107 protein-coding genes (2 of these 107 only partly in view) are annotated in these 113,318 nt (G+C 64.7%); 62 read left to right on the forward strand and 45 right to left on the reverse strand.

The window, feature by feature from the left end:
• Nucleotides 1-1,009, reverse strand: partial view of an EAL domain-containing protein gene (locus GGC65_RS22435; protein ID WP_192649182.1) — the start only. It extends 1,349 nt beyond the left edge of the window; 1,009 of the gene's 2,358 nt are visible here — the first part of the coding sequence; it begins with the start codon at nt 1,007-1,009; its stop codon lies off the left edge, out of view.
• Between the two features lie 272 nt (nt 1,010-1,281).
• Between GGC65_RS22435 and leuC the strand changes: the two genes are divergently transcribed.
• Nucleotides 1,282-2,694: a 3-isopropylmalate dehydratase large subunit gene (leuC, locus tag GGC65_RS22440; protein WP_192649688.1), complete on the forward strand. Its 1,413-nt coding sequence runs from the start codon at nt 1,282-1,284 to the stop codon at nt 2,692-2,694.
• Here leuC and leuD read toward each other — a convergent pair.
• Nucleotides 2,691-3,275 (reverse strand): 3-isopropylmalate dehydratase small subunit, encoded by a 585-nt coding sequence (gene leuD, locus GGC65_RS22445; protein ID WP_192649183.1) that lies wholly within the window; start codon nt 3,273-3,275, stop codon nt 2,691-2,693. The genes leuC and leuD overlap by 4 nt on opposite strands.
• A gap of 190 nt (nt 3,276-3,465) precedes the next feature.
• Here leuD and GGC65_RS22450 point away from each other — a divergent pair, with 190 nt between their 5' ends.
• The gene (locus GGC65_RS22450) at nt 3,466-3,972 is read left to right on the forward strand and encodes a MarR family winged helix-turn-helix transcriptional regulator (RefSeq protein ID WP_192649184.1); all 507 of its coding nucleotides are present in this window, start codon (nt 3,466-3,468) and stop codon (nt 3,970-3,972) included.
• A gap of 67 nt (nt 3,973-4,039) precedes the next feature.
• Nucleotides 4,040-4,615, forward strand: coding sequence for an NADPH-dependent FMN reductase (locus GGC65_RS22455; RefSeq protein WP_192649185.1), 576 nt, complete (start codon nt 4,040-4,042; stop codon nt 4,613-4,615).
• On the opposite strand, the gene GGC65_RS22460 is transcribed toward GGC65_RS22455, so the two are convergent.
• Complete coding sequence (locus GGC65_RS22460) at nt 4,612-5,070, reverse strand: MarR family winged helix-turn-helix transcriptional regulator (RefSeq protein WP_192649186.1); 459 nt, start codon at nt 5,068-5,070, stop codon at nt 4,612-4,614. The two genes, GGC65_RS22455 and GGC65_RS22460, sit on opposite strands and share 4 nt — an antisense overlap.
• Nucleotides 5,071-5,216: 146 nt before the next feature.
• Here GGC65_RS22460 and GGC65_RS22465 point away from each other — a divergent pair, with 146 nt between their 5' ends.
• The 6 genes from GGC65_RS22465 to GGC65_RS22490 are packed head-to-tail and all read left to right on the forward strand — an operon-like array spanning nt 5,217 to nt 11,894.
• The gene (locus GGC65_RS22465; RefSeq protein WP_192649187.1) at nt 5,217-6,851 is read left to right on the forward strand and encodes a long-chain-fatty-acid--CoA ligase; all 1,635 of its coding nucleotides are present in this window, start codon (nt 5,217-5,219) and stop codon (nt 6,849-6,851) included.
• A 26-nt stretch (nt 6,852-6,877) separates the two neighbouring features.
• Nucleotides 6,878-8,008, forward strand: coding sequence for an alpha/beta hydrolase family protein (locus GGC65_RS22470; RefSeq protein WP_225940964.1), 1,131 nt, complete (start codon nt 6,878-6,880; stop codon nt 8,006-8,008).
• A 1-nt stretch (nt 8,009) separates the two neighbouring features.
• Entirely contained in the window at nt 8,010-8,990 is a 981-nt protein-coding gene (locus GGC65_RS22475; protein WP_318780223.1) for an aminoglycoside phosphotransferase family protein, read from the forward strand.
• Nucleotides 8,987-10,285, forward strand: a complete 1,299-nt coding sequence (eno, locus tag GGC65_RS22480) for a phosphopyruvate hydratase (RefSeq protein ID WP_192649189.1) — start codon at nt 8,987-8,989, stop codon at nt 10,283-10,285. The genes GGC65_RS22475 and eno overlap by 4 nt, the downstream gene beginning before the upstream one ends.
• On the forward strand, nt 10,282-11,202 hold the full coding sequence (locus GGC65_RS22485; RefSeq protein ID WP_192649190.1) for an NAD(P)-dependent oxidoreductase: 921 nt from the start codon (nt 10,282-10,284) through the stop codon (nt 11,200-11,202). Before eno ends, GGC65_RS22485 begins: the two co-directional genes overlap by 4 nt.
• Nucleotides 11,202-11,894, forward strand: coding sequence for an alpha/beta fold hydrolase (locus GGC65_RS22490; protein ID WP_318780224.1), 693 nt, complete (start codon nt 11,202-11,204; stop codon nt 11,892-11,894). Before GGC65_RS22485 ends, GGC65_RS22490 begins: the two co-directional genes overlap by 1 nt.
• 2 nt (nt 11,895-11,896) lie before the next feature.
• Here GGC65_RS22490 and GGC65_RS22495 read toward each other — a convergent pair whose 3' ends face one another.
• Nucleotides 11,897-12,955, reverse strand: a complete 1,059-nt coding sequence (locus GGC65_RS22495) for a cobalamin-independent methionine synthase II family protein (RefSeq protein WP_192649192.1) — start codon at nt 12,953-12,955, stop codon at nt 11,897-11,899.
• Nucleotides 12,956-13,035: 80 nt separating this feature from the next.
• On the opposite strand from GGC65_RS22495, the gene GGC65_RS22500 reads away from it, so the two are divergent.
• Together GGC65_RS22500 and GGC65_RS22505 are read left to right on the forward strand one after the other, a co-directional pair.
• Nucleotides 13,036-14,601: a long-chain-fatty-acid--CoA ligase gene (locus tag GGC65_RS22500; protein ID WP_192649193.1), complete on the forward strand. Its 1,566-nt coding sequence runs from the start codon at nt 13,036-13,038 to the stop codon at nt 14,599-14,601.
• A 30-nt stretch (nt 14,602-14,631) separates the two neighbouring features.
• Entirely contained in the window at nt 14,632-14,835 is a 204-nt protein-coding gene (locus GGC65_RS22505; protein ID WP_192649194.1) for a hypothetical protein, read from the forward strand.
• 279 nt (nt 14,836-15,114) lie between these two features.
• On the opposite strand, the gene GGC65_RS22510 is transcribed toward GGC65_RS22505, so the two are convergent.
• The 7 genes from GGC65_RS22510 to GGC65_RS22540 form a co-directional block, all read right to left on the reverse strand.
• Complete coding sequence (locus GGC65_RS22510) at nt 15,115-15,708, reverse strand: VOC family protein (protein ID WP_192649195.1); 594 nt, start codon at nt 15,706-15,708, stop codon at nt 15,115-15,117.
• Between the two features lie 19 nt (nt 15,709-15,727).
• A complete protein-coding gene (locus GGC65_RS22515; protein ID WP_192649196.1) occupies nt 15,728-16,345 on the reverse strand; it encodes a glutathione S-transferase family protein in 618 nt (205 codons plus the stop codon).
• Nucleotides 16,346-16,408: 63 nt separating this feature from the next.
• Nucleotides 16,409-17,320, reverse strand: coding sequence for an SMP-30/gluconolactonase/LRE family protein (locus tag GGC65_RS22520; RefSeq protein WP_192649197.1), 912 nt, complete (start codon nt 17,318-17,320; stop codon nt 16,409-16,411).
• Nucleotides 17,317-17,964: a carboxymuconolactone decarboxylase family protein gene (locus GGC65_RS22525; protein ID WP_192649198.1), complete on the reverse strand. Its 648-nt coding sequence runs from the start codon at nt 17,962-17,964 to the stop codon at nt 17,317-17,319. The genes GGC65_RS22520 and GGC65_RS22525 overlap by 4 nt, the downstream gene beginning before the upstream one ends.
• Before the next feature lie 10 nt (nt 17,965-17,974).
• On the reverse strand, nt 17,975-18,370 hold the full coding sequence (locus tag GGC65_RS22530; protein ID WP_192649199.1) for a nuclear transport factor 2 family protein: 396 nt from the start codon (nt 18,368-18,370) through the stop codon (nt 17,975-17,977).
• Nucleotides 18,371-18,380: 10 nt separating this feature from the next.
• Entirely contained in the window at nt 18,381-19,268 is an 888-nt protein-coding gene (locus tag GGC65_RS22535) for an SDR family NAD(P)-dependent oxidoreductase (protein WP_192649200.1), read from the reverse strand.
• Complete coding sequence (locus GGC65_RS22540) at nt 19,265-20,560, reverse strand: spinster family MFS transporter (protein ID WP_192649201.1); 1,296 nt, start codon at nt 20,558-20,560, stop codon at nt 19,265-19,267. Before GGC65_RS22540 ends, GGC65_RS22535 begins: the two co-directional genes overlap by 4 nt.
• Before the next feature lie 107 nt (nt 20,561-20,667).
• On the opposite strand from GGC65_RS22540, the gene GGC65_RS22545 reads away from it, so the two are divergent.
• Nucleotides 20,668-21,435 carry an SDR family NAD(P)-dependent oxidoreductase gene (locus tag GGC65_RS22545; RefSeq protein ID WP_192649202.1) on the forward strand — a complete coding sequence of 256 codons (768 nt, stop codon included), beginning with the start codon at nt 20,668-20,670 and terminating at the stop codon, nt 21,433-21,435.
• A 127-nt stretch (nt 21,436-21,562) separates the two neighbouring features.
• On the opposite strand, the gene GGC65_RS22550 is transcribed toward GGC65_RS22545, so the two are convergent.
• Genes GGC65_RS22550 through GGC65_RS22560 form a run of 3 tightly spaced genes read right to left on the reverse strand, consistent with a single transcriptional unit; the run spans nt 21,563 to nt 25,049 of the window.
• Nucleotides 21,563-22,273: a glutathione binding-like protein gene (locus GGC65_RS22550; protein WP_192649203.1), complete on the reverse strand. Its 711-nt coding sequence runs from the start codon at nt 22,271-22,273 to the stop codon at nt 21,563-21,565.
• The gene (locus GGC65_RS22555; protein WP_192649204.1) at nt 22,270-22,767 is read right to left on the reverse strand and encodes a nuclear transport factor 2 family protein; all 498 of its coding nucleotides are present in this window, start codon (nt 22,765-22,767) and stop codon (nt 22,270-22,272) included. The genes GGC65_RS22550 and GGC65_RS22555 overlap by 4 nt, the downstream gene beginning before the upstream one ends.
• 11 nt (nt 22,768-22,778) lie before the next feature.
• Nucleotides 22,779-25,049, reverse strand: a complete 2,271-nt coding sequence (locus tag GGC65_RS22560) for a TonB-dependent receptor (RefSeq protein ID WP_192649205.1) — start codon at nt 25,047-25,049, stop codon at nt 22,779-22,781.
• Nucleotides 25,050-25,172: 123 nt separating this feature from the next.
• Here GGC65_RS22560 and GGC65_RS22565 point away from each other — a divergent pair, with 123 nt between their 5' ends.
• Complete coding sequence (locus tag GGC65_RS22565; protein ID WP_192649206.1) at nt 25,173-25,679, forward strand: DUF3237 domain-containing protein; 507 nt, start codon at nt 25,173-25,175, stop codon at nt 25,677-25,679.
• A 1-nt stretch (nt 25,680) separates the two neighbouring features.
• Entirely contained in the window at nt 25,681-26,406 is a 726-nt protein-coding gene (locus GGC65_RS22570) for a glutathione binding-like protein (RefSeq protein ID WP_192649207.1), read from the forward strand.
• A 3-nt stretch (nt 26,407-26,409) separates the two neighbouring features.
• Here GGC65_RS22570 and GGC65_RS22575 read toward each other — a convergent pair whose 3' ends face one another.
• Both GGC65_RS22575 and GGC65_RS22580 read right to left on the reverse strand, forming a co-directional pair.
• Nucleotides 26,410-27,114, reverse strand: a complete 705-nt coding sequence (locus GGC65_RS22575; RefSeq protein WP_192649208.1) for a glutathione S-transferase family protein — start codon at nt 27,112-27,114, stop codon at nt 26,410-26,412.
• A gap of 4 nt (nt 27,115-27,118) precedes the next feature.
• The gene (locus GGC65_RS22580) at nt 27,119-28,282 is read right to left on the reverse strand and encodes a CaiB/BaiF CoA transferase family protein (RefSeq protein ID WP_192649209.1); all 1,164 of its coding nucleotides are present in this window, start codon (nt 28,280-28,282) and stop codon (nt 27,119-27,121) included.
• A 118-nt stretch (nt 28,283-28,400) separates the two neighbouring features.
• Between GGC65_RS22580 and GGC65_RS22585 the strand changes: the two genes are divergently transcribed.
• Nucleotides 28,401-29,303, forward strand: a complete 903-nt coding sequence (locus GGC65_RS22585; RefSeq protein ID WP_192649210.1) for a hydroxymethylglutaryl-CoA lyase — start codon at nt 28,401-28,403, stop codon at nt 29,301-29,303.
• On the opposite strand, the gene GGC65_RS22590 is transcribed toward GGC65_RS22585, so the two are convergent.
• Nucleotides 29,300-30,211: a DMT family transporter gene (locus GGC65_RS22590; RefSeq protein WP_192649211.1), complete on the reverse strand. Its 912-nt coding sequence runs from the start codon at nt 30,209-30,211 to the stop codon at nt 29,300-29,302. The two genes, GGC65_RS22585 and GGC65_RS22590, sit on opposite strands and share 4 nt — an antisense overlap.
• A gap of 223 nt (nt 30,212-30,434) precedes the next feature.
• Here GGC65_RS22590 and GGC65_RS22595 point away from each other — a divergent pair, with 223 nt between their 5' ends.
• Entirely contained in the window at nt 30,435-31,457 is a 1,023-nt protein-coding gene (locus GGC65_RS22595) for an acyl-CoA dehydrogenase family protein (protein ID WP_192649212.1), read from the forward strand.
• On the opposite strand, the gene GGC65_RS22600 is transcribed toward GGC65_RS22595, so the two are convergent.
• A complete protein-coding gene (locus GGC65_RS22600) occupies nt 31,454-32,584 on the reverse strand; it encodes an acyl-CoA dehydrogenase family protein (protein ID WP_192649213.1) in 1,131 nt (376 codons plus the stop codon). The two genes, GGC65_RS22595 and GGC65_RS22600, sit on opposite strands and share 4 nt — an antisense overlap.
• Nucleotides 32,585-32,633: 49 nt before the next feature.
• Nucleotides 32,634-33,383, reverse strand: a complete 750-nt coding sequence (locus tag GGC65_RS22605) for a helix-turn-helix transcriptional regulator (RefSeq protein WP_192649214.1) — start codon at nt 33,381-33,383, stop codon at nt 32,634-32,636.
• A 148-nt stretch (nt 33,384-33,531) separates the two neighbouring features.
• Here GGC65_RS22605 and GGC65_RS22610 point away from each other — a divergent pair, with 148 nt between their 5' ends.
• A complete protein-coding gene (locus GGC65_RS22610; RefSeq protein WP_225940966.1) occupies nt 33,532-35,973 on the forward strand; it encodes a TonB-dependent receptor in 2,442 nt (813 codons plus the stop codon).
• 14 nt (nt 35,974-35,987) lie between these two features.
• A complete protein-coding gene (locus GGC65_RS22615; RefSeq protein WP_318780225.1) occupies nt 35,988-36,899 on the forward strand; it encodes an oxygenase MpaB family protein in 912 nt (303 codons plus the stop codon).
• Here GGC65_RS22615 and GGC65_RS22620 read toward each other — a convergent pair.
• The gene (locus tag GGC65_RS22620) at nt 36,896-38,593 is read right to left on the reverse strand and encodes an N-acyl-D-amino-acid deacylase family protein (protein WP_192649216.1); all 1,698 of its coding nucleotides are present in this window, start codon (nt 38,591-38,593) and stop codon (nt 36,896-36,898) included. The genes GGC65_RS22615 and GGC65_RS22620 overlap by 4 nt on opposite strands.
• Before the next feature lie 22 nt (nt 38,594-38,615).
• Entirely contained in the window at nt 38,616-39,239 is a 624-nt protein-coding gene (locus GGC65_RS22625; protein WP_192649217.1) for a helix-turn-helix domain-containing protein, read from the reverse strand.
• 142 nt (nt 39,240-39,381) lie between these two features.
• On the opposite strand from GGC65_RS22625, the gene GGC65_RS22630 reads away from it, so the two are divergent.
• From GGC65_RS22630 to GGC65_RS22665, 8 genes are all read left to right on the forward strand, one after another.
• Complete coding sequence (locus GGC65_RS22630) at nt 39,382-41,361, forward strand: serine hydrolase domain-containing protein (protein ID WP_192649218.1); 1,980 nt, start codon at nt 39,382-39,384, stop codon at nt 41,359-41,361.
• A gap of 14 nt (nt 41,362-41,375) precedes the next feature.
• Nucleotides 41,376-42,365, forward strand: coding sequence for a dipeptide epimerase (locus GGC65_RS22635; RefSeq protein WP_192649219.1), 990 nt, complete (start codon nt 41,376-41,378; stop codon nt 42,363-42,365).
• A gap of 82 nt (nt 42,366-42,447) precedes the next feature.
• Nucleotides 42,448-43,590, forward strand: a complete 1,143-nt coding sequence (locus GGC65_RS22640; protein ID WP_192649220.1) for a dipeptidase — start codon at nt 42,448-42,450, stop codon at nt 43,588-43,590.
• A 34-nt stretch (nt 43,591-43,624) separates the two neighbouring features.
• The gene (locus GGC65_RS22645) at nt 43,625-45,772 is read left to right on the forward strand and encodes a TonB-dependent receptor (RefSeq protein ID WP_192649221.1); all 2,148 of its coding nucleotides are present in this window, start codon (nt 43,625-43,627) and stop codon (nt 45,770-45,772) included.
• 20 nt (nt 45,773-45,792) lie between these two features.
• Nucleotides 45,793-46,833, forward strand: coding sequence for a DUF1611 domain-containing protein (locus GGC65_RS22650; protein ID WP_192649222.1), 1,041 nt, complete (start codon nt 45,793-45,795; stop codon nt 46,831-46,833).
• Nucleotides 46,830-47,969 carry a hypothetical protein gene (locus GGC65_RS22655; protein WP_192649223.1) on the forward strand — a complete coding sequence of 380 codons (1,140 nt, stop codon included), beginning with the start codon at nt 46,830-46,832 and terminating at the stop codon, nt 47,967-47,969. The genes GGC65_RS22650 and GGC65_RS22655 overlap by 4 nt, the downstream gene beginning before the upstream one ends.
• A complete protein-coding gene (locus GGC65_RS22660; RefSeq protein WP_192649224.1) occupies nt 47,966-49,537 on the forward strand; it encodes a serine hydrolase in 1,572 nt (523 codons plus the stop codon). Before GGC65_RS22655 ends, GGC65_RS22660 begins: the two co-directional genes overlap by 4 nt.
• Nucleotides 49,534-50,724, forward strand: coding sequence for a dipeptidase (locus GGC65_RS22665; RefSeq protein ID WP_192649225.1), 1,191 nt, complete (start codon nt 49,534-49,536; stop codon nt 50,722-50,724). Before GGC65_RS22660 ends, GGC65_RS22665 begins: the two co-directional genes overlap by 4 nt.
• Before the next feature lie 143 nt (nt 50,725-50,867).
• On the opposite strand, the gene GGC65_RS22670 is transcribed toward GGC65_RS22665, so the two are convergent.
• The gene (locus GGC65_RS22670; protein WP_192649226.1) at nt 50,868-52,205 is read right to left on the reverse strand and encodes a sigma-54-dependent transcriptional regulator; all 1,338 of its coding nucleotides are present in this window, start codon (nt 52,203-52,205) and stop codon (nt 50,868-50,870) included.
• Nucleotides 52,202-53,998: a sensor histidine kinase gene (locus tag GGC65_RS22675; RefSeq protein WP_192649227.1), complete on the reverse strand. Its 1,797-nt coding sequence runs from the start codon at nt 53,996-53,998 to the stop codon at nt 52,202-52,204. Before GGC65_RS22675 ends, GGC65_RS22670 begins: the two co-directional genes overlap by 4 nt.
• A 237-nt stretch (nt 53,999-54,235) precedes the next feature.
• Here GGC65_RS22675 and GGC65_RS22680 point away from each other — a divergent pair, with 237 nt between their 5' ends.
• The 9 genes from GGC65_RS22680 (at nt 54,236) to GGC65_RS22720 (ending at nt 64,567) form a co-directional block, all read left to right on the forward strand.
• Nucleotides 54,236-55,564, forward strand: a complete 1,329-nt coding sequence (locus GGC65_RS22680) for a dicarboxylate/amino acid:cation symporter (protein ID WP_192649691.1) — start codon at nt 54,236-54,238, stop codon at nt 55,562-55,564.
• Nucleotides 55,565-55,610: 46 nt separating this feature from the next.
• Nucleotides 55,611-58,703 carry a TonB-dependent receptor domain-containing protein gene (locus GGC65_RS22685; protein WP_225940967.1) on the forward strand — a complete coding sequence of 1,031 codons (3,093 nt, stop codon included), beginning with the start codon at nt 55,611-55,613 and terminating at the stop codon, nt 58,701-58,703.
• A 1-nt stretch (nt 58,704) separates the two neighbouring features.
• A complete protein-coding gene (locus tag GGC65_RS22690) occupies nt 58,705-59,634 on the forward strand; it encodes a DUF4886 domain-containing protein (protein WP_192649228.1) in 930 nt (309 codons plus the stop codon).
• A gap of 391 nt (nt 59,635-60,025) precedes the next feature.
• Nucleotides 60,026-60,784, forward strand: a complete 759-nt coding sequence (locus GGC65_RS22695) for an SDR family oxidoreductase (RefSeq protein ID WP_192649229.1) — start codon at nt 60,026-60,028, stop codon at nt 60,782-60,784.
• Nucleotides 60,785-60,814: 30 nt separating this feature from the next.
• Nucleotides 60,815-61,240 (forward strand): hypothetical protein, encoded by a 426-nt coding sequence (locus GGC65_RS22700; protein WP_192649230.1) that lies wholly within the window; start codon nt 60,815-60,817, stop codon nt 61,238-61,240.
• 28 nt (nt 61,241-61,268) lie between these two features.
• Nucleotides 61,269-61,727 carry a carboxymuconolactone decarboxylase family protein gene (locus GGC65_RS22705; RefSeq protein ID WP_192649231.1) on the forward strand — a complete coding sequence of 153 codons (459 nt, stop codon included), beginning with the start codon at nt 61,269-61,271 and terminating at the stop codon, nt 61,725-61,727.
• A gap of 106 nt (nt 61,728-61,833) precedes the next feature.
• A complete protein-coding gene (locus GGC65_RS22710) occupies nt 61,834-62,418 on the forward strand; it encodes a glutathione S-transferase N-terminal domain-containing protein (protein ID WP_192649232.1) in 585 nt (194 codons plus the stop codon).
• Nucleotides 62,419-62,502: 84 nt separating this feature from the next.
• Nucleotides 62,503-63,726, forward strand: coding sequence for a bifunctional alpha/beta hydrolase/OsmC family protein (locus GGC65_RS22715; RefSeq protein ID WP_192649233.1), 1,224 nt, complete (start codon nt 62,503-62,505; stop codon nt 63,724-63,726).
• A 91-nt stretch (nt 63,727-63,817) separates the two neighbouring features.
• Nucleotides 63,818-64,567 carry an SDR family oxidoreductase gene (locus tag GGC65_RS22720; RefSeq protein WP_192649234.1) on the forward strand — a complete coding sequence of 250 codons (750 nt, stop codon included), beginning with the start codon at nt 63,818-63,820 and terminating at the stop codon, nt 64,565-64,567.
• Nucleotides 64,568-64,570: 3 nt separating this feature from the next.
• Here the strand turns inward: GGC65_RS22720 and GGC65_RS22725 are convergent, their stop codons facing one another.
• The 4 genes from GGC65_RS22725 to GGC65_RS22740 form a co-directional block, all read right to left on the reverse strand.
• Nucleotides 64,571-64,993 (reverse strand): DUF1810 family protein, encoded by a 423-nt coding sequence (locus tag GGC65_RS22725; RefSeq protein WP_192649235.1) that lies wholly within the window; start codon nt 64,991-64,993, stop codon nt 64,571-64,573.
• A gap of 10 nt (nt 64,994-65,003) precedes the next feature.
• Nucleotides 65,004-65,288, reverse strand: a complete 285-nt coding sequence (locus GGC65_RS22730; protein ID WP_192649236.1) for a GNAT family N-acetyltransferase — start codon at nt 65,286-65,288, stop codon at nt 65,004-65,006.
• A gap of 97 nt (nt 65,289-65,385) precedes the next feature.
• Nucleotides 65,386-66,048 (reverse strand): FMN-dependent NADH-azoreductase, encoded by a 663-nt coding sequence (locus GGC65_RS22735; RefSeq protein WP_192649237.1) that lies wholly within the window; start codon nt 66,046-66,048, stop codon nt 65,386-65,388.
• A 13-nt stretch (nt 66,049-66,061) separates the two neighbouring features.
• Nucleotides 66,062-67,513, reverse strand: coding sequence for a PLP-dependent aminotransferase family protein (locus GGC65_RS22740; protein ID WP_192649238.1), 1,452 nt, complete (start codon nt 67,511-67,513; stop codon nt 66,062-66,064).
• Nucleotides 67,514-67,785: 272 nt separating this feature from the next.
• On the opposite strand from GGC65_RS22740, the gene GGC65_RS22745 reads away from it, so the two are divergent.
• The gene (locus GGC65_RS22745; RefSeq protein ID WP_192649239.1) at nt 67,786-69,729 is read left to right on the forward strand and encodes a ferritin-like domain-containing protein; all 1,944 of its coding nucleotides are present in this window, start codon (nt 67,786-67,788) and stop codon (nt 69,727-69,729) included.
• Between the two features lie 5 nt (nt 69,730-69,734).
• Here the strand turns inward: GGC65_RS22745 and GGC65_RS22750 are convergent, their stop codons facing one another.
• The gene (locus GGC65_RS22750) at nt 69,735-70,634 is read right to left on the reverse strand and encodes a LysR family transcriptional regulator (protein WP_192649240.1); all 900 of its coding nucleotides are present in this window, start codon (nt 70,632-70,634) and stop codon (nt 69,735-69,737) included.
• 98 nt (nt 70,635-70,732) lie between these two features.
• On the opposite strand from GGC65_RS22750, the gene GGC65_RS22755 reads away from it, so the two are divergent.
• The 8 genes from GGC65_RS22755 (at nt 70,733) to GGC65_RS22790 (ending at nt 77,442) form a co-directional block, all read left to right on the forward strand.
• A complete protein-coding gene (locus GGC65_RS22755) occupies nt 70,733-71,482 on the forward strand; it encodes a glucose 1-dehydrogenase (RefSeq protein ID WP_192649241.1) in 750 nt (249 codons plus the stop codon).
• Between the two features lie 32 nt (nt 71,483-71,514).
• On the forward strand, nt 71,515-71,940 hold the full coding sequence (locus GGC65_RS22760; RefSeq protein WP_192649242.1) for a hypothetical protein: 426 nt from the start codon (nt 71,515-71,517) through the stop codon (nt 71,938-71,940).
• Between the two features lie 271 nt (nt 71,941-72,211).
• Nucleotides 72,212-72,859, forward strand: coding sequence for a response regulator transcription factor (locus GGC65_RS22765; RefSeq protein WP_192649243.1), 648 nt, complete (start codon nt 72,212-72,214; stop codon nt 72,857-72,859).
• 112 nt (nt 72,860-72,971) lie between these two features.
• Entirely contained in the window at nt 72,972-73,340 is a 369-nt protein-coding gene (locus GGC65_RS22770; RefSeq protein WP_192649244.1) for a response regulator transcription factor, read from the forward strand.
• Entirely contained in the window at nt 73,337-75,421 is a 2,085-nt protein-coding gene (locus tag GGC65_RS22775; protein WP_318780226.1) for an ATP-binding protein, read from the forward strand. Before GGC65_RS22770 ends, GGC65_RS22775 begins: the two co-directional genes overlap by 4 nt.
• A gap of 156 nt (nt 75,422-75,577) precedes the next feature.
• Nucleotides 75,578-76,360: an alpha/beta fold hydrolase gene (locus tag GGC65_RS22780; protein ID WP_192649245.1), complete on the forward strand. Its 783-nt coding sequence runs from the start codon at nt 75,578-75,580 to the stop codon at nt 76,358-76,360.
• 84 nt (nt 76,361-76,444) lie between these two features.
• Nucleotides 76,445-76,960: a hypothetical protein gene (locus GGC65_RS22785; RefSeq protein ID WP_192649246.1), complete on the forward strand. Its 516-nt coding sequence runs from the start codon at nt 76,445-76,447 to the stop codon at nt 76,958-76,960.
• A complete protein-coding gene (locus GGC65_RS22790) occupies nt 76,960-77,442 on the forward strand; it encodes a DUF421 domain-containing protein (RefSeq protein WP_192649247.1) in 483 nt (160 codons plus the stop codon). The genes GGC65_RS22785 and GGC65_RS22790 overlap by 1 nt, the downstream gene beginning before the upstream one ends.
• Here the strand turns inward: GGC65_RS22790 and GGC65_RS22795 are convergent.
• Complete coding sequence (locus GGC65_RS22795; protein ID WP_192649248.1) at nt 77,439-79,367, reverse strand: patatin-like phospholipase family protein; 1,929 nt, start codon at nt 79,365-79,367, stop codon at nt 77,439-77,441. The genes GGC65_RS22790 and GGC65_RS22795 overlap by 4 nt on opposite strands.
• A 149-nt stretch (nt 79,368-79,516) precedes the next feature.
• Between GGC65_RS22795 and GGC65_RS22800 the strand changes: the two genes are divergently transcribed.
• Nucleotides 79,517-81,586, forward strand: coding sequence for a transglycosylase domain-containing protein (locus GGC65_RS22800; RefSeq protein ID WP_192649249.1), 2,070 nt, complete (start codon nt 79,517-79,519; stop codon nt 81,584-81,586).
• On the opposite strand, the gene GGC65_RS22805 is transcribed toward GGC65_RS22800, so the two are convergent.
• Genes GGC65_RS22805 through GGC65_RS22820 form a run of 4 tightly spaced genes read right to left on the reverse strand, consistent with a single transcriptional unit; the run spans nt 81,583 to nt 88,423 of the window.
• On the reverse strand, nt 81,583-82,695 hold the full coding sequence (locus GGC65_RS22805; RefSeq protein WP_192649250.1) for a DNA alkylation repair protein: 1,113 nt from the start codon (nt 82,693-82,695) through the stop codon (nt 81,583-81,585). The genes GGC65_RS22800 and GGC65_RS22805 overlap by 4 nt on opposite strands.
• A gap of 9 nt (nt 82,696-82,704) precedes the next feature.
• A complete protein-coding gene (locus GGC65_RS22810) occupies nt 82,705-84,105 on the reverse strand; it encodes an efflux transporter outer membrane subunit (protein WP_192649251.1) in 1,401 nt (466 codons plus the stop codon).
• The gene (locus tag GGC65_RS22815) at nt 84,098-87,262 is read right to left on the reverse strand and encodes a multidrug efflux RND transporter permease subunit (protein WP_192649252.1); all 3,165 of its coding nucleotides are present in this window, start codon (nt 87,260-87,262) and stop codon (nt 84,098-84,100) included. Before GGC65_RS22815 ends, GGC65_RS22810 begins: the two co-directional genes overlap by 8 nt.
• A gap of 6 nt (nt 87,263-87,268) precedes the next feature.
• Nucleotides 87,269-88,423, reverse strand: coding sequence for an efflux RND transporter periplasmic adaptor subunit (locus GGC65_RS22820; protein ID WP_192649253.1), 1,155 nt, complete (start codon nt 88,421-88,423; stop codon nt 87,269-87,271).
• Between the two features lie 113 nt (nt 88,424-88,536).
• On the opposite strand from GGC65_RS22820, the gene GGC65_RS22825 reads away from it, so the two are divergent.
• The 7 genes from GGC65_RS22825 to rplA all read left to right on the forward strand — a co-directional run bounded on the left by GGC65_RS22825 (nt 88,537) and on the right by rplA (nt 93,828).
• Complete coding sequence (locus GGC65_RS22825) at nt 88,537-89,172, forward strand: TetR/AcrR family transcriptional regulator (protein WP_192649254.1); 636 nt, start codon at nt 88,537-88,539, stop codon at nt 89,170-89,172.
• 88 nt (nt 89,173-89,260) lie between these two features.
• Nucleotides 89,261-90,601, forward strand: a complete 1,341-nt coding sequence (locus GGC65_RS22830; protein ID WP_192649255.1) for an MFS transporter — start codon at nt 89,261-89,263, stop codon at nt 90,599-90,601.
• A gap of 186 nt (nt 90,602-90,787) precedes the next feature.
• Nucleotides 90,788-90,985 carry a preprotein translocase subunit SecE gene (gene secE / locus GGC65_RS22835; protein ID WP_192649256.1) on the forward strand — a complete coding sequence of 66 codons (198 nt, stop codon included), beginning with the start codon at nt 90,788-90,790 and terminating at the stop codon, nt 90,983-90,985.
• Nucleotides 90,986-91,019: 34 nt separating this feature from the next.
• A complete protein-coding gene (gene nusG / locus GGC65_RS22840; protein ID WP_192649257.1) occupies nt 91,020-91,556 on the forward strand; it encodes a transcription termination/antitermination protein NusG in 537 nt (178 codons plus the stop codon).
• A gap of 48 nt (nt 91,557-91,604) precedes the next feature.
• Complete coding sequence (locus GGC65_RS22845) at nt 91,605-92,540, forward strand: acyl-CoA thioesterase (RefSeq protein ID WP_192649258.1); 936 nt, start codon at nt 91,605-91,607, stop codon at nt 92,538-92,540.
• A gap of 153 nt (nt 92,541-92,693) precedes the next feature.
• The gene (gene rplK, locus GGC65_RS22850; protein ID WP_058802936.1) at nt 92,694-93,125 is read left to right on the forward strand and encodes a 50S ribosomal protein L11; all 432 of its coding nucleotides are present in this window, start codon (nt 92,694-92,696) and stop codon (nt 93,123-93,125) included.
• Nucleotides 93,126-93,129: 4 nt separating this feature from the next.
• Nucleotides 93,130-93,828: a 50S ribosomal protein L1 gene (gene rplA / locus GGC65_RS22855; RefSeq protein WP_192649259.1), complete on the forward strand. Its 699-nt coding sequence runs from the start codon at nt 93,130-93,132 to the stop codon at nt 93,826-93,828.
• 51 nt (nt 93,829-93,879) lie between these two features.
• On the opposite strand, the gene GGC65_RS22860 is transcribed toward rplA, so the two are convergent.
• The 4 genes from GGC65_RS22860 to GGC65_RS22875 are packed head-to-tail and all read right to left on the reverse strand — an operon-like array spanning nt 93,880 to nt 95,946.
• Entirely contained in the window at nt 93,880-94,296 is a 417-nt protein-coding gene (locus GGC65_RS22860; RefSeq protein ID WP_192649260.1) for a VOC family protein, read from the reverse strand.
• Nucleotides 94,293-94,940, reverse strand: coding sequence for a heme exporter protein CcmB (locus tag GGC65_RS22865; protein WP_192649261.1), 648 nt, complete (start codon nt 94,938-94,940; stop codon nt 94,293-94,295). The genes GGC65_RS22860 and GGC65_RS22865 overlap by 4 nt, the downstream gene beginning before the upstream one ends.
• Nucleotides 94,937-95,521: a heme ABC exporter ATP-binding protein CcmA gene (ccmA, locus tag GGC65_RS22870; protein WP_192649262.1), complete on the reverse strand. Its 585-nt coding sequence runs from the start codon at nt 95,519-95,521 to the stop codon at nt 94,937-94,939. Before ccmA ends, GGC65_RS22865 begins: the two co-directional genes overlap by 4 nt.
• Nucleotides 95,518-95,946, reverse strand: a complete 429-nt coding sequence (locus GGC65_RS22875; RefSeq protein ID WP_192649263.1) for a metallopeptidase family protein — start codon at nt 95,944-95,946, stop codon at nt 95,518-95,520. Before GGC65_RS22875 ends, ccmA begins: the two co-directional genes overlap by 4 nt.
• Nucleotides 95,947-95,997: 51 nt before the next feature.
• Between GGC65_RS22875 and GGC65_RS22880 the strand changes: the two genes are divergently transcribed.
• The 3 genes from GGC65_RS22880 to GGC65_RS22890 all read left to right on the forward strand — a co-directional run bounded on the left by GGC65_RS22880 (nt 95,998) and on the right by GGC65_RS22890 (nt 100,659).
• Nucleotides 95,998-96,285, forward strand: a complete 288-nt coding sequence (locus GGC65_RS22880) for a 4a-hydroxytetrahydrobiopterin dehydratase (RefSeq protein ID WP_192649264.1) — start codon at nt 95,998-96,000, stop codon at nt 96,283-96,285.
• An 86-nt stretch (nt 96,286-96,371) separates the two neighbouring features.
• The gene (locus tag GGC65_RS22885; RefSeq protein WP_192649265.1) at nt 96,372-97,772 is read left to right on the forward strand and encodes an amino acid permease; all 1,401 of its coding nucleotides are present in this window, start codon (nt 96,372-96,374) and stop codon (nt 97,770-97,772) included.
• Between the two features lie 85 nt (nt 97,773-97,857).
• Nucleotides 97,858-100,659: a DUF3857 domain-containing protein gene (locus GGC65_RS22890; RefSeq protein ID WP_192649266.1), complete on the forward strand. Its 2,802-nt coding sequence runs from the start codon at nt 97,858-97,860 to the stop codon at nt 100,657-100,659.
• 109 nt (nt 100,660-100,768) lie between these two features.
• On the opposite strand, the gene GGC65_RS22895 is transcribed toward GGC65_RS22890, so the two are convergent.
• From GGC65_RS22895 to GGC65_RS22915, 5 genes are all read right to left on the reverse strand, one after another.
• Nucleotides 100,769-100,978: a helix-turn-helix domain-containing protein gene (locus GGC65_RS22895; RefSeq protein WP_058539484.1), complete on the reverse strand. Its 210-nt coding sequence runs from the start codon at nt 100,976-100,978 to the stop codon at nt 100,769-100,771.
• Entirely contained in the window at nt 100,978-101,502 is a 525-nt protein-coding gene (locus tag GGC65_RS22900) for a DUF2975 domain-containing protein (RefSeq protein ID WP_192649267.1), read from the reverse strand. Before GGC65_RS22900 ends, GGC65_RS22895 begins: the two co-directional genes overlap by 1 nt.
• A gap of 91 nt (nt 101,503-101,593) precedes the next feature.
• Nucleotides 101,594-101,911, reverse strand: coding sequence for a DUF2218 domain-containing protein (locus GGC65_RS22905; RefSeq protein ID WP_192649268.1), 318 nt, complete (start codon nt 101,909-101,911; stop codon nt 101,594-101,596).
• On the reverse strand, nt 101,911-102,516 hold the full coding sequence (locus GGC65_RS22910) for a PadR family transcriptional regulator (protein ID WP_413052747.1): 606 nt from the start codon (nt 102,514-102,516) through the stop codon (nt 101,911-101,913). The genes GGC65_RS22905 and GGC65_RS22910 overlap by 1 nt, the downstream gene beginning before the upstream one ends.
• Nucleotides 102,517-102,616: 100 nt before the next feature.
• Nucleotides 102,617-103,060 carry an acetyltransferase gene (locus GGC65_RS22915; RefSeq protein WP_192649269.1) on the reverse strand — a complete coding sequence of 148 codons (444 nt, stop codon included), beginning with the start codon at nt 103,058-103,060 and terminating at the stop codon, nt 102,617-102,619.
• 370 nt (nt 103,061-103,430) lie between these two features.
• Here GGC65_RS22915 and rplJ point away from each other — a divergent pair, with 370 nt between their 5' ends.
• Both rplJ and rplL read left to right on the forward strand, forming a co-directional pair.
• On the forward strand, nt 103,431-103,946 hold the full coding sequence (gene rplJ / locus GGC65_RS22920) for a 50S ribosomal protein L10 (RefSeq protein ID WP_166941561.1): 516 nt from the start codon (nt 103,431-103,433) through the stop codon (nt 103,944-103,946).
• A gap of 58 nt (nt 103,947-104,004) precedes the next feature.
• Entirely contained in the window at nt 104,005-104,379 is a 375-nt protein-coding gene (rplL, locus tag GGC65_RS22925) for a 50S ribosomal protein L7/L12 (RefSeq protein ID WP_192649270.1), read from the forward strand.
• Between the two features lie 120 nt (nt 104,380-104,499).
• Here the strand turns inward: rplL and GGC65_RS22930 are convergent, their stop codons facing one another.
• Nucleotides 104,500-105,561 (reverse strand): hypothetical protein, encoded by a 1,062-nt coding sequence (locus GGC65_RS22930; RefSeq protein ID WP_225940969.1) that lies wholly within the window; start codon nt 105,559-105,561, stop codon nt 104,500-104,502.
• A gap of 286 nt (nt 105,562-105,847) precedes the next feature.
• Between GGC65_RS22930 and GGC65_RS22935 the strand changes: the two genes are divergently transcribed.
• Both GGC65_RS22935 and GGC65_RS22940 read left to right on the forward strand, forming a co-directional pair.
• Entirely contained in the window at nt 105,848-106,873 is a 1,026-nt protein-coding gene (locus tag GGC65_RS22935; protein ID WP_192649272.1) for a phosphoribosylglycinamide synthetase, read from the forward strand.
• Nucleotides 106,870-107,730 carry an NTP transferase domain-containing protein gene (locus GGC65_RS22940; RefSeq protein WP_192649273.1) on the forward strand — a complete coding sequence of 287 codons (861 nt, stop codon included), beginning with the start codon at nt 106,870-106,872 and terminating at the stop codon, nt 107,728-107,730. Before GGC65_RS22935 ends, GGC65_RS22940 begins: the two co-directional genes overlap by 4 nt.
• Here the strand turns inward: GGC65_RS22940 and GGC65_RS22945 are convergent.
• The gene (locus GGC65_RS22945; protein WP_192649274.1) at nt 107,651-109,093 is read right to left on the reverse strand and encodes a carotenoid oxygenase family protein; all 1,443 of its coding nucleotides are present in this window, start codon (nt 109,091-109,093) and stop codon (nt 107,651-107,653) included. The genes GGC65_RS22940 and GGC65_RS22945 overlap by 80 nt on opposite strands.
• Nucleotides 109,094-109,176: 83 nt before the next feature.
• On the opposite strand from GGC65_RS22945, the gene GGC65_RS22950 reads away from it, so the two are divergent.
• Together GGC65_RS22950 and GGC65_RS22955 are read left to right on the forward strand one after the other, a co-directional pair.
• On the forward strand, nt 109,177-109,791 hold the full coding sequence (locus tag GGC65_RS22950; protein WP_192649275.1) for a TetR/AcrR family transcriptional regulator: 615 nt from the start codon (nt 109,177-109,179) through the stop codon (nt 109,789-109,791).
• A gap of 78 nt (nt 109,792-109,869) precedes the next feature.
• Entirely contained in the window at nt 109,870-111,654 is a 1,785-nt protein-coding gene (locus tag GGC65_RS22955; RefSeq protein WP_192649276.1) for a sensor domain-containing diguanylate cyclase, read from the forward strand.
• A 25-nt stretch (nt 111,655-111,679) separates the two neighbouring features.
• Here GGC65_RS22955 and GGC65_RS22960 read toward each other — a convergent pair whose 3' ends face one another.
• Nucleotides 111,680-112,582, reverse strand: a complete 903-nt coding sequence (locus GGC65_RS22960) for a hypothetical protein (RefSeq protein WP_192649277.1) — start codon at nt 112,580-112,582, stop codon at nt 111,680-111,682.
• A gap of 171 nt (nt 112,583-112,753) precedes the next feature.
• On the opposite strand from GGC65_RS22960, the gene GGC65_RS22965 reads away from it, so the two are divergent.
• Nucleotides 112,754-113,318 carry the 5' portion of a DUF4197 domain-containing protein gene (locus GGC65_RS22965; protein WP_225940970.1) on the forward strand. Its footprint extends 104 nt past the window's final position, so 565 of the gene's 669 nt are visible here — the first part of the coding sequence; the start codon lies at nt 112,754-112,756; the stop codon falls past the right edge of the window.

Below are 113,318 nucleotides of genomic sequence, written 5' to 3' on the forward strand. Positions count from 1 at the left end.
CCTGACAGCTGCGACCGCGATATTCGATCGTCTGGGTCGCGATTTCTAGAATATGATCGTCATCGGTGCTGCTGCGAATGCGCGCTTCGGCGGAATGGCCGTCGGGCGCCTCGAACGTGCCGCCGTCGCTGGCGACGAACCAGTCCGACGGGGTGCTGCCGACGATCGCGCCGCTACTGACGCCGAGCAGGATACAAAGCCGTGCGTTAACTTCGACGATGCGCCCGTCATAAGTGATCGCCAGCGCCTCGAGCGTCGCATCGGCGAGGCCGTGTGCGTCGGTGAGCCAGCGGTCGACGAGCGAGCCGGTGAGCGCCAGCGCGACCAGCGCGACATTGGCAATCACGATTGCCGGAACGAGCCAGTCGCCGCTGCTTCCCGTGCCTAGGGCGGTGCCGCGCGTCGGATCGGGGACGAGAGTCGTGGCCGACATCGCGGTGAAATGCATGACGACGATGGCCAGCACGGCGAACCCCGCGGGCAGTGCGATCTTCGTCCAACCCTTCGTTCTCGCAAATGTAAGGAAGGCGGCAAAAAAGCACAGCCCCGACAGCAGCAGCGAAACGAAGATCGGCACCCAGTCATAGGTTACGCGGGCCGGCGCGATGATCGATGCCATACCGGTGAAATGCATCGCCGCGACGCCGGTAGCTGCGCCAGCCGCTGCAATCGCACAGCGCTCCGCGCTTGGCGCCTTGCCGAGCAATCGAAAGCTGCCCCAGAAAAAGCCTATCGCGATCGCGACCGACAGGATGGTCAGCCCGACGTCGAAACGGATCGGCATCGCCCCACGATAGGCGAGCATCGCGACAAAATGCGTCGCCCACACCCCGACTCCCTCGGCAACCGCCGCGACGATAAGCCAGTGGCGTCGGCGCGCATCGACGCAGTGCGTCGAGCGGTTTAGCACGACAAAAAGGCTGATGTTCCCGAGGATACAGACCAGTGCGGCAATCAGGACAAATCGCAGATCGTGCTGATAAACGACGCACTCGAGGACGCTGAACATGCATGCTCTCCCTGGTCCCCGTCGCTCTTTTGCCTTTCAATTCTAAAGATTGCCTTATTGCGCGACCGCAGCTTGGTCGGGGTCGCGGGTGCCGGAGCCGCCGCGAACGCGGGACCGGATGCCGCAAAATCCCAAAAATCCTTGATGCGCCTATCTCTTCACGATAATAACTTAGCTATCTAAGTATAATTGACGTGCGTAGGGCGTTCGGGGTGAGCGTCGATCGAGTCCGGAGATTTGGCGTGGAGGACGGGATTTTGCGCGGGATGACCATGCGGCGCCCGCGCACGCTTTATGACAAAATCTGGGACGCGCATGCAGTCGCCGAAGATGATGGCGAGACTTTGCTCTATATCGATCTGCACTTACTCCACGAGGTGACCTCGCCGCAGGCCTTTGCGGGATTGGTCGCTGCGGGGCGGGGAGTGCGGCGCCCCGAGCGGGCGCTGGCGCTCTCCGATCATAATGTGCCGACCGTCGGACAGGCGGCCGGACCCGCCGGTGTCGCGGATCCCGAGGCGCGGGCGCAGCTCGAGGCGCTTGCCGGTAATACGCGTCGTTTCGGGATCGAGAATTTCGCGATGGGCGATCCGCGCGGCGGGATCGTCCATGTTGTCGGCCCCGAGCAAGGACGGTCGCAGCCCGGGATGACGATCGTCTGCGGCGACAGCCACACCTCCACACACGGCGCCTTTGGCGCGCTCGCGTTCGGGATCGGCACGTCGGAGGTCGAGCATGTGCTTGCGACACAGACGATCCGCCAGCGCCGGTCGCGGAATATGCGTGTGATGATCGATGGCGTGCTTTCGCCGCATGTTCATGCGAAGGATCTCGCGCTGCACCTGCTCAGCGTGATCGGCGTCGACGGGGCGGGCGGACACGTAATCGAATACGCCGGCGAAGCCGTCCGCGCGCTGTCGATGGAGGCGCGGATGACGCTGTGCAACCTCAGCATCGAAATGGGTGCGCGCGCGGGGCTGGTTGCGCCCGATGCGACGACGCTCGCCTATCTGGAGGGGCGGCCGGCGGTACCGACGGGGCCGGATTGGAATGCGGCCGGCATGCGCTGGCGGACGCTGGCGAGCGACGACGAAGCAGTATTCGACCGCGAGGTGCGGGTCGACGCGCGTGAAGTGCGGCCGATGGTGAGTTGGGGCACGAACCCGTCGCAAGTCGTCGCGGTCGACGGACTGGTTCCAGATCCGGTCGTGCTGAAAAGTGCCGAAGCACGTGGAACTGCTGAGCGCGCGCTTGCCTATATGGACCTGGCACCGGGTACGCCGATTGCCGGGCTGCGGCTCGACCGCGTGTTTATCGGGAGCTGCACGAACAGCCGGATCGAGGATTTGCGCGTTGTTGCGGGCGTCGTGCGTGGTCGCCGCGTCGCGCCGCATGTTCTTGCGATGGTCGTTCCGGGGTCGGGTCTCGTCAAAAGGCAGGCCGAGGAAGAGGGGATCGATCGCGTTCTGCGCGATGCCGGGTTCGACTGGCGCGAACCTGGCTGTTCGATGTGTGTGGGCATGAACGCCGATCGGTTGCAACCGGGCGAACGCTGCGCCGCGACGTCGAACCGCAATTTCGAGAACAGGCAGGGGCGCGGCGGCCGCACCCACCTGATGAGCCCTGCGCTGGCGGCGGCGAGCGCGATTGCAGGGCGCATCGAGTCGCCTGAAATGCTCGCCTAGAGCGCCGCCTCGAACCGGTCGATCGCGTCGGCATGGCGCAGTGTGCGGGCAATGTCGTCGAGTCCTTCCAGCAGGATACGGCGATCGCCACCATCGATGTCGAAATCGATCCTTTCGCCCGATGCAAGCCGGATCTGTTGTGCCTCCAGATCGACTTCGATCGGCGCATATTGTGCGAGCGCTATCTCATCGCGCAGTCGCGCGCATGTTTTGCCCGGCAAGCGGACCAGCAACAGGCCATTCTTGCGTGCATTGCCCGCGAAGATATCGCCGAAGCTCGGTGCGATGACGCAGCGGATACCGAAGTCGGCCAGCGCCCACACCGCATGCTCGCGCGACGAACCGCAACCGAAATTGCGGTCGGCGATCAGAATTTGGGCGCGGTGGCAGGACGGCTTGTTGAGGATGAATTCGCCGCGCTCGCTGCCGTCCTCGGCGAAGCGCAGCTCGCGGAACAGATGCTCGCCGAGGCCCGTCCGGGTAAGCGCCTTCATATATTGCGCCGGGATGATCATGTCGGTGTCGACATTGGCGAGCGGCAGGGGCGCCGCAACCGCATTCAACCGGATAAATTTCTGCACACCGCCTCCATTAACTTAGTATTCTAAGTAAATGGTCAGGGCGATGTTGTCCAACATTATCGCGGGGTTGGAACGGCGATGCGACGCAAGATGGCGATGAAGATAGTTGCCGCGCGAATCTTCGCGTCCTAAGGTTCGCAATCGCGCGGGTCGGCGCTGGGCGCCGGGGACCGCGACAGGGGAGCAGGATTTGGCAAAGAAACCACAGGATTATCGGCATCCGGCCGAATATTATACCGATCCTGAAAACAGCATCGGCTATCTGGCGCGCGTCGTCTTTCGTTCCTTTTCGCGGCTGCTCGAACGTCGCACGCTGACGCACGACGTCTCGGCGGGGCAGTGGCGGTTCCTCCGTCAGCTGTGGCGCGAGGATGGCATCACCCAGCGTGAACTCAGCGAACGCGTGGGCATGCGCGAGCCGACGACGGTCGTTGCGCTGAAGGGGTTGGAAAAGGCCGGGCTGATCACGCGCAAGAAGACGACCGACGATCGGCGCAAGACCTTCATCCATCTGACCCCGCATGCCAAGAAGCTCGAACTGATTCTCGCGCCGATGAACGCCGAGATTCACGAAATCGCGACCAAGGGTATGACCGACGAGGAGGTCGAGACGCTCCAGGGTTTGATGCGCCGCGTCATCGACAATCTCGGCGACGAAACGCGCAAGCTGGCGGTGCTTTCCGACATCAAGGCCTGACCGCTTGCAATTGATCCGGCATCCGGACAATAGGTTAGTATACTAACCATATTGTCTGGGAGGATGAATGACCCGCATCGCAATTATCGTCGGAAGCACCCGCGAGGGGTCTTTTAACCGCGCCTTGGGCGAACTCGCTGCGACCAGCCTGGAGGCCCAGGGCGCGAGCGTGACACGGATCGACCTCGCTGCCTTCGATCTGCCACTCTATTCGGCAGCGTTGGAGGCGGGTGCATTTCCGCCTGATGCGCTCAAGCTCAAGGCGCTGTTCGCGGCGCAGGACGGGCTGCTCTTCGTCTCGCCCGAATATAATGGCTCGCTCTCGCCGCTGCTCAAAAATGCGATCGACTGGGCGTCGCGGCCGACCGGGGACGAGAGCCTCGTCGCGCTCTCCGCCTATCGCGGCAAGGTGGCTGCGATCATGTCGGCATCGATCAGCCCGTTCGGCGGGCTCCGCGGGTTGATGCACCTTCGCCAGATATTGTCGACGATCCAGATGCTGGTGATTCCCGAGCAGGTCGTGGTGCCGAACGCGCATGCGGCGTTTGCCGAGGATGGCAGTTTGAAGGAGGCGTTACCGGCATCGCTCGTCGAGATGACGGCGGGACGGCTGATCGCCGTCGCGAAGGCGCTGGCGGTTTAGGCGCCGCGCCGCCGTGGGGCCGCGACGTCACGGGCGATATTGTCGCCCCAGTCGGCTTCCAGCGCCGCGAGCAGCGCGTCGAATTTGTCCTGGCCGAGCACCGCGGCGATTTGCGCGGTGAGTTCGTCCATCGAGCGCTGCGCATCCTTGCGCATCCGCGCGCCGAGATCGGTCAGCGAGACGATCATGTGGCGGCGGTCGGCGGGGTCGACCTCGAGTTGAACGATACCCAGCTTCACCATCTGGTTAATCGTGCTGTGGATCGCCTGCCGCGACACGCCGAGGTTGCGCGCGATGTCCGACGGGCGCACGACGCCGCTGACGATATTGGTCATCACCATCGATTGCGGGCGATTGACGTCGGGCCAGCCATGGTCGTGAAGCCGCGCCTGCAGCCCTTCGTCGAGCCAGCAGAAGCGCTGAAAAAGGGCGATGATAAGCTGGTTTGTGCGCATATGACGCCGTGATTAGCCCCTGTTGCCCGCGGAGTGCCGACGTCGCCACGCTAGAAGAGCAGGGCGAGCGAAGCAAGGCAGAGCGCCGTTGCAATCGCAAAATACTTAGCATACTATCTATATAACGATAAGGGAGAGAAGGTCGCATGGACGGGTTGATGCAGAATGTGCCGCTGACGGTCGACCGGATCATTGACCATGCAGCGCACTGGCACGGCGCGCGCGAGATCGTGTCGCGCGATGCCGAGGGGCGCGTTACCCGTTCTACCTATGCCGACGTTCACGCCGATGCAAAGCGCGTGTCGAACGCGCTCGCCGCCGAAGGGATCAAGCGCGGCGACCGCGTCGCAACGATGGCCTGGAACGGTACGCGCCACCTCGCCGCTTGGTATGGCGCGGCGGGGATGGGGGCGGTGCTGCACACGCTCAACCCGCGGCTCTTCCTCGAACAGATCGCCTATATCGCGAACCACGCGGGCGACCGGCTGCTGATCGCCGATCCGGCAACCGCCGACCTTGTCGAGGAACTGCTGCCGCAGGTGCCGTCGATCGAGAAGGTGATCTTCCTCTGCGACCGCGCCTCGCTGCCAAAGACCAGCTTTCCGGCGGTCGCTTTCGATGACTGGATCGCCGGCCACTCCGCCGAATATGATTGGGGTGACTTCGATGAGAACGCCGCGTGCGGTCTCTGCTATACCAGCGGCACGACAGGCAATCCCAAGGGCGTGCTATACTCGCACCGCTCCAATTACATCCACGCGCTGATGACGCTGCAGCGCGACGCGCTCGCGCTGTCGGCGCGCGACACCGTGTTGCTCGTCGTGCCGATGTATCACGCGAACGCGTGGGGCGTGGTCTATTCGGCGCCCGCGGTCGGCGCGAAACTCGTGCTGCCGGGGCAGCGGATGGACGGCGAGTCCATCTATAATCTGATCGAGGAGGAGGGCGTCACCTATTCGGCCGCCGTGCCAACAGTGTGGCAGATGTTATTGCAATATATGCAGGAAAACGGAAAGCGCTTCACGACGTTGCAGCGCGTCACGATCGGCGGTTCGGCGTGTCCGGCATCGATCATCCGCACCTTCCGCGACGATTATGGCGTCGATGTTATTCAGGGCTGGGGCATGACCGAAACCTCGCCTCTGGGAACTGTATCGGTTCCGAACGCGTCGGTCGCGGCGATGTCGGAGCCCGGGCAGATGGCGTACAAGCTGAAGCAAGGCCGCCTGCTCTGCGGGCTCGAAATGAAGCTCGTCGACGATGCGGGCAATCGTCTGCCGCATGACGGCAAGACGCCGGGGCGGCTGATGGTCAAGGGGCCGACGATTGCGGGCGCCTATTATGGCGGCGAGGGCGGCGATGTGCTCGACGACGAGGGCTTTTTCGACACCGGCGACGTCAGCACGATCGACGCCGAAGGCTATATGCAGATCACCGACCGCGCCAAGGATGTCGTGAAGTCGGGCGGCGAGTGGATCAGCTCGATCGAGATCGAGAATATCGCGATGGGGCATGATGCGGTCGCCAATGCTGCCGTCGTCGGCGTCGCGCATCCCAAGTGGGACGAGCGGCCGATCCTTTTGTGCCAGCTCAGGGACGGCGCCGATGCCTGCGCCGACGATCTCAAGGCGTATCTCGATGGCAAGATCGCGCGCTGGTGGATGCCCGATGATGTGCTGTTCGTCGAGGAGATCCCGCTGGGGCCGACAGGCAAGATCGACAAGAAGGCGATCCGCGCCGGGCTGGAGGGCTATAAATTGCCCTTCGAAGTTACCCGCTGAACAATAATCGATAATCAGGAGAGACGATGATGGACCCGAACGGGATCGAGGGACTGGACGCGCAATTTATCGGGCGTGTGTCGCCAACCGCGCCGCGCATTCAGGCGGGCGGGCATCCGTGTCAGGGGATTTACTGGACCGAAAGCGGCAAACGGCCGAAGGTGGCGATCATCGCGACCCATTATAATGTCGATTTCGCCGAACATTATATCGCCCCCTATTTCGCACGGCAGGGCTTCGGCTTCCTTGGTTGGAACACGCGCTATCGGGGGTTCGAGGACCAGTTCCTGCTTGAGCATGCCGTGCTCGATATCGGCGTCGGGATGAAATGGCTGAAGGAAGAAGCCGGGGTCGAGCAGATCGTCATCCTCGGCAATTCGGGCGGTGGCTCGTTGATGGGCGCCTATCAGGCCGAGGCGATCGCGCCGACGCTGACCGATCGGCTGCCGTCCGTAGGGCAGGATGCGCTGGCGCAGCTCATCAAGGGCGATCTCTACATCAGCTTCAACGCGCATCAGGGCCGGCCCGAGGTGCTCACCGACTGGATGGATGCATCGGTGATCGACGAGAATGATCCGACGCTGACCGACCCCGAACTCGACCCGTTCAACCCCGACAATGGCCCGCCCTATTCGGACGAATTCATCGCAAAATATCGCGCGGGCCAACGGGCGCGCAACCAGCGCATCACCGACTGGGCGAAGGCCGAACTGGCGCGGCTCAACGCGGCGGGTATCCCCGACCGTATCTTCCCGATGTTCCGCTGCTGGGGCGATATACGCTGCGTCGATCCGGCGATCGACCCGTCGGACCGCAAGCCCAACTGGTGCTATCGCGGCGACCCCGCGACCGCGAACCGCACGCCCAGCATCGGGCGCGCCAATACGCTGAAGACCTGGCTCAATATGTGGAGCCTCGAAACCTCGCCGTGCCAGGGGCAGCCGCACCTCGCCAAGCATGACACACCCGCGCTGGTCGTTCAGGGGCTCGCCGATACCGGCGTCTTTCCGAGCGATGCGCGCAAGATTTTCGACTTCCTCGGCTCGACCGACAAGAAACTCGAACTGATCCCCGGCGCGCATTATTTCGAGGATTCGATTGCCGAGCGGCAAAATGCGGCCGATCTTGTCGGCGCGTGGATCCGGGAGAAGCTGTGACGTGACGGCCGACGCCGACATCGTGGAAGAATTGCGTGCCGCCGGGCTGGTCGGCGAGGGCGATGTCGTCCTCGAGCCGCTAACCGGCGGCGTGTCGTGCGACGTGTGGAAGGTAGAGACAGCGTCAGGGCCGATCGTCGTCAAACGTCCGCTCGAACAGTTACGCGTCGCGGCCGAATGGCACGCGCCGGTCGAACGCGGGCAAAGCGAAGTGCGCTGGCTTCGCCGCGCGCGCAGGGTCGATCCGCGCATCGTTCCCGAGGTGCTAGCCGAATTGCCGACGGGTCACGCCTTTGCAATGCGCTTCCTGCCCGGATGTCCGGTTTGGAAGGACGAGCTGGTTGCAGGCCGCGTCGATATCAATTTCGCCGGTGCTGTGGGGCGGGGCATCGCCGCGGTCCATGCCGCGACCGCGAACAATGCGGCCGACCGCGACGCCTTTCCGAATGACGAGATGTTCCGGGCGCTGCGCGTCGACCCATTCCTGTTGCATGTCGCGCGGAAGGACACCGAGCTGGCGCCGGCGCTGAACGCGCTCGCTGCCGACCTGATGTCGCGCAAGATCGCGCTCGTCCACGGCGACGTCAGCCCCAAGAATATCCTCGTGAGCGCCAACGGACCGGTGTTCCTCGATGCCGAGTGTGCCGTATACGGCGATCCCGCGTTCGACCTCGCTTTCTGCACGACGCACTTGCTGCTCAAGGCCGTGTGGCTCGCCGATCATTGGCTGACGCACGCGGCCGATATGCTCGTCGATACCTATCGAGCGGGAATCAGCTGGGAAGACGCCGACGGACTGCTGCTCCGCGCGGGCGAACTCACCGCGGCGCTGCTGCTCGCCCGGGTCGAAGGCAAGTCGCCCGCACCTTATCTGACCAATCCCGAACATAAGCGCATCGTGCGCGATCAGGCGCGCGCGCTGGTCTTGGCGCCCCAGCCTCTCGACACGCTCGTGACCCACTGGAAAAGGACTTTTGCATGACTTCGCGTATCGCCTCCGTCACCGGCCGTCAGATCTGGGATTCGCGCGGCCGGCCCACCGTCGAGGCGGAGGTCGTGCTGGAATCGGGCGCCGTCGGACGTGCTATCGCTCCGGCTGGTGCGTCGCGTGGGGCGCATGAGGCGATCGATCTGCGCGACGGGGGGCGGGCGTTCGGTGGCTTTGGCGTCAATCGCGCGGTCGCCGGGATCGGATCGGAAATCGCCGGAGCGATTGGCGGCATGGATGCGCGCGAGCAGGTCGCGGTCGACGCCGCGCTCTGCGCGCTCGACGGTACGCTGAACAAGGCGCGGCTGGGTGCCAATGCCGTGGTCGCGGTGTCGATGGCGGTACTTCACGCCGCCGCGGCCGATGCGCGCGAGCCGTTGTGGCGCTATCTCGCTGAGGGAAGAAAGGTTCGTATCCCTTTACCGGAAATACAGATTTTCGGCGGCGGGGCGCATGCCGGGCGGCGCACTGACGTGCAGGATTTCATGGTGATGTGCCCGAACGCGGGCAGCTTTCGTCGCGCGCTCGAGATCACCGACGATGTCTATCGCGCGGCGGGGAAGCTTATGGAGGCGAAGGGGCCGATGTCGGGAGTCGCCGACGAAGGCGGCTGGTGGCCGAATTTCGCGTCGAACGAGGATGCGCTGGATATGCTGACCAAGGCGATCGAGGCGAGCGGACACCGTGCGGGCGAGGATGTCTTCATCTCGCTCGATATCGCGGCGAACGAGCTGGGCGATGCTGATGGTTATAATCTCTCGCTCGACGACGGGCGCCTGTCGGGCGAGGAAATGGCCGCGCGCATCGTCGAATGGGCAAGACGTTATCCGATCCTGTCGATCGAGGATCCCGCGGGGCAGGACGATTGGACGACGATGGCAGCGGTAACGGCGGCGATCGGTGAGCGCGTCCAGATCATCGGCGACGATGTGCTCGTCACCAACGCGGCGAGGGTCGAACGCGCGGGCGATGCCGCAGTGTGCAACGCCGCCCTGATCAAGGTCAATCAGGTGGGCACCGTGACCGAAGCCAAGGCCGCGCTCGATGCCGCGGTCGCGCGCGGTTGGGGCGCGATCGTCTCGGCGCGCTCGGGCGAGAGCGAGGATGTCACCATCGCGCATCTGGCGACGGGCTGGAACGCCGGGCAGTTGAAGGTCGGCAGCTTCACGCGGTCGGAACGTATGGCGAAGTGGAACGAGATGCTGCGGATCGAAGAAGCGATGGGCGCAGACGCGGTTTTTGCGGGCTTCTCGGCCTTTGCAGGATCGATCGGGGCCGTCCACGCATGATCGTGCTCCATGCCCGCCCAAGCCCCGGTTTCCGCGACGCAGTCGAGGCGATCTTTGGGGCGGGCGTCGTGACGCATGTCGATGAAGCCGCGCCGCTCGATGAGGTTGCGGGCGAGATCACCGCGCTGCTGCACGTCCTCACGCCGGTCACGCCCGAATTCATCGCCTCGGCGCCGAAATTGAAGCTGATCCAGAAACTCGGCGTCGGCGTGAATACCATCGCGCTGGATGCGGCGCGCGACCACGGCGTTGCTGTTTGCAACATGCCGGGCACGAACAGCCAAGCGGTCGCCGAAATGGCGCTGTCGTTGATGATGGCGGTGCTGCGCCGTACCTGCTTCTTCGACGCGCGGACGCGCGCCGGCGAGGGGTGGACCGCCGATCCGTCCGAACTCGACAGCGTCGGCGAAGTGTGCGAGCGCACGGTGGGCCTCGTCGGTTTCGGCAACTCGGCACAACTGCTCGCACCGGTGCTCGCGGCGCTCGGGGCGAAAGTGATCTATACGGCGCGAAATCGCCGCGACGGTCCTTATGAATATCGGTCATTCAACGACTTGATGGCCGAAGCCGATATTGTTTCACTGCATATGCCGCTCACCGACGAAACGCGCGCGAGCGTCGATCCGTTCGCGATGAAGAAGGGCGCTGTGCTGGTGAACACCGCGCGCGGCGAACTCGTCGATCAGGCGCGGCTGGTCGAGGCGCTGATCACGGGCCATTTGCGCGGCGCAGGGCTCGATGTGTTTGCGGAGGAGCCGCTGTCTCGTGGCAATCCGCTTCTTGGGCTTCCTAACGCAGTTCTCGCGCCGCATATCGCGTGGCTGACACCCGAAACGCTCGTGCGCAGCCTTACCGTTGCGCATGAAAATTGCCGCCGTCTGCTGGCGGGCGAAACCCTTCTTCATCAGGTGATCTAATGTCGCTCCCTATTGTTCTGATAACCGGTCAGCTTTTGACGAGCGCTGTGTGGCAACCGCTGATCGATGCATGGGGCGGCCGCGAGGTAATCGTCGCCGATAACCGCAGCGACGACACGATTGCGGATTTCGCACAGCGCCTGCTCGACAACGCCCCGCCGAAATTCGCCCTTATCGCCCACGCCATGGGCGGCTTCATCGCCTTTGAGGTCATGCGCCGTGCCCCCGAGCGCGTCGCGAAGCTGGCTTTGATCTCGACGCTCGCCTCGGCCGACGGTCCGGCGCAGACCGCGCGGCGGCAGGGCTATATCGACCTTGTCGAGAGCGGCAATTTCGATCAGGTCGTCGAAGAACGCATCCCGATCCTCTTCCCCGAAGAAAAACGCAGCGATGAGCGGCTGCTCGGCATCGCCCGCCAGATGGCGGCGGATACCGGCGCAGAGACCTTCCTCGCGCAACAACGTGCGATCATGGCGCGGATCGACAGTCGTCCGCGGCTCGGCGAGATCGCGGTGCCGACGCTGCTCGTGTGGGGCGAAAAGGACGGCATCACCAGCCGTGCGCACCATGAGGAGATACTGGAAGCGATCCCGGGCGCACGGCTCGAGGTAATCGCCGGGGCAGGGCATCTGCCGACCGTCGAGGCGCCCGAAGCGGTTGTGCCGCTGCTGGACGCCTTCATCGACGAATAGGCTTACTTCAACTCCGCCCGCACCAGCGCTGTCCCATCGACCATGGCTTTCAGCTTCGCCTGGCTATGTTCGCGACTGTGGTATTTCATCCCGCAGTCGGGCGCGATCCACAGCCGTTCGGCATCGACATAGCGCAAGGCCTCGCGAATGCGTCCGGCGACGACTTCGGGCGTCTCCACCTCGGGGATCGACAGGTCTAGCACGCCGTACATGATCGTCTTGGTCGGAAGCTCGGCGAGGATCGCGGGATCGAGCCCCGGCTGCGCCGCCTCGATCGAGATGACGTCGATCGCTGACGCCTCGAGTTCGGCAAGGAAGTCATAGGCCTTGGGCTTCGGCCCCGTCGCGCCCGCGCCATGATGCACCATCGCATAGCCGAAGCAGATGTGCAGCGCCGTGGTGCCATCGACGCCGTCGAGCGCGCGGTTGATCGCCTCGATCGCATAGCTGTTCGCTTCGGCGGCCCGCGCCTGCAGATAGGGTTCGTCGAGCTGGACGACGTCGACGCCCGCTGCGAACAGATCCTTGACCTCGGCATTGACCGCATCGGCATAATCCATCGCGAGCGCGCGCAGGTCAGGATAATAACCATTCTCGGCCTGCTGCGTCATCGTGAACGGGCCGGGCAGGGTGAGCTTCACCGGCTTCGTCGAGTGGCGGCGGAGGAAGGCAGCGTCCTGTGCCTCGATCGGCGCGACGCGGCGGATCGGCCCCGAGACGAGCGGTACCGGGTTCGCGTTTCCGGTGCGGTCGATCGCGGTGCCATGCTTTTCGCGGTCGATGCCCGACAGTGCGGTCGCGAGCCGGTTCGAATAGCTTTCACGGCGCATCTCGCCGTCGCCGACGATGTCGATGCCCAGTTCCTCCTGATCGCGGATCGCCATCAAGGTGGCCGCTTCCTGCGCCTCGGCGAGCCAGGGTTCGGGGATGCGCCACAGCGTCTCGGCGCGCACGCGCGGGGGCAGGCTGGCCTTCAGCCGTTCGCGGTCGATCAGCCAGTCAGGCTGGGGGTAGCTTCCGACGATGGTTGTCGGCAGGATGGGGTGGTCGAACAAGGCCATTCCTCTCGATTTTTAGGCTGGCCAAACATTTGCTTAGTATTCTATCTAATTCAAGTCGAAACGACGGTTGGGAGAGCAAAATGATCGATCTGGAGGCCATCCGGACGCTGGCGGATATTCCGGCGGCGCAGGCACGGGTACGGGGGCAGGCGACCGCGGTGAAGTTCGGGGTGCGCGAGACCAGTTTCGCGGAGCTCGATGCGCGTTCGAACCGCGTCGCGCATGCGCTGATCGCATCGGGCGTTGCGCCCGGCGACCGCGTCTCAGCGCTGACCAAGAACCACGACAGCTGGTATCCGCTTTTCTTCGGCACGGCACGCGCGCGCGCCTGTTTCGCGCCGATCAACTGCCGCCTCGCGCCCGCCGAAATCGGCTTCATCTTGGGTGATGCCGGGCCGAAGCTGTTGTTCGTCGGCGAAGACTTCTTCGACTGCGCGCTCGCCGCGGTGGCCGATCTGGCCGCGCCGCCGCGCCTGATCGCGCTCTATGGCGAACATCCTTCGTTCGAGCCTTTCGAGGCGTGGCTCGGCGCGGCGTCCGACGCCCCGCTCACCGATCCGCCGCAACTCACCGACGATGTGCTCCAGCTCTATACCAGCGGGACGACCGGGCTGCCCAAGGGCGTCGTGCTCACCAACGCCAATTACCGCACCTTCCTCGAGGCGGCGACCGAGGTCGACGGCTTTGCCTATGGCGCGGACGAGACGGTGATGATCGTCATGCCGTTATTCCACGTCGCGGGCACGAACGTCAGCTTCTCGGGCCTCGCGCAGGGCGGACGCCTCGTGCTCGTCAAGGATTTCACCGCGGCCGACGCGGTGCGCATGATGCGCGAGGAGGATGTCGCGCATGCGTTCCTTGCGCCTGCAATGATCCAGATGATGCTGCTTCAGCCCGATGCGAACAGCGGCACCTATCCGGCGCTCAAGTCGATCGCTTATGGCGCGTCGCCGATCGCCGAGGATGTGCTGCGCCGCGCGCGCAGGGCCTTCGGCTGCGATTTCGTGCAATTTTACGGCATGACCGAGTCCGCCGGCGGCGGTTCGTACCTGTCGCCGAGCGCGCATGATCTGCCGGGCAAGCTGACCTCGTGCGGCAAGCCCTGGCCGGGCGCCGCGATGGCAATCCTCGACGGCGAAGGCCGCGAGCTTCGCGAGGGCGAGATCGGCGAGATCGCAATCCGCGGCGGTATCGTGATGAAGGGTTATTGGAACCGCGAAAAAGCGACCGAAGAGACGCTTGCGGGAGGCTGGCTGCACACCGGCGACGTCGGATACCGCGATGCCGACGGCTTTTATTATGTCCACGACCGCATCAAGGACATGATCGTGTCGGGCGGCGAAAATGTCTATCCGGCCGAGGTCGAGAGCGCGATCATGGGCTGTCCCGGCGTCGCCGACGTCGCGGTGATCGGGGTGCCTGACGAGAAATGGGGCGAGGGGGTGAAGGCGCTGATCGTGCCCGCCGCGGGCGCGACGCTGGACCCCGCCGATATCATCGGCTGGGCGCGCGCACGGATTGCGGCGTACAAGGTCCCGAAGAGCATTGAGTTTATCGAGGCGCTGCCGCGCAATCCCTCGGGCAAGGTGCTGCGCCGCGAACTCCGCGCGCCCTATTGGGAGGGGCGCGACCGAGCAGTGGGGTAGGAGGCAAGGCCGCTCGCCGGGATAGCGGGGTTGAGTGAGGCCAAACGCCTCGATCGCGTTAAGGCCATAAAAGCCCCGCAGGGCGGGCGCATCGAACTGTGTCCTTTGAGGCCCCTTCGACAAGCTCAGGACAGGCTTAAGGCGAAAAAAGATACGGATGCGCGCGTCGCAAATGTCTCCTTTGTCGCTTTAGGCGAGGTTGCTGAAGCCGACTATTTCAAAGAGCGGGCTTGAGGCTGGCATAGCGCGACAATGTAGGACAGCGGTATTTTGGTGATGTCGATTTTGGGGTGGTGAGCAGCCACCCCTAAGTCCGTTCGTGTCGAGCGAAGTCGAGACACCCATCGGTGCAAAGTCCGGCCCGAGGGGCATCTCGACTTCGCTCGATGCGAACGGGTTAGGTAGCGGAGCGGCCGCAATCGGTCGTGAGAAGACATCTGGGTAGCCCAAAAAAGAACCCGGCCGAAGCCGGGTCCAGGAGGAGTTCCCAATGGGTAATATGATTGGGAATTTCTATTCGGCGGGCACCGGCGTCCGGCCAGTGATGAAGCCCTCGCGCTTGGTGCCGTCGGCCTGCACGGGATCGTGCGCGACGTCGCTTTCGTCGAAGGTCTTGGTCCACGCCGCAAATTCGAGGCAAACGCCGTCGGGGTCGAAGAAATAGACCGAGCGGACGAAGACGCCGGGGTGGAGCTCGTCGGTCGACTGCATCGGGCTGTCGTCGTGGTTCAGTATCTTGCTGACGTTGATGCCCTTCTCCACGAGGCGATTGTAATATTCGTCGAACTTGTCGGCGCGGACGTTGATCGCGATATGGTTCATCGACCCGTGTGCCGAGACGAAGCTGCCCTGCGTTGGCAGCGCGGCGGGGGCCGAGATGCCTGGAACCGCTTCGGGCGCCTCGGGGAACCAGAAGAAGGCGAGGCTGTCGCCATTGCCGATGTCGAAGAAGAAATGCTGGCCGCGTCCGCCGGGCAGGTCGATCGTCTTGGTGAGGGGCATGCCGAGAATGTCGCGGTAGAATTCGACCGTTTTCGCCATATCCTTGCACACGAGTGCGAGGTGATTGACGCCGAGAAACTCGAATTCGCTATTTGCTGCAGCCATGATCCATCTCCTTATGTCTTCAGTTCGAAAGCGCGCTGCGGCGGCTTTTCATCCGCTCGTACCAGCGCCCGACATGGGTGAAGGCGGGATCGATCGGCTGACCGACCGACACGCCGAAATCGAGGAAAGCGAAGAGCAGCAGGTCGGCGAGCGACAATGTGTCGCCGGCGATGAACTCGCGGTCCGCGATCAGCGGATCGAGCCACTTCACCCCGTCCTGTGCGACGGCCTTCAACCCCGCCGCAGCTTCGGGCAGGCAGCGCATGCGCGGCTCGAACAGCGGCAGACCTTCGGCATAACGGAAGCCATTGGTCAGCGGCTCGCAGATCTTGATGTCGACGCGGCGCGTCCACATGCGCGTCTTCGCGCGTTCTTCGGCAGTCGTGCCGATCAGCGACGGTTCGGGGAAGCGTTCCTCGAGATATTCGCAGATCGCGGTGATTTCGCAAAGGAAGCTGCCGTCGTCGAGTTCGAGCGCCGGGGTCTGGCCCGCCTGATTGACGTTGGTGCAATAGGGCGCGCGCCGATTTTCGCCACCGCGCAGGTCGATGCTGACCTCGGGAATTTCGATACCCTTTTCGGTCATGAACATCTTCACGACACGCGGGTTGGGGCCGATGGAGTTATAGAATTTCATGCCCATCCTCTTCCTTGAGTCTCTTCTAGCATCAAAAGCTCTAATCGTCAATTAAGTTGACGGTTAATGTGGCTTCATTCCGGGGCGCGGCCAGCGCACGCGGTACAGCGTGCCGGTGGTCGATGCTGTGATATAGGCGTCGCGCCGGTCGGGACCGCCGAAGGCGATGTTGGTGATCCCGACGTCGGGCAGCGACACGAACTCCGAACCGCCGGCTGGGTCGAAAATCGTGATGCCGCCCTTGACCATCGTACCGACGCAGATACGTCCGCTTTCCTCGATCGCCATGCTGTCGAGCAGGCGAAAGGCGGGCGGCGTTCCGACGAAGCGGCCGGGCGCCCAGGGTGGCGGCGGCGCGAGCTCGCCGGGCGCGACGATGTCCATCGCCCACACGCGCGCGGTCATCGTCTCGCTGACGTAGAGTGTCTCGCCGTCGGGCGAGAGGCCGATGCCGTTCGGTCCCATCATATCGGCGCGCTGGCGGCTGATCGTCGACCCGTCGGCGGCGGCATAATAAACTGCGCCATGGTCGCGGCCGGTGTCGCGCACCTGACCATGATCGGTGAACCAGAAGCCGCCCGCAGCGTCGAACACGATATCGTTCGGTCCCTTGAGCCGCTCGCCTTCGAAACTGTCGTATAGCGTCGTCACCGCCCCGCTGGTTAGGTCGACTCGCTGGATCGAGCCGCAGGCGTCCGCGTTTGCCGCGTGGCCGGGAAACAGCAGGCTGCCTGCCTCGATCCACTCGAACCCGCCGTTGTTGCAGATATAGGCGGCGCCATCGGGCCCGATTGCAAGGCCGTTCGGACCGCCGCCAAGCTCGGCGACCACCGATAGACTGCCGTCGGGCGCGACGCGCGTCAGCGTCCCGCGCGCGATCTCCACGAGCAGCACCGACCCGTCCGCCATCGGAACCGGGCCTTCGGGGAAACGAAGGCCCGTCGCGACGACTTCTGGCGGGCCGTAGCCGTTCATCCGTTCGCAGGTCTCGGCGCGCTGAGGAAGTCGGCGGCGCTGAAGCCTTCGGGCGCGGCGATCTCGACGATCGGATCTTCGCGCGCATCATATTCCATGCGTAGCGCGCGGGTGATCACGGCATGCATGTCATAGAGGCAGGTGATGTAGGTGAATTCGAAAATCTGCTCGTCGTTCCAGAAGGTCTTGAGCTTGTCGAACACCTCGAGCGGCACGCGACCGCTCGCCTGCGCGAGGCAGTCGGCATAGGCGAGCACGGTGCGCTCCTGCTCGTCATAGCAATCGGCGACCTGCCAGTGCGCAATCGCCGCGATCTTCTCCTCGCTGACGCCAAGGCCGCGGAGCGACTTGCAATGCTGCGAAAAGACGAACTGGCTGCCCTTGACCCAGCCCGCGCGCGTTTGGCCGAGTTCGCGCAGCACCGGATCGATCGTGCGCGCGGGGTTGCGGTACACGGCGAAACCCTTGACCGCATGCTCGAAGATGTCGGGCGACAGCGCGAACACCGTCCACCAGTCGCCCGGCGTGCCCGTCGCGGTGCCGGGTTCGGCGACGGGATCGCGGTCGCCGAACAGGCGGTTGTAATAGGCGAGGACGGTTTCGTCGGTGACTTCCGAGCGGGGAACCTGGCGCAGGACGGGCATGGGATACTCCTCAGGCGTTCGCAAATTTGCGGAATTCGGCGACATGCGCGCTGTCGAAATATTCGTCGAGGCGCGTGATCTTGCCATTCTCGACCTTGCACACGATCGCGCAGGGCAGGCGGACCGCGCCGTCATCGTGGACGCGAACGCCCTTCAAAACATGCTGCTGGACGAAGCCGCCGGGGAAGGTGGTGAGCCGGCGGTCGGCATATTCGCGGTCCTTGATCCGCGCGACCATGCCGGTGAGCGTCTGCGCAGTCTGCGCGGGGGTGACGATCAACTCGTCGGTGTTATGCCAGATTTCGGCGTCGGGGGTGAAGCTGCCCTGCATCGTCTCGATGTCGCCCGCCTCGATCGCGTCGAAAAAGCGCTGCGCCATTACGCGGATGTCGTCCTGCTCTGCCATGATGCTCTCCTTAAGCTTTCGCGCCGAACATGCGGCCGCCATTGGCGGCGATCAGCCCGTCGATATCGTCGCCCCTGTAAGCGGGATCGGCCGAGGGACCGAAGGACGACAGCATGTCCTGCGTCACCAGTTCGGCCATGGCCTTCCATTCGGGGTGGGTGAAAATCCAATATTCGCCGGCCTCGATCGCCTCCACGACGCGCGCGCCGATCTTGTCGGGCGACATGCCGCCGGCGAGTACGCCCTGCATCGCCTGACTGGTCGCGGCGGCCTTGCCGGCCTCGACTTCGACCGGGCGCAGCTCGCGCGTCGTCTCGACGATCCGCGTCGCCGACATGCCGGGTATGAGCACCGAAATATCGACGCAGCTTTCGGCGAGTTCGTTGCGCAGCGCCATCGCGATGCCGAGCGTCGCATATTTGGAACTGATATAGGCGACCGAAATCGGCGGCGGCACGATCGCGACCATCGAGCTGGTGATGACCAGATGCGATGGCTCGCCGCTCGCCTTCATCTCGGCGAGGAAGGTCCGGCAGGCGTAAAGATGCGCGTGCGCGTTGACCGCATAGTTCCAGCGCCACACGTCGGTGTCATATTGTTCGAACGGCCCCGATCCGCCGCCGACCCCGGCGTTGCTGAACAGGATACGCACCGGGCCGAAGTCGCGCGCCTTTGCGCCCGCCTCGGCCCAGCTCTCCTCGCTGGTGACGTCGAGCTGCAGGCCGAGCGCGCTCGCGCCTTCGTCGCGCAGCGAAGCCGCCGCATTTTCGGCACCCGCCGCGTCGATATCGGCGAGGATCACCGATGCCCCCCTTGCGGCGAGTGCCCGGGCGGTCGCCAGCCCGAGCCCGCTCGCTCCGCCGGTGATGAAGGCCGTCTTGCCCGCGACGTCGGTCATTCGGCGAAATCCTGCTCGAGATAGCGCGTCATGCGATACTGGGCGATGCCGGCCGCGGCGGCGAAGGGCATCAGCGCCATCAGCGCCCACCGGAGGCTGCCATCGCCATATTCGGGCTTCAGGCTGTCGCTGACGATCCCGGCGAACAGCGGGCCGAGACCGAGGCCGATGATGTTGAACATCAGCATCAGCACCGCGGCGGCGGTCGCGCGGCTGCGCGGCGGGGTCAGGTTTTGGACGAGCGCGAGGGCAGGGGCGACATAGGCGGTACAAGCCGCCATCGGGATCAGCATCAGCGCGAGCGAGAGCTGCCAGCTGTCGACGAGCAATGCGGCGATAAAGGTCGGGATCAGCACAGCGGTGGCGAGCGCGGGGATCGAACCATAGGCGCGCGCCGACACCTTCGCGCGGTGGCTGACCAGCCAGCCGCCGCCGAGGATCCCGATGCCGAAGGTGATCCCCGCCGCCGGGCCGAAATAGGTTGCCATCGCTTCGAGCGGCATCTTTTGCGTCCGCATCAGGAAGGCCGGGATCCAGTTGAGCATGCCATAGCTGGTGAAAGCGGCAAGTCCGCTGCCGATCATCACCATGCGCAGCGACGGGCGGCGCCAGAACATCGCGAGGCTCTGGCTGAAGGGCAGCGCCTCGTCGGCCGTTTTTTGCGTGTCCATCTGGCCGCGCGCGGGCTCGCGGACCAGCCAGATCAGGATCGGCGCGACGATGACCCCGACGATGCCGATCAGGATGAAGGCGTTGCGCCAGCCGATATTGGCGGCCGCCCAAGCGCCGAAGGTCGCGCCCACAAACACACCGAACGGGCCGTTGAGCGTGAACAGCCCGATCGCCAACGGGCGCTGCGCGGGCGGATAATAATCGGCGATGACCGAGAGCGAGGGCGCGGTGCCGCCCGCTTCGCCCGCGCCGACGCCGAAGCGCATCAGCGCGAGCTGCCAGAAATTCGACGCCATGCCGCAGGCGGCGGTGAAGCCGCTCCACACGACGCAGGCGATGCCGATCAGCTTCACGCGGTTCCAGCGGTCGGCGATCATCGCGACGGGAACGCCCATCGCGGCATAGAAAAGCGCGAAGGCGAGGCCGGTGAGCAGCCCGAATTGCGTGTCGCTGAAATCCATATCGGCGCGGATCGGTTCGACGAGCACCGACAGAAGCTGTCGGTCGACGAAGTTGATCGTGCCGACGATGAACAGCATCACGAGCGCGACGTTGCGACGCAGCGCGAGGCCGCTGTCCGACGCTGCGGCGCCTGCGTTAACGGCGGTGGCCTCGGTCATAACTCTCCCCAAAACGCGCGATTCTTCTCGGTCGAAAAATACTTAGGTATTTAAGTTTATCTGTCAATGTGCTTTACGGTAGCGACAAGATAAGCGGGAGAGAAGAGATGGATATCAAGGGCAAAAGCGCGATCGTTACGGGTTCGGCGGGCGGCATCGGCCGTGCGACCGCGGTGATGCTGGCGGAGCGCGGCGCGGCAGAGATCCGGCTCGTTGACGTCAAGGCAGATGCGCTCGCCGAAACCGCGCGGTTGGTCGCGGCGAAGGGTGCGCAGGTGTCGACGCATGTTCTCGACCTCTCCGATGTGCCCGCGGTCGAAGCCTGGTTCCGGACCCACGGCGACGTCGACATCCTGCACAATAATGCCGGCGTCGTGTCGGGCCTGCCGCAATTTCCTGACGTCGATGCGGCGCGCCTCCGCTGGATCATCGACGTCAACATCACCTCGCTCGTCGCGGCAACGCAGGTCGCGGTGCAGGCGATGAAGAAGCGCGGCGGCGGGGTGATTATCAACACCGTCTCGACCGTCGCCCTCGGTACCGGTTTCTATGACGCCATGTATGCGACGACGAAGGCGGCGGTGATGATGTTCACCCGCTGCTGCGCGCCCTTGAAAGAGGAATGCAATGTCCGCGTCGCGGGCATGTTGCCCGGGCTGGTCGACACGCCGATCCTCGACACGACGGGCGCGGGCGGCAAGTCCGAGTGGATGGAGGCCGTGCTGGCGAACAATGAGGCGTGCCGGCCCGAGGATATCGCCGGCAGCGTCATGGCGCTGATCGAGGACGACAGCTTGGCAGGCGGCGACTGGGTTGCGGTGCGTCGGCTGAATGGCGAGGTCGAATATCAATGGGGCCACGCCGACACGGTTTAATCCCCACCCGCTTGCGGGAGGGGCAGCGAGACTTGCGAGCTTGCTCGCTAGTCGCAGCGGGGCGGGCAGTTGCACCGTCGCTGGCCCACCCCCAACCCCTCCCGCAAGCGGGAGGGGAGCAAAGGGGCTAGCGCGTCGGCGCTTCCAGCATATTTTTGCCGAACAGGTTCGACCATTGCTCCTCGGTCAGCACCGGGCGCGCGCTCGACAGGTTGGCGGCGTTCTTGACGTCGGTCCCTGCGATCACTGCGGGCCGCTCGCCGATCCGCGCGAACCAGTCGGCGACCGCGGGATAATCGTCGAGCGTCAGCCCGATCGCGCGGATCGCCCGTGTCCACGGCCACGCCGCGATGTCGGCAATCGAATATTCCTCGGCGAGATAGTCGGCCTCGCTGAGGCGCCCGTTGAGCACATGGAGCAGGCGCAGCGTCTCGTTGCGATAACGCTCGACCGGATAGGTCTGTCCCTCGGGCGCATAGCGGATGAAATGATGCGCCTGACCCTGCATCGGCCCGAAGCTTGCCATCTGCCACATCAGCCATTGCTGCGCCTGGCTGCGGCGACGCGGGCTTTCGGGAATAAGCTGTCCGCTCTTCTCCGCCAGATAGAGCAGGATCGCACCGGACTCGAAAACGGGCAGCGGCGCGCCGCCGCCTAAGGGGTCATGGTCGACGATCGCGGGCAGGCGGCCGTTCGGGTTGATCCGCCGATACTCGGGCGTGAGATGGTCGCCCTCGAGCATGTTCATCGCGAGCAATTGGTGCTCTAGCCCGACCTCTTCGAGCATGATCGACACCTTGTGGCCGTTCGGCGTCGGGGTGAAATAGACGTCGATCATGCAGTATTTCCTTCGGCGAAAATGGTACGCGCCGCAGCGAAAGCGGCTTCGAAAGCCTCTTTCCCCGCGGGGTAGGCGACAACGGACAGCGTCACGCCCGCAATCTTCCACCCATCCTGCCGCACCAAGCGGTGGGTGTAGCGGCCGATCAGGTCGCCGAGCAGCGCGCGGTCCTCGACGCCGACGACGTGGACCGCATCGACGATACTCGTCACCGTCGCGCGGTCGCCATCGATCGTTGCGACGACATTGTGCAATTGGTGCGCCGTCGCGTCGAACCCTTCGAGCGCGCGGCAACGGTTCGTCCACTCGTCGGCGGGAATGGTGGCGACGAGCGAGCCGATCGAACCATAGTCGATCGCGATCTCGTCGGTGAAGAGCGCACGGTAGGCGCTCCAGTCGCGCGCATCGAGTGCGCTCGCGTAACAGGTCACGACCGCAGCCGCCGCTTCCCGGTCGAGGAAAGCTTGGGCTGCAGCCGATCCCTGGGACATCGGATTCGAACCTAGAACTTGATCCCGGCCTCGACCGAAATATTGCGCGTGGGTTCGAGGTACAGGATCGCGCGCGGAACCGGCGTGATCGGCGCGGGCAGGTTGAACGCGCTGCCGATCGTCTTCTCGTTCGTCAGATTCTTGCCGACGAGTGCGACGTGCCAGCGGTCGTCGCGGTCGGCAAGCTGGACGCGCAGGTCGAGCTTTACATAGCCGCCCTGCACGCCGAAGATCGGGCTCTGGTTGTCCGAGTTGAAATATTTCGAGCGGCCCGCGGCGACGCCGGTGATGTCGAACTTCAGGTCGTCGGACATGTCGAAGCGTGCGTGCGCGGTGACGCTGCCGGTCCATTTCGATGCATAAGCAACGGGATAGCCGGCGAGGTTGTTCGTTGCCGGCGTACAGCCGACCTGCGATGCCAGGCAGGCCGCGCCCGGATAGTCGTCATATTTGATATCCGAATAAGCTGCCGACGCGCTGATGTCGAAATTCTCGATCGGATAGATGCTGAGCGATCCTTCGACACCCTTGGATGTTGCAGCCGCGGCGTTGCCGGTCAGATAGCTCGACGTCGCGGGCTGGTAGACCGAAACCTGCAAATCCTTGAACTTGGTGTGATAGAGCGAGACGTTCGCGACGATTTTGCCGTCGGCTAACGTCGATTTGATGCCCGCCTCGAAATTCTCCGACCGTTCGGGTTCGAAGGTGAAGGTCGCATTGGTCGTGCCGAGCGTGTTCGACACGAAACCGCCGGATTTCGAACCGCGGCCCCACGTCCCATAGATCATGATGCGCGGCGCGATATCATATTGCAGCGTTACCGACGGATCGACATTGCCTTCGCTGATTTTGCCTACCGCGCTCGAAATCGGGCGCAGGGCAAAGGGCTGGCCGTTGACACCGTTCGAACCGTAGACAAGGCGTGCGGCGAAATCGCCGTCCTTTTTGGTGTGCGAATAACGAATGCTGCCGATCGCGCGGAAGGCATCCGTGATGTTGAACGTGCCCTGTCCGAACACCGACCAGCTTTCGGCTTCCTGGTTGAAGACGCTGTCGATGCGGCCGAAATAGGGGCCGACGATCACACCGGGGATATTGAGGCTCGGGATATTGAAGCCCTGATATTGCTCCAGCGTGTAGTTCGACTTGTCATAATAGGCGCCGACAATGAATTCGAAGGTCTTGCCCGTCGGCGACAGGATCCGGATTTCCTGCGAAACCTGGTCGAAGCGTTCGGGGAAGGCGTTGTAGACCGAATTGGCCGTGAACGCGCCGCCGCTATTCGGGATCGTCTGGTCGAAGCCGTTGACGATCTTCGATTTGAACCAGCTGTAGCCCGTGACCGAGGTCAGCGTGAAATCGCCGAGCGCGAGGTTGCCGACGCCCGAGATCATCACCGACTTGTTGTCATTGCCCTCGTCGCCGAGCGCCGAGCGTTCGAGATAGCGCGTGGTCTGCGGATCCTGTCCGCTGGTCAGCGGGCTCGACACGGTGATGCCGCCGATGACTTCGCGGTTTCCGTACTCGACCTTCGCCGTGTAGTCGAAATTGGCCGACGGCTCCCATTTCAGCGTCAGGCGCAGGAGCTGAGACTTGATTTCGGGATCGTCGTGATCGGTCGCGCGGTTATAGATATAGCCGTCCTGGTTGACGATCTTGTACGCAAAGCGCGCGCCCAATGTGTCGGTGATTGGCCCAGACAAATAGCCCGAGAAATCAGTGCCCTTGTGGTCGAAGTTGTAAAGACCGGTGATCGCGCCTTCAAAGTCCTTCGTCGGACCCGCCGACACGACGCTGACGGCACCTGCGGCAGTGTTCTTGCCGAAGAGCGCGCCCTGCGGCCCGCGCAACACCTCGACTCGCGCGAGGTCGAAGAAGGGCGCCTGCGCCTGACGGTTGCGGCCGGCGTAGATGCCGTCGACATAGAGCGAGACCGACTGGTCGAAGGCGAAGTTTGCCGGCGGCGAACCGAAGCCGCGGATATAGATGACGTCGTTGCCGGCGGTCGACTGGACGAAGACGTTCGGCGTGTAGTTCATCACCGCCTTGATGTCGCTCGTGTTGAACTCGGCAAGCTTGGCGCCGCTGACGACCTCCATCGAGATCGGCACGTCTTGAAGGCTCTGCTCACGCTTCTGCGCGGTCACGATGATTTCGTTGGTGTTGCTGTCGTCGATATCCGCCGTGTCGGCGGGCGCCGCCTGCGCCATCGCCGGTGCGGCATTGGCGAGCATCGCGATCGCCGCGACGCCGGACAGCAGAAACTGGTTGCGAGCCTTCATTGTCACCCTCCCATAGAGCCTATCGCTGCCGGTCCCGGAAAGCCTTCCGATCCGTCAATCTGATTGACCCTTAGTATACTAATGGTTTTATGCTTGTCCATAGGCAGGAAGAGGATTCGCATCATGAACGAAGAAAATTCGCGAGGCGGGGCATCGGCGCTGGCGACACGCCATCTGTGTACCGTCGAGTTCGAAGTGGGCGGCGGGATCATTGGAATCGGCGCATCGCCCTTTGGCGACCAGCGGCTCGGCTATATCAGTGGCGGCCGGTTTTTCGGGTCGCGTATCAATGGTATAGTTCTACCCGGTGGCGGGAACTGGTCGCGCAGCGGGCGGCTGGGCGACGATGCGTCGGTCGGCACCTTCGACGCCCGCGCGGTTTGGCAGACCGACGACGGCGAGCTCATCTATCTGAGCTACACCGGGCGCAACATCATCCCCGACGATGTGCGTGCGAGCTTTGCCGATCCGGATGTGCCCGATGCTGATCCGTCGCGCTACTATCTGCGAATCGCGCCGGTGTTCGAAACGGCGAGCGCGAAATATGGCTGGCTCAACGGCGTACTCGCGGTTGGCGTCGGCGAGCGCACCGATTTCGGCGTCCGCCATGTCATCCACGAGGTGCTGTAAGATGATCGATCTCCATTATTCGGCGACCCCGAACGGGCAGAAGATCGCGATCATGCTGGAGGAAATCGGCGAGCCCTATCGCGTCATCCCCTATGACATCTTCGAGGGCGACCAGCTGACCGCCGAATTCGGGCGCATCAATCCGAACCACAAGCTGCCCGCGATCGTCGATCAGGATCCGTCGGAAGGAGGCGCGCCGGTCGCTGTTTTCGAGTCGGGTGCAATCCTCCAATATCTGGCCGAAAAGAGCGGGCGTTTCCTGCCCGCATCGGGCGCCGCGCGCGCGGCGACCTTGTCATGGCTGACCTGGCAGGTCGCGGGTCTCGGGCCGATGGGCGGGCAGGCGAGCCATTTCCTGCGCTATGCCCCGGCGGGGCAGGATTATGCGATCGAACGCTACACGAAGGAACTTACACGCCTGCTCACCGTGCTTGAGAAGCGGCTGGAGAAGAGCGCCTATGTTGCAGGCGATGATTATACGATCGCCGATATGGCGATCTGGCCGGGCCGCGCGTCGGCGTTCGTGATGGGTATGGGACTCGACGAATGGCCCGCGATGCATGGGTGGTTCGAGCGCATCCGCAAACGCCCGGCGGTCGCCCGCGCGATGGCGCGCGAGGATCTGAAAGCCCCGGCGAAATATGTAGGGCGCCACCAAAAGCTGGACGACAAGGGATGGTCTAACATGTTCGGCGCCGCGAACCACGCGGCGGTCGCCAATGACTGACGGCTAGCGTTTCGCGTGTTGGCGGTCGCCCCACAGGATCGCGCGATGTTCGTCGGTGAAGCCTGTGAGGCCGCCCTCGATCGTCTCAGCACGCGCGACGCCGACCTTCATGCCCTCGGCGACTGCGGAGCGTTCGAGCATTGCGGCGCCCCAGCGGTCAACGTTCGGAAACTGCCCCGCCTTTTCGATCAATTGGCGGCGCAGATAGGGCAGGGTCGCCATGTCGGCGATTGTATATTCCTCGCCGGCGAGCCACTCGGATTCGCCCAAACGCTTGTCGATCACCATCATCAGCCGGTCGACCTCGCGGCTGTAGCGCGCGATGGCGTATTCGTGCCGGTCCTTGGCATAATGGGTGAAATGCGCCTCCTGTCCGAACATCGGGCCGACGCCCGACACCTGGAACATCAGCCACTGCCAGCAGATTGCGCGCCCGACCGGATCTGCCGGCACGAAGCGCCCGGTCTTTTCAGCGAGATAAAGCAGGATCGCGCCGGTTTCCCACAGCGCGAACCGCTCGCCGTCAGGCCCTTCGTCGTCGACGATCACCGGGGTCTTGTTGTTCGGGTTGAGCGCGAGGAATTCAGGCGTCAGCTGATCGCCCGCGAGGATGTCGATATATTCGAGCTGCCATTCGAGCCCCATTTCGAGCAGCGCGATCGCGATCTTGCGCGCATTGGGGGTCGGGCCGCCGTAGAGCGTGATCATCGCGTCAAACCTCCCGTCCGAGCCAACGCTTCAGCACGTCGGCGCTATCCTGCCCGACGGTGAGCGGGGCAGGGCGGCGTACGCTGCCCGGTGTCGCCGACAGTTTCGGGAAGACGCCCTGCATCGTAACCTCGCCGAACTCCTCGTCGGGAACGCTCACCAGCGCCTCTCGGGCCGCGAAATGCGGGTCAGCCAGCATGTCCTCGGCATCGAAAACGCGGCCCGCGGGAACGCCCGCCTCGACCATCCTTGTTTCGAGCTCGGCGATCGTTAGCGTTGCGGTCCATTCGCCGATCAGCGCGTCCAGTTCCTCCTGCCGCACCCCGCGCGCGCGGTGGGTGGCATAGCGGTCGTCGCTGGCGAGTTCGGGCTGCCCCATCGCCGCCGCCAGCCGCGCGAAGACGCCATCCTGATTGGCGCCGATCAGATATTCGCCGTCGCGGCATGGATAGACGTTCGACGGTGCGATCGCGGGCAGCGTCGATCCCGTGCGTCGGCGCTTGGTGCCACTCGCTGAATAGTCCGACACGGTCGATTCCATCACTTGCAGCACCGCCTCGTACAGCGCTGAATCGACGATCTGGCCTTCGCCGGTATTGCTGCGGTGATGGAGCGCGGCGAGTGCGCCCATGCAGCCATAGGTAGCGGCGAGCGTATCGCCGATCGACACGCCCATGCGCGCGGGCGGCAGGTCGGGATAGCCAACGATGCCGCGCCATCCGCCCATCGCCTCGCCGATGCCGCCGAAGCCGGCGCGTGCCGAATAGGGGCCCGTCTGTCCATAACCCGACACGCGCACGACGATCAGCCCGGGATTGGTCTTGCGGAGTTCGGCAGGGTCGAGGTTCCATTTTTCGAGCGTTCCGGGACGGAAATTCTCGATCAATATGTCGGCCTTGGCGATCAGCTCGCGCGCAAGCGCCTGACCGTCTTCGCTGCGCAGGTCGACCGCGACCGAATATTTGTTGCGCGCGATCACGCGCCACCAGCTCGGTTTGTCGCCCTGGCCCCAGTTGCGCATCTGGTCGCCGGTCACCGGAGGTTCGAGCTTGACGATCTCGGCGCCCATGTCGCCAAGGAGCTGTCCGCAGAACGGGCCGGCGATGAGCTGCCCCATCTCGACCACCCGGATGCCTTCCAGCGCGCCCCCGCTGCTCGTCTCGCTCATATCATTCCTTTCGCGGCCGACTCTGGTAAGACGACCTGCCTCGCCCATGGCCTTTGTATACTTAGAATGCTATGTAATTTTCAACCTGCTAAATGACTCAGGATAATCAGGACGCAAGATGTTGAAAAATCATGCCGTGGAACTGGTCGAGGTCGGCCCGCGCGACGGGTTGCAGAATGAGGCGGCGATCGTGTCGACCGCCGACAAACTCGCGCTGATCCGCCGCGCGATCGATTATGGTGTCCGCCGGATCGAGGTGACGAGCTTCGTCAACCCGAAGAAGGTGCCTCAGCTCGCCGATGCCGAGGAATTGGTAGCGATACTGCCCGATCGCGACGATGTTACGTATATCGGTCTCGTGCTCAACCGCCGCGGTGCGGAGCGCGCTCTCGCGACAGGACGGATCGATGAACTCGGTGCGGTGTGCGTGACGAGCGATACGTTCGGTGTCCGCAATCAGGGGCAAAGCTCGGATGAATCGCTTGCCGCAGCGATGGAGATCGTCGCGCTGGCGAAGGCGGAGGGGCGGGGCGGTCAGATCACCATCGCAACGGCGTTCGGTTGCCCGTTCGAGGGCGAGGTTGCGATCGACCGCGTCGTCGAAATGGCGAAGCGCGCCGCCGATTCAGCCCCGCGCGAGATCGCACTTGCCGACACAATCGGCGTCGGCGTGCCCGCGCAGGTGTCGGAGATGGTCGGCCGTGTGCGCGAGGCGGTCGGCGACCTTCCGGTGCGCGTTCATTTCCACAACACGCGCGGTACCGGGATCGCCAATGTCTGGGCGGCGGTGCGGGAAGGCGCGGCGATAGTCGACGCGTCGCTCGGCGGGCTCGGTGGCTGTCCCTTCGCGCCCGGTGCGGCGGGCAATGTTGCGACCGAGGATGTGATCTACATGCTCGAAAACAGCGGCATCCAGACCGGTATAAGGCTTCCGCAGGTCGTCGAGGCGGCCGGCTGGCTCGCCGGCGTGATGGATCGCCCGCTGCCCGCGATGGTCAGCAAGGCGCCCGCCTTTCCCTAAAAGGTTGCGAGCAGCGCCATTACGACGCCGCCGACGACGAGCAGCAGGCCGAGGATCTCGTGCCAGCGCACCGGCTCGCGCAGATAGAAATGCGCAAAGCCGATCGTGAAGATCACCTCGACCTGCCCGACGATGCGCACCAGCGCGGCGGGCGCAGCGGCAAAGCCGATATACCAGCAGGCCGAACCCAGCGCCGACAGCAATCCGACCTGGCTCGAATTGCGCCAGGTCCGGAAGACCGCGCGCAGCGTATCGCGGTCGCGGAGCGCAACCCAGAGCATGTGCAGCCCGGTCTGGATTCCCATCACGACGACGAGCGTGACGAGCGCCGATCCGATCAGGTCGACGCCTTCGAGTTCGGCGGTCGCGAGCTTCACCGCGATGGCGGCCAGTGCAAACATCGATCCGGCGCCGAGCCCGCAGAGCGCCGCGGGCTGGCCAAGCGCGCGCCATATCTCGCGCGCCGACACCCCACGCCCGGCGAGCGCGAGCACCAGCACGCCCGCGACCCCGGCAACGATCCCGATCCACGCAAGAAGCGGCAATCTTTCGCCGAGGAAGATCGCGGTGACGAGCGCCGCCTGCACTGCCTCGGTCTTGGAAAAAGCGGTGCCGACGACGAAACCGCGATGGCCGAACGCCATGATCAGCAGGATCGTGCCCGCCATCTGGGTGATTGCGCCGGCGATCGCGAAGCCCACGAAGGCCGTTCCGAACGCGGGGACCGCTTCATGCCGCAGCGTCAGCCAGACCGCGGCAAAGGCGAGGGCGAAGGGAAGCCCGTAAAGATAGCGGACCAGCCCCGCGCCGCTGACGCTGAGTTCGGCGCGGAGGCGCTGTTGCAGGGCGGTACGCCACGCCTGGAACAGGCCGCCGAACAGCGATGCGGGGAGCCAGATCGGGTTCATCCCTTCCTCGCGTCCTGTCCCGCCGTATCGACTCGTCCCGAGCTTCGCATGCGGCCCCCATGCTATAGTTTTAATACTAAGTATATGGCCTCCGCCAATCGCCGCGTCAGACCTGCCACGCCAATCAGCTAGACCCGCGGTGCGGCAGGTTGCAGGAAGGGCGAGGGAGAGCAAATGACGCAACTATACGCAACGACACGGCCTGCCGGGTGGGGGATCTGACGTGGCCGAACTCGACCTGCCGCTTGGCGAAGCCCAACAGATGCTGCGCGATAGCGTCCAGCGCTTCCTCGCCGACAATGAGCGCCCCGGCTGGCGCGAGCTGAGCGAAACGCTCGGACTGGCCGGTATTGCGTTGCCCGAAAATGTCGGCGGTTTCGGCGGCGGCATGATCGACATCGCGGTCGTGATGGCCGAACTGGGGCCGGCGCTTGCTGGCGCCGACTGGCTTTCGCACGTCGCGGCGACCTCGGTCCTCGCGCGCGTTGCGCCCGAGTATCCGGCGCTTTCCGACCTCGCAACGGGGAGCCGGCGCATCGCGATCATCTGTGCGGCGTCGACCGCGGCCATGCCGGCAGTCGAAGATGGGCTGGTTCGCGGCAGTGCGGCGCTGGTCGCGGGTGCGGCGGAGGCCGACCTGCTCCTCGTCGCGAGCGACGAAGCGCTGCTGCTTGTCGGCGCCGACGGCGACAAGGTCGAGCAGCGCCACCGCATCATGCACGACGGCAGCGTTTCGGCGGACCTTGCCTTCACGCTCAAACCCGGCGACGCCGCGCTGCTTGCGAGCGGCGAGGCGGCGCGCGCATGGGGTGACCATGCGAACGACCTGATCCTTGCGGGACGCTGCGCCGAAGCCGTCGGCCTGATGCAACGGATGATCGCGGACTGCATCGACTATCTCGGCCAACGCACGCAGTTCGGATCGCCGATCGGGCGCTTCCAGTCGCTCCGCCACCGCGCGGCCGACATGCAACTCGCTGCAATGAAGGCAGCTGCGCTCACCGAAACAGCAATTCTCGCGGTCGACCAGGATCGCGCCGACCGCGCGCAGACGGTGAGCGCGGCGTGTGTCGAGGTCGGCGATGCCGTGCGGATCGTCGGCGAAAGCGCGGTGCAGATTCATGGCGCCATGGGGCTCACCGAGGAACTGAGCCTTGGTGGCCATTTCAAGCGTGCGCTGGCGATCACCGCGGCGTTCGGGCCTTGCGTCGATCACCTTGCCCGTTTTTCGGGCAGGGCGTCCTAGCCGAGCATCGTCCGCGCGATCAGGTCGCGCTGGATCTCGTTCGACCCGGCATAGATGGTCGCGGCGCGGTCGTTGAGGTAGCGCGGCACAGCGACCGCGAGGTCGGCGGGTGTCTGTCCGTCGGCGTCGGCCCACGCGGCATAGCCTGCGGCTTCGCACGCGAGCGTGTCGATACGCTGCGCCGTCTCCGTCCCCAGCACCTTCAACGCCGACGCATAGAGTGCGGCATTGCCGCCGACGCCGCGCATCGCTTTCATCTCGAGCGCCTGCAACGCCTTCAGCGTCACCGCTTCGCGGTCGAGCTGCGCGCGCAACACCGGTTCGATGTCATCGCGGGCGCGTAGCCGTTCGAGCCGGCCGATCAGACCCGGCGCATATTTACCCCCGCGCTCGAAGGTCAGCAGATGCTTTGCGACCGACCAGCCCTCATTCTCGCCGCCGAGCCGGTTCGCCTGCGGGACGCGGACATCGTCGAAGAAGACCTGATTGAACTCATGATCGCCCGCGAGCGTGCGGATCGGCTCCACCATGATCCCCGGCAAGCCCATGTCGAGGAGCAGGAAGCTGATTCCCGCCTGCGGTTTACCCTCGCTCGACGTCCGCACGAGCGCAAACATGCGGTTCGCAAAATGGGCGTGCGTCGTCCATATCTTCGATCCGTTCAGGATATAGTCGTCGCCATTGGGCGTCGCGCGCAGTTGCAACGCGGCTAGGTCCGATCCCGCGCCGGGCTCCGAAAAGCCCTGACACCAATAATCTTCACCCGACAGGATGCGCGGCAGGTAGTGGGCGCGCTGTTCGGGGCTGCCATAATGCATGATGACCGGTGCGACCATCTTCAGCCCCATCGGTGCAAGATTGGGAGCTCCGGCCTCGGCACATTCGGCGGCGAAAATATAGCGCTCGACCTCGCTCCAGCCCGGGCCCCCGAACTCGGCCGGCCAGTCGGGAGCCGCCCAGCCTTTGGTGTGAAGGATGCGCTGCCACGGCAGCGAAATGGCGGGGTCGACGAAGACGCTTGTCGCGCGCGCCGCGCCATGGCGGATATCGTCGGGCAGATGCGCGGCAAGGAAGGCGCGAACGTCTTCGCGAAAGGCTGTAAGGGCCGGGTCGTTCAGCATGTCCATGCCCCGGACTTGTAGGTCGCCGCGCGGCAGGGCCAAGCTGGCACCTGCATCAGGCGGCGCGCGCACCGACAAAACCGAGCCCGGCGGCGATCTGGATCGATTGCGCGCGTCCCGTCGCGCCAAGCTTGGCGGCCGCGTTGCGCAGGTGGAAACGCACAGTCGACACCGACAGCGACAAGATGATCCCGATCTCGCCGTCGGTCTTGCCGGCCGCCGCCCAGCGCAGGCACTGCACCTCGCGGCGCGTCAGCGTTTGCGGCACCGTCGCGTTGCGCGGGCGCCCGCGGGCCTCGTTGTGCGTCGCGATCAGTTTGACCGCGAGGTTGTGCAGATGGCCGGCCTGTGCGGCAAAGATCGTCTCGACCCCGACGGGTTCGCGCGAACACCAGAAGACCGCGCCGACGAGCCCGCGCGGCAGGTGCACCGGCGCAATGATCGCGTCGCCGAAATTGGGTGTGTTGCGCGCCTGTGAGCAGTCGACCTCATCGAGCAGGTGCGTCGGCCGCCAGGTGCCAAGCCGGCCGTCGCTGTAATAGAAGGGTTCGGCGACGAGCCGCGCTGCTGTCAGGAAGGCGAGTTGCAGCGCCAGCTTGCGGTCGCGCCAATAGGCGTAACTCGGATCGACCCAGTTGAAGCTGGTTTCGGCATAGGGGCGACCTTCCTCGTCGCTCATCGGCTCGGGGTCACCCAGATCGGCCTGCGCGGCGACATAGGGCAGGCCGATTGCGTCGCCAGCGGTTTGTACCGCCGCGATCAGCGCGGGCATCTCTGCCCAGCATTCGGCCCTTTGATCGGTCACGCGCTCGTCCCTCCGCTATCCTGACACAGGTGTCAGCTTGTTCGCTCGGCCGCAATCCTTTGTTCTGTCACGGTCCGGTTTCGCGCGACGCTCGCACAACGACGAGCCCCGCGACAAGGTGTTTGAGGGAGGATGAGTGATGAAGGCAATGCGTATTTTCCTGGGCGCGGGCACGGCGATGAGCCTTGTTGTCGCGGCACCGGCCTTTGCTGCCGAGGAAACCGCACCCGACAGCGTGGCGGCCGAAGGCCACATCATCGTCACCGCGCAGCGCCGCGCTGAATCGATGAACGACGTTGGCATGGCGATCCAGGCGGTCGACGCCGCAACGCTCGAAAGCCTGCGCGTCACCGACATGCGCGACCTGACCACGGTGGCGCCGAGCTTCACCGTCTCGCAAAGCTATCAGGGCGTGCCGACCTATACGCTCCGCGGAATCGGGTTCAACACGATCAACCTCTCGTCGACCTCGACCGTGGGCACTTATGTCGATGAAGTCGCCTATGCCTATCCGATCATGAACACTGGGCCGGTGATGGATTTGGAGCGCGTCGAGGTGCTCAAGGGGCCACAGGGCACGCTCTATGGCCGTAACACGACGGCGGGGCTGATCAACTTCATCACCGCGAAGCCGACCGACAGTTTCGAGGGCAGCATCAAGGCCGATCTGGGCAATTATCAGACGTATAATATCGGCGGCCATATCTCGGGCCCGCTCGGCGAGGGGATCGCGGCGCGCATCGCCTTCCGCAGCGAGAATAGCGACAAGGGCTGGCAGGTCAGCAACACGCGGGGCGAACGGCTCGGCGAGGTCGACAAGCTCGGCTTACGCGGCTCGCTCGCGATCGATCCGGCGCCGGGTACGCATTTCGACCTGTCGGTCACATGGTGGCGAAACAAGTCTGACACGGTGGCCGGGCAGGGGATCGGCTTCACGCCCGCGACCAATCCGACGACGGGTACGAGCAACTCGCGTTTCTTTAACGCGCCGGGGCTTGCCACCTATCTGGCGAACAATTTCCCGACGAAGGCAAGCCAGGCCGACTGGGCGCCCGAAGCATCGCGCTCGGCCGATATCGGCACCGGACTCGGGCTCGACGGCCCGCTCGCTGAGGACAACCGCTTCTGGGGATTGAAGCTGCGCTGGGATCAGGATCTGGGCGAGACGATGAAGCTCGTCTCGCTCACGAGCTACAACGACTTCAAGCGCAACGCGCTCTCCGACTGGAGCGGTGCGCCGTTCGAAATCCTGCTCCAGAATACCGTCGGGCGGATCAAGAGCTTTGCGCAGGAGCTGCATGTCGAGGGTGAAGCGGGCGCGGTGAACTGGCTCGTCGGCGCCTATTACGCCAACGACCGCATCATCGATTCGAACCGCACGCTGCTCGGGCAGAATGCCAATGTCGGGTTGATCCGTGCGGCGGGTGCGCCGCTGCTCGCGAGCCCGATCTTCAATTCGGGGGGCTATACGCCGCTCCAGCTCAGCCAGGCTTTTCGTACCTATGAGGATTTCGGACGCATCCGCACCAAGACGTGGAGCGTTTTCGGTAACGCCGATGCCGAACTGACCGACCAGCTCAAGCTGACCGTCGGGCTGCGCTACACCGAGGACAAGCAGCGCTACAATGGCTGCTCGCGCGACTTCAACGGCAATATGCTGCCCAACGTCAATGTCGTGAACCGCGCGCTCTACCTGCAAACCTATGGCGTGCTTGCGGCGCAGATTTCGCAGGGTCAGTGCAACACCTTCGATCCCGTGACGGGGACGTTCGGCGAGGTCCAGTCGCTGCTCAAGGAAGACAATCTCGCCTGGCGCGTCGCGCTCGACTGGTCGCCGAACGATGACACCTTGCTCTATGCGTCGGTTTCGCGCGGCTATAAGTCGGGGACGACGCCGATCAATGCCGCCAACCTTGCGCGGCAGAATGCGCCGGTGAAGCAGGAGAAGCTGACGGCCTATGAAATCGGCGTGAAGGCGACGCTCGCCGACCGGCTGGTGCAGGCCAATCTCTCGGCGTTCTATTATGATTATGCCGACAAGCAGATCAGCACCTATTTCGCCGATCCGATCTACACGGCGCTCTCGCGCCTCGACAATGTCCCCGACAGCGAAGCTTACGGCGTCGAGGGTGAGCTGACGATCCGGCCGGCGACGGGGCTGACGATCGCTGCCAACGCGCTGTATCTGAAGACGCGGATCAATGATTACAACGGCACCAATGCCGCGGGGCAGCCCGAGAATTTCGACGGCGCCGAGTTCATCTACAGCCCGAAATTCCAGGGCAGCGTGACCATCGCCTATGACACGCCGGTCACGGACACCGTCAACCTGACGGGCGCCGTTAGCGCGCGCTACCAGAGCAAGTCGAACACGATCTTCGAGGATCTCGATCTCTACAAGGTCGATGCCTATGGCACGGTCAACGCCAGCCTGGGCCTCAAGGACGAAAGCGGCTGGTCGGTGTCGCTGTGGGCAAAGAATCTGTTCGACAAATATTATTGGTCGGCGGTCGCCAGCAACGCCAACGTCGTCGTGCGTTTCGCCAACCAGCCGCGAACCTGGGGGCTTACGCTGGGTTATGACTTCTAAAGGAGGAAGGCCGCGTGGCGCGATTGCCGATGCAGGATGAGTATCTGGGGACCGCGATCGACTTCGCGGCCCCCGTCGGCGAACCCGCGTTGCTCGCGCCCGACAGCGTCCAGTGGCGCATCTACAAGAATCCGATCGCGCTCGGTATCGGCGGTATCGCGGCGGTGCTGCTCGAATTCGCCGAGCCGCGCATCCGGTCGGGGGTGTGGGATCATTCGACCTATAAGGCCGACCCGATCGGCCGTTCGCGCCGCACCGGGCTGGTCGCAATGCTAGCCTGCTATGGGCCGGAGAGCAGCGCGAAAGCGGTCATTGGGCAGGTTAACAGGATGCACGGCAAGGTGAAGGGAGAGACGCCCGGCGGCACCCGATATCGCGCGCTCGATCCCGTGCTGCTCGACTGGGTTGCGGCAACCGCCTCCTACGGCTTCCTGATGGCTTACGACCGCTTCGTCCATCCGCTGAGCGACGCCGACAAGGACCGCTTCATGGCCGACGGCGACGCGATCGGTCGCGAGTTCGGGGCGCGGCACACGCCGCCTACGGTTGCCGCCTTCATGGCGATGATGGACGCGCTCGAACCCGGCTTCGAGCCGCACCCGATCATCTTCGAATTCCTCGATATTATCCAGTCCGGCCGCGCCGCGCCGGGCGTGCCGCGCTTCCTCCATCGCGCGATCGCGCGCGCCTCGGTGTCGCTGCTTCCGGCGCATATCCGGCAGCGGCTCGATCTTGGTTCGCGTTTCGACCTGACGCGCTTCGATCGCACGGCGCTCCGGTTCGCCGGCCGTCTCGCCGATCGCCATGTCGATCGTGCGGCGCCGCACTGCAAGGCAAGCGTTCGGCTTGGACTGCCCTATGACTTCCTGTTCAAATCGCGCGCCGAACAGCTGCGCCTACTGGCGGGCCTTTCAATCGCGGCCTAGCTGCAACGGTTCCAGCCCGCGCCGCGTACTGCACGCCCCGGCGTCGCGCCGCTATGCTCGCCGTTCCGCAGTACCCCGACGCCATTGACGAAGACGTCGCGCATCCCGACCGAATATTGGTGCGGTTTCTCAAAGGTCGAGCGGTCGCCGATCGTTGCCGGATCGAACACCACGACATCGGCATAATAGCCGGGCTTCAGCGCGCCGCGATCCTTGATGCCCAAATTGGTCGCGGGCAGGGTGGTGAGCCGGTACACCGCCTGTTCGAGCGGAATCAGCTTCTCGTCACGAACATAGCGGCCGAGCAGCCGCGAGAAATTGCCATAGGTGCGGGGATGCGCGCCCGATTTCAGGAAGACGCCCTCGGTCGCCTGCGACGCAGCATCCGACCCGAAGCTCATCCACGGCAGCTGGATCTGCCTGCGCACATTATCTTCGGACATGAGGAAATAGACGGTGCCGACGCGCGAGCCATCCTCGACGACAAGGTCCATCGCGACTTCCTCGGCCGGTTTGCCGCGCATCGCCGCAACCTCGGCGAGCGTCTTGCCGGTCAGCGGCTTGAGTGCGTCATTCTTGAACCCCGACAGGATCATCTTGTCGGCGCCCGCGCCGAAATAGAGATTTTCCCAGTCGCTGCCCGGCTGTTTCATTTCGGCGGCAACCCGCGCACGGATCGCGGGGTCTTTCAGCCGCTTGATCCATTCCTCGAGCCCGCCCGCCTGCACCCAGGTCGGCATCGCCGCGTCGAGCCCCGTCGCGCCCGCGGTATAGGTGTACATGTCGGTCGTGATCTTCAGCCCCGCGGCGCGCGCGTCCTCGATCTTTTTCACGATCGTGTCGAGCTTGCCCCAGTTGCTGCGACCCGCCATTTTGAGGTGATAGATTTCGGCCGGCGCCCCCGAGCGGCGCGAAATGTCGATCAGCTCGTCGACGGCTTCCTCGATCCGGTCGCCTTCGGAGCGCATGTGACTGATATACATGCCGCCGCATTTGGCGGCCTCGCTGGTCAGCGCGACGAGCTCGTCGGTTTCGGCATAGGAGCCGGGAGCATAGATGATCGAGCTGCCGACCCCCATCGCCCCATCGTTCATCGCCTGTCGCACCAGCGCACGCATGCGTGCGAGCTGCTCGGGGTTCGGATCGACATCGCCTTCGCCCAGTTCGTGGACGCGCACGGTCGCGGCGCCGACGAAGCTCGCGACATTGGTTGAAACGCCGCGTTTTTCCAGCCAGCCCAGATAGTCGCCCAGGCTGGTCCACTCGATCGGATATTTGATGTCGCCCTGTCGCTTAGTCTCCAGCGCCTTCATCGTGGCGTTCATCGGTCCCATCGACCAGCCTTCGCCCATCACTTCCAGCGTGACGCCCTGACGGATGTCGCTCTGGCTTTTGGGATCGGCGATCAGCGACTCGGTCGCCCAGCTCAGCATGTTGATGAACCCCGGCGCGACCGCCATGCCCTTCGCTGCGACTTCGGTCTTGGCGCTGCCATCGACCTTGCCGACCGCAACGATCCGGTCGTCCTTGATCGCGACATCGCCGACGACCGGCGCCTTGCCCGATCCGTCGTAGATCGTCCCGCCGCGGATGATCAGGTCATAGGTGGGCGCCTCAGCGGCCGCCGATGCGGACAGGAGCATCGAACTGCACAGCAGCACGAAGGAAGGTGCGAAGCGCCGCTGCGATGCCATATGTCTCTCCGAAAGCTGGGGTTTAGCCGTGCAGGCTCATCAAGCTGTCCATCAACCCGTCGTCGGCGCTCGAACAGACGCCGAGCACCAACGCCTCCTCAAATCCCTCGGCGACGACATAGGCGTGGCCCATCGACGAATCGATATAGATGCCTTGGCCGACCTCGAGTGTGACGGGGTCATAGAATTCGCTGTGCACCTCGATCCGGCCTTCGAGGACATAGATGAACTCTTCGCCCTGATGGTGGACGAGTTCGCCGAACTCGCGCGCGCTATGGGCGCGGATGCGCGTGATGATCGGGATCATCCGCTTCTGGCGCAAATCGGTGCAGAGATAATGATAGTCGTAATTATCGGTCGTCACGCGCGCCGCGCGCTCGATCGTCCCGATGCTCCGGCGTCCCGTCACCCGCGGCGTCGTATCCTCCTCGTCCTCCGCGAACAGGTCGGACATGCGGATGTTGAGTCGCTGGCTGAGCTGCTGCAACTTGTCATAGCTCAGCGTCAGCCGGTCATGTTCGACCTTCGACAGCGTCGATACCGGGATGCCCGATTTCGCGCTCATTTCCTTGAGTGTCCAGCCGTTGCGGGCGCGTATGCCCTTCATCACCGCGCCCAGCGTCGGCGGTGTCGCCCCATCCGCCATCAGTTTTTCCATTCCATATTTGACAATTTTCTAATCAGGATCATTATGTCCCCATCGGGCCAATAGATGTTGGTCCCTTGGTAAGGGGTCGCGCGGCTTGCTGCAAGATGTGACAGGCCGCGAAAACGAAAAGGGGAAAGCGATGCGTTTCATCCGAAAGGCGATGATCGGGCTGGCGGCTTTTGCCGCGCTGCCGCTGGCGGCGCAGGGGCCAGTGCCTGCACCCGCCGTAAAGAAAGTCGAAGCCGCTGCCGTTCCGGTCGCGAAAACTGCCGCGGCGCCCGTCGCGCTCGACGCCAAGGACCTTGAGGCCTGGCTCGATGGCTATCTGCCCTACGCGCTCGAACGCGCGCGCATCCCGGGCGCGGTCGTCGTCGTCGTGCGCGGCAATCAGGTCGTGCTCGAAAAGGGCTATGGCTTCTCCGACGTCGCCAAGCGAGCGCCGGTCCTGCCCGAGAGCACGTTGTTCCGTCCCGGTTCAGTGTCGAAGCTGTTTACCTGGACTGCGGTGATGCAGCAGGTCGAGGCGGGCAAGATCGACCTCGACAAGGACGTGAACACCTATCTCGATTTCAAGATTCCGCCCTATCAGGGCAAGCCGGTCACGATGCGCAACATCATGACGCACACCGCAGGTTTCCAGGAATCGGTGCGCTACCTGATCAGCAGCGACCCCAAGGCGGTGATGACGCTGAAAAAGCAGATGCCGCTTGCGCTGCCCGACCGCGTCTTCGCGCCGGGCACGACGCCCGCTTACTCGAACTATGCTACCGCGCTCGCCGGCTATATCGTCGAGCGTGTCAGCGGCGAGCCGTTCGACGACTATATCGAAAACCACATCTTCAAGCCGCTGAACATGACGCATTCGTCGTTCCGCCAGCCGCTTCCCGCCAGTCTCGCGCCGCATATGTCGAAGGGTTATCCCGACATCACGCAAAAGGCGAAGCCGTTCGAGATGGTGATCCCGGCGCCCGCCGGCAGCCTGTCGGCGAGCGGGGCCGATATGGGCAAGTTCATGATCGCGCACCTCAATAACGGTGCCGGGCTGCTGAAGCCCGAAACCGCGAAGCAGATGCACGACTTCAAGGCGCCCGGCGTCGGTCCGCTCAACAGCATGGCGCTCGGTTTCTACGAACAATGGGTCAACGGCCACCGCGCGATCGCGCATGGCGGCGACACCGTCTGGTTCCACTCCTATCTATGGCTGTTCCCCGACGCCGACATCGGCGTCTACATCTCGATGAACAGCGCAGGGAAAGCGGGCGACGCGGGTGCGATCCGCAGCGCATTGTTCCACAAATTCGCCGACCGCTATCTGCCGGGCACCGAAAAGCCGGGTCAGGTCGATGCAAAGACCGCGGCGCAGCACGCGCAGATGATGGTCGGCAATTACATCAGCAGCCGCGGATCGTTCACCAACTTCATGAGCCTGTTCGGCCTGCTCGGGCAGACGACGATCTCGCTGACCGATGATGGCAAGATCACGCTCCCGGCGCTCGACGGCCTTGGTGCCGGCGCGCGCGACTGGGTCGAGGTCGAGCCCTTCGTGTGGCGCGACACCGGCACCGGCGAACGCGTCGCGGCCGAGGTCAAGGACGGCCGCGTCGTGCGCTGGAGCGTCGATGGCGGCTCGCCCTTCATGGTGTTCGAACCGGCGCCGTTCGCCGTGAACGCTGCCTGGCTCAACCCGGCGCTGATCTTCGCTTTCGGCATCATCCTGCTCGCGGCGCTGGCCTGGCCGGTGCGCGCGCTCGTGCGCCGCAGCTTCAAGGCCGATTTCGCGCTCGAAGGCAAGGCGCGGCGCGCTTACCGCCTGTCGCGTGTGTTTGCGTGGCTCGCGATCGGCGCGCTCGCGGGCTGGTTCGGCCTGATCGCGGCCTTCTCGGCCGATATCGGCAGCATCGGCGGTCCGCTCGACTGGCTGATCAACCTGCTGCGCATCGTAACGCCGCTTGCCGCCTTCGGGCTGCTGATCACCGCGGGCTGGCACCTGTGGCTCAGCATCAAGGACAAGCGCCGCTGGACGATGAAGCTCGGCGCGGTGCTCCTGATCCTCGCCGCTCTGGTCCTCGTGTGGGTGACGCTCGCCTTCCATCTCTACGGCTTCGGGATGGTCTATTGATGGCGACGCAGGCCATGCGGGAACTGACGCTCGACCTTCGGGTCGAGCGTTTTCCCTATCACCAGCCGTTCCGCATTTCGGGGCATGTCTTCACCGAAACCGCCTTGCTCGTTGCAGAGCTTTCGGACGGCACGCATGTCGGGCGCGGCGAGGGGGCGGGGGTCTATTATCTCGGCGACGATATCGAGCATATGCTGGCCGAGGCGACCCGCGTCCGCGGCGCGATCGAGGACGGTGCGACGCGTGGCGACCTGCAACAGCTTCTTCCGCCGGGCGGCGCGCGCAATGCGCTCGACTGCGCCTTCTGGGATCTGAAGGCGAAGCAGACGGGGCGGCCCGTTTGGGAGCTTGCCGGGCTGAACCCGCCAAGGGCGCTGCGCTCGACGTTGACGCTCGGTGCCGATCGCGCGGAGACGATGGCAAAAGCCGCGCTCGCGATCGATCCGGATGCTCCGATCAAGGTCAAGCTGACCGGCGATCTCTCCGACGACATCGCGCGCGTCGTCGCGATCCGCACCGCGCGGCCGCACGCGTGGATCGGTGTCGATGCCAACCAGGGCTATGATGTCGAAACGCTCGGCGAACTGCTCCCCGTGCTCGTTTCAACGCGCGTCGCGCAGCTCGAGCAGCCATTGCGACGCGGTCGCGAGGCGGACCTCGATGGGCTGAAGCGCCCGTTGCCCTTCGTCGCCGACGAAAGCGCTTTGTCGCTCGCGGACACCGCCTCGCTTGTCGGCCGCTTCGACGTCGTAAACATCAAACTCGATAAATGCGGCGGTCTGACCGAGGGTCTCGCGATCGCACGGCAGGCGAAGAAGCTCGGCCTCGACGTCATGGTCGGCAATATGATGGGGTCCAGCCTGTCGATGGCGCCGTCCTACCTCGTGGGCCAGCTTTGCGACATCGTCGACCTCGACGGTCCGACATTCCTCGCGCGCGATCGCGTGCCCGGCGTGGAATATCGCGATGGCATGATTCATTGCCCCGCCGAAATTTGGGGATGATGACAATTTTGTGTCCTAAGCCGGTTGACAATTTTCTGATTAGGACAATAGTCGAGACTGAAACGAAATAAGGGAGGATGGGATGACGGCGTCATTCCCGATCACGCGCCGCGCGGCACTCGCGGGCGCGATCGGTACCGCATTGTCCGCACCGATGATCGCGCGGGGCAGCTATGCCTTTGCTGCGGCGCCGGGAAAAAACTACTCGCGCCGCGCGGTCGATCTGGTCGCCTCATCGCTCGTCATCGACATGCTCGCGCCGCTCAAGATCACGCTCGACGACAATTATGTCGCGCACCGGCTGACCGACGCCGAAGCGGCCGAGTTCCGGGCATCGGGCATCACCGGATTTCACAACGCTTATGGCCTGGGCGGTCCCGACGCAAAGGCACAAGCGATGGAATTCCTCGCCGGCTGGCAGGGCTTTGCCGGGCGTAACAGCCATGTCTTCACTCTTGTCGATACCGTGGCCGACCTCGATCGGGCGAAAGCCGACAAGAAATGCGCCGTCATCATGGGCATCCAGAATGCCGAGCATTTCGAGAAGGTCGCGGATGTCGCGCTGTTCCGCCGCCTCGGCCTCCGCTGCGCGCAGCTCACCTATAACAGCCAGAATCGCATCGGATCGGGCAGCACCGAACGCGTCGACGGCGGCGTCAGCGACTATGGCGCCGCGATCATCGCAGAGATGGAAAAGCAGAAGATGCTCGTCGACGTCTCGCATTGCGGCGACAAGACAACATTGGATGCTATCGAGATCGCCAAGGGACCGATCGCGATCACTCACAGCAACGCGCGTGCGCTGGTCGATCATCCGCGGGTCAAGACCGATGCGGCGATCAAGGCGCTCGCCGCAAAGGGCGGGGTGATGGGGATCACGGGGGTGCGCATGTTCGTGCGCACCACCGACCCGACCAATGTCGGGCATATGGCCGACCATATCGACCATGTCGCCAAGCTGGTCGGGGTCGATCATGTCGGCATCGGGTCGGACGCCGATCTGCATGGCTATGACGATATGAAGCCCGACGAATATGCGGCGCTGAAGAACAGCTACAAGGGCAGCTACGCCTTCCGCGACAAGATCGACATCGACGGCTTCGACCATCCGCTCAAAACTTTCGACCTGACCGAAGAGCTAATCCGCCGCGGTTATTCCAACGAAAACATCCGGGCCGTGCTCGGTGGCAATTTCCGCCGCCTGCTCGCCCAAGTCTGGGGATAAGACGATGAAACAGGGACTTTTTTTCGCAGCAAGCATGACCGCACTGATGGTCGCGATGCCGGTACAGGCGCAGGAAGCCGCTGCGGTGGAAACGGCGGGCGAGATTGTCGTGACCGCGCAAAAGCGCGTCGAGGCGCTGCAGGATGTTCCGATTTCGATCACCGTCGTCAATGGCGACGCCCTGCGCGAACAGGGGGCGGGGTCGCTGGTCGATTACGCCGGTTATGTCCCGGGCATGACGGTGCTCAGCTCGCAACCGGGCACCTCGATCATCTCGCTCCGCGGTATTGCACCGGTCGGATCGGCGCAGGCGGTCGGCATCTATCTGGACGACGCGCCGGTGGGGTCGAGCAGCCTCTACGCGCGCAGCGCGACCTACTCGCTCGACCTGATGCCCTATGACATCGCCGGGCTGGAAATCCTCCGCGGACCGCAGGGGACGCTTTATGGCGCAAGCTCGATCGGGGGCTTGCTGAAATACCGCACCGTCGCGCCCAGCACGACCGATTTCAGCGTCAAGGCCGGCGGCGAGCTGTTCACCATCGACGAAGCCGGCAATCCGGGCTGGGCCGCGCAGGTCATGGTCAATGCGCCGATTGTCCAGGACAAGCTTGGCATGACGGCCAGCTTCTCTTGGCGCAAGACGCCCGGCTATGTCAGTTCGGTCAACAATCCTGCGCTCAACGATGCGAACGATGTCGAACAGCGCGGCGGCCGGGTGAGCCTGCTGTGGAATGCGACAGAGGATTTCACCGTCCGCCTCGGCGGCATCTGGCAGACGATCGACGCGAACGCGACCAACAATGTCGTCGCTACTGCGGCAGGCGTCCCGATCGGCGATGGCTGGTCGTATAACTCCTTCCTGCCCGAGCCCTTCCGCAAGAGCATCGACTATTATTCGGCCGTTCTCGACTATGATCTCGGCTTTGCGACGCTGACCTCGGTCTCGACATACAGCGAGACGAGCACGACCAGCGTGCAGGATGCCTCGCTGGTTTTCGGGATCGCTTTCCCTGCGCTGACCGGTGGGGCGGTGCCCGCAGGCCTCGCGCCGTTCAGCATCGCGCTCGATCTGGAAAAGTTCACGCAGGAAATCCGGCTGGCGTCGCCCAGCAACGATCGCTTCGAATGGATGGTCGGCGCTTTCTATACAAAGGAGGACAGCGAGAACCATCAGCTCGTGCGGACGTTCGACTTCTCGGGCGCACCCAACGCGCTTGATCCGGGCGCCGTCGTCTCGCTGCCCTCGACGTTCAAGGAAATGGCGGTATTCGCCAATGCGACGGCTTATTTCGGTGACATGTTCGCACTGTCCGGCGGCCTCCGCTACGCGAAGAACAAGCAGAACTTCCAGCAGATCAGCAGCGGCCCGTTCATCGGCGTCGCCAACTTCACGGGCTCCTCGGAAGAAGATGTCTTCATCTACAGCGTCAGTCCGCAGCTCCACATCAACGACGACGCGATGATCTATGCGCGCGTCGCGAACGGCTATCGCCCGGGCGGTCCGAACGTGGTGTTCCCCGGCGTTCCGCCGCAGGTCAAGGCCGACACGCTGGTCAACTATGAAGTCGGCTTCAAGGGCAATCTGGGCAGCACGCTGACCGTCGATGTGGCCGGCTTCTATATGGACTGGACCGACATTCAGGTCGTCCAGCCGTTCGGCGGCGTGACGGGACAGGCCAACGGGCCTTCCGCGGTCAGCAAGGGCGTCGAAGGCACGCTGACGTGGCGTCCGGCGCCGGGGCTGTCGCTGGTTGCGAGCGCGGCCTACGCCGATGCGAAGTTGACGGCGGACGCACCGGAAATCTCGGGCGTCGATGGCGCCCGCCTGCCGAGCGTGCCGAAATTCACCGGATCGGTGCAGGCGGACTATAATTTTGCCATCGGCAGCAACGCGACGGCGAAGGTCGGCGTCGGCGTGCGGCATTCGTCGAAGCTCGCGTCGCTGCCTTCCAGCAGCCCGGACAATCTGTGGTCGGATGCCTATACCGCGCTTGACGCAAACGCTGCCGTGACCTTCGACGATCATTGGACGATCCGCGTTTATGCTCGCAACCTTGCGAACGAGCGGGCGGCGACGCAGCGGTCCTATACGCTCGACGCCTTTGGTACGCAGGCGTATCAAACGAGCATTCCGCTGCAGCCGCGGACGATCGGCGTCGCGCTCGATATGGCCTTTTGAGCGAATTGGAGTTGGGCAAGATGAACGCGCCTATCGGCAGGCTGGAGGACAGCCTGACCCTGCCGCAACCCTATCTGCTGTTCCTCGGCGACACGACCAATGCGGCCTATGCCAAGACCGCCTTCGGTCTCGCCGATTGGGCGGGTGATCGCTGTACGGGCGAATGGGCGATCGGCGGTTGCACCGTTTCGACCGGCCTGCCGCGCCTCTCGCCCGCCGAGGCGCGGGCGGCGGGGGCGCGCTCGCTGGTGATCGGCGTCGCCAATCAGGGCGGCATCATCGGCGCAGCGTGGGTCGCGGTGCTCGTCGAGGCGATGGAGGCGGGGCTCGACATCGTGAGCGGGCTCCACACCAAGCTGACGAGCGTTCCTGCGCTCGTCGAGGCGGCGGCGCGGACGGGACAGCGGCTTATCGACATCCGCACCCCGCCGCCCGCGATCCCCGTGGGAACGGGGCGCAAGCGGGCGGGCAAGCGGCTGCTCACCGTCGGCACCGACTGTGCGCTCGGCAAGAAATATACTGCGCTAGCCTTGCACCGCGCCCTCATCGCGCGCGGCCTCGACGCCGATTTTCGCGCGACCGGCCAGACCGGCATCATGATCGCGGGCGGCGGCATGCCGATGGACGCGGTCGTGTCGGATTTCGAGGCAGGGGCGGCCGAAATGCTGAGCCCCGATGCGCCCGATAGTCATTGGGACGTGATCGAAGGGCAGGGGTCGATCTTCAACCCCGCTTACGCCCCGGTGTCGCTCGGCCTGCTCCACGGCAGCCAGCCCGACGTCTTCGTCGTCTGTCACGATCCCACGCGCAGCGTCATCCTCGGCATGGAAAGCTTTGCCTTGCCTTCGGTCGAGGAGGTTATCGATATGACGATCCGCCTCGGAAGCCGTACCAATCCCGCGATCCGCTGCGGCGGCGTCAGCTTCAACACATCGAGTTTTGACGCCAACGCGGCCGAGGCGCTGATGGCGGCCGAACGCGAACGGCTCGGGCTTCCCGTGGCCGATCCGATCCGCGGCGGAGCAGGGTTCGACGCGCTCGTCGAAAAGTGTCTCGCGTGAGTGTGGGCGAGACGGGCAGCGGGTCGAGCTGGTTCCAGCGCTACCTGCTGCCCGGTTTTGCGCTGAAGGCTGTGATTATCGGCGGCGGCTATGCCACGGGGCGCGAGCTGGCCGAATATTTCGTGCCGTCAGGGCCGTGGGGCGGGCTGTCCGCGATGCTGCTCGCGACCTTGATCTGGAGCGTCGTCGCCGCGCTGACCTTCGCGCTCGCGATCAAGCTCGGCGCCTATGATTATCGCAGCTTTTTCAAGGGACTTCTGGGGCCCGCCTGGATCGCGTTCGAAATTGCCTACATCATCTTCGTCGTCCTGATCCTCGCGGTGTTCGGCGCCGCGGCGGGTGCGATCGGTGCGGCAACCTTTGGCTGGCCTGAACTTGCGGGCGTGCTGCTGCTCGCCGTGTCGATCGTCGCGGTCACCGCGTGGGGCACCGGCGTGGTCGAGCAGATGTTCAAATATGTCTCGATCCTGCTTTATGCCGTCTATGGCCTGTTCCTTGTCCTCGCGCTCGCCAGTTTCGGCGGACTGATCGGGCAGGGCTTCGCGAACGCGCCGCCGCCGTCGGGCAACTGGATGGCGGGCGGGCTCACTTACGCGAGCTATAATATCGTCGGCGCCGTGGTGATCCTGCCCGTGCTGCGCCACCTGAGGCACCAGCGCGACGCTGTCGTCGCCGGGCTGATCGCGGGGCCGCTGTCGATGCTGCCCGCGATCCTCTTCTTCGTCGCGATGATGGCCTTCTATCCCGCGATCGGCGACGAGACCCTGCCGTCGGATTTCCTGCTCCGCCAGATGACGGTGCCGGGTTTCCATATCCTGTTTCAGGTGATGATCTTTGCCGCGCTGCTCGAAAGCGGGGCGGGTTCGGTGCATGCGATCAACGAACGGATTTCGGGCGCGATCGAGAGCCACGGGCGGCCGCCGCTCTCGACCGGTGCGCGCGCGATCATCGGCGCGGTCATCCTCACCGGCTGCATGTTCGTCGCGGGCGAGATCGGCCTCGTCGACCTGATCGCGAGCGGATACCGCTTCCTCGCCTGGCTGTTCCTCGCAGTGTTCGTCCTGCCGCTCATCACCATCGGAACCTGGCGCCTGCTGCGCCCGTCCACCGCTCCCCATATGGAGGCCTTGCCATGAAACGCCTGCTTGCCCTGTCGCTGATGCTGTCGGCCGCCGTGCCTGCGTGGGCCGAACCGCCCGCCGATATCGGAGAAAGCGTCGAGGCGCTGCGCAAGAAAGTCGGCGCCGCAGGTGTCTCCATCGCGATCGTTGAGGATGGCAAGACGACGCTGTCGCGCGGCTGGGGGGTGCGCAAGATCGGCGAACGCGCGCCGGTCGATGAACAGACGATCTTCCAGACCGGATCGACCGGCAAGGCGATGACCGCCGCGGCGCTCGCGATCCTCGTTGACGAGGGCAAGATCGCGTGGGACGATCCCGTCATCAAGCATATGCCCTGGTTCCGCATGTATGACGCATGGGTCACGCGCGAAATCACGATCCGCGACCTGCTCGTCCACGGGAGCGGGCTCGGGCTGGGGCAGGGCGACCTGATGTTCGTGCCGCGCACGCATCTGACGCGCAAGCAGACGGTGGAACGCGTCGCCTACCTCAAGCCCAAGACGAGTTTCCGCTCGGCCTATGCCTATGACAATATCCTCTACGCGGTCGCGGGCCAGTTGATCGAGGAAGTCACCGGACAGACGTGGGAGGATTTCATCCGCGCCCGCGTGCTGCGCGCCGGCGGGATGAAGAATGCGACGAGCGACAGCGAAGACCGCTTCCGCATTCCCAACCGGTCGTGGCCGCATGCGCGGCTGTCGGGCGCGCTGCGCGGTCTCGGCCCGCAGGCGGCGCTCAACGAGCGCGACGAATTGGGGCGCAATGGCGCGCCCGCGGGCGGCCTCGCGCTCAGCGCCGACGACATGGCGGCGTGGCTCAAGATCCAGCTCGCGCATGGCGCGCTGCCGGGCGGAAAACGCCTATTCAGCGAGAAACAGGCGGCCGAAATGTGGGCGCCCGTGACGCCGATGCCGATCTCGCCGCTTCCCGACCAGCTCAAGCCCGCGCAGCCGACGCAGCAGGCCTATGCGCTCGGATGGCAGGTGCAGGATTATCGCGGCCACCGCATCATCCAGCATGGCGGCGGGGTCTTCGGTTCGATCACGCGCGTCGTAATGATCCCCGACAAAAATGTCGGCTTCGCGATCATGATGAACAGCGAGGACAGCGGCATGCTGCTCGGCCTCACCTACGATCTGCTCGATCATTATCTGGACCAGCCCGACTATGGTTGGATCCAGAAGTGGGAGGATTGGTATCAGTCGCGGCTCGCAGGGGGAGTCGAGTTTCTGAAACAGGCAAAGGCGTCGCCGGCTGAGAGCGGTCCCTCGCTCGAACTGGCGCGCTATGCGGGCCGCTACCGCGATCCCTGGTATGGCGACATCGTGATCGGGCAGGCATCGACCGGCCTGACGATCGATTTCACCTCGACGCCGCGGATGGCGGGGCGGCTCAAACATTGGCAGTATGACAGCTTCGTCACCGATTTCGACGATCCGGCGATCGAGCCCGCCTATGTGACCTTCGCGCTCGATGCCGAGGGCAAAATCACCGGCGTGACGTTGAAGGCGGTGAGCAAGATCGCCGACTTCAGCTGGGACTATCACGATCTCGACCTGAAGCCTGTGGAGGACAAGAAGTGAAGCGTTTCGCCATATTGTTGACGGCCACCGCGCTCACGGCCTGTTCGACCGGAGGCGACAAGCCGAAAGAAGCGCAGGCGCCGCTGCACAGCCGGATGCTCGTGCTCGACACCCACCTCGACACGCCGCTCCATTTCGAGCGCGCGGGCTGGAGCTTCGCCGACCGTCATGCGCTCGCCGACGACATGGCGCAACTCGATATCCCGCGGATGAAGGACGGCAATCTCGATGGCGGCTTTTTCGCCATCTACACCGATCAGGGGCCGTTGACGCCGAAGGGCTATGCCGATGCGCTCGCCTTTGCGCGAGGGCGGTCGGACCTGATCGACAAGACCATTGCCGCGAACTCGGCCGCGATCGCACCGGCGCTGACTGCGGCCGACGCGGTGCGGCTGAACAGGGAAGGCAAGCTCATCGCCTTCAAATCGATGGAGAACAGCTATCCGCTCGGCGAGGACCTTTCGCTGCTGAAGGAATTTTACGACAAGGGGCTGCGCCTCGCGGGGCCGGTACATTCGAAGGACAATCAGTTTGCCGACAGCGCGACGGGCGAGGGGCGCTGGAAGGGGCTGAGCCCGCTCGGCAAGCAGTGGGTCGCGGAGATGAACCGCCTTGGCATTGTCATCGACGCGAGCCATTCGTCCGATGCGGCATTCGACCAGATCCTGGCATTGTCCAAATATCCGATCCTGCTCTCGCATTCGAGCCTGCGTTCGGCTTTCGACCACCCGCGCAACCTCGACGAGGGACGGTTGAAGGCGCTCGCGGCGAAGGGCGGCGCGATGTGCATCTCGACGATCTTCATGTCGCCGATGAACATGTCGCCGGCGCGCGCCGATCTGTTCGGCAAATATGAGCGCATCGGCCAGATCACGCCCGCCGAGCAGGCCGATCTCAATCGCCAGTGGCGCGAACTCGACAAGACCGAGAAGCTCTGGGCGGCCGATTTCGACGGCTATATGAAGATGGTGCTGCGCGCGATCGAGGTCGGCGGCGTCGACCATATCTGCTTCGGCGCCGACTGGGATGGCGGCGGCGGCCTGCCGGGCATCGAGGATATTTCGGCGCTGCCGAAGGTCACCGAACGGCTGAAGGCCGCGGGCTATTCGGATGCCGATATCGAAAAGATGTGGAGCGGGAATATCCTGCGCGTCTTGGCAGCACAGGGGAAACCGGTGACGGGTTAGGGCATGATCACCCTCCCTTGAACCGTCATCCCGGCGAAGGCCGGGATCTCGCCGGTCCGTCAGAAGGCGAGGTAGGGATCCCGGCCTTCGCCGGGATGACAAGCAGAAGAGAGAGAAGCCTCCCTTTCGAAAATGGCTGCAAGCTAAGCGCGGAAGCTCTTGGGGTCGATCCCGAGCTTCGCCATCTTGTCGTAGAGCGTCTTTCGCGGCAGCCCCAGCCGCGCCATCGTTTCGGCGATATTGCCGCGCGTCTGCGCCATCGTGTCGTGGATGATCGTCGCCTCGAACCGGCGCACCCGCTCGGCGAGCGGTGCGTCGGCGGGCATCGCCGACAGACCGGGGTCGGAGGGCAAGTCGAGCACGACGCTATAGGCGAAATTCTTGAGCTCGCGGACATTGCCCGGCCAGTCATGCTCGACGAGGTGGCGGCGGATGCCGTCGTCGATTTGGAACCCCGTCATGCCCATCTTCGCCGCGGCTTCGTCCAGGAAGAAGGCGAAAGTCTGCGGAATGTCCGAGCGGCGCTCGCGCAGCGGCGGGATGCGCAGCTTCACGACGTGCAGGCGATAATAGAGATCCTCGCGGAAATCGCCGCCGCGCACCGCGTCCATCAGGTCGGTCTTGGTCGCCGCGACGACGCGCAGATCGACGGGCTCGGGCGCGCTGGCGCCGATCGGCTGGACCTCGCGCTCCTCGATCACGCGCAGCAATTTGGCCTGCACCGACGGGTGCATCGTGTCGATCTCGTCGAGGAACAAGGTGCCGCGATGCGCGCTGCGGATGCGGCCGGCTTGACCGAGCTTGCCCGTCGCGCGGTCGATAAGGTCGCTGCCGAACAATTCGGCTTCCGCCAGTTCCTGCGGTAGCGCGGCGCAGTTCACCGCGACCAGCGATGCCGCGCTCCGCCGGCTCTGGCGGTGGAGCATATGCGCGACGAGTTCCTTGCCCGTCCCCGTTTCGCCTTCGATCAGCACATCGATATCGGCCTGCGCCAGCTGCGCGATCGTCTCGCGCAGCCGCATCATCGCCGAGCTCTCGCCGATCAGCGGGCTGTCGATCGCCGCCGCCGCCGTGGTCAGCCGCCGATTGTCGAGAATGAGCGCGCGGTGTGCGAGCGCTCGCCGCGCGATGCCGACGAGATGATCGGCGGCGAAGGGCTTGGCGAGGAAGTCGAACGCGCCGTCGTGGAGCGCGCGCACCGCCATGGCGACATCGGCGTGACCGGTGATCAGGATGACGGGAATGTCGGGATCGATCGCGTGGATCGCCGCGCGGAGTTCGAGCCCGTCCATTCCCGGCATGCGGATGTCGGTGACGACGATGCCGGAGAAGCCCGCCTCGATGCGCGGCAGCACGCTTTGCGCATCGGGAAAGGCTTCGACCGCCAGCCCCGCGAGGTCGAGCGTCTGGACATTCGCTTCGCGCAGCGCCGCGTCGTCGTCGACGAAAAAGATCGTCTGCTCGACGGTGAAAAAGCTCATGCGGGCCTCAACGTCAGGCGGAACCCCGCGCCGCCGAGCGGCGAGGGGTTCAGCGTCAGCGTACCGCCGAATTCGGCCATGATATCGCTGGCAATCGCAAGCCCGAGACCTAGTCCGTCGGGGCGGCCGGTGACGAAGGGCGTGAAGAGCTGCGGCAAGAGGTCGGCGGGAACGCCGGGGCCATTGTCGCACACGTCGATATGGACCGGGTCGGCGCCGTGCGTATGGAGCGCGATGCGCGGATCTTTTGCGCCATGCACAGCCTCGGCGGCGTTTTGCAGAAGGTTGACGAGCACCTGCTCGAGCCGGACGGGGTCTGCGTGCACTGACGCCGCAGGATTTTCGATTTCGACGTCGAGCGCGATGCCCTGCGCGCGTAGCCGGTCGCCGATCAGGAGCAATGTCCCGTCGACCGCCGACTGTACCGCCACCGGCCCCAGCGGCGTCGGCTTGCGGCGCGCAAAATTGCGCAGTTCGTTGGTGATCGCCCCGACCCGCGCAGTCAGTTCCACGATCGTATCGAGATTGCCCCGCGCCTTGTCGGGCTGTTCGCGCTCCAGATAGCGCAGGCTGTTCTCGGCAAAGGTCCGGATCGCGGCGATCGGCTGGTTGATCTCGTGCGCGACGCCCGCGGTGATCTGGCCGATCGATCCCAGGCGGCTTGCCTGAGCGAGTTCTTCGCGCGCGGCACGATAGCGACGGTCGGTTTCGCGCTGCCGTTCGGATGCGAGGCGCAGTTCGTCATTGGCGTTCCGCAAGTCGCGCGTGCGGGCCGCGACCTCGCGTTCGAGCGCTTCATGCGCGGCCTGCCGCAGCGTCTGCCGCTCGACGACGCGGAGCAATGTGACGATCGCCGCGCCGACGAGGATCAGCAAGACGAGGAAGGCGACGCGCGCGGTCGCATTGGCGCTGGCGCGCGCGGGTTCGGCAGGCTGGAGCAGACGGAGCGTGCCGCCGGGGAAGGAGACGCGCTCGTCGGCCTCGCGGAACAGGTCCGCGCCGACACGGATGCCGTCCCCGGCGCGGCCGACCGGCAAGGGATCGAGCCGGGCCTCGCCATAGCTGCGCGTCGCGCGAAGCCGCTGCTGTGTTTCGGCCGAAATGGGCGCAAAGGAGCGGAAGCGCCAGCGTGGCTCGCTGCTCATCACGACGATCCCCGCCGCATCGGTGACGAGCGTCGCCGCAGCGGAATCGGCCCAGCGCGATTCCAGCTTGTCGAACTCGACCTTGAGCACGATCACGCCGAGCTGGCGGCCGCCGACATCGACGCGGCGCGCGAGGTAGAGGCCGGGGCGTCCGCTGACCGTGCCGAGCGCGAACAGCTCGGCCTCGCCGCTTTTCATTGCGCCCTGGAAATAGGGGCGGAAACGGTAATTCTCGCCGACAAAGCTCGTCGGCGCGCGCCAGTTGCTCGCCGCGATCGTCGTGCCGTCGGCGCCGATGACATAGATCACCGTCGCGTCGGTGCGTACCGCAAGCTGTTCGAGTTCGCGGTCGAGCCGGCGCGACGCCGCGTCGCTCTTGTCGGCCAGCGCGGCGCGGACGTCGGGAAATTCGGTGAGCACGCGCGGGAGCAAGCGGAATTTCTGCAATTCGCTTTCGAGCAGGCTCGCGTGCGCGCGGGCATTTTGCCGCGCCTCGATGTCGGCCTGCGCGCTCGCGCGTCCCGCCGCCCATTGCGTCAGCCCCAATCCCGCGGCGAGCAGGGCAACTAGCCCGATCGCGACGGCGACAAACAGCCGTCGGCGGTTGGGGTGTGCGCCCGCTGCGGTCGAATCACTCTGCAACGTCATGTGCGAATTATTGCACAAATCCCTGGCTACGTATGCGGTATTTTGCACAAATTGGCTTTTCTCGTCAGCTCAGTTCCAGTGATATATCAATAATAACAATATCTTGAATATGAATTTCTCGGCGTTTGACCGCGATTCTATCCTGCCCCTATTTTCAGCCAAAGGCCGGGAAACACCCCGGTCCGCGTCGAGCCGGACGCACTATATGGGGAGAGGCTGGTGGCAGCCACGATCGACATGAATGCGGCGCACGTGCCGGCGAAGACCGGGCCGTGGTGGTCGCATCTTTATGTGCAGGTGCTCGCGGCGATCGCGGGCGGCATCCTGCTCGGCCATTTCTGGCCCGACATCGGCGTCCAGCTCCAGCCGCTCGGCAAGGGCTTCATCGACCTCGTCAAGATGATCATCGCGCCGGTGATCTTCCTCACCGTGTCGACCGGCATCGCATCGGTCGGCAGCGGCAAGACGCTCGGCCGCCTGACGGCCAAGACCTTCGCCTATTTCCTCTTCTTCTCGACCCTCGCTTTGATCATCGGGCTGATCGTCGCCAATGTGGTGCAACCGGGCGCGGGGATGAACATCGACCCGGCGACGCTCGATCCCAACGCGGTTGCCAAGATCGCCGAATATGATGCGAAGGCGCACGACACCTCGCTCGTCGGTTTCCTGCTGGCAATCATCCCAACGACCTTCGTCTCGGCATTGACCTCGGGGTCGATCCTGCAGGCGCTGTTTGCGGCGATCCTGTTCGGCATCGCGCTGTCGCACACCGGCGCCGCGGGCGCGCAGGTGCTCGGCATGCTCGAAAAGCTGTCGAGCGTCTTCTTCTATCTCGTAGGCATGTTGATGCGCTTCGCGCCGATCGGCGCATTCGGCGCGATGGCGTTCACCATCGGCGAATATGGCGTGGAGTCGCTCGTCAATCTCGGCGCGCTGATCGCGACCTTCTATCTGACCTCGATCCTGTTCGTCGTCATCGTCCTTGGCGGCATGGCGCGGCTCTGCGGTTTTTCGATCTTCCGGCTGATCGCCTATCTCAAGGCCGAACTGCTGCTCGTGCTTGGAACCTCGTCGTCCGAGGCAGCGCTGCCGAGCCTGATGGACAAGCTGGAGAAAGCGGGCTGCGCCAAATCGGTCGTCGGCATGGTCGTGCCGACGGGCTACAGCTTCAACCTCGACGGCACCAACATCTACATGACGCTCGCGGCGCTGTTCGTCGCGCAGGCAACGGGTATCGACCTCAGCCTCGGCGACCAGATCGCGCTGCTGCTCGTCGCGATGGTGAGTTCGAAGGGCGCGGCCGGCGTCACCGGCGCAGGCTTCATCACACTCGCCGCGACGCTCACCGCGGTGCCGACGGTGCCTGTCGCCGGGCTCGCGCTGATCCTCGGCATCGACCGCTTCATGAGCGAGTGCCGCGCGCTCACCAACTTCATCGGCAACGCGCTCGCCGCAATCGTCGTCGCGATCTGGGAAAAGGCACTCGATCGCGACGCGCTCAATCGCGCGCTCAGCGGCGAGCCCGCACCGCTTGCGGCAGCACCCGTCGAAACGGACAGCGACTGACACCGGCAAAATACGAAATTCAGAGAAAAAATTGGGGAGAGTGACAATGAAACGGACAATGGGAACGATGCTTCTGGCCAGCACGGCGATCTGCCTTCTCGCGAGTGCTCCCGCGCTGGCGCAGACGGCCGAAGCAGACCCCGCCGCCGAAGCCGCTGACGCTATTGGGCCGCAGCCCGATGGCGAAGCCGCAGGCGATATCGTCGTCGTCGGCACCCGCATCGAGGGCGCGCGCGTCACCGAGGCTCTGCCCGTTGTCGTGGTCAATCAGGACAAGCTCGACGCGATCGGCGCGGTCAGCGGCGACGAACTGATCCGCAACATCCCGCAGATGGGCGACGTCAGCTTCAACCCCGGCAACAATGCGCAGACCAGCAATGCGGCGCGCGGCGACGTTGGTTCGGTCAACCTGCGTTCGCTCGGCGTCGGCAACACGCTCGTGCTGCTCAACGGCCGCCGCATCGTCACTCACCCCGCCAGCCAGGGCCTGTCGGACACCGGCACGGTCCCGGTACTCAGCTACAACTCGAACGCGATCCCGACGACGGGGCTCGACCGCCTCGAAGTTCTGCTCGACGGCGCCGCCGCGCTCTACGGTTCGGATGCCGTCGCGGGCGTCGTCAACACGGTGCTCAAGGACAATTACGACGGCCTGAGGATGCAGGCGCAATATGGCGGCGCCGAGGGCACGCACCTGCGCGAATTCCAGGGCAATATTCTTGCGGGCAAGAGCTTCGCGCGCGGCAATATCACGGCCTCGTTCGAATATACCGACCGCTCGGCATTGCGCGCTGAGGATCAGCATTTCACCGCTTCGGCGAACCTGCGTCCGCTCTTCGCCGATTATCCCGACTTCGCCGACTCGCTGACCCCCGATGCACGCGCGACGCGCGGTGCCTGGCCGGCGCTGCAGGTCCCCGTCACCGGCGGCCGGCCGCGCCGCGGCGCAACGAACCTGACGACTGCGGCGGGCGCCTTCACCGTCCGCCCGACGCGGCTTGGCGGATGCACGCAGGCGCTCACCGCCGACCTCTGCCTCGTGAACACCGCGCTCGCGACGAACAATGCGTTCCGCGACCTGCGCTATGATACCGCCGTCGGCACCACCGTGATGCCCAGCGTCAAACGCTATAATGCCTTCGTGAACGGCCATTATGACGTGACCGACGACCTGACTCTGTTCGGCGAGTTCGGCTATTACCGTTCGAACACGACGCGCATCCAGCCGCCGGTGATCAACCTCAATCAGATCTGGATCCCGGCGTCGAACTATTACAACCCGTTCGGCGCGACGACGATCAATGGCCAACCGAACCCCAACCGCATCCCGGGGCTCGTGAACGTACCCGCGGCGGGGCTGCCGGTGCTGCTGACCACCTATCGCTTCGTCGACACCGGGCCGCAGGCGGTGAAGGTCAGCGGCGAGCAGCTACGCGGGCTGATCGGTGTTCGCGGCGAGGTCGCGGGCTTCAAATGGGACAGCGCCTTCGTCTATTCCGAAGCCTCGGCGGTCGACAGCAGCCTCGCGGTGCGCAGCTCGGCGCTCCAGCAGAGCCTCGCGCTCGCTACCCCCGACGCCTATAACCCCTTCAACGGCGGCTGCATCGACAGCCTGAGCTCGGGCGATTGCACCCCCAGCTCGCAGGCGGCGATCGACGCGATCACCTTCCAGCTCCAGCGACGGTCGAAAACGACGCTGACGATGGGCGATTTCCGCGCCTCGCGTGCCGATCTGCTCACGCTGCCCGGCGGCGATGTCGGCGTCGCCTTCGGTCTCGAAGTGCGGCGCGAAACCCAGCGCGATGATCGCGATTCCGCCGTCGACGGGTCGAGCCCCTTCATCGATGCGGTGTCGGGCGCGGTGACGATCAGCGATGCCGCGGCGGTCAGCGACAATCCCGACACCTATGGCAAGCGCACCGTCGCCGCCGGCTATGCCGAACTCGCGGTCCCGCTGGTTTCGGAGGAGATGAACATCCCGCTCGTCCGCCGCTTCGACGTCCAGCTTGCCGGGCGCTTCGAGCATTACAGCGATTTCGGCAGTGTCGCGCGGCCGAAAATCGCGGCGGCATGGGACGTCGTCGACGGCGTTCGTTTCCGCGGCTCCTTCTCGCAGGGGTTCCGCGCGCCGAACCTCGAACAGGTCAACGCGGTCGAATATGCACGCCTCGCGACCAGCCAGGATTTCCTGCGCTGCGAGGTCGATCTCCGCGCCGGCCGGATCCCCAATTTCACCGCGTGCGGCAACAATGTCGGCTATTCGCGCCGCGTCTCGGGCAACCCCGACCTGAAGCCCGAGAAGAGCACCAACTATAACCTCGGCGCGGTGTTCGAGCCGACCTTCCTGCCGTCGGATCTCGGCCGCATGACCTTCACCGTCGACTATTGGTCGATCAAGCAGAAGGGCATCGTCGGCATCCTCGGCAACGACACCGCAGTCGCGCTCGATTATCTGCTCCGCCTTCAGGGATCGTCCAATCCCAATGTCATCCGCGCCGCGCCGGACGCCGACGATATCGCCGAGTTCGCAGGGACCGGGATCGCCCCGGTGGGCGCGATCACCACGGTGCGCGACCAGTTCATCAACCTGCAGCCGCAAACCGTCCGCGGGCTCGACTTCGCTTTCTATTGGCAGTCGCCTAAGACCGATGTCGGCAAGTTCGATTTCTCGGTCAACGCGACGCGGCTGCTCAAATTCTCGCGCGCGCCGGGCGATGCGGTCGACATGCTCGTCGCAGCGCGCGAAGCCGGCGACATCAACGCCGGGACGCCGCTGCCCGAGACGCAGAATCTGATCGAGGCCAACGGTCGCCCGAAATGGCGCGGCACCGCCTCGCTCACCTGGTCGCTGGGCCAGTTCCAGATCGGCGCCTTCGCGCGCTATACCGGCGCGGTCGACGAAACCGCCTTCGTCGATGCCGACGGCAACCCGTGGCGCGTCAAGTCGCAGCTCACCGGCAACCTCTACGCGCAGGTGCGTATCAAGGATGCCGGCGGCCTCGGCGGCGACATGCGGTGGCGCGTCGGGGTGCGCAACATCACCAATGAAAAGCCGCCGCTGTCGTCCGAAGGCTATCTGGGGTCGCTCTACAACCCCTATGGCCGCTACTGGTACAGCTCGGTCACCACGGAGTTTTGATATGAAATACGGGCACGGCATCTGGTTCCTGATCGGCGCTGCCGCGCTCGCCGTCGCGCCGGCGGCAACGGCAAAGGAGAGCGCGCCCGCGCCGACCGCCGCCGGCGCGACCCCCTCCGCCCCAACGAAGGCGGCGCCGAAGACGATCCTGTTCATCGGCAACAGCTTCACGCAGGGTGCCCATTCGGCCGCCCGCAACTGGCGCGCGGGGTCGGTCACCGACCTCAACAATGCCGGCTACGGCGGCGTGCCCGCACTGTTCAAACTCTTCGCTGAGCAGGCGGGTCTCGATTATCGGGTGAGCCTCGAAACGCAGGGCGGCAAGTCATTGGGCTTCCATTACGACGAGCGGCGCCAGCTGTTCGACAGGGCGTGGGACATCGTCGTGCTGCAGGAATTCAGCACGCTCGACCGCGCGAAGCCCGGCGATCCGACGGACTATATGCGCAATGTCGGCCGGCTGGCGTCGCTGTTCAAGGCGCGCAATCCAGCGGTCGACATCCGCCTCGCCGCGACTTGGTCGCGCGCCGATCAAATCTACAAATCCGAGGGTCCTTGGTACGGAAAGCCGGTGACGTCGATGGCCGATGACCTTCGCGCCGCGGCCGACCGCGCACGATCCGCCACTCCGTCCGTGGCGGGTATCGTGCCGGTCGGCCAGGCCTGGAACCGCGCGATGACGACGGGCGTCGCGGACCCCAATCCCTATGACGGGATCGGCTATGGCCAGCTCGATCTGTGGGCGTACGACCATTATCACGCGAGCGTCGCGGGCTACTATCTCTCGGCGCTCGTGACCTTCGGCGCGATTACCGGCATCGATCCGACGACGCTCGGCGCGAAGGAGAAGGGCGCCGATGAGTTGGGGCTTTCGGATGCGCAGGCCGCAGCGCTGCAACGCGTCGCGCGCGACACGCTCGCAAACGGATAATCGGGCTTCGGGAAAAAGGGAGCCGGACAGGTAGGATGCTCGCCTGCCAATTCGTTGGCCGCAGGAAGAAACCGGAAAAACTCCTGCGTTCATCATCTCTGTCGCGTCCGATTAACACGGCTCCACGAAGTTCGCAGCATCAGCCGATGCGGTCGAGACGAACCGCGCAGGGAGGGGGAGGGAGCACGATCCGTCTCGATGAGGCCTTGTACGTCCGGGGCTTGTGCGTTGGTAAGGTTCGAGATTTGACCGCCTGATTGTACCAACGGTACCAAAAAACCGGATGGTACAGTGGCTTTCGCACCTCTCAGGTCTGCAGCTCGCGGGGCCAACTGGCTAAGCCCAACGCAACGGACGCAACCCGCGTCGTCGCAGGGAAAGGGCAAGTGCCATGAAAATCGTCGTGATCGGCGGAACCGGGCTTATCGGTTCGAAAGTCGTCAGCAAACTCAATGCGCAGGGACATCAGGCGGTCGCCGCCGCGCCGAACACCGGCGTGAATACGCTGACCGGCGAGGGATTGGCCGAAGTCCTGACGGGCGCCGAGGTCGTCGTCGATCTCGCGAACTCGCCGACCTTTGACGAGGCGGCCATCGATTTCTTCAAGACGGCGGGCCAGAATGTCGCCGCGGCCGAAAAGGCTGCGGGCGTCGGCCATCATATCGCGCTGTCGGTCGTCGGGACCGAAAAAATGGCGGTCAGCCCCTATTTCCTTGCCAAGCAGGCACAGGAAAAGCTGATCCGCGAAAGCGGCATTCCCTACACGATCATTCATGCGACGCAGTTCATGGAATTCCTCCGCGGCATCGGCCAGTCGGCGGTCGTCGGCGATGAGGTTCACCTGTCGCACGCCTATATCCAGCCGATGGCGGCGGAGGATGTCGCCGATGCGGTGACCGCGGTCGCGCTCGCCGCGCCCGCGAACGGCATGGTCGAGATCGGCGGCCCCGAAAAATTCCATCTCGACGAGATCATCGGAAAGGTGATGGCCTTCGACGGCGACACCCGCCCGATCGTGATCGATCCCGAGGCGCGCTATTTCGGGCTGCGCCTCGAGGATGACTCGCTGATCCCGGGGCCTGGCGCCAAGCTCGGCTCGACGCGCTTCGACTGGTGGCTCGAAAACGTCCCGCCGCCGCCGAAGAAATAATCACGACCGCGATTTCCAGGGGAGAATATCATGCTCAAGACGATCTGCATCTGGACCGCCATCATCCTCGGCATCGGGGCCGAGGCGAACGGGCTTTTCATGCTCTGGTCGCCCGGCGACTGGTATCTCGCGGTGCCGGGCGTCACGACGACCGGCCCGTTCAACCAGCACTTCATTCGCGACATCGGACTGATCTTCCTGTTCGTGGGGACGTCGCTTCTCGTCGGCGCCTTCCGTCCGCAGTATCGCGTGCTGCTGTGGACGACCGCGACGCTGTGGCTCTGGGGCCACGCGTTCTTCCACTTCTGGGAAGTCGCGGTCGGCATTTGCGGTCCGGACGCCATCGCTCGCGATTTCCCGGCGGTCACCTTGCCCGCGATCCTGACGGCACTGCTCAGCCTTTGGGCCGTTGCTGACGCGCGGCAGGAGCGCTCGCGCACCGCTGCCATTCTGTAGTCCGCCGAGAATACCAAGGAGAAAAATTATGACCCCCCGTATGAATATCTTCCAGGCCGCCCCCGACGCGATGAAGGCGATGCTCGCCCTCGAAGCGACCTTCGAAAATTCGGGCCTCGAACACAGCCTGATCGAACTGGTGAAGCTCCGCGCCTCGCAGATCAACGGCTGCGCCTTTTGCATCCACATGCACGTCACCGATGCGGTGAAGCATGGCGAAACCCACATGCGCATTCACCTGCTCGACGCATGGCGTGAATCGCCGCTCTACACCGACCGCGAGCGCGCTGCGCTGAACTGGACGGAATCGCTGACCGGCATCGCCGAAACCGGTGCGCCCGACGAGGATTACGAACTGCTGAAGGCGCATTTCGACGACAAGCAGATCGCGTATCTGACGGTCGCGGTTGCCGCGATCAACTTCTGGAACACAGTCCAGATCAGCCTTCGCGCCGTTCATCCGGTCGAACAGGCGGCCGCGGCCTAATCAGCCCCCGGGTGCTGGACCCGCTGACCCTGCTGTCCAGCACCGACCCCGGCCGCTGGGGCACCGCCCTCCGGTGTCCCAGCGGCTCCCCGTCAGGAGATGATCGATGAAGCTCTATTATTGCCCTTGGGCCTGCAGCCTGGCCGCCCATATCGCGCTCTACGAAGCGAGCGTCCCGTTCGAGAATGAGAGCGTCGACATCCGGACGAAAATCACCGCGAGCGGCGGGGATTTCAACAAGGTCACGCCCAAGGGCTATGTACCGGCGCTCGAGCTCGACAATGGCGAAATCCTGACCGAAAATATCGCGGTTCTCGATTATCTCGCGGGCATCTACCCGCAGTTCGGCGTCGAAGGCCCGCTCGGCCGCACGCGGCTGGTCGAGGCGCTGGCTTATATCTCGACCGAGTTCCACAAGAGCTACAAGCCCTATTGGCACAACGGCACCGACGAGCAGAAAGCGGTCGCGAGCGCCTATATTACCGGCCGGATGCGCTTGTTCGGCGGCACGATCAAGGGCGACTATCTGTTTGGCGACCATCCGACCGTTGCCGATTTCTATTTGTTCGTGAACACGCGCTGGGCCGAACGCTTCGGCGTCGAGATTCCGCCCGCGATCGCGGCGATCCACGAACGGCTGAACGCGCGGCCCGCAGTGCAGGCGACGCTCAAGGCCGAAGGGCTCGCTTAACCGCGGGGCGTCTTCGCCGCTCCTGCATCCGCGCGCTTTCTGTTATGCGGGGGTTGATCAGCCGCTGCGATACCGGAGAATCTCATGCCGACGCGCCCCTTCGACTTTCATAACGCCGCCGGTCACCGCCTGTCGGGCCGTCTCGAGCTGCCGGTCGGTTCGACCAAGGCGTGGGCGCTGTTCGCGCACTGCTTCACGTGCGGGAAGGATAACAAGGCTGCGGTGCGGATATCGCGCCGGCTCGCGGGTGCCGGCATCGGCGTCTTGCGCTTCGACTTCACCGGGCTGGGCGCCAGCGAAGGCGAGTTTGGCGCGTCGGGATTCAGCCATAATGTGAAGGATCTGGTCGACGCGGCGGGCGCGATGGCCGACGCCGGGATGCCGCCGATGCTGCTCGTCGGGCACAGCCTGGGCGGAGCAGCGGTCATCGCGGCCATGGAATCGCTGCCCGGCATTCACGCCGTCGCAACGATCGCGGCGCCCTTCGATGTCGAGCATGCGCTTCACCAGTTCGATCCCGAAGGGTTGAAGACGATCGAGCGCGAGGGAAGCGGGGTCGTGGCGATCGGCAGTCGGCCGTTCACCGTCCACAAGGAATTCGTCGCCAGCCTGCGCGAACAGGATCAGGGCGCGCGCCTCGCAAAGCTGAAGCGGCCGCTGCTGCTGCTCCATTCGCCGATCGACCAGGTGGTCGGGATCGAAAATGTCACCAGCATGTATCTCGCGGCAAAGCACCCCAAGAGCTTCGTCTCGCTCGACGGCGCAGACCATCTCCTGACCGATGCGCGCGATGCCGATTTCGCCGCCGACATGATATCGGCCTGGGCCAGCCGCTACCTGCCGGCGACCCCGCCGACTGCGGCCAGCCAGTTCGATGCCGAGGCCGAGGAGACGCGGCTCGGCAAGTTCCAGCTCGCAATGCGCGCGGGCAAGGCCGCTTTCATCGCCGACGAGCCCGAAAGCGCCGGCGGGCTCGGTTCGGGGCCGACGCCGTTCAATCTCCTGTCCGCAGCGCTCGCCGCCTGCACGACGATGACCTTGCGCCTCTATGCCGACCGCAAGGGCTGGCCGGTCGACCGGATCCGCACCGGCGTGACGCACCGCAAGGAAAAGGGCGAAGAAAAGCCCGACATCTTCAGCCGCCGCGTCGAGATCGAAGGCACGCTCGACGATGCGCAGCATGCGGAGCTGATCAGCGTCGCCGATCGCTGCCCGGTGCATCGCACGCTCGAGACGGGATCGCGCTTCGAGGCGACCGAGGCGGGATGGGAGGATCCTTTGGTGCCGGAGGATGAAACGCCCGCTTAGTGCAGGGCGATTGTCCGCTCTCGGTTCTGCCATGACCGCTCCCGCCGGGATAAATTGCTGACACGGCAATTGCATCGCGGAGTGAAATGTCATGAAAATCACCATCATCGGAGGAACCGGCCTGATCGGCCGCCGGCTCGCTGCACGTCTGCGCGATGCGGGCCACGATGTCGTCGCCGCGGCACGGTCGACCGGCGTCAACACGATCAGCGGAGAAGGGCTGGCCGAAGCGCTCGAAGGCGCGGACGTCGTCGTCGATGCGTCGAATTCGGGCTATGGTGACGCCGCCGACATGCGGCGCTTCTTCGCAGCTTCGAGCGACAATGTCCTCGCTGCCGCCCGCGCGGCGTCGGTCGGGCATTTCATCGCGCTGTCGGCGGTCGGTGCGGAAACGCTGAACGGCGGCTATTTCCAGGCCAAGCGCGGGCAGGAGGAACGGATATTGGATGCCGGCGTCCCCTTTACGATAGTCCGCTCGACGCCCTTTTTCGAGTTCGTCTACAAGATCGTCGACGCGAGCGGCGAGGGCGACCGGATGCGGCTCGCGCCAGTGACCATGCAGCCGATCGCCGCCGACGACGTGGTCGAAGCGTTGGCCGGCTTCGTGACCGAAGCGCCGGCGAACGATGTCGTCGAGATTGCCGGGCCCGACACCTTCGGTCTTTCCGACCTCGCGCTCGAAATCCTGACCGCCAATGAGGATCCGCGCTGGATCTCGGTCGACCCCGACGCGCTATACTTCGGTGCGCATTTCGATGGCGAACCGCTTACTTGCGACCGCCCGCGCGTTGCACCGAAGCGGTTCGACGACTGGCTGCGCGATTGGATCGCCGTCGTCTGAGGGTCAGGCGTCGCGGTTGATCCGGACGATCGTATCCTCGTCGACCATATTGTCGAACCAGGTGATGAGCACAGAGCGCAAGAGCACCTCGTTAGATGCCTCGGCAAACAGGGTGAGCGAGGCGTGGAGCTTTGCCGCATCGACATCGCCGAACACCTCGCGCGCGCTCGTCTGCACGAGGCGGAAGAGCGTCTCGACGGATTCGCGATACCGGCCCCCGAGCGGCGCGAATTCCAGATAGGCGCGCGCTTCGTCTAGCGATGACAGCGCGTAGGCGCCGTCCTCGCCGTCCTCGCGGCCCAGCCGCGGGAAGATGAAGTCCATATAGGGCGTGCACATCGCGCCGCGGCGCAGGATGTCTATCGCATCGTCATAGGCTTCGGCCTGCGCGTTCACGAAGCGTTCGAGATGATATTCGTCGATCATGATGGCCTCGCTAGCCGGCAACGACGTCGGCGAATTCGGGATGGCGGCCAAAGAAATTGACCATGAACTGACAACGCAGGATCGCCTTGCGCCCAGTCTGCCGCATCAGATGAAACGCCCCTTCGGCGAGCTGCGACGCGATGCCCATGCCCCAGAATTCGGACGGCACTTCGGTGTGAATCAGGACCAGCCGGCCCTCCTCGTCGACGCGGTAAAAGGCAGAGGCCGTCGAACCGTCTGGCAAATCGAGTTCGAAACAGCGCTTTTCGGCATTGTCGATGACTTCGGCGTCCATGGCAGCTCACCCTTGTTTGAGAAACATGCGGGTAAACTAAGCCTCCCGCCGCGCGGCGACAGACCCAAGCTCTGCGGATATGATTGTACTATGTGGTTCAGCTCGCCTGCGACAGCATTACCCGCGGTTCGATATTCCCCCAATATTCGGCGAGCGCTGCGAGTTCTTCCTTCGCGCGGGTCAGTGCGTCGGCGCGCTCGGTTTCGCGCGCGAACTGCAGGGGTTGGGCATCGACGAACGCGGGGTTTGCGACGCCGATGAAGCCGAAGGCGGCGCGCAGCGCGGGTGTCAGCGCGTCCATCGCGGCAAAAGGTGTTCCGGGACGCAGATCAACGCCGCGGGTGGTCACGAACAGGGTCTTCCTGCCGCCAAGCATGCCGACAAAGCGGCCATCTTCGGTCGGGACATAGGTCAAGCCGCCGCGAACGATCGCATCGACGAAGCCTTTGAATGCTGCGGGCATCGTCCAGTTGTGCATCGGCATCGCAAAGAGCAGCGCCTCGGCGTCCAGCAGGCGCCGGCATAACGCATCGGACGCGGTCAGCGCGTCGCGCATCTCGGGCGTCCGTTCGGCCTCCGGCGTATAGGTCGCGCCGGTGAACAATTCGGTGATCGGCGGCAAAACCTCCGATGCGAGGTCGAGATAATCGATCGACAACGACGGGATATGCGCGCGAAGCTGGTCGACGAAGAAGCGTGACAGCGCCCGCGAGTTCGAGTTCGCGCCCTTGGGGCTGGCGTCAACGTGCAGCAGTCTCATGGCATCTCTCCGTTCAAGCTGCTTGCGCCGCAATTGGCCCCGCCGCGCCCTCGTCGATCAGCGTCGCGAGCATGTCGCATGCCTTGTCGAGTATTTGCGGACGCAGGTTGGTGACGCAGAGCACCATTCCGGGCTGCGCCTCGGCGGGATTGGCGTACCAGACCGACAGCGGGCAGGGCGCGATACCGAATTCGGGTGCGCGTTTGGCCAATGCAACATCGTCATAGCCGCGCGGCAGATGCACGACGAGGGCAAGGCCGGCAAAGGCGTCGACGACGATATTCGGATCGAGCCGGGCATGGAGCGCGTCGCGGCGTTCGCGGTACAGGCATTTCATATGCCGCAGATGGCGCAGGAAATGGCCGTCGGCGAGGAAATCGGTGAGCGCGAGCTGCGTCGTCACATTGGGCGCGGGGTTCAGGTAGCCCGCGACCTCGCCGAAGCGACCGGCGAGCGCGAGCGGCGCGACGACGAAGCCGAGCCCCAGCGAGGGGCTGATCGTCTTGCCGAAGGTGCCGATATGGATCAAGCGGCCCGCCGGATCGTTTGCTGCCATCGCCGGCGCCGCGCGGCCGCCGAGCTGCAGCTCGCTCAGATAATCATCCTCGATGATCCACGCGCCTTCGCGCTCCGCCCAGGCGAGCAGCGCGGTGCGGCGTTCGGGCGACAGCGTGACGCCGGTCGGCGCCTGCTGGCCCGGTGTCACGATGGCCAGCGCGGCGTCGGGCGCGGCGCGGACGCCCATGTCGACGCGTATGCCCTTGGCATCGACCGGGATCGGCACCGGTTTCAGGCCTGCGATTTCCAGCCCCGTGCGCGCCACAGGATAACAGGGGTCCTCGACCCATGCGGTGCGGCCTTGCACCCCGAGCGCCATCAAGGTCAGGCAAAGTCCGTTCTTGTAGCCCGAAGTGAGGATGATCTGGTCGGGATGGCAGCAGATGCCACGCGTGATCGCAAGCTGCGCCGCGATCTGCGCGCGCAATTCGGGCTCGCCGCGCGGATCGGGCGGGCCGACTGGTGCCATGGCATTGGCGCGGACCGCGCGGGTGCGAAGCCGCGCCCATAATTTTGCCGGAAAGGCATCCTGCGCCGGCACGCCCATCTGAAATGGCAGCGGACGAAGCGAAAAGCCGCGCTCAAGATCCTGCAAGGGGCGCGGAATGTCGACCTGTTTCGTCTCGACCGGCTTGGGCGCGGCGCGCTCGGCGACGCGGGTGCCGGCGGCGCCCGCTGAAAAGACGAGCAATTCGTCGGCCAGTGCTTCATAGGCGGCCTTCACCGTCCCGCGCGCCACGCCGAGCTGCGAGGCCATGTCGAGCCATGACGGAAGCCGCGTTCCGGGCCGGAGCCGCCCTTCGATAATCGCTGCGCGCAGCGTCGCGGTAATCTGGGCGGTAATCGGTGTCGAATGCGAGCGGTCGATCTGGAAGGAGACCAGCTCCGGGTTCCATGGTGCAGTCATCTCGTCACCTCATGGTACTGTCAAAACGCTCTCGATGGGCCAGAGGCTATGCCCCGCACGCCGGGTCTGTCGAGACGGGGGCGACCTATACGAAAGGTCAGGGTGCGTTGCCTCGCCGGTTAGGCCGGACGAAGTTTCGTCCGCATTTTGGCGGGTGGACGAGCGCTTTGGTACAAGCGGCTTGTCAGCTCTCGCGCCTAACCTTCGCCGGATGGCTGTCTATCCTGCTCCCTTGTCCGGCCACCACGCGATCGTGTCAGGAGGGTAAGAAAATGGACGGCAAAACGGCGATAAGCCGCGAGAAGATCCTGCACGCGCTCTACGAAGCCGCCGAACTCGAACAGAATTTGATGTGCACCTATCTCTACGCCGCCTTCAGTTTGAAGGATGGCGAGGGCGAGGGGCTTGCTGAAGCGGAGGCCGAAGCAGTCGCACGCTGGCGCCGAGCGATCCTCGACGTCGCGATAGACGAGATGAGCCATCTGGTCGCGGTGTGGAATATCACGGCAGCATTGGGCGGCTCGCCGCGCTTCGGCCGGACCAACTTCCCGCTCGACCCGGGCTATCTGCCCGCAAGCATCAATGTGAAACTCGCACCCTTCGGCGCCGACGTGATCCAGCATTTCATCTTTCTCGAACGCCCCGAAGGTTCGAGCGAGCCCGATGGCGCGACCTTTGCGGTCACAAATGGTTCGACCCGCGCAATCGTCGCGCCGCACCTCACGCCGGCAAGCTATGATTATGCGACGATCGGTGCCTTCTACCAACGGATCGAGGCCGACCTGCGTGCGCTTGTCGATGCGCACGGCGAGGCGGTGGTGTTCTGCGGCGATCCGGCTCTCCAGCTGTCGACGGCGGAGGTCGATTTCGGAGGCGCCAGGCTCGTTACCGACCTCGCCAGCGCCCTCGCCGCGCTGAACGAAATCATCGAAGAAGGCGAGGGGGCACCGTCGCATCGCGATGGTTCGCATTTTCAGCGTTTCGTCGCGGTGCAATCCGAGATGCGGCAGCTGGCGGGAACAAATCCGGCTTTCGCGCCCGCGTATCCTGCGGCGGTCAACCCCGTGCTGCGCAAGCCGCCGCGGCCCGAAGGGCGGGTTTGGCTGGAAGATGCAGACGCCGTTGCGGCCGTCGACCTCGCGAACTCCATCTATGCGCTCTCGCTTCGCCTGCTTGCGGGCGCCTATGCGCTCCCGCGGCCGAACACCGACAAGGCGCTCTATATCGGCTGCGCGATCGGGCTGATGCACGCGCTTACCGCTGTTGCCGAACGCGCTGCGCGCCTCCCGGCAGGCCCTTCGAACCCCGATTGCAACGCGGGTGTTTCCTTTACCGCCCTCCGCGATGCGGCATCATTCCCCCCCGGAGAAAGCGCGCGGCACGTCTATCTTGAACGCGCCGAGGAACTGGCGGCGGCGGCGGAAGCAATGGACCCCGCCGATCCTCGTTGCGCGCGCGCCGCGCAAATATTGGCGAAGCAGGCGGCGCGCCTGCGCAATGCCCCTGCCGGTGTGACCGCGCCAGCGGCGCAGCAGGCGCCGCCCGTCCAACCGACTCTCGTCGCTCCGCCCACCACATCGGTCGACGGGGTCGATCGCGCCGAAGGCAGGGATATCGCGGTGATATTCAACGGAAAGCGGTGCATCCACGCCCGCTTTTGCGTGACTCAGGGGCCCGCGACCTTCCTTGCCAATGTCGAGGGCCCGTGGATCATCCCCGACGCGACCGAGATCGAATATCTGTGCGGTACGATCCGCCAATGCCCTTCGGGTGCGTTGACCTACGAACGCCGCGACGGCCATGCCGAGCCGGTTCCGCCGGTCAATCTGATCACGCTGCGCGAAAACGGTCCCTATGCGGTGCGCGCCGATCTCGCGATCGATGGCGAGAAGGCGGGCTTTCGCGCGACGCTCTGCCGCTGCGGTGCGTCGAAGAACAAACCCTTTTGCGACAAGTCGCACAAATATATCGGCTTCGAGGCGACCGGCGAGCCACCGACGAAAAAGGGCCCGCAGCTCGCGGTGCGCGACGGTCCGCTGGCCATCGAACCCGAGCTCGACGGGCCGCTGCAGGTGCGCGGCAATCTCGAAATCCTCAGCGGGACGGGACGCACCGTAGCCACCGTCGAGACCGCGCGCCTGTGCCGTTGCGGCGCGTCGAAAAACAAACCCTTCTGCGACGAGAGCCATCGCAGGATCGGCTTTCGCAGCACATGAGCGCATCAGCGCTTCACGATATGCGCGGCCAGCGTTTCGGCGACAAAGTCGGTGAAGAGGCGGATGCGGAGCGGCGGAAAGCGTCCGAACGCGTGCAGGGCCTGGGCGGGGACGAGTGCCAGCGGATAGTCGAGCATTACCTGTATCAAGCGGCCGGCTTTCATGTCGTCCTCGACCGCAAAGCGCAGCAGTTGCGCAATGCCGAGGCCGTTCAGCGCCGCGGTCCGCATCGCCTGCCCGGAATCGCTGTCGAACACGCCTGCGGGGTTCAGGATTTCGCCATTGGCAAAGGCGATGGGGTAGGCCCGCGCACCGAGCATATAACGGATATGCGCCGCCCGCCCGAGTTCTTCGATCGATTGCGGGTAGCCCGCGCGGTCGAGATAGGCGGGCGACGCCACCAGCGCGAGCGGCAGATTTCCCAACGGACGCACGATCCAGTCGCTGTCGGCGACCTGCCCCGTGCGCAGCGCCACGTCGAACCCCTCGCGGACCAGATCGACATGGCGGTCGGAAATGCTGATCTCCAGCTTGATCTCGGGGTAGCGGGTGACGAAATCGCGCGTCAGCGCATCGACGAGCGCCACGCCCAAAATAGCCGGAATACTGACGCGCAGCAGCCCGCTCGCGCGCCCGGCACCTTCGAGCGCCTCGTCGGCGTCGTCGAGCGCGCGGAGCAAGGGCGCGACGCGTTCATAATAGGCCGTGCCGTCGACGGTCAGCGACAGCGACCGCGTCGAGCGCAGGAACAATTTCACACCAAGTCGCTTTTCGAGCCGCTCGACATTCTTCGACACCGCCGAGGGCGTCGTGCCGGCGAGCCGCGCCGCGGCGCTGAACGACCCGGCCTCGACGGTGCGGACAAAGGCGAGCAGCCCGGTGGTTCGTTCCTGTCGCGTTTTCATTCGATAGTTTTTGGCAAAGATGATGTGCCAAAGTCCAGTCTTATTAGAGATACTGGAACGGCCATATCGCGCTTTCCCCTCAACAAGGAAGGTGAGTTATGACAAGTTTGAACGGAAAGGTCGCGGTGATCACCGGCGGCAACAGCGGCATCGGGCTTGCCGCGGCAAAGCTTTTCGCCGCCGAAGGCGCGCAGGTGGTCATCACCGGCCGTCGCCAGCAGGTCGTCGACGATGCGGTGCGCGAAATCGGTTCGGCCGCGCTCGGCATCCAGGGCGATGTCGCCGATCCCGATCACCATCGGCAGGTCGCCGATATCGTCCGCGAGCGGTTCGGCCATGCCGACATCTATATGGCGAACGCCGGCGTGAACACGATCAGCCCCTCGCACGACGTGACCGAGGCCGAATATGACGCGCAGTTCGCGATCAACGCCCGCGGTACATTTTTCGGGGTGCAGAAGATCGCGCCTGTCCTGCGCGACGGCAGCTCGATCATCCTCGTCGGCTCGCTCGCCAGCGACAAGGTGCTCGACGGCCATGCGGTCTATGCCGGGACGAAGGCCGCGATCAACGCCTTCGCGCGCGCCTGGGCGCTCGAATTCAAGGCGCGCGGCATCCGCGTGAATATGCTGAGCCCCGGACCGACCGAGACGGCGATCCTCGAAAAGCTGGGCGTGGCCCCCGAAGATCATGATGCGTTCGTCAACATGATGGCGGGCGCGATCCCGCTCGGCCGACTTGGCCAGCCAAGCGAACTGGCAAGTGCGGCGCTGTTCCTGGCCTCCGACGCCAGCAGCTTCGTCACCGGCATCAACCTGCGCGTCGACGGCGGCATGGCGCTGCTTTGAAACCCTTTTCGTTCAATGAAAGGACCGATTGAATGGCCCAAATATCCGTTGATCCGGCAATCCACCGGCTGATCTCGGACGTCGTGACCAAGGGTAGCGCCTATGATCTCGACGCCATGGACAAGCTCTACACCGCCGACGAATCCTATTTGATCCTTGGTGGTGATGGCCATGTCACGCGCGTGGCGCGTGCAGAGATGATGGCCGAATTCAAGGCGCGGCGGGATGAGGGCGACGCGCCGCTCTCGACCGAACATCGCATCCTCCATGTCGAGCAGCAGGACGATCATGCAACGGCGATTCTTTACCGCCGTATGAGTCCCGATCATCCTGCCGCGATGTACGAGCTGCGGCTGCGAAAGCAGCGCGATCGCTGGCAAGTTGCGGGCGAAACGGTGACGCCTTGGCCGGGTGGCATCGATGGTTCGGTATTGCCACCGAGGCAGCGGGCGGCCTGACGGCCAGCCTGCTGTGTCTCGACGAGGGAGCGGGAAAGAAAATCTCGCTCCCTCGAATGGGGGTGGCGGACCACCCGCGGGCTTCCTTATTGGCGAAGGCGATGACCCATGAATCTTTGCAGGATCGGCGCTCATATGGCGCTCAGGCCATGGATACGATAATGTCGGGCAACGCGAAGTCGGCGGATGCTATGTCCGCCGTGCGGGTGTTGGCCGAGTGTGCCTGGACCCTTGTACCTGAATTGTCAGTGCCGCGACCCTGGAGGGGGCAATGATTTCGACCGAAAGCTATGAATCGCCGCTTGTTCTCATCGTCGACGATGATGAAGAGGTGCGCACCGCGATCAGCGAACTGATGCTGTCAGTGGGGATCGAGGCAAGTTGTTATGGATCGACGCGCGAGCTGCTCGAATCGCCATTGCTCGAACGCGCCGGCTGCCTCGTCCTCGACGTCCGTATGCCGGGATCGAGCGGGCTCGACCTCCAGCAACATCTGACGACGGCGGGCGTCACCAAGCCGATCGTGTTCCTTACCGGGCACGGCGATATCCCGATGTCGGTGCAGGCGATGAAGGCGGGAGCGGTCGATTTCCTGACCAAGCCGGTCCGCGACCAGACATTGCTCGACGCGGTCGTCGCCGGGGTCGAGCGGGACGTCGCCGAACGTGCGAATGCGAAAATCATCCAGCAACATGTCGAGCGCTTTGCGACCCTGACCCCGCGCGAAAGCCAAGTAATGCGCGAAGTAGCGCGCGGACGGCTCAACAAACAAATCGCCTATGACCTTGGTATTTCGGAAATTACGGTCAAGTTGCACCGCAGCAATGTCATGAAGAAAATGCAGGCCGCGACAGTCGGTGAACTGATCCGCGCGTGGGAGAAATTGCCTTTGCAATTGCGCGAAACGGGAGAAGCCTAGACTTTGGTATGGTTACAAAGCTTTATAAGCCGCGTAACATTGGCGTCGTTGGCCACCTTGGTCGTGATAAAAAGGGCTGAATCGCTTGCCCAAGACGCCTCTTGTCGCAGTTGTGGATGATGACGAAGCCATCCGCGAGGCCCTGTGTGATCTGATGATGGTCACCGGGCTCGCGTGTAGCACTTTTGACAGCGCCCCGGCGTTCCTGAACGATAATTCGCCCATCGAGGTCGATTGCCTGATTACCGATGTCCGCATGCCGGGCATGAGCGGGATCGACCTGCTCGAACGTATGCGGGCTGGCGGGTCGAAATTGCCTGTTATCGTTCTGACTTCGGTTCTCGATGCAGGGGCCCGGGCGAAAGCACTCGAACTCGGCGCGCAGGCCTGGCTGACCAAGCCGGTCGCCGACGAGACGCTTCTCGACCAAATCAAATCGGCGATCGGCGAAGAGGATTGGCCGGACGAGCTTCGGCGGTGAATACGAAATTGCCCGACGCTCCGCTGCCTTCGGTGCCGCCAAAGGATAAGCTGTACGTCGCGGCGAAATCGTCCGAGCCCGACATCGCGGAATTCGCTTCCGAAAGCGTGATCATCTTCGATGTCGAGGGCGCAGTTCACTACTGGAACCCCGCGTCGGAAGCCTTGTACGGCTGGCCCGCGCTCACCATGATCGGCCGCGGGATCGGCCATCTTTCGACGCGCAGCGAAAATGAGCGCGAGCACTGGCGCATGCTGCTTCAGGAGGGCGGATGGCAGGGCGTGGTCAGTCGCCGCACCCCTTCGGGCATCCATATCGCGGTCGATATCCGCCAATATGTCCGCTACGCGCAGGACGGGACGCCGCGCGATGTCATCGAATATGGGCGGCAGTCGCTGAATGAGGGAGCGGTCGCGGGAGCCGATTGGCATATCCCCGACCGGCTGATGGCGGCGAGCTGGGAGATCGACGTCTCCGATGCCGCGGCGCTGATCGCCGAGATCGCACGGCTGCGCGAGGCGGGCGGGATCGACGAACGGGATATGAACGCTCTCCATCACAAATTGGTCAAGGCGGCGCGGATCGTCAATGTGAACGAGCGGACAATGCGTCTGGTCGGCGGTAATCGCGGTCGTGACCTGATGATCGGCCAGCCGGTCGCGGGTTTCTGGCCGCTGGAGAGCCGCGTTGCCGTCGCGGGCCTGATCGTCGATGCGATGACCGGGCAGACCGAGGGGGCAACCTATCGCCGGCAAATGCCGTCGGACGGCATATTGCGCGACCCGCTGGTGACGGTGTGGCGCGCCGAGGAGCCGGGGCGGATCTATGTCGCGGTCAACGGCGCGGTCGATGACGACCGCTCCTATGTCTATCTTCGCGCGAGCGAGGCGCGATACCGCAAGCTCGTCCATCACATGCCGGTTGCGCTGTGGCAGGTCGATGCCAGCCACATGGGCCGCATCTACAACGATATCCGCGAAACCGGCGTCACCGATTTCGGCGCCTACCTCGATGAACATCCCGAACTTATCGAGCTCGCCGCAACCACGGTGCAGATTACCGATGTCAATCGCGCGGCGGTACAGTTGCTCGGCGGCACCAGCGCGCTCGACCTGATGCGCCCCGTCGGATATTTGTTCACGATCAGCCGCCACTCGCTGCGCAATGTCATGATCGGCCGCTTCAACGGGCAGGCGGATCATAGCGAAGTGACCAAGGTCCAGACCTTCGACGGCCGGGTGCTCGACGTGCGTATGTCGGTGACCTATCCAAAGGTGCTCGCCGAACTGGACGTCACCATCTTCAGTTTCGAGGATGTGACCGAACGGCTGAGCATGGAGGCCGAGATCCGGCAGCTCCAGGCCGATTTTACCCACGCCGCGCGCATTTCGACGCTGGGGGAACTCACGACATCGATCGCGCACGAGATCAATCAGCCGCTCGCGGCGATCGTCACCAATGCCGAGACCAGCCTGCGCTGGCTCTCGCGCGACGACCCCAATGTCGAAAAGGTCAAGGCGCTGACCACGCGTATCGCGGCAAGTGGACGCCGCGCCAGCGACATCGTCCAGCATATCCGCGGCATGGCATCGAAACGGCAGCCCGAGCGCTCGGCGATCGATCTGAACGAGATCGTGCAGGAATCGCTGATTTTCATCCGTCACGAGATTGAGTCGCAATCGATCGCGATCACCACGAATCTCGCCCGGTCACTCCCGGAAACGATGGGCGACCGGATCCAGTTGCAGCAGGTCGTCGTGAACCTGCTCATCAACAGCGTCCAGGCGGTCGAAGCGCAGGCCAAGGGCAAGCGCGAGATCTGCATCGGGACGCAATTGACCGAGGACGGCGCGCTCGCCTTCACCCTTCGCGACACCGGGCCGGGCATTCGGCCGGACGATCTCGACCGCATTTTCGAAGGCTTCTTCACGACGAAGGAGGCGGGCATGGGGATCGGCCTCGCGATCTGCCAATCGATCATCGCGGAACATGGCGGATCGATCACCGCATCCAACCATGCGGGTGGCGGCGCCGAGTTCCGGTTCGTCATTCCTGTCGAAGCCCCTGACGGATCGGCATAGCTATCCGGCACGAATAGCTGATGGTTGTCGTTCCGCCCTATGCTTTGGTCTGGGGGCAGGGGCATGCGACTGGAAAATGATCATACTTTCATCTGATAGGCGCCGATCCAACGTCCGGGCATGGCTGATACAGCCAACTGTAAAAAGGATGATGACATGTATCGCTCCATTCGTTCGGCGGCGCTTGCCGCACTCCTCTTCTCGGGTACCGTCAGCGCGCATGCCGAGGATGTGACGGCTAAGCCGACGGTCGTTCTCGTTCATGGTGCCTTCGCCGATTCCTCGGGCTGGAACGACGTGATCACGCGCCTCGAAAAGGATGGCTATCCGGTGATCGCCGCCGCCAATCCGCTGCGCAGCGTCGCGGGCGACGCCGAAAGCGTCGCGTCGGTCGTCCGCTCGATACCGGGCCGCGTGGTCCTCGTCGGCCACAGCTATGGCGGCGTCGTCATCACCGAAGCCGCGAAGGGCAACGCCAATGTGAAGGCGCTGGTCTATGTCGCCGGTTTCCTGCCCGACACGGGGGAGTCGGCGCTGGCGCTATCGGCGAAATTCCCCGGCAGCACGCTCGGCGACGCGCTCGCGCCGGTCAGCCTGCCGGGCGGCGGGACCGATCTCTATATCCAGCCGGCGAAATTCCATGCGCAATTCGCAGCCGACGTCCCCGCGGCAAAAGCGACGCTGATGGCCGCGACGCAGCGCCCGGTGACGCAGGGCGCGCTGACCGACGCGTCGCAAGCGGCGACGTGGAAGAGTTTGCCGAGCTATGTCATCTATGGCGGTCAGGATCGCAACATCCCCGCCGCGACGATGAAATTCATGGCCGAGCGCGCGCACGCCCGCAAAACCGTTGCGGTCGCGAGCGGTTCGCACGCGCTGATGGTTTCGCATCCGGTCGAGGTTGCCGAACTGATCGAGAGCGCCGCGTCGGACCGCTAAGCCGCGGAACGAACCGCCGCGCCGCGCGTCGATGAAAAGCCGCCCATCGTTAGAATGACGATGGGCGGCCGATCGGAGAACGGCATGCAGGCGCTCGAAGGGCTCGAACCCAAGTCATCGCATCAACGCCTGTGGGACCGGCACGCCAGCCCGATCTCGATCCTTCTCCTCGGCGGATTGTTGTTCGCGGCAGGCTTGGGTCTGACGGGCGGACAGCCCAGCCCGCCGATTATGGCCGATTTTGGCGATGCCCGCCTTGTCGTGAAAACGCCGACGACGATCCGCAATGGCGAGTTTTTCGAAACCGACCTGACCCTCATCGCAGAGGCGCGGATGGCCGACGCGGTGATCGCGGTGAGCCCCGCACTCTGGCACGACATGACCGTCAACACGATGATCCCGGCGCCTGCCGAGGAAAGCTTCGAAGACGGCTATTTCCATTTCTCCTACGGCCGGCTGGACGTTGGCGAGAGCGTCCACGTCAAGATCGACGGCCAGATCAATCCGCCGCTGTTTGCAGGCACCAAGGGCGACATCGCGGTCTTTGACGGCGGTCGGCGCATCGGCGCGATGCCGCTGCGCATCAAGGTGCTCCCCTGATGGATATCGTCCTGCGCGCCACGGTGATGTTCTTCATCCTGTTCCTGCTCATCCGGCTGCTCGGCAAGCGCGAACTCGGCCAGATGACGCCGTTCGAATTCGTCGTGCTCGTCGTGCTCGGCGACCTGATCCAGCAGGGGGTGACGCATAACGACTTCAGCCTGACCGGCGCGACGCTTGCGATCTGCACCTTTGCCTTCTGGGCGCTGGTGCTGAGCTGGACGGCCTACCTATTCCCGCGCGCCAAGGATTTGCTCGAAGGGGCGCCGCGCGTGATCGTGCGCGACGGCGAGGTCGTGACCGAAAATCTCCGCCGCGACCGGCTGACGCGCGACGAAATTCTCTCCGAAATGCGCCTTGCCGGGATCGGGCGGATGTCCGAGGTCGCGTGGGCGATCCTCGAGCCACAAGGCAAGATGAGCTTCATCAGGAAGGATGATGGGGCTTCGCCGCAGCAGGACCGCGATGGTCCCGCGAGCTAATAGATCGGCGTGATCTGCATCTGCGGCAGCGGCCGCGGCGTCCCGTCGCTGAGGTCGGGGCCGAGGTCGGCCCATTCCTTGCCGCGCGTCACCATGTCGGCGTATAATGCCTGCGCGGCGCTTTCGGCCTCGGTCGACCGGAATTTGTACGAAACCGCCGGCGGCGCTCCCGTCCGGACCGTCGCAAGCGCATTCTCATAGGCGGGGATCGGTGGTACGACCTTTGCGCTGGCGGCGATCCGGACCGTATAACGCTGAAGCCCCGAGGCGACGTTCCGCCACCGCACCCAGACATGATTGTCGAACGAGAATTGGTACAAGCGTTCGCCGGCGACCGTCCCTTTCAGCGAAATGCTGTCCAATATCTCCTGCGACATATCGAGGTTCATGCCCCCCTCGACCTTGTCGAGCGCGACATGGACGATCCGGTCGCGCTGCCCCGGTGCGCGCGACTGCAACAGGTCGCGCCAATTCTGCATCGTGCTGAGGATGCCGAAGACAAAGCCCGACACCTCGGCGAGCGCGAGGGGGCGGGCGATCGAGCTATAGCTGCGTTGCCAGCCGCGATTATTGTGGAGCGGGAGCCACACGGCGGCCTCGGCCTTGTCCCGTGCACCTTGGGGTTCGGGATTGTCCACCACCGGGCTGTCCTCGCTTTGCGGATAGACGAGGTTGATCGCAAAGGTCGGCCAGCGCGGCAGCGGTGCGTCGAAGAGGTGGAGCGGGAAATTGCTCGAAACACCGCCGTCCGAGAACCAGCAGACGCGGAAACCCTCGATCAGCGAAAGCGGCGCCTCGCCGCCGGTCGCCAGGCTGTCGGTGCTCTGGCTGAGCGTGGTTTCCTTGGGGTCCTCGCCGTCATCGAACGTCTCGCCTTCGGTCTCGCCGCGGCGCGTTCGCCTCCCGACGGGCTCGTGCAGCGGCACCGCGCTGATCAGCAATGGAAAGCTGAGGCTCATCCGCATCGCGACCAGCACGGGCATGCGGCCTCTGCTGGGTAGCCTGTAATAATCCTTGTCGTCGACGCGGTCGGGCGAGCCCGCCATCGCGACCATCGCGTCGACCACCTCCTTGGGAAACAACAGGTCGAATTCTTCGCGCAGGAACCAGAAGGTTGCGTCGGTGAAGGGCAGCGTCCTCGGCTCATGATGCGATACGCCCGTCGTGATCATCTGGAGCGAGATTGCCGTTTCTGTCTTCGGTTCGCCGGGATAGCGGGGCGCGGCCCAGAGATCGTCGAACAGCAGCGGCTCCGACGGCGCCTTTCCCGACAGCGATTGCAGGACCTCGTGCAGCCATTCGGTCAGCGCGGGCTTGGCCCCATCCTTTCCGGTACTCAGCCCCGAACAAAGCCCCAGCAGGTTGCGCCGGGTGACGCGCGCAACGCGCAGCAGCGCGGCGATCGCGGCGCCGAGATAGGCGCAGATCAGCGATGGCAACAGCGCAGCCACGGCTCCGGCTGACCCCGCAAGCCAATGACCGAACGCCAGGAACAGGCCGAGCAGGAGCAGTGTTTCGAGCGGCGCGATCGCCACCACCGCGACCGCCGCTGCGATGGCTTTGCGGAATACCCCCGCGTTCCCGGCGAGCGTCACGATCAATCGATAGGCACTGCGACCGCCGCGCGCGGGCTGGAACAGGCCGAATATGAAGCCCTGCGACGACAGCTGCGCGGCGACGCGCTCAAGTCCGGTAAAGCCAAGCGTCGGCGGGCAGGGCGCGGTCGATCCCGATGCGACATGCTTGCGGTCGCCCAACGCCGCTGCCGCGGTAGCCGCTGCGGCAATCGCGCCCGCCGAGGTTCCGCCGATATTCTTGAAGCGAAAGTCGCGCGCGAGGGCGAGGACCGCGTTCGGATAGACGATGCCGCTCGTGATGCCGCCCTTCATCACGAGATCGCAATAGCGGGACGCTGTGTGGCTCATGTCATCGCTCTCCGGTGCGCGGGGCTTTTCCTATTCTTATCCGGACGCGGCGATCAAGTCGCTGTCCTTCTTGCGAAATGGGCCCCATCCCACGCACCGCACAACGCATTTGCTTATGCTGTGTTGGGGCTGTAATACGGGCGCTGCGCATGAAATGGTTCCGTAAATCCGCAGGCCCCGATCCCACGCTCGCCGCGACGCCGGGTGGCCCGTTCGCCGACATTGCACAGGCTCCGCCGCCGCTGCCGGTTCCCGAAACACGGCGGCGCAAATGGACGCGCCGCATTTCGCGCGGTTTCGCGATTTTCAGCGTCATCTTCATCCTGCTCGTCGGCTGGCTCGCGCTGACCGCGCCGCTGTCCAAATCGCTCGAACCGATCGCGCCGCCGCAGATCACCTTGCTCGCGTCCGACGGCACCCCGATCGCGCGCATCGGGGCGATCGTCGATACGCCCGTAAAGGCAGCGGACCTGCCGAAGCATGTCACCGGCGCTTTCCTCGCGATCGAGGACCGGCGCTTCTACAATCATTGGGGCGTCGATCCGCGCAGCATCGCGCGGGCGGTGTGGAGCAATGTCACCGGCGGACGCACGCAGGGCGGCAGCACGATCACCCAGCAGCTTGCGAAATTCACTTTCCTGACGCCCAAACGGACGCTCGGCCGCAAGGCGCGCGAGGCGCTGATCGCCTTCTGGCTCGAAGCCTGGCTGACCAAGGACGAGATACTCGAACGCTATCTCTCCAACGCCTATTTTGGCGACAACACTTATGGTCTCCGCGCGGCGTCGCTCCATTATTTCTATCGCCAGCCCGAGAAGCTGACCCCCGCGCAGGCCGCGATGCTCGCGGGACTGGTGCAGGCGCCGTCACGCCTCGCGCCGACCAAAAATCCCGACCTCGCCGAAAAGCGCATGAAGCTGGTGCTCGATGCGATGGTCGCGACCGGCTATCTGACCGAACAGGAGCGCAAGGCGCTCCGCACCCCGCGCATCGACGTGCGCACGCGCAACACGCTCCCGACCGGGACCTATTTTGCCGACTGGGCGCTGCCCGAGGCGCGCAAATTGAGCGACGTCGGCTATTCGCGGCAGACGATCGCGACAACGCTCGACGCGCGGTTGCAGGGGATCGCGCGCCGCGTGACCGGACGCGCGGGGCTGGGCAAGGCGCAGGTCGCGCTCGTCGCGATGCGCCCGAATGGCGAGGTCGTCGCGATGATCGGCGGCAAGGATTATGCCGCATCGCCCTTCAATCGCGCGACGCAGGCGCGGCGCCAGCCGGGATCGACGTTCAAGCTGTTCGTCTATCTCGCCGCGCTGCGCGACGGCTGGGATACCGACGATGTCATCGACAACAGCGCGATCGAGACCGGGGCCTACCGGCCCAAGAATTCGGGTGGCGCCTACTCCAAATCGATCACGCTCGAGGATGCCTTTGCCTCGTCGAGCAATGTCGCCGCGGTGCGGCTGCTGCGTCAAGTGGGCGACGACAAGGTCATCGACATGGCGCGCGACCTTGGCGTCACCGCGCCGATGGCCAAGGGCGACCCCAGCCTCGCGCTCGGCACGTCGAGCATGACCTTGCTCGAACTCACCGCGGCCTATGCCGCGGTTGCGGCCAACAGCTACCCGGTCGAGCCGCATGCATTCGAGACGGAGGAAAAGGGCTGGTTCGAAAACCTGATCTCGGGGCCGAGCAGCTTTGGATCCGAAGAGCATGAAGAGATCGAACAGATGCTCCGCGCCGCGGTCAATCGCGGCACCGGCCGCGCCGCGCGGCTGCCGCAGGCCAATTTCGGCAAGACGGGCACCAGTCAGGACAATCGCGACGCGCTGTTCGTGGGCTATGCCAACGATCTCGTCGTCGGCGTGTGGATCGGCAATGACGACAATAGCCCGCTGCAGGGCATTTCGGGCGGCGGACTGCCCGCGCGCATCTGGCGTGATTTCATGACCGAGGCATCGGGCCGGAAGGCGACGCCGCAGCGCAAGAAGGTGGTCGATCCGACGGGCCCCGTCGAGCCGCTCGACATTCCCGACATCGGCGACATCCCGATCGGCGACCGTACGCGCGTCGGGATCGAGGGCGGCGATGCGGTGATCACGACCGAAATCAACGGCAGCCGGATCGATTTGCGCCTGCCGATCCAGGAGGGGCGTCCGACAGTTCAGGAGGGACGCCCGCCGCCCGATCCCGCAACGGCGCCGCCACCGGGTTAAAGGGCTTCGTCTGCCGCCAATATCTCGAAAGCGGCGCTTGCCATCGTCTGGCCATTGACGATCAACTCAACCTCGTGCCGCCCGGGATGATGGCGCCGCGTGGTGAAATCGCGGATCGTCTGCGATATCCCGAGCGTGATGGCGTCGCCTGCAGCAAGCTCGAAGGTCTTGAGTTTGAACACCTTCGGCGCGGTCTTGCCTCCGGCGCGTGCGTAATGGATGCGATAATCCACGACCAGTCGCTGCGCATCGGGCGAGTCCGATGCAAGGTCGGCCGTAATTGCAATCCGGTCGCCAAGGCGCACGACGTCAGGCTCTACCGCGAACCGGCGCACACTCACCGCCGCGCCATGGCCGACGCCGATCAGCGCCAGCGCGCGAGGTTCGCCCTTCTTGATCAGCGTGCGCAGCGCATGGCGGATGATCCAGACCGTGTGCGGATCATCCTGAGGCCACGCCTGAAGGCGATCGAGTAGCCAGTCGGGGCGATCCTTGGCAATGTCGTTCAAATGGTTCGCGACCGATTTTCGGACATAGAGGCTGGGATCGGCCTTCAATAACTCGAGGATCGGCGCCGCCAAGGTCGGATCGGCTTTCAGCGCCGGAACGCGCGCGGCCCATGGCAAGCGCGGGCGGCCCCCTTCGCTCGCGAGCCGGCGGACATGCTCGTCGTCGCTGCCGGCCCACCGCGCCATGATCGCCAGCGCGCGCGGGGTATCGGCCGCGAGGAACGGCCGGATTGCAAATTCGGCCGAGCCGAAGCGCGTCAGGTCGGCAAGCGCCTCCATCGACCGGTCGAAATCGTCGAGCCCGTACCGCGCGACATATTCGGTCACCGCCATCGCCTGAAACCCGTGCGTCAGACGCGGCGCCATCGCACGGATGATCGTCAGCGCCTCGGGATAGCTGTCGGGCAACGCACCATGAAGCGCATCGGCGATATGGCGCACGCGCTCCATGATCGACAGCGCCTCGAGGCCTGCCGATGCCGCAGACAGAAACGCGGAGCGATCGAACCGCGGTGACGCCGCGACCCCGGCATCGCCGATCGTCTCCAGCGCTTGACGGCCCAATATATCCTTCAGCAGCGGCGAAGCTTCGTCGGTCATCGCGGCACCTTATTGCCGCTCGACCAGCCCGCCGCCGAGCGCGACATAGAGCGTCACGAGATTGTCGACCTGCGCGCGGCGTGTCTCAATGAGCGTCTGTTCGGCCGCGAACAGGTTGCGTTCGGCGTCGAGCACTTCGAGATAGGTCGACACGCCCTCGCGATACCGCTTGCGCGCGAGGTCGGCGATCCGCCGCGTCGCCAGCGTGCCGCGCTCCTGCGCTTCGACCTGATCGGCGAGATAGCGGCGCCCGGCGAGCGCGTCGGCGACTTCGCGAAACGCCCCCTGGACGGTGCGCTCATAGGTCGCAACGGCGATATTCTCGCGCGCCTCGGCGACGGTCAGATTGCCCTTGTTGCGCCCGAAATCGAAGATCGGCAGGCTGATCGACGGGCCAAAGCTCCACCCGAACCCGTCGTTGCTGAACAGATTGTCGAGCGAGCCCGAGGCGAAGCCGAGATTGCCGGTCAGCGAGATCGTCGGGAAGAAGGCGGCGCGCGCCGCGCCGACATTGGCGCGGGCGGCACGCAGCCGCTCCTCGGCGGCGAGCACGTCGGGACGGGCGACCAGCAGGTCGGAGGGCAGGCCGGCGGTCAGCGTCGGCGACTGGCCCTGTGCCATGAGGGGCAGGGGAGCGGGGAGGGGTCCCGCGACCGGGCCGCCGGTGAGTACGCTGAGGAAATTATCGGCCTGCGCCTTGCCGAGCTTGAGGCTCGCAAGCTGCGTTTCGGCCTGCGTCAGCAGCGTTTCCGACTGGCGATAGTCGAGCGCCGAGGTCACCCCGGCGTCGAGCCGCCGCTTCGCGATGCGCAGGCCTTCCTTGCGGCTCGTCACCGTCGCTTCGGCCAGCTCGATCTGTTCCTCGGCGCCGCGTGAGGCGAAATAGGTCGAGGCGACGTCGCGGACTAGCGCGAGGCGGAAGGCGCGTTCGGCCTGCTCGGTTGCGAGATACTGGCTGCGCGCCGCTTCGGACAGATTTTTGACGCGGCCCCAGAAATCGAGCTCGAACGAGGTCACCCCGACGCCGACCGAATAGCGGTTGGTCGTGTCAGTGCCTGCGCCCGTCAGCGACGGGCCGCGTGTGCGTGTCGCATCGGCGCTCGCGCCCACCGTCGGCAGGCGATCGGCGTCCTGGATGCGGTAGAGCCCGCGCGCTTCCTCGATCTGCGCGATCGCGACGGCGAGGTCGCGGTTGCGCGCGATCGCCTGCGTGATCAGCACCTCGAGCTGCGGATCGGCGAAGAAATCCTGCCACGACACTTCGGTCGCCCGCTGCCCGAGCGTCACGTCGCCCGCGAACTCGGCCGGATAGGCGGGCGCGGTGGGCAGCGCTGGACGCTCATGTTTGGGCGCCATGTTGACGCATCCGGCGAGCGTCGTCGCGGCCAGCAGCGCGATCAGATTACGCATGATCGGGCTCCTCATGATGTCCTTTTTCGGCGGGTGCAGGCGGTCGCTTGCGGCTGATCCATTTGCGCACCGACAAGTAGAAGAGCGGGATGAAAAAGATGCCGAGCAACGTCGCGGCGATCATCCCGCCCATCACGCCCGATCCGACCGCGATACGGCTGGCGGCGCCGGCGCCGCTCGCGATGACGAGCGGGACCATGCCGAGGATGAAGGCAAGGCTGGTCATGATGATCGGGCGCAGGCGCAGCTTCACCGCCTCCATCACCGCGTCGAGCGTCGACTTGCCCTCGGCTTCCTGTTCGATCGCGAATTCGACGATCAGGATCGCGTTTTTCGCGGACAGGCCGATGATCGTGATCAACCCGACGTTGAAATAAATGTCGGCGGAGAGGCCGCGGAACATCGAGAAGAGTACCGCGCCGAGCACGCCGAGCGGCACGACGAGCAGGACCGCAACGGGGACCGCCCAGCTTTCGTACAGCGCCGACAGCAGCAGGAAGACGACGACGAGCGACAGGCCGAGCAGCAGCCCGATCTGGCCCGCCGACTGCTTCTCCTCATAGGAGATGCCCGTCCATTCGTAGGAGAAGCCCGCGGGAAGCGACTCTGCGAGACGCTCCATCTCGGCCATCGCCTCGCCGGTCGACTGGCCGGGCGCGGGTTCGCCCGAAATCGTCATCGCGGGATAGCCGTTATAGCGCTGGAGTTGCGGCGCTTCGGCGGACCATTCGGCCGAGCTGAACGACCCGAAGGGCACCATGTCGCCGTTCGCGCTGCGCACGCGCAGTTCGAGCACGTCCTGCGGCGTCATGCGGCTCGCGGCGTCGGCCTGGAGCAGCACGCGCAGCACGCGGCCTTCGCGGGTGAAGTCGTTTGCGTAGGCGCTGCCGAAGCTGATCGCGAGCGTCGCGTTGACGTCGCCGATCGACAGGCCGAGCGCGCGCGCCTGAATCCGGTCGATATCGACCTTTAGCACCGGCGCATCCTCTTGGCCCTCGGGGCGGACATTGGCGAGCAGCTTGCTCTGCATTGCGCCGCCCAGCATCTGGTTGCGCGCGGCGATCAGCGCTTCGCGCGTGTTGCCGCCGCGATCCTGCAGCTTGAATGTAAAGCCGCTCGACGTCCCGAGTTCGGGGATCGATGGCGGGCTCAGCGAGAAGGCGAACGCCTCCTTGATGCCCATGAGGGTGCCCATCGCCTTGCCCGCGATCGCGTCGGCGCTGTCGCCTTCGCCGGTGCGTTCGTCCCATGGCTTCAGCGGGGTGAACATGATCGCGTTCGCCTGGCCCTGGCCAAAGAAGCTGAAGCCGTTGACCGACACGACATTGGCGACCTGCGGCTGTTCGGCGAAGAAGGCTTTGACCTGCTTCGTCGCTTCGTTGGTGCGCTGCGTCGTCGCGCCCGGGGGCGCCTGGATCACGGTGATCAGATAGCCCTGGTCTTCCTGCGGCAGGAAGGAGCCGGGCAGGCGGGTGAAGAGCAATGCGGTGACCGCGACCATCGCCACGAACACGCCGAGCCAGCGCAGCGGCGCCGTAAGCATCTTGCCGACGCTACCCTGATAGCGGTCGGTCGTGCGGCCGAACCAGGTGTTGAACCGCCCGAAGAAGCGGTCGAAGAAGGCGCCGATCCGGCCCTTGCGTTCGCTATTGTCGTGCGGCTTCAGCAGTGTTGCGCAGAGCGCGGGCGTCAGCGTCAGCGCGAGCAACGCCGAGAAGGCGATCGAAATCGCGAGCGTCATCGAGAATTGGCGATAGATGCCGCCGGTCGACCCGGGGAAAAAGGCCATCGGGATGAACACCGCGATCAGCACCAGCGTGATGCCGATGATCGCCGAAGTGATCTGGCTCATCGCCTTCACCGTCGCGTCATAGGGCGACAGATGCTCCTCGTTCATGATGCGCTCGACATTCTCGATCACGACGATCGCGTCGTCGACGAGGATGCCGATCGCCAGCACCATGCCGAACAAGGTCAGCACGTTGATCGAGAAACCGGCCATCCAGAGGCCGAGGCACGCACCGGCGAGCGCGATGGGGACGACCACCGTCGGGATCACCGTCGCGCGCCAGTTCTGGAGGAACAGGAACATGACGAGGAAGACGAGCACCATCGCCTCGCCAAGCGTGATGACCACTTCCTCGATCGACAGGCTGATGAACGGCGTCGTATCGTACGGGATCGACCAGGTGATGTCGGGCGGGAAGCCTTTCGACAGTTCGGCCATCTGGTCGCGGATGCCCTGTGCCGTCGACAGCGCGTTGGCACCGGGGGTCAGCTGGACCGCAAGGCCCGCCATCGGCTTGCCATTGAGCTCGGACGAAAAGAGATAGCTTGCCGCGCCCAGCTCGACGCGCCCGACGTCGCCCAGCGTGACCGCCGACCCGTCGGGGTTGGCGCGCAGGATGATGCTCTCGAACTGCTCGGGCTTGGTAAAGCGGCCCTGCGTCGTGATGACGGCGTTGAGCTGCGCACCCTTGGCGATCGGCTGGTCGCCGAGCTGGCCGCCGGGGGTCTGGCTATTCTGTTCCTGCACCGCGCCCAGCGCTTCCGCCGCCGACAGATTATAGGAGGCGAGTTTTTGCGGATCGAGCCAGATACGCATCGCATATTCGGGCGCAAAGGCCTGGACATTGCCGACCCCGCCGACGCGGCGCAGCTCGTCGAGCACGCGCGTGTTCGCGAAATTATTGACCTCCATCGGGTCGGTGTCACCGCTTTTCGAGGTGATCGCGACAATCAGCAGGAAGCCTGAGTTCGCCTCGGTCACCGAAATGCCTTGGCGGCGCACTTCCTCGGGCAGGCGCTGTTCGACGCGGCGCAGGCGGTTTTGCACTTCCAGCTGCGCATTGTCGATGTCGGTCCCGGCCTCGAAGGTCAGGGTGATCGACGCGGTGCCGTTCGATTCGCTGGTCGAGGCCATGTAGAGGAAGCCCTCGACCCCGTTGAGCTCCTGCTCGATGACCTGCGTGACATTCTGCTCGAGCGTGCTCGCGTCGGCGCCCGGATAGGTGACGCCGATGGTCAACGACGGCGGCGCGACCGACGGATATTGCTCCACGGGAAGGCCGCGCAGCGCGATGATCCCGGCGAGCAGGATGCCGATGGCGATGACCCACGAAAAAATGGGCCGGTCGATGAAAAAGCGGGGGCTCATGTCAGATCAACGCTTCGCCGGGGGAGTCGAGGCCGTGCCCTTGGGCGCCGCAACACGGACCGGCTGGCCCGGCTGCACCTTTTGCAGTCCGTCGACAATCACCCGGTCGCCGGGTTTCAGCCCGTCGAGGACCGCCCATTGGCCGGCGACCATCGTGCCGAGCTTCACCGGGCGCGGGGTCGCGACATTCTTGGCATCGAGCACCATGACGCTTGCGTTGTCGGCCGCCAGCTTGACCGCACGCTGCGGGATCAGGACGCCGTCCGACCGGTTGCCCGCAAAGATGCGTGCGCGGACGAACTGGCCGGGGAGCAGCGCCGAGTTCGGGTTCGGGAATTCGGCACGCAGCGCCGCGGTGCCCGTCGCTTCGTCGATCGACAGGTCGAGGAAGTCGAGGTGGCCGACGACGGGAAAGGCGGTGCCGTCCTCGAGGATCAACTGCACTTCGACACGGTCGAACTGGGGCACGCTCACCTTGCCCGACCCCATTTCGCGGCGGTTCGCGAGCAGGTCCGAACTCGACTGGCCGAAATTGACATAGACGCGGTCGATCTGTTCGATCGTCGTCAGCAGCGTGCCTTGCCCCGCGCTGACCAGCGCGCCCTCGGTGACTTCGGCGCGGCGTGCGCGGCCCGAGATCGGGGCTGTAACCGAGGCATAGCCCAGGTTCAGGCGTGCCGATTCCAGATTGGCTTGCGCTGCCTGCACATCGGCCTCGGCGGTGCGCTGCGCGGCGACCGCGGCGTCATATTCCTGCTTGCCGATCGCCTGGTCGGCGAGCAGCGGCTGATAGCGTCCGACGACCTGCCGCGCATTGGCGGCGGTTGCCTGTGCACGCGCCAGCTGCGCGCGCGCCGCATTGGCGGTCGCGGTCAGCTCGCGCGGATCGATGCGGAACAGCGGGGTCCCGGCGCGAACATAGCTGCCTTCGTTGAACAGGCGGCGCTCGACGATGCCGTTGACGCGCGCACGGACTTCGGAGGTGCGAAACGCCTGCACGCGGCCAGGCAATTCGATCACATTCGGTACTGCCTGCGTGCGGATCGTGACGATATTGACCTCGGGCGGCGGCGGAGCGGGGGGCGCTTCCGACGAGCATGAAGCCAGCACCAGAGCCAGCGCAGCGCCGGCGGCGCAGCCAAGAGGACGAAAGCGACTCATATGGACCCCTGAAAAATCGCAGTTGTGCGGGAGTTGGTTATACGCAAAAGCTTGCGCTCAGGCGCCGTGTAATTTAAATTACAGAAAAGGGCAAGGGGAAGAGGAATGCAAAAATGACGACGCCGGAATCGGATTTATGTCAGATAGATAGGCTGTCGCCGCGCGAGCGGCGGCAAAGCGCCATTCTCGACGCGGCCGAGTCGCTGTTTCTCGAACAGGGATATGAACGCACCAGCCTCGCCGAAATCGTCAAGCGCTCGGGCGGCTCGCTCGCGACGCTCTATGAGATGTTTGGGAACAAGCAGGGGCTGCTTCGCGCGATCGCAACCCGCTGGTGCGACGAAGCGATGCTGCGCTCGCTTGACGACGACGCGATGCAGGGGGTGTCGAGCGTCGAAATCCTGAAGCGCTATGCGCATCGCCAGAGCGAATTGATGGAATCGCCGCACGCGGTTGGCTTGATGCGCATGTTGATATCCGAAAGTTTGCGCGACCACGAGTTCGCTTTGCAGATTTACCGCGACCTTCACGTGCCTGCGCTTAAGGAGCTGATCGAATTGTTCGCCGAATGGGCGGCCACAGGCAGGGCAGAGATTGATCGCCCGGACGCCGCCGCGCGCCTGTTTTTCGACATTGTCGTCGGCGATTCGATGCTGAACATGCTGATGGGGATTGAGGTCGAATGGCTCGACCCCGAACAGATCGACTGGAGGCTCCAGCCTTTCCTGTCCCACTTCAAAATCCGGTAGGCGCGGAGCCGTCGATCTGGTTCGTGGTTGTTGACATGGTTGTCAATAGCTGAAAGCTTGCCGCTTCCTGTCTCGGGAGCGTCGCATCTTGGCCACTGCTGTCCTGCCATCGGCTGCCCTAGCCGACGAACCGCCCGCGCTGCGCCCGCGCACGGTCGCTGCCTATGCCGCGACGGCCGGGCCGACCGCGATGCTCGCGCTGCCGTTCAGCGTCTATCTGCCGCCCTATATCGCCGAAGGCGGGGCGATTTCGGTGGCGCTCGTCGGGCTCCTCTTTTCGCTGACGACGATATGGGACGGGATTGTCGATCCGTTGATCGGCACGATGATCGATCGCTTCCGCCCCGGAATGGGGGCGCATCGCCGGTGGATGCTGACCGCGCTGGTGCCGCTGTCGCTGCTGCTGTTGCTGATCGTGACGGTCGGCAATGCGCTGCCCTTCGCTGCGCTCTTTCTCGTCATGATATTCTTCTATTCGAGCTTCAGCCTCTATGAGGTCGCGCAACTGTCGTGGGGCGCGGCGCTGGTGCGCAGCCCCGCCGACAGCGCCTTGCTTTATGGCGCCCGCGACTGGTTCACGAAAATCGCATTGATCGTCGCCTTTGCCGCGCCCGCGGCGGCGCAACTGCTGATGCCGGGCGTCGACCTGCAGGGGCGGATCATCGCCTATGCCGGCATCTTCCTCGTGCTCGCGCCTGTCGCGCTCTTCGCGATCGGTCGCGTGCCGCGCCGCGCCGTCGTCGCCGAACCGGGGATCGGGTGGCGGCACGAAATTCGCGCCTCGCTGTCCTTTCCGCCGTTGATGCTCTTGCTCGGTGTCCAGTTCCTCAACAGTTTCGCCTTTGGCTCGCTCACCTCGCTCTTCATCTTCTTTGCGGCGTCGGTGCTCGATCTCGACCAGCAAAGCGCGCTGCTGCTGTTCGCGAGCTTCATCGGCGGTGCATTGGCATCGCCGCTGTGGACCATGCTGGCGCGCCGTTTCGGTAAACCGCCGATGATGATCTTAATGGGGTTGTTGATCTCGTCGCTGTTGCTCGCGACGCTGGCACAGGAGCCGGAGGGGTTTACGCAGGCCGCTTTTTTCTCGCTGATGCTGGGCACGGGTTTTGTCGGGCTGCTCTTCACTTATTCGATGCTCGCCGACCTGATCCCGCGCGATGCCGAACGGTGCGGGCGTAATCGCTCGGCCTTTCTCTTCGCGCTGCTCAACCTGATGGCGAAGTTCGGCGTCGCGGCCGCGATCGCGGTCAGCTATGCGCTACTCGACATCGTCGGTTTCGATCCGCAAAATGGCGCGGCCGCCGCACGCGAACTGCATCTGCTGTTCGTGCTGCAGCCCACGGCCAGCTGGATGCTGATGATCGGGCTGCTCGCGCTGATGCACCGGTACATGCCGCGGACGCCGGCATCGCCCGCCGCCAGCCTTTGACTTGCAATCGCCGCGGTGCCCAAGTAAAGGCCGCTTTCATTCGGACAGATGCGCCGTTTTCTTTCCGCCTTTCGCCGACACGGTCGGGGAGGGTGGGCGGACTATTGCCCAAAGCGCGCTTGACGCGTGGGGGGCGGCAACCCATCTGGCCCGGATCATTGACGTTGCAAGGACAGGACGATCGACATGGCCAAGACCAGCCCGGCTGAGTTCATCAATCAGGTGCGTACCGAAGCCCGCAAGATCGTTTGGCCTACCAGCCGCGAAACGGTGCAGACGACGATCATGGTGCTGATCATGATGACGATCCTTTCGCTGTTCTTCTTTGGCGTCGACACGGTTTTCAACGCGATCGTCAGCTGGCTGACGTCGCTCGCGCGCTAACGCCCGCGGTTACAGGGACAGGATACGGATACACATGGCGCGCTGGTACATCATTCACGCCTATTCGGGTTTCGAGAACAAGGTTCGCGATTCGGTGCTTTCCGAAGCCGAACGCATGGGCCTGACCGATTTCGTCGAAGCGGTCGAAGTGCCGGTCGAAACCGTCACCGAGGTGAAGCGCGGCAAGAAGGTCCAGGCTGAACGCAAATTCTTCCCGGGCTACGTCCTCGCCAAGCTGACGATGACCGACGATGTCTATCACCTCGTGAAGAATACGCCGAAGGTCACGGGCTTCCTCGGTTCGATGGGCAAGCCGCAGGCGATCAGCGAAGCCGAAGCTGCGCGCATCCTGAATAGCAAGGAAGAGGCTGCGGCGCGTCCGAAGCTGGAAATCCGCGTCGATTACGAAATCGGCGATCAGGTCAAGGTGCTCGACGGTCCCTTCGCCAGCTTCAACGGGCTGGTCGAGGAACTCGATTTCGAAAAGGCGCGCGTCAAGGTGTCGGTGTCGATCTTCGGTCGCGCCACCCCGGTCGAGCTCGACTTCGAACAGGTCGAACGCTTCAAATAACATCGCGCCGCGCCTTGGCGGGCGCGGCCCAGCCAACGGATCGAACCTATGAGCCTCACTCCCGAAGAGATGCAGGCTCGTCTCGATCGCGTGCGCGAAATTCAGGCGAGCTTTTCGCCCGAAAAAGTCGTTCGCGGCGTGACCCGGCTGTTCGATCTTGCCCCGGCCGACGAACCCGACGAGTTCACCTTTCCGGCGTTCGACAAGCCGACGCGCCAGCGTATCTTTGGCGGGCAGGTGATCGCGCAGGCGCTGATGGCGGCCGCGCGCACCGTCGATCCCGGCAAGACGGCGCATTCGCTCCACGCCTATTTCCTGCGCGGCGGCGACGAGGCGAAGCCGCTCCATTTCCGCGTTCACCGCGACTTCGACGGGCGTAGCTTTGCGAACCGCCGCGTCGTCGTGCGTCAGGACGGCAAGGTGATCTTCAACCTGACCGCCTCGTTCCACGCGCCCGAGCCCGGCGCGGCGCATCAGGCGCCGATGCCCGACGTCCTGCCGCCCGAGGAATGCGCCGAGCTCGTCGAAAATCTGGCGGCCGACCCGAATGTCAGCGACGCGCAGCTCGAACGGATGGCACGGCTGCGGCCGTTCGAGACGCGCAATTTTCGTCCGTCGTCGACCGAGCGGGGCACGACACATTATCAATGGTATCGCCTCGCGGCGCCGATCGGCGACGATCCGCTGCTGCACCGCGCTTTCCTGGCCTATGTGTCGGACATGGGGCTCTTGTCCTCGTCGCTGCTGCCGCACGGCTTTACCTGGTCGACGCCGGGGCTTTTCTCGACCAGCCTCGACCATGCGATGTGGTTCCACGACGACATTCGCGTCGACGACTGGTTCGTCTATGTGATGGACAGCGACTGGACGGGCGGCAGCCGCGGGATCAACCGCGGGCTGATCTATCGCCGCGACGGGACGCTCATCGCTTCGGCGATGCAGGAAGGCTTGCTGCGCATCACGCCGCCGACGCCCGACGCATAAGGCTTGTTTTTGGCGGCGTTTGCGCTTATGCGCGCCGCTTCGCGTCAGATAAGGGCGTGATTCCGCGCGGGAGGAAGGGGTGATGCCCTTCTGTTCGACCGCTAATTTTGAGCCCCGGATCCGTCCGGGGCGACAGAAAGACAGGAGGCCATCATGGCTAAGAAGATTAGCGGCTACATCAAGCTGCAGGTGCCCGCCGGCACCGCCAACCCGTCGCCGCCGCTTGGGCCGGCACTGGGTCAGCGCGGCGTCAACATCATGGAATTCTGCAAGGCGTTCAACGCTGCGACCGACGGTCTGGAAAAGGGCACCCCGACCCCGACCATCATCACCGTGTTCGCCGACAAGAGCTTTTCGTTCGTCACGAAGACGCCGCCGGCAACCTATCTGATCAAGAAGGCCGCGAACCTCAAGTCGGGTTCGAAGGAGCCGGGCAAGATCAGCGGTGGCAAGATCGCCCGCTCGAAGCTGACCGAAATCGCCGAGATCAAGATGAAGGATCTCAACGCGAACGATCTGGAACAGGCAACGAAGATCATCGAGGGCAGCGCGCGCTCGATGGGCCTCGAAGTGACGGAGGGCTGACCCCATGGCAAAGCTGACCAAGAAGCAGAAGGCCCTCGAGGGCAAGGTTGACAGCCTGAAGCTGCACACCGTCGACGAAGCGCTGAAGACCGTTCGCGACCTGGCCTCGGCCAAGTTCGACGAAACGCTCGAAGTCGCGATCAACCTCGGCGTCGACCCGCGTCACGCCGACCAGATGGTCCGCGGCGTCGTGACGCTGCCCGCCGGTACCGGCAAGGACGTCAAGGTTGCCGTGTTCGCGCGCGGCGACAACGCCGACAAGGCGCTGGCCGCCGGCGCCGACAAGGTCGGTGCCGAAGACCTGATGGAAGACATGCTCGCGGGCAACCTCGACTATGGCCGCGTCATCGCGACGCCGGACATGATGGGCATCGTCGGCCGCCTCGGTAAGACGCTGGGTCCGAAGGGCCTGATGCCGAACCCGAAGCTGGGCACCGTGACCCCGAACGTCGCCGAAGCCGTGAAGGCCGCCAAGGGCGGTCAGATCGAATTCCGCGTCGAAAAGGTGGGCATCATCCACGCCGGCCTCGGCAAGTTGTCGTTCGGCGAGGAAAAGCTCCGCCAGAACTTCGATGCCTTCGTCGACGCGATTGTCAAGGCGAAGCCGGCCGGCGCGAAGGGCAAATATGTCCGCAAGATCGCCCTGTCGTCGTCGATGGGCCCGGGCGTGAAGGTCGATACGGCCGACGTGACCGGCGCCTGATTGGCACCGCAATGAATTAGGGAAGGGCCGGGGGAAACTCCGGCCCTTTTCTTATGCGCGGCTCGCCGGGGCGAACTCGATCAGATCCCATTTGTTGCCATAAAGGTCGAGAAACACCGCAACGGTGCCATAGTCGGCCTCCAGCGGCTCGCGCTCGATCCGCACGCCCTTGCCCTGCAGGCGCTGATAGTCACGCCAGAAATCGTCGGTCTGCAGGAACAGGAAGACGCGCCCGCCCGACTGGTTTCCGATGAAAGCCGCCTGTTCGTCGTTCGCAGCGCGCGCGAGTAGGATCGTTGCGCCGCATTCGGGGTTGCCCGGCGGTGCGACGAGCACCCAGCGCTTGTCCTGCTCCGGTTGATAATCGTCGGCGACCAGCGTGAAGCCCAGAGTTCCGACATAAAAGTCGATCGCCTCGTCATAATCGCGCACGACGAGCGCGATATGCGCGAGCGACTGGCGGGTCATTCGCGGAGGCCGCGCATCGCCGCGCCCGCCGCGAACGGGCCGATCACCGTCAGCAGCAGGCTCGTCGCCGCCAACAGCTTGATCGCGCCGCGTCCCGACGGATCGAGCATCCCCGCGCCGAAGATCAGCATCGGCACCGCGAGCGGCAGGACGAGTAGCCCGCCGATCGCACTGCCGCCCTTGTGGTTCGCGGTCAGCGATGCGCTCAGCACCGCGAGCGAGGCGAGCGCCGGGATGGCGATGGCGATGCCTGTCGCGAGCAGTTCGACGCGCCCCGCATCCTGCGCCAGCAGCGCCGACGCCGGAAACAGCGCGATCATCAGCGGCAGCCCGAAACCGATGGCATGCGCGGCGATCTTGACCGCCGCGATAACCTCGTCGGCGAAACCCCGCACCGCGAGCTGGTCGAGCACCCCCGCATCCCTGTCGGGCTTCACCAGCCGGTCGATCGGCAGCAGCGCCGCGAGCAATGCTGCGACCCACACCATCCCGCCGCCCGCCCGGCGCAGCAGTGGCGCGTCGGGCCCGACCGCAAAGGGAAAGGCGGTCGCGACGAGCAGGAAGAAGAGCACCGGCAGCCACAGCGCGCCGCTGCCCCATGCGCGGCGCAGGTCGCGCCAGAAGAGGGCGATCAGCGCCGTCATGCGAGCGCGCCCATGTCGAGCTCGGCGAGATCGGGGATGCCGAGCGCGAAATGTGACGCGAGCAACACCGCCCCGCCATTCGACCGATGCTTCGCAATCGCCGTCACCAGCCGCGCCAGCGCCGCATCGTCCATGCCGTTCGCGGGCTCGTCGAGCAGCCAGATCGGCGCGCCGCTCGCGATCACGCGCACCATCGCGGCGCGCTTGCGCTGGCCGGTCGACAGCATCGTCACCGGCACCTCGGCGAGCGGCGCGAGCGCCATCTCGTCCATCGCGCGGTCGACCGTATGGCCGTCGACCGTATCGACGCGCGCCCAGAAATCGAGCGCGCGGCGCAGCGGCTGCTCGGCGTCGAGCGCCGCCGCCTCGTCGATCAACGCAACACGCTCGCGGCGTTCGATCGTGCCGGCGGCGGGGCGCAGCAGTCCTGCGGCCAAGCGGATCAGGCTCGACTTGCCGGCACCATTGGGACCGCGCAGCCACAGCGCCTCACCGCGCTTCAGCTCCAGCGACAAATTCTCGAAGAGCAGCCGGTCGCCGCGAATGCACGCCACCCGGTCGAGCAGCAGCAACGCCGTCACGCCATATCCTCAAGCGCGTGCATATCGTCGTCCGAAAAACCGAAATGATGCCCGATCTCATGGATCAGCACATGCCGCACCAGCGTGTCGAGCCGCTCGCCGGTCTCGATCCATTCGACGAGGATCGGGATGCGATAGAGGGTAACGCGGTCGGGCATGCCGCCGCTCTGGTCGATGCTGCGCTCGGTCAGCGGACGGCCTTCATAGAGACCCGTGAGTTCGTAGGGATGCTCGATATCGAGCGACGCCAGCATCTCGTCGTCGGCGAATTCCTCGATCGAAATGACGACACCCTCGATATGCGGCGCAAAGACCGCAGGCATGGTTTCGAGCGCGGCCTCGGCCATCGCAAAGAGTGCATCGGCGTCGGGCGCGCCTCCGGTCCAGCCGGCGGGCAATCGGGCGAGGGCAGACTTGTCGGTCATGTCACCCTTCCTTATGGCGGGCGCACGACATTGGCTAGCGGGAGATAAATCATGGTCCAGAAACTAGACGAAGACGCCCGCAGCGCGCTGCTCGCCCGTTTCCCCGAATGGACGCATGAACCGAAACGCGACGCGATCACCCGGCAGTTCAAGTTCGCCGATTTCGCGCAGGCCTTCGGCTTCATGGCGAGTGTCGCGATCATCGCCGAAAAGATGGACCATCATCCCGAATGGTCGAACGTCTATAATCGCGTCGACATCTTGCTGACGACGCACGACGCCGACGGATTGTCGGAACGCGACGCGAAGCTGGCCGAGGCGATCGAAGCGCTTCTCTGACGAGGTTGTTGTTATCTTGCGCTGACGCGTCACTCCCTTACAAGCGGCGCCAAGCACAGCATAATGCCCCAGGGGAGCCCAGCCGCATGACCGATAGCCTGTTCCGCCGCAAACCGATCGTTCCGGAACGACGCGAGGGTGAGCAGGCGCTCGCGCGAACGCTAGGCTGGCCGCACCTGATCGCGCTCGGCGTGGGGGCGATCGTGGGTACGGGCATCCTTACGTTGATCGGCGTCGGCGCCGACAAAGCGGGTCCCGCGGTAATCCTGTCCTTTGCTATCGCCGGGCTGATCTGCGCCTGCGCGGCGCTCGCCTATGCCGAAATGGCGACGATGATCCCGGCTTCGGGCAGTGCCTATACTTATTCCTATGTCGTGATCGGCGAACTGCTCGCGTGGATTGTCGGATGGAGCCTCATCCTCGAATATTCGCTGGTGGTGAGCGCGGTAGCGGTCGGCTGGTCGGGCTATGCGGCGCCATTGCTGGAGGCTTGGGCGGGCGTCCCGATGGCGCTGATGCAGGGGCCGGAGCTCGGCGGCATCGTCAACATGCCGGCAATTGCGATCATCGCGGTCGTCGCCGGGCTGCTGCTCGTCGGCACGCGCGAGAGTGCGACGCTCAACGCGATCCTCGTGCTCGTGAAAATCGTCGCGTTGGTCGTGTTCGTCGCGGTCGCGCTGCCCGCGTTCAACGCCGCCAATCTCGAGCCGTTCAGCCCCTATGGCTTTGCGAAGCATCTCGGTCCCGATGGGGTCGAGCGCGGTGTGATGGCTGCCGCGGCGATCATCTTTTTCGCCTTTTATGGGTTCGACGCGATCGCCACCGCGGCCGAGGAAGCCAAGAATCCTGACCGCGACCTCAAGATCGGCATCGTCGGATCGATGTTCGCCTGCGTCGTCATCTATATCGGCGTCGCCGTTGCCGCGGTGGGCGCCATTGCCTACACGCGCTTCGCCAACAGCCCCGAGCCGCTGGCGCTGATCCTGCGCGAACTCGGGAGCCCGCTCGCGGCGCAATATCTTGCCGTCTCGGCGATCATCGCGCTGCCGACCGTGATCCTTGCCTTCTTTTATGGCCAAAGCCGCATCTTCTTCACCATGGCGCGCGACGGGCTGTTGCCTGCCGGCCTTGCCAAGCTGTCGTCGCGCGGGACGCCGGTGCGGATCACGATCTTTACCGCAATCGTCGTCGCGGTGCTCGCGGGCTTCATTCCCCTGGGCGAACTGGCGGCACTTGCGAACGCTGGAACGCTTGCGGCGTTCACCGCAGTGTCGATCTGCATGCTCATCATGCGCCGACGCGCGCCCGATGCGCCGCGCACTTTCCGTACGCCGCTGCCATGGGTGGTCGGCGGCATCGCGGTGCTTGGATGCATCTATCTGTTCTTCAGCCTGCCGGCGCAGACCCAGCTGTGGTTCCTCGTCTGGAATGTCGCAGGCCTCGGCGCCTATTTCCTTTACGCCCGGCGCAATGCGGTCATCGCCTGATTGGTGGTAAAGGCGATTGCATCGAGCCGCTTGGCGGTGCAGTGATTTGGCAGGGCGAACAGGAAGTTACGGGGGAAACAGGGTGATGAATATCTGGCGTGGCGCGGCTTGTGTCGCCGTCGTCCTTGTGCCTGCGCAGATCGCCTGGGCGGGCGAGCAGCCGCTTTATGAGCCCGCGCCTGGGTGGGTCACCGTCGCCAAGCTTCCCGACACCGCGGCGGGCAGCGCGGTCGCCGGGCCGGTCCTCTACGACGTCCAGCAGCGGGTCGATGGTGCGACAGTGTGGAACTATGTCGACACGGCGCTCAAGCTCGATACGCCCGAAGCGCTGTCGCAAAGCAGCAATCTGACGCTTGCCTGGGCGCCCGACAAGGGCGATCTGATCATCCACCAGGTTGCGATTATCAGGAATGGCGAAGAAATCGATGCGCTTGCGGGCGGACAGAAATTCACCGTCCTGCGCCGCGAGCAGGCGCTTGAACAACGCGAATTGACCGGCATTTTGTCGGCGACGCTTGCGGTCGAAGGCTTGCGCGTCGGCGATGTGCTGCGCGTCCGCATGTCGACGACGGTCAAAGATGCGGCGCTGGGCGGTCGCGCTCAGCTTGCGCTGCCGCTGATCGCCGAACCGGCGCCGATCAAGGCCGCCTCGTATAAATTGTCCTGGCGAACCGGCGACGCCACCCAGTGGAAGGTGCTGAGCGGCAATGTCGACGCAAAGCCGAAACGCGCCGGCGAATTTTCGGAACTTCCGATCGTCATGCCGATCGCGAAGCTCACCGAAATTCCCCAGGACGCGCCGGGGCGTTTCCAGCGCCTGCCGCTGATCGAGGCGTCAACCTTCGCGAGCTGGGCCGACGTGTCGAAGATCATGGCGCCGCTTTATGCGACCGACGGCACGATCGCCGCGGGCAGCGCGCTTGCCGGCGAGGTCGCGACGATCAAGGCAGCGACCGACGATCCGCTGAAGCGGACCGCGATGGCGCTGCAACTGGTGCAGGACAAGGTCCGCTATCTCGCGGTCGGCATGGACGGCGGCAATTATGTGCCGCAGACCCCGGCAAAGACGTGGGACGTGCGCTACGGCGACTGCAAGGCAAAAACCTTGCTCCTCCTCGCCATACTCCATGCCATGGATATCGAGGCCGAAGCCGTGCTCGCCCACGCGGACATGGGCGAGCTGGTCGAGCGCCGCATCCCGAGCGCGCTGGCGTTCAACCATGTCATCGTAGGCGCGAAGGTAGGCGGGGAAACGCTGTGGCTCGACGGGACCGGCTTGGGCGCGCGGCTTGCGGACATTCGCGATACGCCGCCGTTCGGCCATGTGCTGCCGGTGCGGACCGGTGGCGCCGAGCTGGTCAAGATCGCGCTGCGTGCGCCCGCGCGCCCGATCGTCGACCTGACGCTCGATGCCGACGAAAGCACGAGCGTCGACCTGCCGTCGGTGATCGACCTGACGATGGTCGTGCGCGGGCAGCTCGCGAGCCTGATGACGCTGGCGAGTTCGCAGCTCGGTGCCAAGGAGCAGCGCGAGCTGACCGAGAAATTTCTCCAGCATTATGTCGGCGAGGCGCAATATGATGCGCTGACCACGACCACCGATGCCGAAGCGGGCAGCATCACGATCAAGGGCAAGGGCGTCTTCACCACCGGATGGCGCCGCGACGACCAGCGCATGGAACGCTGGATGTCGCGCTCATCCAGCATGATCGGCTTCGAACCCGATCGCGCCCGGGCGTCGTGGGCCGACATCCCCGTCGCAACGGCCGCCCCCGACCTCGCGCACTACCGGATGCGCATTCGCCTGCCCGACGGCGGGCGCGGCTATACGATCGAGGGCGATCCAGCGGTCGACGCGCAGGTCGCAGGCTATGATGTGAAGAGAACGGCGAGCATGGAAGGCGGCGTGGTGACCGTCGACGAATGGTTCGCGACCGCCGGCCGCGAAATCCCGGCGGCGCAGATCGCCGCCGAACGCGACCGCGCCGTGACGTTGCTCGCCCGCGCGCCGCGCATGGTGGCGCCGGCCGATGCACGGCGGCGCTGGAATCTGAAGGGCGCCGGATCGGTGTCGCAGCTCAAGGCCGCGAGCGCCATTTTTGCGAAGGCGGCGGCGGAAGCGGACGAGGAAAATGTCACCGCGCTGACCAGCAGCGCATCCTTCCACCAGGGGATCGGCGACTATAAGGGCGCGATCGCGGCGCTGACGAAGCAGATCGCGCTTCTGCCGTCGGTCGAGGCCTATCTCGCCCGTTCGGCGGTGCGCAAGGAACTGGGCGATATCGCGGGCGCGCTCGCCGATGCCGAGGAGGCGCGCAAGCTCGACCCCGCTTCGCAGGGCGCGGTTTTTTCGGTCGCGATGCTGATCGCCGAGCGCGGCGATGTCGCCAAGGCTTCGGCGATGCTCGACGAACGCATCGCGCTCGGCGGCAAGACCCGCGACGATTATCGTATGGCAAAAGCGACGGTGGTCGGCGAATTCGGCGATGCCGCCGCCGCGATTTCCGAACTGGACGCCCTGATTGCGGCCAAGCCCGGGGTGCCGACCCTGCTCAACGCCCGCTGCTGGATCAAGGCGACGCGCAATGTCCAGATGGATACCGCGCTCAAGGACTGCACCTCGGCGATGGAGCTCAGCGACAGCACCGCGCAGATCCTTGACAGCCGCGCGCTCGTCTGGATGCGGCTAGGCCGCGACGAGGATGCGTTGCGCGACCTCGACGCGGCACTGTCGCAAGTGCCCGGAATGGGATCGAGCCGCTTTCTCCGCGCGATCGTCAAGAAGCGTATGGGGCAGACGGAGGATGCGGCGGTCGACCTTGCGGTCGCACGTCAGATGTCGCCGTCGACCGAACGCGACTATGCGCGCTTCGGTCTCAAACCCTGACGCGCGCCGCCACGATCAGTCGAACAATTCGCTGAGGACGCTCTTCCAATAGAGAAGGCCCCGCTCCGACCGGGGAGGCGGAGCGGGGCCGAGTTTCGCCGCGCCGTTTTCAGCTATCGGCTTCGAAAGCCAGCAAGTCGCCGGGCTGGCAATCCAGTTCGGTGCAGATCGCCTCGAGCGTGGAAAAGCGCATCGCCTTGGCCTTTCCGGTCTTGAGGATCGACAAATTGGCGAGGGTGATGCCGATGCGGTCGGAGAGGTCGGTCAACGTCATCCGCTTGGCGTGGAGCAGGTCGTCCAGTTTCACGACGATCGCCATCACACAGTCCCTTCCAGCTCGTCGCGCATCGCGGCGCCGCGTTCGAAGACCGCCGCGAGGACGAAGGCGAGCAGGATCGCGAGGATGCCCTGCAGATCGAGGCCGCCCATATTGGCGAACTTGCTGGTCGATACCGCGATGTTGCTCGCCACCCAACCGAGCGGGAAGGCGAGAAGCTGTGTTGCGACGAGCGCCCAGCCGATGCGGCGGAGGCGCGATGCGTTGGCGGGAACAAAAGGATCGGACGCCGCGCTCGCGACGAGCGCCTGGAGCTGGCGCAGAATATAGATGGCGACGGCAAGGATCGCCGCGAGGATGCCGAGCAACGCAAAGAGCTGCGGCCGCATCGCGCCGGCGTCGAGGAAGACGGCGCTGTTCTTCGCCTCAGCCGCGATGTCGGGCCACATCACGATCAGCGCCCCGGCAGAGCCGAGGACAAACAGGATGGCGGCCGCGACGAGCGCCAGCATCAGCCAGAGCAGGCCGCGGGTCACGCCCAGCAAGGTCGAATGATCGGCAGGCATATCGTTCTCCGATGATTTACTTATCGAAGAACGATATATTGCCTCGCCGCCTTATCGTCAATCGATAATATCGAAAAACGATAATTCGGTATCAGATGGCCTGCCAGGGGAAGCTGAGCGGCGCCTCGCGGAACGCGAAGCGGTCGAGATGCCGTGCGACGACGCCCTTCATCGCCTCGACATGTTCGTCGCTGCTGGCGTCGATGCGGACCGACAGGGCGTCGGGGCCCGCATCGAAGGTCACGAGCGCGTCGCCTGCCCAGGTGGCGCCGCGCGCGTCCTTCGGGAAGGTCACGGTGCCATGCTCGGGGGTGAATTCGACCGCGAGGTTATGCTGCCAGTGCTTGCAGAGCTGCTGGAGATATTTGCTCGCGTGCGCGGTGGGGGTGTTTGCGATCGCGCTCACCATCACAGGCGCTCGATCTTCTGCGCGGCTTCGTCGATCAGCGCGACGATATCGTGCAGCGTGTCGTTCTCGAGATCGCGGTCGCCGAGCCGGTTCATCAGCACCTGCCGCAGATTGCCCATCGCGCGGCGCACCGAAGCCGAGTCCGTGCGCTGGGTTTCTTCGCCCACCGCGCTCAGGCGCACAAGCGCGGCTTCGACGATTTCGCTATTGGCTTCAAGTTCGGCGTGGCCGGCGTCGGTGATCGCGAACAGCTTTTTCGCGCTGTCGCTCTGCTGCGCCTCGATCAGGCCCATGTCGTCGAGCATCGTCAGGGTCGGATAGATGACCCCCGGGCTCGGTGCATAGCTGCCGCCGGTCAGTTCCTCGATGTGGCGGATCAGGTCATAACCGTGGCGTGGTTCGTCGGCGATCAGCTTCAAGAGCACGAGCCGCAGCTCGCCGCCGTCGAACATCCGCCGCCGCTCACCGCGCTCGCCCCGGCCGCCGCCGCGACGGCCACCGCCGCCGAAGCCATGGCCAAAGCCATGTCCGAACCCGCGCCCGCCGCGATGCATCGCGTGCCGCCCGCCGCAACCGCGGCCTTCCATTTTTGCGTAGAATATCATTTGTCGTTCCTTAGAGTGATTCTAGATGCGTCTAAGATATATCTTAAGAAAGGATGCGCAAGGGGCTTCAGGAAAAATTCTCGACGGAAATGAGAAGCGATCAGCTCTTGCGCGCGAAGCGCAGGTGAATCAGCGGGTAGGCGCGTCCTTGGCCATCGCGCTCCGACCGGCCAGTGGGCACGAAACCTAGGCGCTCGTAAAAGCCGACGGCTTGTCCATTCTGTTCGTTCACTTCGGTCGTCAGCATCGGATGATGTTCCAGCGCATGCGCGACCAGCGCGCGCCCGACACCGGCGCCGCGATGCGCCGGGTCGATGAACAGGGCCTCCATGCTCGATCCGTCGAGCAGCATGAAGCCGATCGCCCGGTCCTCTGCATCGACCGCCAGCCAGAGCGGTGCTGCGGGCAGGAAGGATTGGACTTCGGCTTCGATGGCCACGCGATCTGCGGCCGTCAGGAAGTCGTGCGTCGCGTCGACGGCATCGCGCCAGATCTGGACGGCGCGCGGTCCATCGGCGGGGGTGGATTGGCGGATGCGGAACATGGTCGCGTCTCTAGTGATGGCGAGCCGGTGCGCCAAGCGGGAAACGCGGCGGAAATCGTGGACGGGCCTTGACTCTGCGCCCGCTGACGCTATTAGCGCCCCCGTGTTGCCAAGGCTCCGGCCGAGGCAATTCCGTCCGAGACAGTTGGTGAAGGGGATTTGCCCTTCTTAATTTCCAGCCGAGACGGGGAACAGTCTTTTTCGGTCGCCCGCCTGTTTGATCAGGCGACGCGTCTTGACCGACCCCATCGGACATCGTTGCGCAAATGCAGGCGAGCCTTGGCTCGCGTCTGTCTTTGCGTGTGTTAGCCGCCCGGCGGCGCGTGCGTTTCGGCGCGGGCGCATCCGGGCAGATGAGTGGAGTATAGGCATGGATCGTACGGAAAAGGCCGAAGCCGTATCCTCGCTGAACGCTACGCTGGGATCAGCTGCTGCTGTTGTGGTCGTCCGCAACCTCGGCATGACCGTCGCTCAGTCGACGGTGCTGCGCCAGCAGATGCGCGACGCAGGGGCCGACTTTCGCGTCACGAAGAACCGTCTTGCCAAAATCGCGCTCGATGGCACGTCCTACACCGGTATCGGCGAACTGCTGACCGGTCCCACGGCTCTCGCAACCTCGACCGACCCGGTCTCGGCTGCCAAGATCGCCGTGGAATTTGCCAAGACCAACGACAAGCTTGAAATCGTTGGCGGCGGCATGGGCGACGTGGTCCTCGACGTGAATGGCGTCAAAGCGCTTGCTTCGCTTCCCTCGCTCGACGAGCTCCGCGCCAAGATCATCGGTCTGGTGCAGGCTCCGGCCACCAAGGTTGCGCAGATTGCCGCAGCCCCGGCGGGCCAGTTGGCGCGGGTTTTTGGCGCATATGCCGCCAAAGAAGCAGCGTGATTTCGAACTAAACCTGAAACTTACTACCGGGATATCCCGGTTCTGATGGAGAATGAACATGGCTGATCTTGCAAAGATCGTTGAAGAACTGTCGGCGCTGACCGTCCTCGAAGCGGCTGACCTGTCGAAGATGCTCGAAGAAAAGTGGGGCGTTTCGGCTGCCGCTGCTGTTGCTGTCGCCGCTGGACCGGCCGCTGCCGCTGGCCCGGCTGCTGAAGAGCAGACCGAATTCGACGTCATCCTGACGGGTGACGGCGGCAACAAGATCAACGTGATTAAGGAAGTCCGTGCGATCACCGGCCTGGGTCTTGGCGAAGCCAAGGCGCTCGTCGAAGGCGCACCGAAGGCCGTCAAGGAAGGCGTCAACAAGGCTGAAGCTGAAGAGCTGAAGGCCAAGCTGCTCGCCGCCGGCGCGACCGTCGAACTGAAGTAATCAGTTGGCGAGGGGCCGGCGGGTTCATCCGCCGGGTTCCAGCGAAAAATGAGAAAGGGCGGTGCCGCGAGGCACCGCCCTTTTTCTATGCGGTGAGGGGACCACCGCAGAGTGTCCGGCCTAGTTCTTGGAATAGCCCGGACGGAAGCTGGTAGAAGTCCGGACGCGCGCGGGTTCGGGGCGACGAACTTCCTGCTCCTGCACCGCCGGGGCGGGGCGCTGGGCAATTTCCCAGGCGCTGACCGGCTTGCGGGCCATATCCTTCTGCCCAGCCAGCGTCTCGTCATAGGCGGTGCGTTCCTGACGATCGAGGAAGCGGGCGCGCTTCAGGCGCTTGCGGAGCGTCGCAAAGGGATTGTCGTCGGTCGGACCGGCGAGTGCCATCGCTTCGTGACGACCCATGCTGCCGCTCGGCGCTGCGGCGAAAGCGGGAACGGTTCGCGGAGCGACTTGCTCACGCGGGGCGTAAGCGGGCGTGACCCATTGCTGGGTGCTGGCGGTCGCCGGTTCAGCGGCGGTCGTGCGCTCATATTCATAGGTCGGCGCTTCTTCATAAACCTCGCCCGCGGTGCGGCGGCGACGGGCATAGGCGAGGCCAAGACCGCCGACGATAAGCAGCGCGGCGGCACCGCCGGCGAGCTCCCACGGAAACTCGTTTCCGGTCGTATTTACCTGTTCAACGGCGACCGGCGCCGGCTCGGCGACGGGTTCGATGGCGGTCGTCACGGGTGCCGCGATCGGGCCCGCTTCGTCAAGGAGCGGGGCATCGGTTGCCGGCGCGGCGGCGGGCGTTGCTGCCACCGGTGCCGCAGCGGCCGGCGCCGTGGCTGCGGGACGGGTACGCTGCGCCGTGCGCTCTGCACGCGGGGCAGGGGCGGCGGCACGTTCGGCGGCCTTGGGCGCCGGAGCGGTTGTTTCGGGCGCAATATCGAGCGGCACACGGATCACCGGGGTCGGGGCCGGGGGCTGGCTTGCCTGGGGCGTCGCGACGGGTGCGGTCGTGCTCGGCGCAGTCGTGCTCGGCTCGGCCACCGTCGGCGGGGTTTGCGGCGTCGGCGCTGCAACCGGCGGCGTCATCGTAACCGTCGGCGTTTCCTGCGCAAAAGCGCTGGGGGTGGAAAGAACCAGGAACGCGGCAATCGCGCTCATGGCGGGGCGGGAGAGGGCGATATTCTTTGTCATAGTGAAGGACGAACGAACCGGCGGGCGAAAGTGCTGCCCGGAAAGCGCCGATTCCGGGATGAGCCGTGTTCGTCGAACGGCGCGGCGAAGATTTCGGTGCCGCTCAACGTCGCCAGCAACCATTTTTGCGGTCAGGCGACGAAGGTCACGTTGCCGGCAAAGGCTTGTTTGCAAGCCCGCATTTCCGGGGCGGAACGCATTATAATGACACTGATCTTGCGCTTTGGTGGCATGCCAGTCACCAATTCGTCATCCCTGCGCAACCTCGGCGTGGTCAACGCCGCGCATGAAAACGACCGATCTCTCGCCGACCCGGCTGCCGAACCATCTGCGCGACACGCAGCGGCTTCTATTCATTGCGAAGCATGCGCGCTGGACTGGCGGGCTCCATTCCGATGACGGCAATCATGCGCTTTACCACCGCGAGATGCGCGAGACGCTCGAGGGGCTCGGCATCGAACTGCTGATCGCCGACAGCTATGCCGCGCTGTTCGACAGACCCGCCGCGGACTTCGTCTTTCCGCTGCTCAATCGCGGCGGTTTCTTCAATTCCGAAATGCTGCTGCCTTTGCTGTGCAACCAGCACGGCCTGCCTTATCTGGGCGCATCGCCGATCGTGCGCGGGCTGTCCGACGACAAGCATCTGACCAAGCTGGAGGCCGCGGCGCGCGGCGTGCCGACGGCGCCCTGGGCCTTGTTCCGACGCGGGGCGCCGGTCGACGTGTCACGCTGCCCGCCGGCGCGGCGCTGGGTGATCAAGCCGAACAACAGCTCGGCCTCGTGGGGCGTCCGCGATGCGCACGACCGCGTCGAACTCGCGCAGGCGATCCTCGAAATCCACGCGCTCGATCACGACGCGCTCGTCGAGCCCTTTATCGACGGCAGCGATATCGAGGTGCCGGTGATCACGCTGGATGGGGAACCGGCAATGTTGCCGATGATGATCTTCGAGCAGGATGATCCGACCCAGCTTCGTACCTATCAGGAAAAGCGCGATCTGGTCGGTAATGTCGGATATTGCATCAAGCGCTTCGACGATCCGGCGATCGGCGACCAGATCGCCGACTATACAAGGCGCATGGCGGACATCTTCCGCCCGTTCGATTACGGCCGCTTCGAGTTTCGCGTCGATCATGCGACGGGCGACGTCCGGCTGCTCGAGGTCAATCTCAACTGCAACCTGTGGTCCGAAAAACTCTTCTCGCGCTCGGCGGTCTCTGCGGGCTTCACGCACGCGTCGCTGATCGAGACGATCGTCGCCGAAAGCATGCTCCGCCAGATCGCTCCCGCGGCGCAGCGGAACGCCGCGTGAGCGGGTCGATCCTGATCCTCGCGGGCCGCCGCCCCGGTGCCGTCGACGCGCTCGCCGAGGCGCATGGCGTCGCCGATAAATGCCTTGTTCCGGTCGCCGGGCGGCCGATGATCGCGCATGTGCTGGAAAGCGCGGCCGATAGCCGCGCAGGGCAGGTTTTCGTATCCACGCATCACGCGGACCTGCTCGGCGACCTGACGGATCCGGTCGTCGATCTGCTCGGCGATCGGTTGGTCGTCGTGCCTGCGGCCGACAATCTTGCGGATTCGGTTCTCGCGATCGCGGGCATCGCCGGCTTTCCGCTGCTCATCACAACCGCCGACAATTGCCTGCTCACCCCTGCGACGATCACCGAGATCGAAGCCGAGGCGGAACGGCTCGGCGCCGATGCCGGCGTGGCGCTGGCGCGGCGCGAGGATGTGCTGGCGGTTCATCCCGAGGGCCAGCGGCGCTTTTACGAATTTTCAGACGTCGCGGTGTCGAACTGCAACGCCTATTGGATCGGGCATCCGAATGCGCTGCGCGCAGCGGAGGCGTTTCGCGGCGGCGGCCAGTTCGTCAAGAAGCCGTTTCGCGTGATGCACGCGTTCGGCCTTATCAACCTGCTCCGCTTCCGGTTCGGCCTTGGTCCGATCCACCACATCTTTCAGCGCATCTCGCGCCATCTGGACGTCGAAATCGCCCCGCTGCTGGTCAGCAACGGGGCGACGGCGATCGATGTCGATAATGAAGGGTCGCTGCGGGTGACCGAGGCGCTGATGAAGCGCCCCGATATCGTCAATCCGCGACCCAGTTTCCGTGGAAGCCCGGCGGGATGCGGTGCGGCAGGTGAACGACAGCTTGCGGTGACCCGCTGAAGTCATCGGCGTTGAGGATGACCAGTTCGGTCGTCTCGTGGTTCATGTCGACCACCAGCCCGATCAGCCAGCCGTCATCCTCTGCGCCGTCGGCGCTCCGCGGCACAAAGACGAACTCGCCGGGGTGGCGGCCGGCGCCGAAGTCATGGACGGCGGTCGTGCCCGCTTCCAGATCATGCTTGAAGAGCCGCGTCTCGGCCAGCGCCCACTCGGTCGATTCCCCGTCGGGAATCGCGATGCTGTAGGCGTAGCGATAGGGCCGCGTTGTCAGCCGTTCGTCGTAGCGCGGAAATTCCTGTGCATGATCGTGGATGACGGCGCGCGTCGTCGTTCCCGCCACCGGATCGATCGTCCAGCGTTCGAGGCGCGATTTCTGGCTGTCGGGACCGCGTTTCGATTCCGCGAACATCGTTTCGTGCGCGACCACGTCGACGATCACCTTGCCGTCGGCGGTCTCAAAGGCGTTGGCGGGATGGAAGACATAGCAGGGCTCGACGGGCACCCAGATAATGCTATCGCCGCTGCCTTTCCTGCGGAGGAGGCCGACGCGCGCCTGGTGCGCCTCGTTCCATGCATAGGGAAAGCGATAGCCGGCGAGCAGCATCTTCATCGAGAAGGTGACGGGCAGGTCGAAGACCAGCATATGATTTTCGGTGATCGCACAGTCGTGGATCGACGGGCCATCGCTGACCGCAATGGCTTCCTCGCGGATGACGTGCGCGTCCTTGTCGAGGACGACGTGCCAGACCTTGTTGGGTTCGTCGCCGCGATAGGTGATCGCGTGCATCTCGTCGGTGAAGGGGTCGTGATGCGGGTGCGCGGTGTAGCTGCCGACCAGCGTGCCATCGAACGGGTTGTGCGCGATCGTGCTCAGTTCGTAGCCGAGCTCGACCGGCTTGCCGCCCGCTTCGACGATCGCGAAGGTGCGGCCCGCGAGGCCCACGACATTGGTGTTCGGCGCATCGTTATTTTCGGCGCGCGGGCCGGGGGGCAGGTCTTCGCCGAGCACCGCGCAGGCTTCGCTGCCGCGGACCCAGCGGTTGCGATACCAGTCGGCCTTGCCGCCTTCGATACGGATGCCGTGGACCATGCCGACGCCGGTGAACCAGTGATAGCTGGCGGGGTCGGGCGCCGCAGCCGGGTTTGGCCCATTACGCAAGTAGCGGCCGGTCAGCGCGGCGGGGATTTCGCCGTCGACGCGCAATTCCTCCAGCGTGAACTCCTCGGTCATCGGTTTGTGGATGCCGGTGAGGAAGGGGTGCGCGTCGGTGGGGCGGGGGAGGCGCTTGCGGTTGAAGTCGGCAACCTTGCCGATGCCTTTGACGACAGCGCCGCGGATCAGGGTTTCGACGTTGCTTGCCATGATGTTGCTCCTTACGGATGTTGTCGAAGGTGCCGCGTAGCGTGGGGCTTGTGCGGACGACTCGATATGTTTACAGTGACAACATGATGGCAAGCAAAGATAACAGCGTCAACATAAAAAGCGACGGCGCGAAGGCGACGGGCGCTTATCATCATGGCGACCTGCGCGCGGCGGTGATCGCGGCGGGGCTCAAGCGGCTGGCGGAGGGCGACGCTGGCGAGCTCGGCCTGCGCGCGCTCGCCCGCGATGTGGGGGTGAGCGCGACCGCGCTGTACCGCCATTTCCCCGACAAGGAGGCGCTGCTCGACGCGCTCGCCGACGAAGGACTGCGACGGCTCGGCGCGCTGCAGGCGCAGGCGTGGCTGAAAGCGGGCGGCGCGGTCGCGGGCTTCAAGGCGACGGGGATCGCCTATGTCCGCTTTGCGCATGACGAGCCCGCGCTGTTCCGGCTGAGCTTCACGCGCCAGATGTCCGAACGTTGTCCCGATGGGAGCAATGATGGCGGCGAGGTTGCCTATAATTTGCTGCGCGCCGGAGTGGGCGAGGCGCTTCCGGGCGTCGAGGATCCCGATACCGCAGCGCTGCACGCCTGGGCGCTGGTGCATGGCCTCGCGATGCTGATCCTCGACCGGCGCATCGCATGGGATGAGGCCAAGGTCGCCGAAGTTGTCGGATTGACCTTTGGCGGGGTTGGCTGACCCCCCCCCCGGCAAAAGACACCGCGAGTGGGTATTATTATTAGCGGTTTATTTTCCCCTTTTCGGTTAACTGACGGCATGACCCAGTCGCTGACCCCCAGAGTCGAAGCGGTCTTTTGGTTCCTGCTGACCGCAACGGGATATTTTCTGCTTGCGAGCCTGTCGCTCCACGCCACCAAGGGCGCCGACAATATCGCCGCGGTATGGCCGCCCAGTGGCTATTTCCTCGCGCTGCTGTTGCTGATGCCCGCGCGCGCTTGGGTCGCGGCGTTCGCGGGGATGGTGGCGGCAAGTCTGGGCGCCAATATCTATGGCGGGGCGCCGCTGCTGTCGTGCCTTGCCTTTACATTCTCGAACGGTTGCGAAGCCGCGCTCGCGCTGTGGATCATGCGGCGCCGCGAGCCGGGCGAATTGTCGTTCATGGTGCCGCGTTCGGTCGTCAGTTTTTGCATCGCGGCGTTTGCGGCGAGCACGGCCAGCGCGTTCCTTGCGTGGGCACTTGCCGGAAAAAGCCTGGATTTCTTCCTGTCGTGGCTGACGACGGTCCTGCTCGGCATGCTGATCGTGACCCCGCCGATCGTGATGCTGGCGCGCATGGTCGGGACGAACGCGCTGACCAACGCATCGACGCGGATGAAAGCCGAGGCGACCGCGATCCTCACGGTCACCGGGCTGGTCACCATCGCGTGCTTCTCGCAAGCGCAATTTCCCGTGACCTTCCTTCCATGCATCGCGGTGGTCGCGGCTGCCTATCGGTTGGGGCCCTTTGGTGCCGCCGCAGGCATGCTGATCGTCACGATCATCGCGTCGCTGCTGACGGGGCAGGGCTATGGGCCGATCGCGGCGATCGAGGGCGTACAGAAAACCCGCGTCCTGTTCCTGCAATTCTACCTGCTCATCCTGCTGTTCACGACGCTGCCGCTCGCATCCTTGCTGATCGGGCGCCAGCGGCTGGCGAAGCGGCTCGAACAAAGCAACCGCTGGCTGCTCCAGGCCGAAGCCGTGGCGCTCGTCGGGCATTGGCGCGTCGACCTTGTCAACTGGACGATCACCTGGTCGGACCAGTCCTATCGCGTCCACGGGCTGGAGCCGGGAAGTCCGGTCGATGTCGATTATAGCGTCAAACAATATGTCGCCGAAGACCGGCTGGCGGTCCGCAAGATTTTGGCCGAGGCGGTTCGCACCGGCGAGCCGTTCGAGTTTCAGGGACGGATATTGCGCACCGACGGCGAAATCCGGCACGTCAAATCGCACGGATCGATCGAGATGGGGCGCGGCGGCAAGGCTGTCGCCATTTTCGGAACCGTACAGGATGTGACCGCGACGGTCGAAGATGCGCGGATTCTTGAGGCGGCGCGCAGCGCGGCCGAACGCGTCGCCAACACCGACATGCTCACCGGCCTGCCCAATCGTCGTCACACGCTGGCCACGCTCGAAAGGGCGCTGGCGGGCGCGCAGAGCCATGGCGCGCCGCTTGCCGTGGCGATTTTCGACATCGATCATTTCAAACGGATCAACGACACCTACGGCCATGCAGCAGGCGATCAGGTGATCCGCCGCGTCGCGCTGCGGGCCAAGGCGGCGCTGCGCGAGGAAGATATCGTCGGCCGCATCGGCGGCGAGGAGTTCGTCTGCATTCTCCAGCGGTCGAGCGCGCAAGCCGCCGAGATCGTCGCCGAACGCGTTCGCAAGGCTGTCGAGGCCGGCACCGCCGCCGAAGACGATTTGCCCAACGCGACGATCAGCGTCGGCCTGGCGGTCTATGACGGCGAGGCCGACGTCGAGGAACTGCTGCACCGTGCGGACAAGGCGCTGTATGTCGCGAAGCGCGAAGGACGAAACCGGCTGCGCAGCGCGGCCTGATGGACGCGGGCGAAGAGGGCCGGTCCTATCGCGTCCGGACATCCCGCTCGAGCGACCGTCCCGCCAGCCAGATCGCCAGATTGCGGACATATTGGCGGATCGATCGTTGCGCGTCCGGAGAATGGGCCAGCGCATCGCCGGGCTTCTCGCTGACGAAGCTTGGGCAACCCATCGCCGGGTCCCAATTATAATCGGCGAAATGATGGAAGGTGGATTGGGCAAGCGCCGGGCCGCCATCCGCGGTCGGTTCGAACGCGACCGCGAGGTTGAAGCGATTGCCGCTCACCTGGCTCACGCCGGTTGCGATGACGCGCGCCGAGGTCTCGCTCTCGGGGACGCCGACGGCTCCCTCGTGGGGATGGGATGGCAGATAATGTATCAGACCATCGGCTGCCGACGGATCGCTGAGCAGAATATGCGGCGGATCGGCGATGGTGATCGTCTGAAAATCGCCGTTCGCGCCCGAATGATAATTCGGCCAGAGGATGTAACTCGTTTCGCGGTCGTCCACGACATGGCGGGCCGGATCGGGTTCGGGGCGCTTACTATGGAAAAAATGCGCATTGCCAACGCCGGTCAACGAACACACCGAGCAGCCGAGGTCCATATGGTCACGCGACACGAGCAGGCCCCGGCCATTTTCCCTGAAACGGCTGATTGCCTCGCAATCGGCGTCGGTCAGGCCGTCGCCGGTATCGACCGCGAACAGCCAAAGTTCGTCATAGTCGGACTGATCGATCGTCGAAAGGACCGGATCCGGACTGCCCGGCTCGGTGCGGTCGCGCGCGGTCACGGCGCATAACGGCTGGCCATCCGCGTCGGTCAGGCCGGACAGATAATCGCGGAGCATCGAGAAGCGTCCGATATGCCAGTCATCGTCGATCGGGGGGATGGTCGTCTGGAGCAGGATGCGAATGGGGGCGGCCATGGGTTTTCCTTGTGATAGGCAGGATTCTTCGACCGATAAACTACGCCGTACGGGGCGTCGGACTCAGGCCCGAAATCTGATCATTGGCTTGTACCGTTTCCGGCATCGGCAGGCAGCCAATTTGCTGATAGACCTGCTTGTCGTCGAACGCGGGACAGTGGAGATCGCATCATGGAACCGGACGAAGCAATGATGGCGCGGCGGATGCTGCTTGCGGGCGCGGCCGGGATGGTCGCCTTGATCCACGCGCCCTGGGCCTTGGCGCAGTTGCCGAAGAGCGGCGTGAAGGGATTGATCGCCGGCGCGTCCGACGGCGCGCTCGACAAGCTCGCGCAACCGGGGGCCTTTTATCGCGATACGGCGGTGCGCATCCTGTTGCCCGGTGCGAGCGGGAAGCTGGCTTCCAAACTTTTTGGCATGGGGGACAAGCTGGGGCTCACCACAAATTTGACCAAGAGCCTGAACGACGCCGGCGGCAGGGCCGCGGGCGAGGCGAAGCCGGTGTTTCGCGCCGCGATCGACAATCTGCGCTGGACCGACGCGCCGGGGCTCGTCACGAAGAACGACGGTGCGACACGCTATCTGCAGACGAGTGCGGGCAGCGTGCTGTTTACGAAGGTGTCGCCGCTGATCGGATCGGCGCTTGAAAATGTCGGCGCCTATCGCCAGCTCGACCAGCTGTCGAAGGGCAATCAATTGATGGCGTCTGCGGGGCTCACGCGCGACGGGCTCACGC

Origin of the sequence: Sphingopyxis sp. OAS728 (assembly GCF_014873485.1) — a bacterium.
Taxonomy (GTDB): domain Bacteria; phylum Pseudomonadota; class Alphaproteobacteria; order Sphingomonadales; family Sphingomonadaceae; genus Sphingopyxis.

Coding starts and splice junctions, on each gene's coding strand:
- GGC65_RS22800 (WP_192649249.1), top strand. CDS start 79,517: ATGAAATGGTTCCGTAAATCCGCAGGCCCCGATCCCACGCTCGCCGCG.
- GGC65_RS22825 (WP_192649254.1), top strand. CDS start 88,537: ATGACGACGCCGGAATCGGATTTATGTCAGATAGATAGGCTGTCGCCG.
- GGC65_RS22935 (WP_192649272.1), top strand. CDS start 105,848: ATGAAAACGACCGATCTCTCGCCGACCCGGCTGCCGAACCATCTGCGC.
- GGC65_RS22930 (WP_225940969.1), bottom strand. CDS start 105,561: ATGACAAAGAATATCGCCCTCTCCCGCCCCGCCATGAGCGCGATTGCC.
- GGC65_RS22565 (WP_192649206.1), top strand. CDS start 25,173: ATGAACGAAGAAAATTCGCGAGGCGGGGCATCGGCGCTGGCGACACGC.
- GGC65_RS22555 (WP_192649204.1), bottom strand. CDS start 22,767: ATGTCCCAGGGATCGGCTGCAGCCCAAGCTTTCCTCGACCGGGAAGCG.
- GGC65_RS22510 (WP_192649195.1), bottom strand. CDS start 15,708: ATGGCTGCAGCAAATAGCGAATTCGAGTTTCTCGGCGTCAATCACCTC.
- GGC65_RS22535 (WP_192649200.1), bottom strand. CDS start 19,268: ATGACCGACGTCGCGGGCAAGACGGCCTTCATCACCGGCGGAGCGAGC.
- GGC65_RS22705 (WP_192649231.1), top strand. CDS start 61,269: ATGACCCCCCGTATGAATATCTTCCAGGCCGCCCCCGACGCGATGAAG.
- GGC65_RS22580 (WP_192649209.1), bottom strand. CDS start 28,282: ATGAGCGAGACGAGCAGCGGGGGCGCGCTGGAAGGCATCCGGGTGGTC.
- GGC65_RS22455 (WP_192649185.1), top strand. CDS start 4,040: ATGACCCGCATCGCAATTATCGTCGGAAGCACCCGCGAGGGGTCTTTT.
- GGC65_RS22745 (WP_192649239.1), top strand. CDS start 67,786: ATGGACGGCAAAACGGCGATAAGCCGCGAGAAGATCCTGCACGCGCTC.
- GGC65_RS22575 (WP_192649208.1), bottom strand. CDS start 27,114: ATGATCACGCTCTACGGCGGCCCGACCCCCAATGCGCGCAAGATCGCG.
- GGC65_RS22740 (WP_192649238.1), bottom strand. CDS start 67,513: ATGACTGCACCATGGAACCCGGAGCTGGTCTCCTTCCAGATCGACCGC.
- GGC65_RS22885 (WP_192649265.1), top strand. CDS start 96,372: ATGACCGATAGCCTGTTCCGCCGCAAACCGATCGTTCCGGAACGACGC.
- GGC65_RS22720 (WP_192649234.1), top strand. CDS start 63,818: ATGAAAATCACCATCATCGGAGGAACCGGCCTGATCGGCCGCCGGCTC.
- GGC65_RS22525 (WP_192649198.1), bottom strand. CDS start 17,964: ATGCCCGTCCTGCGCCAGGTTCCCCGCTCGGAAGTCACCGACGAAACC.
- GGC65_RS22730 (WP_192649236.1), bottom strand. CDS start 65,288: ATGGACGCCGAAGTCATCGACAATGCCGAAAAGCGCTGTTTCGAACTC.
- GGC65_RS22690 (WP_192649228.1), top strand. CDS start 58,705: ATGAAATACGGGCACGGCATCTGGTTCCTGATCGGCGCTGCCGCGCTC.
- GGC65_RS22515 (WP_192649196.1), bottom strand. CDS start 16,345: ATGAAATTCTATAACTCCATCGGCCCCAACCCGCGTGTCGTGAAGATG.
- GGC65_RS22700 (WP_192649230.1), top strand. CDS start 60,815: ATGCTCAAGACGATCTGCATCTGGACCGCCATCATCCTCGGCATCGGG.
- GGC65_RS22725 (WP_192649235.1), bottom strand. CDS start 64,993: ATGATCGACGAATATCATCTCGAACGCTTCGTGAACGCGCAGGCCGAA.
- GGC65_RS22540 (WP_192649201.1), bottom strand. CDS start 20,560: ATGACCGAGGCCACCGCCGTTAACGCAGGCGCCGCAGCGTCGGACAGC.
- GGC65_RS22910 (WP_413052747.1), bottom strand. CDS start 102,516: ATGATATTCTACGCAAAAATGGAAGGCCGCGGTTGCGGCGGGCGGCAC.
- GGC65_RS22610 (WP_225940966.1), top strand. CDS start 33,532: ATGCGTATTTTCCTGGGCGCGGGCACGGCGATGAGCCTTGTTGTCGCG.
- GGC65_RS22735 (WP_192649237.1), bottom strand. CDS start 66,048: ATGAGACTGCTGCACGTTGACGCCAGCCCCAAGGGCGCGAACTCGAAC.
- GGC65_RS22645 (WP_192649221.1), top strand. CDS start 43,625: ATGACCGCACTGATGGTCGCGATGCCGGTACAGGCGCAGGAAGCCGCT.
- GGC65_RS22625 (WP_192649217.1), bottom strand. CDS start 39,239: ATGGCGGATGGGGCGACACCGCCGACGCTGGGCGCGGTGATGAAGGGC.
- GGC65_RS22845 (WP_192649258.1), top strand. CDS start 91,605: ATGAGCCTCACTCCCGAAGAGATGCAGGCTCGTCTCGATCGCGTGCGC.
- eno (WP_192649189.1), top strand. CDS start 8,987: ATGACTTCGCGTATCGCCTCCGTCACCGGCCGTCAGATCTGGGATTCG.
- GGC65_RS22875 (WP_192649263.1), bottom strand. CDS start 95,946: ATGACCGACAAGTCTGCCCTCGCCCGATTGCCCGCCGGCTGGACCGGA.
- GGC65_RS22955 (WP_192649276.1), top strand. CDS start 109,870: ATGACCCAGTCGCTGACCCCCAGAGTCGAAGCGGTCTTTTGGTTCCTG.
- GGC65_RS22865 (WP_192649261.1), bottom strand. CDS start 94,940: ATGACGGCGCTGATCGCCCTCTTCTGGCGCGACCTGCGCCGCGCATGG.
- GGC65_RS22760 (WP_192649242.1), top strand. CDS start 71,515: ATGGCCCAAATATCCGTTGATCCGGCAATCCACCGGCTGATCTCGGAC.
- GGC65_RS22470 (WP_225940964.1), top strand. CDS start 6,878: ATGATGGACCCGAACGGGATCGAGGGACTGGACGCGCAATTTATCGGG.
- GGC65_RS22945 (WP_192649274.1), bottom strand. CDS start 109,093: ATGGCAAGCAACGTCGAAACCCTGATCCGCGGCGCTGTCGTCAAAGGC.
- GGC65_RS22755 (WP_192649241.1), top strand. CDS start 70,733: ATGACAAGTTTGAACGGAAAGGTCGCGGTGATCACCGGCGGCAACAGC.
- GGC65_RS22915 (WP_192649269.1), bottom strand. CDS start 103,060: ATGTTCCGCATCCGCCAATCCACCCCCGCCGATGGACCGCGCGCCGTC.
- GGC65_RS22650 (WP_192649222.1), top strand. CDS start 45,793: ATGAACGCGCCTATCGGCAGGCTGGAGGACAGCCTGACCCTGCCGCAA.
- GGC65_RS22600 (WP_192649213.1), bottom strand. CDS start 32,584: ATGGACATGCTGAACGACCCGGCCCTTACAGCCTTTCGCGAAGACGTT.
- GGC65_RS22660 (WP_192649224.1), top strand. CDS start 47,966: ATGAAACGCCTGCTTGCCCTGTCGCTGATGCTGTCGGCCGCCGTGCCT.
- GGC65_RS22545 (WP_192649202.1), top strand. CDS start 20,668: ATGGATATCAAGGGCAAAAGCGCGATCGTTACGGGTTCGGCGGGCGGC.
- GGC65_RS22905 (WP_192649268.1), bottom strand. CDS start 101,911: ATGGTGAGCGCGATCGCAAACACCCCCACCGCGCACGCGAGCAAATAT.
- GGC65_RS22785 (WP_192649246.1), top strand. CDS start 76,445: ATGCAGGCGCTCGAAGGGCTCGAACCCAAGTCATCGCATCAACGCCTG.
- GGC65_RS22635 (WP_192649219.1), top strand. CDS start 41,376: ATGCGGGAACTGACGCTCGACCTTCGGGTCGAGCGTTTTCCCTATCAC.
- nusG (WP_192649257.1), top strand. CDS start 91,020: ATGGCGCGCTGGTACATCATTCACGCCTATTCGGGTTTCGAGAACAAG.
- GGC65_RS22860 (WP_192649260.1), bottom strand. CDS start 94,296: ATGACCCGCCAGTCGCTCGCGCATATCGCGCTCGTCGTGCGCGATTAT.
- GGC65_RS22460 (WP_192649186.1), bottom strand. CDS start 5,070: ATGCGCACAAACCAGCTTATCATCGCCCTTTTTCAGCGCTTCTGCTGG.
- GGC65_RS22815 (WP_192649252.1), bottom strand. CDS start 87,262: ATGAGCCCCCGCTTTTTCATCGACCGGCCCATTTTTTCGTGGGTCATC.
- GGC65_RS22500 (WP_192649193.1), top strand. CDS start 13,036: ATGATCGATCTGGAGGCCATCCGGACGCTGGCGGATATTCCGGCGGCG.
- GGC65_RS22495 (WP_192649192.1), bottom strand. CDS start 12,955: ATGGCCTTGTTCGACCACCCCATCCTGCCGACAACCATCGTCGGAAGC.
- secE (WP_192649256.1), top strand. CDS start 90,788: ATGGCCAAGACCAGCCCGGCTGAGTTCATCAATCAGGTGCGTACCGAA.
- GGC65_RS22590 (WP_192649211.1), bottom strand. CDS start 30,211: ATGAACCCGATCTGGCTCCCCGCATCGCTGTTCGGCGGCCTGTTCCAG.
- GGC65_RS22490 (WP_318780224.1), top strand. CDS start 11,202: ATGTCGCTCCCTATTGTTCTGATAACCGGTCAGCTTTTGACGAGCGCT.
- GGC65_RS22640 (WP_192649220.1), top strand. CDS start 42,448: ATGACGGCGTCATTCCCGATCACGCGCCGCGCGGCACTCGCGGGCGCG.
- GGC65_RS22685 (WP_225940967.1), top strand. CDS start 55,611: ATGAAACGGACAATGGGAACGATGCTTCTGGCCAGCACGGCGATCTGC.
- GGC65_RS22680 (WP_192649691.1), top strand. CDS start 54,236: ATGAATGCGGCGCACGTGCCGGCGAAGACCGGGCCGTGGTGGTCGCAT.
- GGC65_RS22620 (WP_192649216.1), bottom strand. CDS start 38,593: ATGGCATCGCAGCGGCGCTTCGCACCTTCCTTCGTGCTGCTGTGCAGT.
- GGC65_RS22960 (WP_192649277.1), bottom strand. CDS start 112,582: ATGGCCGCCCCCATTCGCATCCTGCTCCAGACGACCATCCCCCCGATC.
- GGC65_RS22780 (WP_192649245.1), top strand. CDS start 75,578: ATGTATCGCTCCATTCGTTCGGCGGCGCTTGCCGCACTCCTCTTCTCG.
- GGC65_RS22895 (WP_058539484.1), bottom strand. CDS start 100,978: ATGGCGATCGTCGTGAAACTGGACGACCTGCTCCACGCCAAGCGGATG.
- GGC65_RS22715 (WP_192649233.1), top strand. CDS start 62,503: ATGCCGACGCGCCCCTTCGACTTTCATAACGCCGCCGGTCACCGCCTG.
- GGC65_RS22810 (WP_192649251.1), bottom strand. CDS start 84,105: ATGCGTAATCTGATCGCGCTGCTGGCCGCGACGACGCTCGCCGGATGC.
- rplK (WP_058802936.1), top strand. CDS start 92,694: ATGGCTAAGAAGATTAGCGGCTACATCAAGCTGCAGGTGCCCGCCGGC.
- GGC65_RS22890 (WP_192649266.1), top strand. CDS start 97,858: ATGAATATCTGGCGTGGCGCGGCTTGTGTCGCCGTCGTCCTTGTGCCT.
- GGC65_RS22950 (WP_192649275.1), top strand. CDS start 109,177: ATGATGGCAAGCAAAGATAACAGCGTCAACATAAAAAGCGACGGCGCG.
- GGC65_RS22465 (WP_192649187.1), top strand. CDS start 5,217: ATGGACGGGTTGATGCAGAATGTGCCGCTGACGGTCGACCGGATCATT.
- GGC65_RS22560 (WP_192649205.1), bottom strand. CDS start 25,049: ATGAAGGCTCGCAACCAGTTTCTGCTGTCCGGCGTCGCGGCGATCGCG.
- GGC65_RS22795 (WP_192649248.1), bottom strand. CDS start 79,367: ATGAGCCACACAGCGTCCCGCTATTGCGATCTCGTGATGAAGGGCGGC.
- GGC65_RS22695 (WP_192649229.1), top strand. CDS start 60,026: ATGAAAATCGTCGTGATCGGCGGAACCGGGCTTATCGGTTCGAAAGTC.
- GGC65_RS22530 (WP_192649199.1), bottom strand. CDS start 18,370: ATGGCAGAGCAGGACGACATCCGCGTAATGGCGCAGCGCTTTTTCGAC.
- rplA (WP_192649259.1), top strand. CDS start 93,130: ATGGCAAAGCTGACCAAGAAGCAGAAGGCCCTCGAGGGCAAGGTTGAC.
- GGC65_RS22805 (WP_192649250.1), bottom strand. CDS start 82,695: ATGACCGACGAAGCTTCGCCGCTGCTGAAGGATATATTGGGCCGTCAA.
- GGC65_RS22790 (WP_192649247.1), top strand. CDS start 76,960: ATGGATATCGTCCTGCGCGCCACGGTGATGTTCTTCATCCTGTTCCTG.
- GGC65_RS22765 (WP_192649243.1), top strand. CDS start 72,212: ATGATTTCGACCGAAAGCTATGAATCGCCGCTTGTTCTCATCGTCGAC.
- GGC65_RS22750 (WP_192649240.1), bottom strand. CDS start 70,634: ATGAAAACGCGACAGGAACGAACCACCGGGCTGCTCGCCTTTGTCCGC.
- rplJ (WP_166941561.1), top strand. CDS start 103,431: ATGGATCGTACGGAAAAGGCCGAAGCCGTATCCTCGCTGAACGCTACG.
- GGC65_RS22710 (WP_192649232.1), top strand. CDS start 61,834: ATGAAGCTCTATTATTGCCCTTGGGCCTGCAGCCTGGCCGCCCATATC.
- GGC65_RS22550 (WP_192649203.1), bottom strand. CDS start 22,273: ATGATCGACGTCTATTTCACCCCGACGCCGAACGGCCACAAGGTGTCG.
- GGC65_RS22880 (WP_192649264.1), top strand. CDS start 95,998: ATGGTCCAGAAACTAGACGAAGACGCCCGCAGCGCGCTGCTCGCCCGT.
- rplL (WP_192649270.1), top strand. CDS start 104,005: ATGGCTGATCTTGCAAAGATCGTTGAAGAACTGTCGGCGCTGACCGTC.
- GGC65_RS22585 (WP_192649210.1), top strand. CDS start 28,401: ATGTTGAAAAATCATGCCGTGGAACTGGTCGAGGTCGGCCCGCGCGAC.
- leuC (WP_192649688.1), top strand. CDS start 1,282: ATGCGGCGCCCGCGCACGCTTTATGACAAAATCTGGGACGCGCATGCA.
- GGC65_RS22670 (WP_192649226.1), bottom strand. CDS start 52,205: ATGAGCTTTTTCACCGTCGAGCAGACGATCTTTTTCGTCGACGACGAC.
- GGC65_RS22630 (WP_192649218.1), top strand. CDS start 39,382: ATGCGTTTCATCCGAAAGGCGATGATCGGGCTGGCGGCTTTTGCCGCG.
- GGC65_RS22570 (WP_192649207.1), top strand. CDS start 25,681: ATGATCGATCTCCATTATTCGGCGACCCCGAACGGGCAGAAGATCGCG.
- GGC65_RS22485 (WP_192649190.1), top strand. CDS start 10,282: ATGATCGTGCTCCATGCCCGCCCAAGCCCCGGTTTCCGCGACGCAGTC.
- GGC65_RS22820 (WP_192649253.1), bottom strand. CDS start 88,423: ATGAGTCGCTTTCGTCCTCTTGGCTGCGCCGCCGGCGCTGCGCTGGCT.
- GGC65_RS22675 (WP_192649227.1), bottom strand. CDS start 53,998: ATGACGTTGCAGAGTGATTCGACCGCAGCGGGCGCACACCCCAACCGC.
- GGC65_RS22900 (WP_192649267.1), bottom strand. CDS start 101,502: ATGCCTGCCGATCATTCGACCTTGCTGGGCGTGACCCGCGGCCTGCTC.
- GGC65_RS22520 (WP_192649197.1), bottom strand. CDS start 17,320: ATGAACGGCTACGGCCCGCCAGAAGTCGTCGCGACGGGCCTTCGTTTC.